Here is a 115,343-nt window from a genome sequence, read left to right as displayed (position 1 = left end):
ACGATTATACCGAGCAGGTGCTGGAGGATTCAAGGGAACAGAAGCGCAAAGATCTTGCCAAGCTTAGGCAGGAGCCTTATTTCGGACGGCTTGATTTTCAGGGCAATGACGAGGAAGACCGCAAGGCACTCTATATCGGTAAAATCGGCGTAGACCGCGAGCAGGTAAGCGACCGTCCGCTTGTCATTGACTGGCGGGCCCCGGTGGCAAGCCTGTTCTATTCTTTTACCGGAGGAACGGAAGCCGCCTCGTATGAAGCGCCGGAGGGGCTGATCGAAGGGCTGGTCTATCTCAAGCGCAACGTGGTGATCCGGAAGCAAATCCTGGAGCGGGTGGCGGATACGTATAACCGTGACAGCGACGCACCGGCGGTATCGGATGAATTCCTGGTCTACCGGCTGGGGGAAAACAAGGATAACCGGCTGCGGGACATCGTCTCCACGATTCAGGAGGAGCAGGACAAGATTATCCGGGCGGCCAAGAATACGGCGCTGATCATCCAGGGGGTCGCAGGAAGCGGCAAGACCACCGTTGCGCTGCACCGGCTGGCGTTCTTATTGTATCAATACAAGGAGCAGGTCTCGGCGGAGAAAATGATTATTTTCGCCCCGAACCGCATGTTCCTGGACTATATTTCGGATGTGCTGCCGGAGCTGGGCGTCGGCAATATTGCCCAGAGCACGTTCCCGGACTGGGCGGCCGGAGTGCTTGATGTCACGCTGCCGGAGCAGGATGCTTCGGAGGTCATGAGCCGCTGGTTCGAGACGGCGGGAGCAATGCCGGCCATCACGGAAGAGACCCCCGGGCGCTTCAAAGGCTCAACGGTGCTGATGAGCGTCATTGAATCCAGCGTCAAGCTGCTGGAGACCAGTGCTGTGCCGGAGGGCGATTTCAGTCCTTGGGACGGGGCGGTGCTGAGCCGCCAGGTGATTCTGCGCTGGCACAATGAGGAATACGCACCGTATCCTCCGGCGAAGCGCAAGGAGCGCGTCATGGCGCGGCTTCACCGCTGGATCGAGATGGAGCTGAAGAAGAGCCCTTCAGCGGCTGCGCTGAAGGAGCGCAAGAAGAAGGGCGCGGCCCGCGAGAAGGCCTACAGCGCCAAGTGGCCGAAATACGAGCCGCTCGCCATCTACAAGCAGATCTTCCGGGCGGCGAAAGTGCCGGAGGACTGGCCGGCGGCAGCACCGGAGGAGATTCCGCCAGCCGTGCTGAAGGAGACCGTCAAAGAGCTGAAGAAGGGGATTCTGCGCGAGGAGGATCTTCCTCCGCTGCTCTATATCCATTATCTGCTGAACGGCAATGAGGGTACGGAACGCTTTGACCATATCGTGATTGATGAAGCGCAGGATTTCTCCCCGTTCCAGATTGCCGTACTGGATCTGTATGTGAAGGGGCATTCCTTCACCATTCTGGGTGACCTGTCGCAGGGCATTCACGCCTACAAGGGAGTACATGCCTGGAGAGAGATGCAGACGCTGTTTGCCGAAGAATACACCGCATACCATGCACTAACCCGAAGCTACCGCTCAACGATGGAGATCATCGAGTTTGCCAATGGCATTCTGTCTGCGGGCGTCGGCAGCGAGCTGCTGGCTGTGCCGGTCTTCCGCAGCGGGAATCCTGTGCGGCTGATCTCCTATGAGGCGGATGTGCTGCCGGGAGCGGCGGCGGCTGCATCGGCGGATCAGCGGCTCAGCGCGGTCAAGAGCGCGCTGGCGCAGCTCTCCGGGCGCGAATACCGCACGGTGGCGGTATTGACCCGCAGCCTGCGGGAAGCCTCTCTACTGTACGCTGAGCTCGCCACGCAGTTCGAGGATCTTCATCTGATTGACGGCAGCATCACGGAATATCGCGGCGGATTGTCGGTTCTCCCCGTCTACTTGTCAAAGGGACTGGAGTTCGATGCCGTCATTCTGGCAGACGCAGACAGCGCCCATTATGGAGCGGCGGCCTGGGATGCGAAGCTGATGTATGTGGGCTGCACACGTGCCCTGCATGAGCTATGGCTGCTGCGGGGCGGCGAATTGCCGCCTTACGTTCAACTGAACGCAGAGGAGAGCGTCTCCGGCTGGCCGGAGCTTGAGCAGCAATAGGTCCAGAGAGGCAGCGCCAAGCGGCCACGGGAAACCGAACCAGCGGCGATCCGGCTATGATCCGGTACAACGGATCCGGCGATGTAGCGAAACAGAGCCGCGGAAGCACCGATGCGCCGCCAAAACCGCCGAATCGCCGAACCACCGATGCGTCAATAAGCGCAAAGGCAAGTCGGGCTCTTTCCGGACCGTAGCGCCCTTATTCTCAGGAAAACGCCACTTTTTGGGAAGTAACGGACCGGAGCGCTTTTATTGTCTCTGTAAGCGATGCTTATGGGCGGAATATCGGCTGATAAGGGCCGTGGTGTCCGTAAATTTGCCAAATCATGACCTTCATCCGAAATAAGCGCCCCTCTGTCCGTAATGACAGGCGGAGTTCCCCTGATTGAAGAGAAAAAGCAGCGATTTTCCTTTATTGGAGGATCGCTGCTTTGTATTTTGGGCGGTTCTGTATTTTTAAGCCTTGTCCTTCGCATCGAACTGGAAGCGCTCCACCTGTCCCTGCATGTCCGCAGCCATACCGGAGAGTGCCGCAGCGGAGGAGGTGATCTCCTCCATCGAAGCAAGCTGCTCCTCGGTAGCTGCGGTTACGCTCTGGAAGGAGTCGAGCGCCGCCCGGGCGATGGTGGCCATCTCCTGAACGGAGGCGGCTACTTGGGAGCTGCTGGCCGACATTTGCTCCGTAATGGCCGACACCTCATGGATCTGCTCGCCGACCTGCCGGGTGGACTGCTCAATCTGCCGGAAGGCTTCGCCCGCCTCCAGGGTAAGCGCCATGCCCTGCTCCACATCCTCTGCCACCTTATGCTTCATCACATCATAAGCGCTGGCGATCAGGCCCACCATCTCGGAGATGGTCTCCTGAATCTGCCCGGCACTGCTATTCGTAGCCTCCGAGAGCTTGCGCACTTCACCCGCCACTACGGCGAATCCTCGGCCGTGTTCACCGGCCCGGGCCGCCTCAATGCCGGCATTCAGCGACAGGAGATTGGTCTGCTTGGCAATGGCGGAGATCGCCGTGCTGGTCTCAGCCACTCTGGCACTTAAGCCGTTAAGCTCAGCGATCAGGGTGCCGGACTGCTGCACCGATTCGCGGATCGTCTTCATCTGCTCTCCGACCTGCTCCATTCTGGCGCTGCCGGTGGAGACATCCGTTTCCGTAAGTATAGCGGCGCTCACAATTGACTCTGAAGCGGAGGCGATTTTTTGGATACCGGTGGACATCTCCTCCATCGTTGTAGCGACTTCGGCGGAAGCATACGCCTGGGTCTCTACGCCCCGGGTGGATTCCTCCACCAGCTCCGTCACATACTCGACTGCCTTGCTGTTCTCGGCCGTGCTGGCTGTGAGCTGTTCACTGGCAGCGGCGAGCTGGCCGGAGGTCTCGGCAACCTCCTGCACCATGGTGCGCAGCGAAGAGACCATTTCATTATAATTGCCGGCAAGCTGACCGATCTCGTCCCTGCGGCTGGTCTGGACGAATTCATCCAGATAACCTTCGCTTACCCGCTTGGCCGAACGGTTCAGGCGTTCCACCGCCCCGGTAATCCGGCGGATAATCAGGAAGGTAATTACTGCAGCAAGCAGTAGCGCAACCACGAGAACGATAGCTGATTTGTACAGAATCGGGTAGACCGCCTTCGTATATTCACTCTCTGGAAGCACTCCGGCCAAGGTGAAGCCGGTCAGCTCATTGGTAATGTAGTATCCGTCCATTTGCGTATCGGCTGCAGCATCCTTGTAGGAGATTTTACCCGCCGGTCCCTGCTTAATTCCTGCTGTCATTGCGCCTGTGGCTTCCGATGCAATCTCCATGGCAGGGTGGTAGATCACCTTGTTATTGCCGTCCAGGATGAAGACATATCCGCTATCGCCCAGACTGACATTCTTCGCCAGCTCCATAAGCTCCTTCATGCTGATGCTGATCGTAACAGCCCCCTTGCCGTCCGGAAAAGCCTTGGAGATCGGCAGAATGTAGCTGTTCGTTACTTTGGAGAAAATGGGATCGATCACCGATGTTGTCTCCGGGGTCTTAAGTGCATCTATGTACCAGTCGCGTATACGGGGATCATAATTGTCCAGCTTGGAATCCGGCGCGAACATGTATTTCCCGTCCTCGTTGCCTATCGCCACGATATCTACCTCAGGATGCTCCAGCTTGAAGTTGTCGATCAGCTTGCGCAGCTGTGGAGAATTGTTTGTTAGCCCCGCGCTGCTCATCTCGTATGCCAGTTCATTCACTCCGGCGCTCTCCAGCAGAATCAGCTGCGACAGTGTTTTATCCAGGAGGTGGATGCTGGAGCGTGTGGTGTCTTCCATTTTGGAGCGCAGAGCCGATTCTGAGGTTTGTGTCGATATGGCCACCAGAGCCAGCGAGGGCAGTACAATAGCTGTAATGATAAGCAGCATCAGTTCAGTTCTGAGCTTCGTGATACGGAATAGGCGCTTTAGGGGGTTTTTCGGTGTTGGCATGGAAGTTCCTCCTGAATTTCTGAATGGATGGACGTTAAAATTTATTTCCATATCTCGAAGTAACTAGATATTTTAATATATATTTCGACAGGGATCGACTAAATAATTAGTTTTTCGTCAAAAAATGTACTCCAATATTTCTGCAATTCTCCCTCTTTCCAAAAGAGTTCGCGTGCCAGCCTTCAGGTGGAGAACGATTATAACTATTCTTGAACTTGTAACCCGGGGCGGCCTGTGGCTTAATAATAAGTGTCCGGCCGGGCAAGATTACTTCTGGAAGGAGGCTGAAGATATGTTTTCAGAATACGAGGTGGTTTCCGTCTAAGACGGAGACCTGTTAAACGGGAGGCCGCGAGGCCTCCTTATGTATAATGAGCGAACACGAGCGGATATGTAATTCCGGTTACTACAATATAAAGAATGACACTGACCAACCACTGACAGACCGCTGATCCATAATGAATGTAGACGATAACCGTAGGGTTTAATATAATGAATTTAGGTGATTTACCAAATTTGAGGAGAAGAAAGGAGGCAGGTGGAATGATTATTCAGAACAGTACAGTGATCGGACTGAACGGAATACACCTGTTGAAGGAGGAAATTGAACGTGAGTTACGTCAATGGAAAGGATGTGCTCCCCCCGGGGCTGCTCGAAGAGCTGCAGGGTTACATACAGGGTGAGCTGTTATACATCCCGAAGAAAGCGGAAGAACGGGTAAGATGGGGCGAGAACAGCGGCTCCCGGCAAGAGATTGCTGCCCGCAACGAAGAGATCTTCTGTAGTCACAGCAGCGGCTGCTCGGTGAACGAGCTGCAGAAGAGATATCACTTATCCGAAGAAAGCATCCGCAAGATCATTTCAAAAATGCGGCAAACGCGGCTGGCGATGAACCGCTAGTCTGGAACGGATATGAGTTCTAATTATAGAACAAAGAGCATGGCTCCCGCCGGTGGCGGCGGGGTCATGCTCTTTTTAAAAATAAAAGAATTTATAGGTTGCACACGATAACTTATCCTTCTATTTCTCGCTGAAACGGTACCGTCCTTTAAAAGGACGGCAAAGCCGTTTCTACTTGCGTTTGGGACAGGTATGGTATGATAGGAGAAGTGTATGTATTCTATTGAAATCTTAGATGATAGCAAGGAAGTGTAAGGATGGATTTATTCTCGCAGGGTGAAGACAACGGGAGCGGACGGCTGCTTGCAGACCGGATGCGGCCCGGCAATCTGGATGAATATATCGGACAGGAGCATATTGTAGGCAAGGGCAAGCTGCTGCGCAGAGCGATTGAAGCGGACCAGGTCTCTTCGATCCTGCTGTACGGGCCTCCGGGCTGCGGCAAAACCACTCTGGCCCATATCATATCGCATCACACCCAAGGTGAATTCGTGCGGCTGAATGCGGTGGAGGCTTCGGTTAAGGATGTGCGGGAGGTCATTGAACGCGCACAGAGCAATAAGGCGCTGTACGGCTCGAAGACGATTCTGTTCCTGGACGAGGTACACCGCTTCAACAGCTCCCGCCAGGATGCGCTGCTGCCGGCCGTGGAGAAGGGGACGATTACCTTCATCGGTGCGACCACAGAGAATCCGTTCCATTATGTGAACGGGGCCTTGATGAGCCGCTCGACCTTGTTCCAGCTGGAGTCCCTGACCAGCGGGCATAGCCTGATTGCGATGAAGCGGGCGCTTGCTGACGATCAGCGGGGCCTCGGCTTCATGGATCTGAAGGCCGACGAAGATGCGCTGCTGCATATCGCCGCGATGGCGAACGGCGATATCCGCCGGGCCTTGAATGCTCTGGAGCTGGCGGCGATGACTACGGCGCCGGAGCGTGACGGCAGCGTGCATATTACGCTGGAGGTAGCGGAGGAGTCGATCCGCCGCCCGATTGTCAAAGCGGACGAGTCAACACAGTACGATGTGCTGTCCGCTTTTCACAAAAGCATTCGCGGTTCCAGCGACGCCGCCCTGTTCTGGTTCCTCTACGCGGTGGAGAAGCTGGGAATGGACCCGATGACCTTCATCCGCCGCCTGATCGCGGCCAGCAGTGAGGATATCGGCCTGGCGAACCCGCAGGCGATGGTCCAGGCGGTCAGTGCGCTGGATGCCTACCGTAATAACGGCTGGCCGGAGGCGAAGCTGAATATCGCGCAGGCGATTCTGTTCGCCGTAGAGAGCCCAAAATCAGACGGGGTAGTGACCGCTATCGCGAATGTCATGAACAGCTTGGAGGATCTGAAGTCGGCTGAGGTGCCGCTGCATTTGCGGGATACGCATTACAAAGGCGCGGCCCAGCTGGGCCATGAGGGCTACCAGTACCCGCATAATTTTCCCGGCCATTATGTGAAGCAGGACTATCTGCCGAAGGCCATCTCCCGCAAGATCTTCTATCAGGCCACCGAGCAGGGCAACGAGGCGAAGATCCGCCATAACCAGCAGCTGCGGCGTGGGCAATAGGGCTTCGATGATAGTTCGCTCCAGCCAATTATAGATTTTTACAAACAGAGAGCAGCCATTCTCCATAACCGGAGGAGGCTGCTCTTTTTGACGCTGTAAATATGATAAAAATGGAAATATTTTGACAAAAAAACCGGTATTCTCAGAAAAATATAATGTAAATATATAGAATTAATTTACTGTATGTGGTATATGTGTAGGTAAGGGTATTTTACCTTAATTTGTAATATGGAGGTGGTAAATGGAACGTGCTCAAATACTATGTCTAATTATGGACACTGGGGAGGTATTTGTGCGTGCCTGAGTCCTGAAGGACTGAACAAGCAAGAAAACGAAGGGAGATGAGTAAGGATGAGTCAAAGTAAACGGAAGACCGGCTGTATCGCTTCACTAAGCCTGATGTTAGCCTTCACTATTGGTTCAGGGACGGCTGTCCGCCCGTCTGTCACCGAAGCGGCAACCGCCGGATTTAATTATGCAGAGGCACTGCAGAAATCGATCTATTTCTACGAGGCCCAGCGTTCGGGTGAGCTGCCGGCGGACAACCGCGTGGAATGGAGAGGCGACTCGGGGCTGCAGGATGGTGCTGATGTCGGCCATGACCTGACGGGTGGCTGGTATGACGCAGGGGATCATGTCAAATTCGGATTTCCGATGGCGTACACCGCGACTATGCTGGCATGGTCGGTCTATGAATACAAGGATGGTTACGTGCAGTCCGGGCAGCTGGATGAGATTCTGGACAATATCCGCTGGGCCACAGACTATTTTGTGAAAGCGCATACTGCGCCGAATGAGCTGTGGGGCCAGGTGGGTAACGGCACGGCGGACCATAACTGGTGGGGACCGGCGGAGGTCATGCCTATGGCGCGCCCGGCTTACAAGATTGATGCTGCACATCCCGGCTCGGACCTGGCTGGTGAGACTGCCGCCGCCCTTGCCTCGGCTTCCATTATTTTCAGGGATTCAGATGCCGCCTATGCGGACAAGCTCCTGCTGCATGCCAAGCAATTATACAATTTTGCCGATACGTACCGGGGAGCTTACTCCGATACCATCACTGACGCCAAGCAGTATTACAATTCGTGGAGTAGTTACGCGGATGAGTTAAGCTGGGGCGGTATCTGGCTATACCTGGCGACCGGTGAGCAGACCTATCTCGATAAGGCGATTGCCGCCAGTGATCTGTGGGGCACCAACCAGGCTGGTGACTGGGGCTACCAATGGACCCAATCCTGGGATGACAAGCATTATGGTGCGCAGCTCCTGCTGTCCCGCATCACTGAGGACCCGAAGTTTATCCAGTCCACGGAACGCAATATGCAGTTCTGGACGACCGGGGTGAACGGCACCTCTGACCGGGTAGCGTATACTCCAGGCGGGCTGGCCCATCTGGATCAATGGGGGGCGCTGCGGTATGCAGCCAACCATGCTTTTCTTGCTTTTGTCTATGCAGACTGGGTTACTGATCCGGTGAAAAAAAATACCGCACAGACCTTCGCCGAGCGGCAGATTAACTATATGCTGGGCGATAATCCGCGGAGCAGCAGCTATGTCATCGGATTCGGCGCGAATGCACCTGAGCATCCTCACCACCGCACCTCACACGGCTCCTGGAGCGACAGCCAGACCACTCCGGCCAACCACCGGCATGTGCTCTACGGCGCGCTCGTTGGCGGCCCCTCCAAGACCGATGCTTACACCGATGCGATCAGCGATTATGTGTCTAATGAAGTTGCAACCGATTACAATTCAGCCTTTACCGGCTCTCTGGCCCGAATGATGATGCTCCACGGGCAGGGGCAGAGCCCGCTTGCGAACTTCCCGCCGGCCGAAACGCGTGAGGATGAGATGTTCACGGAGACTTCTGTGAATGCCAGCGGCAGCAATTTTGTGGAGATCCGCGCGGTTCTCAATAACCGTTCGGCATGGCCTGCCCGCTCCAGCAGCCAGCTGTCCTTCAACTACTATCTGGACATCAGTGAGGCTGTTGCCGCAGGATATGGCCCCGGCGATATCACCGTCAAGGCAGGCGGCTATAACCAGGGAGCCACCGTCTCGCAGCTGCTGCCTTACGATGAAGCGAACCATATCTACTATACCAAAGTAGATTTCTCCGGCACCCCGATCTATCCGGGCGGACAGTCTGCTTACCGCAAGGAAGTACAGTTCCGGATTGCAGGACCGCTGAATACTACCTTCTGGGACAACAGCAATGACTTCTCCTTCAAGGGAGTGGCTGCGAATGCTTCAGCGGCAACGAAGAACCCGTATATCCCGGTATACGATGCAGGTGTAAAAGTGTACGGCGAGCTGCCTTCCGGCGGCGGAACACCGGGTGAACCGCAGGTTCCGGCCCGTCCGTCCGGCCTTCAGGCCGTGCCCGGCAATGCCAGCGTAGCCTTGAGCTGGACTCCGGTCAGCGGCGCTTCCAGTTATACGGTCAAGCGCTCTCTGGTGAGCGGCGGACCGTACACTACAGTGGGTACGGCAACCGCAGCGGTCTACAATGACAGCGGGCTGACCAATGGTGTGGACTATTATTATGTGGTGACTGCAACGAACAGTGTAGGCGAGAGTACAGCGTCTGCCCAGGTGACTGCCAAGCCGCGCGAGATTACTGTGCCTGCCGGCGCTCTGCGTGTGCAGTACCGCACCAATGACACAAGTCCCGGGGATTCCCAGATCCGCAGCCAGTTCCGGATTGTCAATACGGGAACCGAGGCCATTCCGCTCAGCGGCCTGAAGCTGCGCTATTATTACACCGTGGACGGGGACAAGCCGCAGGAATTCCACTGTGATTACGCCCAAGTCGGCAGCGGCAATGTGAGCGGAACCTTTGGGAAGCTGAGTACGCCTGTGGCACTGGCTGATTCGTATTTGGAGATTTCTTTTGCCGCAGGGGCAGGAAGTTTGGCTCCGGGAGCAGACAGCGGGGAGATCCAAGTACGCTTCAACAAGTCGGATTGGACCAATTACAATGAGAGCAATGACTATTCGTATGGAGGAAGCCAAGCAAGCTTCGCGGATTGGGATAAAGTCACGCTGTACCGTGCAGGAACACTTGTCTGGGGCCTCGAACCCTAAACCATACCAGAGAGGAAGTATGCCGAAATGATGAAGCTAAGTTCATTTAAGAAACCGCTTTCTATCGCGCTGAGTGCTGTCCTCACCTTGTCTCTCACCAGCGGGATCATCAATTTCCATCCAGGAACCGCCAAGGCGGAATCGGTGGAGAAGACCAGATTCCTGCAATTGTATGACCAGCTGAAGGACCCGGCCAGCGGGTATTTCTCGGCTGAAGGCATCCCGTATCATGCGGTAGAGACCCTGCTCAGCGAGGCGCCCAACTATGGGCATATGACTACCTCCGAGGCCTATAGCTACTGGATGTGGCTTGAAGTGCTGTACGGCCATAACACCGGGGACTGGAGCAAGCTCGAATCAGCCTGGGACAACATGGAGAAATACATTATTCCGATTAATGAAGGCGACGGCGTGCAGGAGCAGCCGACCATGAGCAGCTACAACCCGAACAGCCCGGCCACCTACGCCTCGGAGCTCCCTCAGCCGGATCAGTATCCAAGCGCGCTGAACGGCAAGTATACCCCAGGGAAGGACCCGCTCGATGCAGAGCTGAAGTCCACCTATGGCAATAACCAGACTTATCTGATGCACTGGCTGGTGGATGTGGACAACTGGTATGGCTTCGGCAACCTGCTGAACCCTAACCATACCGCCAGTTATGTGAACACCTTCCAGCGCGGAGTGCAGGAATCGGTCTGGGAAGCAGTAGGCCACCCCTCACAGGATAACAAGACGTTCGGTAAAGCCAATGAAGGCTTTATGAGCCTGTTCACCAAGGAAAATAGCGTACCTTCAGCACAATGGCGTTACACTAACGCTACGGATGCCGATGCACGCGCTGTGCAAGCCATGTATTGGGCTAAGGATCTTGGCTATACCAATACGGTCTATCTGAACAAAGCCAAAAAAATGGGCGATTTCCTGCGTTACGGCATGTACGACAAGTATTTCCAAAAGATCGGCAGTGCTGCTAACGGTTCGCCGCAGCCGGGAACCGGTAAGGATTCCAGCCAATACCTGCTGGCCTGGTATACGGCCTGGGGCGGTGGTCTCGGAACCGGCGGGGACTGGGCCTGGAGAATTGGCGCCAGCCATGCGCACCAGGGGTATCAGAATGTGGTTGCAGCCTATGCGCTGTCCACCGCAGCCGGAGGGTTGATTCCGTCTTCGGCGACAGCCGGAACGGACTGGGGCAAATCACTGACCCGCCAGCTTGAATTCTACAACTGGCTGCAATCCGCCGAAGGGGCGATTGCGGGCGGGGCCACCAACAGCTACGGCGGCTCGTATAGCGCTTATCCGGCCGGCAAAAGCACCTTCTACGGCATGGCCTACGAAGAGGCCCCTGTGTATCATGACCCGCCGTCCAACAACTGGTTCGGGATGCAGTCCTGGAGTATGGAGCGGATGGCTGAGCTGTACTACATCCTGGCTTCCAGCGGGGATACCAGCTCAGACAATTTCAAAATGGCCAAACGGGTCATTGAGAACTGGATTAACTGGTCCAAGGATTATGTCTTTGCAGACAGCCGTCCGGTATCGGATGCTGCGGGCTATTATCTGGATCAGCAGGGCAACCGGATTCTGGGCGGAACCAATGCGCAGGTTGCCACTGTTCCCGCACCTGGCGAGTTCTGGCTTCCAGGCAATGTGGAGTGGTCCGGCCAGCCGAATACCTGGAGCAGCTTCAGCTCTTTTAACGGTAACAGCAGCCTGAAGGCAGTGACCAAAGACCCGGGGCAGGATACCGGCGTACTGGGCAGCTATATCAAAGCCCTCACCTTCTTCGCGGCAGGGAACAAAGCAGAGCATGGCAACAATACTGCGCTCGGCGGAACCGCTTCACAATTGGCCAAATCCTTGCTGGATACGGCCTGGGGCTACAATGACGGGGTGGGCATTACGACACTTGAGAAGCGTGCGGATTATTTCCGTTTCTTCACCAAAGAGGTATACTTCCCAGCGGGCTGGACAGGTACCTTCGGCCAAGGAAATACCATACCGGGCAACGCTACCGTACCTTCTGATCCGGCCAAGGGTGGAAACGGAGTGTATGCGAGCTACACCGATATTCTCCCGGATATCAAAAATGATCCCAAGTGGAGTTATCTTGAAGACAAATACAATACCTCCTACAACAAAACCACCAAGACTTGGGAGGGTGGCGCACCTGAGTTCACCTATCACCGCTTCTGGTCTCAGGTGGACATGGCTACGGCCTATGCCGAGTATGACCGGCTGATTAATAACGGCAGTGGCCCTATGCCAACAGCTACCCCTACAACCACGCCAACGGCTACACCGACAACAGTGCCAACAGCCACACCGACAGCCACACCGACAGCCACACCGACAGTCGCACCGACAGCTACACCGACAACAGTGCCAACCGCTACACCGACAGTCGCACCAACGGCTACGCCGACAACAGTGCCAACGGCTACACCGACAGTCGCACCAACCGCTACGCCTGCCGTAGGGAATCTGGTTGTTCAATACCGTACAACGGATACGAACGCCACAGACCCGCAGTTCCGTCCGCAGCTGCGGATTGTCAATAACGGGACCACAGCGGTAGACCTCAGCAAGGTTAAGGTACGGTATTACTACACGATTGACGGCGAGCGGGCACAGCAGTTCAATGTCGATTATGCGGCTCTCGGCGGCAGCAATGTGCTGGGCAGCTTCGTGAAGCTTGAGCCTGCAGTTACAGGAGCGGACCACTATGTGGAGATTTCCTTTAGTGCGGGCGCGGGCAGTCTTGCTCCGGGTGCGAATACCGGCGAGATTCAACTGCGCGTTAACAAGACCGACTGGAGCAATTACAATGAGGCTGACGATTACTCCTATGATGCAACCAAAACGTCTTTCACAGACTGGAACCGGGTGCCGCTGTATCTGAACGGTGTGCTGGTCTGGGGCGTTCAGCCGCAATAAGGCTGAAGCCTTGTGAGTCAGCCCCGGCGTGACTCCGTGTCCTGACCCATCAATGACGAAGAACCTTCAACTCCACGCGCTGTGGTGTTGAAGGTTCTTTTTTGAACGAAATAAGAAACATGTAATCGAAAAACCGAACACAATGTGCTGGGCGAAGGCGCATGGGCCAAATGTAGTCGGAAAACCGAACACAATGGGCTGGGCGAAGGCGCGTGGGCCAAATGTAGTCGGAAAACCGAACACAATGGGCTGGGCGAAGGCGCATGGGCCAAATGTAGTCGGAAAACCGAACACAATATGCTGGGCGAAGGCGCATGGGCCAAATGTAGTCGGAAAACCGAACACAATGGGCTCAGCACCAGCACTGTTCAACCGTTAGAAAGTTTTTCTTTAGTAGGGGGAACTCTGGCTGGGGTGCAATCAGACCTGCGCCAGCGGCGCGACTTTGTCGGCCGTCTCGATGGTTCCGCCGCCAAGACAGGTCTCGCCCAGATAGAAGACCACGGCTTGTCCGGGCGTAATCGCCTTTTGCTGAACATCAAAGGCCACATGGACGGTTCCATCGGCCTGCTTCGTCAGCGTAACTCCCTGATCCGGCTGGCGGTAGCGGAACTTGGCCGTACATTTTAGCGGCTCATCACCAAGGGTGTCCGGATCAATCCAGTTCACCCCTGAAGCTATAAGACTGGTCGAGTACAGGCTGATGTGCTTCTCACCTTGCACCACATACAGGGTATTGCTTGCCAGATCCTTCTCGGCCACGAACCAGGGTTCTCCTGTACCGGAGCCGCCGATACCAAGCCCCTGGCGCTGGCCCAGCGTGTAGTACATGAGGCCGTCATGCCGGCCCTTCACTTCGCCCGTAGCGATATCGACCATATTGCCTGACTGTGCAGGCAGGTATTGGCTGAGGAATTCGCGGAAATTGCGTTCTCCGATGAAGCAGACGCCGGTGCTGTCTTTTTTCTTCGCGGTATAGAGTCCGGCTTCCTCGGCAATCCGGCGTACCTCCGGCTTCGGCAGATGTCCGATCGGGAACATGGCCTTCGAGAGCTGGTACTGGTTCAGCGCATTTAGGAAATACGTCTGGTCCTTGTTGTTGTCCACGCCGCGCAGCAGCTTGAACAGGCCGTCTTCTTCCACGACCCGGGCGTAATGCCCCGTAGCGACATAATCTGCACCAAGCTGCAGTGCTTTGTTCAGGAATTCGCCGAACTTGATCTCGCGGTTGCACATCACATCCGGATTCGGGGTCCGGCCAGCCTTATATTCTTCAAGGAAATAGGAAAAGACTTTATCAAAGTATTCCTTCTCGAAATTAACGGTATAGTAAGGAATATCGATCTGCTCGCAGACGCGGCGCACATCCTCGGCATCGGTCTCGGCCGTACATACGCCGAACTCGTCGGTATCATCCCAATTCTTCATGAAGATGCCGATGACGTCATATCCCTGCTGCTTCAGCAGCAGCGCTGTAACAGAGGAATCCACTCCGCCCGACATCCCGACGACGACCCGGATATCCTGATTAGCTTTTGTCATCGTGATCACCATTTTCTGTACACAAAATACCGGCGTTCTCACTGAACACCCGGCTCATTGTGTATTATAACATACCTGTCTACCCCAAACGAGGACACTACTGCTATGAAATATAGCGAAAAACGGTCCGAAATTGACAATTTGTCCACCAGTGGAGAACAAAATCGTGAATTATTGCCGTTTGCTGTTTCAAATGTGTCCATAGATATGATAACATAAGCTGAGAGCAGACATCGGAATACATTGATATGCAACTAAACCGAAAGAGGTGCCCCTTTGAAAATCTCAACCAAAGGACGTTACGGATTAACCATTATGATGGAGCTTGCCCTGAAATTCGGCGAGGGGCCTACATCACTTAAGAGCATCGCCGAGAAAAACGGACTCTCCGAGCATTACCTGGAGCAGCTCATCGCCCCGCTGCGCAATGCAGGCCTGGTGAAGAGCATCCGCGGAGCTTACGGCGGTTATATTCTGTCCCGCGAGACCAACACCATTACCGCCGGAGATATCATCCGCGTCCTGGAAGGCCCGATCTCCCCGGTAGACTTCACCGAAGAAGACGACCCGGCCAAGCGCGACCTCTGGCTGCGCATCCGCGACAGCATCGCCGATGTGCTCGACTCCACCACCTTATCCGACCTGATCAACTTCAAGGAAGAGAGCCAGGCGGATAATTATATGTTCTATATATAAAAATGTCTTTAAATCGTCCTTCTCAAGAAACTTGGGGAGGATCTTTTTTTTATCTCGCTGTCTTTTTATTTGATCTGCAGTTCATCTGCATATGATCTTTATCTGTATAGGGTAACCTTATTGTATACTTTGGTAGTTCTATGCGTTTTATGTTCCTGGTTCTACAAAAAAGGGTGAGGTTATCATATGTCAAAAACAATATTGATTGTGGAAGATGAAGATATTTTACGTGAAATCATGAAGGATTATCTGCTGGAAGAGGGATATCGCGTGATTGAAGCCATTGACGGAAAGCAGGCGGTCTCGTTATTTCAGGAGCATGAGGTGGACTTGATTTTGCTGGACATCATGTTGCCGGAATTGGATGGATGGTCCGTATGCAGGCGAATCCGCAAGACGTCGAATGTGCCGATTATCATATTGACGGCCCGTTCGGATGAGGACGATACATTGCTGGGGTTCGAGCTTGGCGCTGACGACTACGTGACCAAGCCTTACCGCCCGCTCATTCTGTTGGCACGGGCCAAGCGGCTGCTCGAGAGCAGGCATACGCATGAGCATGAAAGCGACACGGTGTCCGGCGGAGGCATTTCAATCCATTTTCCATCCCGGACCGTTTCGGTTGACGGCACAAGTTCTGATCTAACGCATACGGAATTCGAAATATTAGCCTATCTGCTGCAAAACAAAGGGATCATTATCAGCAGAGAGCAGCTGATTACGAAAATTTGGGGATATGATTTCGCGGGCGATGATCGTACGGTTAACAGTCATATCCGCAATTTGCGTTCCAAGCTGGGGGAGCATGCCAAGCAGATTGTGACGGTTGTGCGTTCAGGATATAAATTTGAGGAAGAGCTATGAAAAAGGGGATTGTGCTTAAACTGTTCCTGCTGACAGCAGGATTGTGCCTGTTCCTGATCGCCGTTATTTTCATCTTGCAGACCGTATTTTTTAAACAGTTCTACGTTCATCAGAAAATAAAGGACCTTAACGCTGCGCTTCAGGCTTATGAACAAGATTATCTGAAGCACGCCTCGAACACGCAGGAGATGGCCAAGCTGGAGCAAGACTTTTTTCAAAAGCATAACACCTGGATCACGGCTTTGGACTCCCGCGGAAATATAAAGGTTGCCGGCGATTTCTTCATGGACATTAAGCTGGATCATTCGGACGAACCGGCGCTTGCTGATACAACGATAACCATCCCTCTGTACAGTTATATTAACATAGAGGACTTCAGCAGCAATCAAACATTCCTCACTCCCTGGATTGAAGAGGGGGGAATGATCGCCATGGAAGGCTTAATCATCAACAATCAGCCAGTGATCCAGCGGATGGGAAGGAACCGTGCCAATCTGAGAGATGAGAGCCGACTGGAGAATCATCAGATGGTGAGCAAAGAGTACGAGGTACTGGGCCGATTAGGTGCGGTCCAATATCGTGAGCAATATTCCACCTTTCTCGTCACAGGAACGATTACGAAAGTCCGGGTGCCGGAAGGGGCTGGGGTCTCGCGTTACACCAATCACCTGTTTCTGGACCGCATCAAAGCTTTTCAGGCGGATCTATTATACGGTGACTTGAAGGATGCCGCGAACGCTAAACAGGTTATAGATGTTGAAGAAAATCACGTGAACTACAAAATTATCGTGGACCGTACCCGGGACCGCTACGGAAATCCGGCATACCTGTTCGCGATGACATCGCTGCAGCCGGTTAATGAAGCCGCAGGGATCATCAACGACTACTATGTGTATATCATTATTGCGGCCTTGCTGCTTGTGCTGCTGGCATCGTTTTACTACTCCCGCCAGATTGCCCGCCCTTTGCTGCGTATCAGCCGTACCACCCGGCAAATGGCAAACCTCGATTTTTCGGAGAAAATTCCCGTCACCACGAAGGATGAAATCGGAGACTTGTCGGGCAACATTAACGAGCTTTCCGAGCGCCTGCACGCCCATATTCTCCAGCTTGAACAGGATATTGAGAAAGAAAAGCAACTGGAGCATACGCGAAAAGAATTTATAGCCGGCGTATCGCATGAGCTGAAGACTCCGTTAAGCGTGATTCAGAGCTGCCTTGCCATTTTGAATGACGGGGTTGCCAGCCATAAGCGGGAGCATTATTTTGCGGCAATGGAAGACGAGGTCGGCCGGATGAATGTGCTGATTGACGATATGCTGGAATTGGCCAAATATGAATCGGGTACGTATAAAATGGACACCGGTTCATTCTATATCGATGTTGTCATCAACCGGGTATGCACTAAATTAGCGCCGGATTTTGCGGCCAAGCAGTTGCTTCTCCACACTTCACTTATACCAGCCCAAGTCGAGGGGAACGAGCGTCGTATAGAGCAGGTCATTGTCAATTTCCTTACCAACGCGATTTCGTATACGCCGGAGCAGGAATCTATTTCCGTAACCACTGTGGAGGAGAGGGACACCATTCAAATTTGTATCGAAAATAAAGGTGCCTATATCCCGGACGAGCAGCTTCAGAAAATTTGGGACCGTTTCTACCGCGGTGAAACCTCCCGTCACCGGTCAACCGGCGGGACGGGGCTGGGTCTAGCCATATCCAAGAAAATATTGGAGATGCATGGTGTACCTTACGGTGTGAACAATACCTCCGATGGAGTGATGTTTTATTTTCAATTGAATAAAAAGGCGTAGCAATACGGAAGAAAGTGCAGACCTTGGTTCTGCGCTTTTTCTTTTTTTATTTTTTGATATGGCATTGATTTGCTCTGCACTTGTTCTGCATCTCTCCCTGTTAATCTTTCTTTCAGAGAGGGGGCAAGAGCACTGCTATCTATACCTAATTCTAAATAAAGAGAGGTCGATGTTCATGTTTAAAAAAATCATCCTGTCGCTGGTTATTGGCGGTACGGCGCTTACTTTGGCAGCCTGTGGGAATGGGCAAGCTCCGCAAGACGTAACATCTCAGCCGCAAGCCAATGAAACAGCTCACTTAGAGAAGTCAGACCAGACTTCCTACAAAACGATATTTAAGAACAGCGTATTTCTGGGAGATTCGATTACAGAGGCGCTATCCTACCATGACATTCTGGACGAGTTCAATGTAGTGGCAGGTGCCGGAAAGACTACCGAGCTGTCTCTGATGAGTGGAGATGTCGATAAGCTGGCAGAGCGGAGTCCGCAACATTTATTTATCATGCTGGGATCTGACGATATTCTCTTGCCGCCTCAGATTACCGATAACCCCAAGGAGTACTCACTGAACTTCTACGCCGAATTGATCGGCAGCATCAAGGAGAAGCTTCCGAAGGCATCCATCACGGTTTTGCCGGTTACTCCGGTCACGCCGGAGGCTGAACAAGTGGAGCCACGCTACAAAAATATCAGCGATTACAACCAAGGCTTACAAGAGCTGGCGGCCAAGCAGCAGGTTGGATTTGCCGATTTATCTTCGATCTTTGTTGACGGCCAACATTTGTATAGCTCGGACGGCATTCATTTTAAACCGGAATTTTATACACGGATGCTCGGTTTGCTGAAGGACCGGGTGAAACAACATGCAGCCAAGTGAAGCTCTGGAGGTGACGGGGAATGGTGTTTAGCAGCCTTATATTTGTATTTCTCTTTCTGCCGGTCACCCTGCTAATCTACTATATCTCGCCTATGAGAATTAGGAATGCTGTTCTGCTTGCCGCAAGTCTGATCTTCTATGCGTGGGGAGAGCCCGTCTACATTTTCCTGATGATCTTCTCGGCAGTATTTGACTATGTGAACGGGATCCTGATCGACAGATACAGGCAGCGTAAAGTGATTGCACACGGAGTGCTGATTCTGTCCATGATGGGCAGCCTGGGGATGCTTGGCTTCTATAAATACGCGGGCTTCGTGTTCGATAATATCAATTCGCTATTTAACCTGCACTTGCAGGCAGCAGAGCTTCCGCTTCCGGTGGGCATATCGTTCTACACGTTCCAGACGATGTCTTACATCATCGATGTTTACCGCAGGAAGGTGCCTGTTCAGAAGAATCTGATCGCCTTCGGCGCCTACGTGACGATGTTTCCGCAGCTTGTAGCGGGACCGATTGTTAAATATGAAGATATTGCAGGACAGCTCGCTAACCGCAAAGTGACGTTGGAGCATTTTGGCGAAGGGGCGGAATTGTTTATCACAGGGCTTGCCAAAAAAGTGCTGCTGGCCAACAATATCGGTGTGCTGTGGGCAAGCAGTAAAGCGGTGCCTGCGGCGGAGCTGTCGGTTCTGTCCGCATGGCTCGGCATCATCGCCTTCACCTTCCAACTCTATTTCGATTTCAGCGGATATTCGGATATGGCACGCGGTTTAGGTAAGATGATCGGGTTCGAATTTATGGAGAACTTCAACTATCCTTATATCTCCAAGAGTATTACGGAATTTTGGCGGAGGTGGCATATCTCGCTCGGGTCCTGGTTCCGTGAGTATATCTACATCCCCCTCGGCGGGAACCGGGCGGGTAAGCTGAAACAGCTCCGAAACTTGGCGGTGGTATGGTTTATAACCGGATTGTGGCATGGAGCGAGCTGGAATTTTATCATTTGGGGCTTATATTTCGGTCTCTTTGTCACACTTGAAAAGCTAATTCTCTTGAAACAGCTTCAGCGCTTGCCTGTCTTGGTAAGCCATGTCTACACCCTGATGATCGTGATCATCGGCTGGGTATTTTTCGAATTTGAACAATTGCCCGCAGCCCTGACCTTCATCGGAACGATGTTTGGTGCCGGAACACATGGATTCGCTGACAACCGGGCGCTCTACGATCTGTCGGGGAATGCCCTGCTGCTGCTGATCCTCACGGTTTGTGCCACGCCGTTACCCGGAAAAGCATTGGCCCGTATCCGAACCAGATTTGCCCGGTCCGGCACGCTTGCCGCGCTTGCCATCTACTTCATCTTCATCGCGGCATCAACAGCCTATCTGGTCAATGCAACGTACAATCCATTCTTATACTTTCGTTTTTGATCGAGGTGATTTGATTGAAGAAATACGACCAAGTCTATTACCGCGCACTCGCCATTGTACTACTTATGTTTACCGGGGCGGTATTGGTTGTCAATATTCTGACCCCGGGAAAGGTATTGTCCGAATCAGAGAACCGGATGCTGCAGCAGCTCCCGGCATTCTCGCTTCAAGCCTTAGAATCAGGCAAGTTTACCTCTGAATTTGAAGCGTATCTATCGGATCAGTTTATGGAGAGGGACTTTTGGATTGGACTGAAATCTGACGCGGACCGGGGATTGGGAAGGAAAGAGAGCAACGGGGTTTACATCGGCAAGGACGGGTACCTGATTCAAAAATTTACTCCTCCCGAAAAAGGAGAGCTGGAAGACAAGGTGAAAGCCATTCAAGCCTTTGATCAGGCTACGCCTGGTCTGCGCAAATATATGATGCTGGTGCCGACGGCAGCTTCCATACTTGAGGATAAATTGCCGCCTTATGCTTCCGGGGGCGGTGAGAGGGTCTATTCGGATAAGATAAAGGAATCTGACCTCGGGAACATTCGCTATATCGATGCTTTCCCCGCGCTGGAGGCGAACAAGGAGCAGCCGCTCTATTACAAAACTGACCATCACTGGACGACCAAAGGCGCTTTTCTAGCCTATCGGGAGCTGGGCGCATCCATGAGTTTTACCCCCAAGAACGAAGACGATTTCAACATTCGTGAGGTCACCGGTCAGTTCTACGGTTCTTTGTATTCGAAAAGCGGGTTCAGGCACATCCAGCCGGATGCTATTCAGCTGTATTATCCAAAGGTACCGGAGACCGTTTCCGTGGAGTACGTTGACGAACAGCAAAGTGCGGATTCGATGTACATTATGGAAAACCTCACCAAGAAGGATAAATACACTGTTTTTTTTAATGGGAATCATAGCTTGATCCGTATAACAACCGGCCATACGGAAGGGCGAAGACTGCTTATTGTTAAAGATTCGTATGCCAACAGTCTGATCCCTTTTTTAACATCGCATTTCAGCGAAATTGATGTGGTAGACCTCCGTTATTATGATGGGGATCTACTGAAGCTTATGGAAGAACGGCAAATCCGCGACATGCTGATTTTGTATAACATCACCACATTTGTTGAAGATCCATCTATTACATCATTAGCAGATTCTGTGGAATAATCCATAAAGGGGTTGAGTAACGATGTTTCCGGGAAAGAGAATGAAATACTTGGTTGTCCTGGCTGCCGTCATGAGCTTATGTGGCATTCTGATCGGATGCTCCAGTAAGAAGGAAGACGCCAAGGATGTTCCTGTCCATACCATTGAGGAGCGTATCAAGCAAGCGGCTTCTATGGAAGCCATGGAAAAAGGGGATATGAACAGGCTTAAGAGGCTCTATCATCTTAATGCAGAGGAAGTTCAGGATTTTGTGCTCTATACGGCAGAATCGAACGTCGAAGCAAATGAGCTGGCCTTGATCAGGGTGAAGCAAGAGAATCAGGCGGAAAGCGTTAAGGAGAAAATCATGAAAAGAATTGAGGCGCAAAAGGTCAAGCTGAAGGACTACCGTCCTGAGCAATTTTACCTCGTCGAAAAGCATATATTAAAGGTCAAAGGCCCATATATTTTGTTTACGGTCTCCAAGAATGCGGAGCAAATCGAAAGTGCGTTTAACGAAGCGCTTAAATAATCTCATTCACAAATGCGAAAAAGACCCCTCGGGCCATCCCGGCTTGGAAGGGGCACGCATAAGTTTCTATCTGCAGGAGCTATCTGGCTAGCGGGCCTATTTATTTTATCCCCCGCCCAGCAGCCGCTGAAGCCGCGTTGCCAGCTTTTGTCCGGCATTGGCCTCTACGAGCGTAAGGTCCCACAATACCGCATGGGTTCGAGGGTCGGCAGCATCGGTTTTTATTGTAAGGGTCAGCTCCTGTTTGCCTTCAAGCGGCACCTGAAAAGACAGCGGCTGATTCTCGCCCGGTGCGATATTCACATCCAGGGAGTAAAGCTCTTCTCCGTCGGCGCTGATCATGACGCTGCTGGTGCCGCTGCCCTTAGCAGGCATAGCATCGTCAGGGACGCCGAAATTCCCGGCTAACTCCTTATACTGTCCATCCAGGCGTATTGAGAACTCGTGGAGTCCCGGATGATCAGGGCTATAGAGATTGACCGCCGGTTCAATCTGCTCCTGTGCCATAGTGAAACTATGGAGTCCTTGTTCCCACTGCACTTCACCATGCTCAAGGGGGAGCTGGTCCAGCGCTCTGATCTCCCCGCGGCCATGATCCAAATAATAGTTGATACCGCTCACGGCGGAGTAGACGATTAATGTCAAGATAGCGCCTGAGGACAGGAGCTTGAGCACCCCTCTTGGCGTTGTCCGGTCGCGGCGGATCAGCCGCTGGGCGCCGTAGCCGACAGCCGCCCCGAGCGTATTAATAACGATATCGTTGATATCGAACGCACCCAAACGGGTTACCATCTGAATCAGCTCTATCCCGGTAATGGCTGCTAAGAAGACTAAGAGGAACGGCAGGAAGCGGCAGCGGATCAGCAGCGGGATTACGAGGCCGAACGGTACGAAGGCCAAATAGTTACCCAGATTGAAGACCCATAGATTCAAATAACCACCGCCTGGAAAGTGCAGCGGAATTCCGTCAAAGGTCAGCTGATACCGTAAGCCTGTCTCCGGCAGAGCCGATGAGCGGTTGAAGCCGGCAAACAAGAAAAATAAGGTGAGGATCGTGTAGAGACCTAAGCCGATCCAGACGGCAGTCCTCTTTTTGCCTTCAAACATGATGGTTGACCTCTCTTTATTCTTAGTTTAGTCCCCTTTGCAGGGATAACATAGGAAGTATAAGCTATCCTCACAGCTCCAGCAAGGCGGGGAGGGGGCTTTGTGTTCAGCTTTTCCTATCATCACATAATAATGTGTTAATCGTACTTGCAATCCATCCAATGCCTATTCTTTGGGTGTGGCCAATAACAGCACCAATGTTCTGCTCAATACTGCCAGTGTTACCGGACCCGTGACCTTTTCCGGCGTTTCGACTGGATAAAAGAAAAAAAACCGTCAGCCTTAATTGGCCGGCGGGATTTTTTATACTAGATCAATCCATTCATCCTCTATTCTCCTTAATCAGTGTACGCTCATACTCCGACGGGGTTCGGTCTTAATGGGACGGTCGGCTCGGCGTTACGGACTGAGACGCGCTTATTTCGAAGGAGAGTCACAACTTGGGCAAGTTGCGGACACCACGGCCCTTATTAACGAATATTCCGCTCCTAAACGTTCTTTAGAGAGACAATAAGGTCCACTCGGTCCGTTACTCCGCAAGAAGTTCCTGTTTCTTCAAATTAACGGCTCTCTGGTCCGTAAGGAACCGAAGTAGCTCGGGGCCCTTGCTTGGCTTGCAGGCTACATTGCTCAATTTTTGATTTTTACAATTTTGCTGGCGGTAACTTGTGCCGGAAACGAATCATCACTTGTTTGATAGAACACTTCAATTTCTTCACCCTTTTTATATTTAGAAGGTGAAACTTTATTTACCCAAATGGCTTGAGAATACATATTAGTTTCTAGAACTTCCTTGTAATTCTTATTCAAGTCTTCTTCTTTCAACCGAGCGATCACCAAGATCCTTGTATTCTCTACATCTACTGTGTGTACCTTCCCTTTTAAAACATTATCCCCCTTGCTACAGGCGGCCAGGGCTAACAAAAAAACGAAAATGAGAGTCGATTGGAGACTCGCTTTTAGAAGCATGGACGTTCTCCTTTGAAGGGGTAGGGAATGCGGTGAAATTCCTGTTTGTTCCAGCTTTTCTCTATCTCTAAATGTTCCTTCCCGGTTCTAACTATCCCCGACTCAGCATACCCTATCTTAACGGGAACATTTGTTCTATTTTACCATTGCTTAAAAATCTTAATCCTGGTTATAATACAAACAAATGTTCTTACTTAAGCCCGGAGGCGATTAGTCATGAAGATGAGCATCGGCCAAACCATAGAAATCATATACCTGGACAAAGCGGGCAAGATTACGCAGCGGAAAATTGAAGTGCGCGGCATTCGTGACGGCCGCATACGGGCCACGTGTCTGAGTACCGGCCAGCCCCGTGTATTCCTGACCGCCAATATTCTGTCGTGGCATCCGGCACGGGGGCGGAGGTATGCCTAAGGACCGGATTATTCTGCTCTCGGACTGCCAGTCCTTCTATGCCAGCGTCGAGAAGGCAGCCCATCCCGAATATGCGGATCAGCCTGTCGCTGTGGGTGATCCGTCGCGGATGAACGGGATTGTGCTGGCCGCCTGCCCGCTTGCGAAATCCTATGGCGTAACTACCGCATCACGCGTGGGCGAAGCCCTGACGAAATGCCGGGATCTCGTGGTCATCCGGCCGCGGATGGGGACGTATATTCAGGTCTCGCTGCTGATCTCAGAGATCTACCAGGGGTATACCGATCTGGTGGAGGCGTTCAGCATTGATGAGCAGTTCCTGGATGTGACCGGTTCTCTGCGCGTGTTCGGAGGGGATTTGCCGGAGATGATTCACTCGATCCAGCAGCATGTTCTGTTATCTACCGGAGTGTGGACCCGGGTGGGAATCGGCCCGTCCAAAATCCTCGCTAAAATGGCCAATAATTTCGCCAAGAAGAAGACAGGCGGAACCTTCCGGCTGGATTACGATAATCTGGACACAGAGCTATGGCCGCGCCCGGTGCATGAAATGTTCATGGTGGCGGGCCGGATGACCAAGAATTTCTACCGCATGGGTATTTCGACCATTGGAGACATTGCCCGGATGGAGCTGGGTGAGCTGAAGCGGAGAATGCGCACCACGCTGGGTAAGCAGAGCGATATTCAAGCGGAATATTATTGGCAGACCGCACGCGGCATCGATCCCAGCCCGGTGGTGACCGGGATACGCCATGAGATGAAGTCCGTCGGCCACGGGAAGGCGCTGCGCTGGAATCTGTATACCCGGCTGCCGGAGATTGAGGTGGTGCTGCTGGAGCTGGTGATTGAGGTCTGCCGGCGGGCGCGGAAGTACCGGTACATGGGAGCTGTGGTGTCCGTTGCGGTAGTGGAGACAGACGGCAACACCTCGAATGCCTACAGCCGGCAGACGACACTGCCGGAGCCTTCGTCGTTAACCCATGAGGTGGCAGCGGCTGCCTACCGTCTATTCGTAGATCATTGGAGCGGCTTGCCGATTAGCCGGCTGGCTATCTCTATATCCCAGCTCACGGATGACAGCGTGATGCAGCTGACCTTGTTCGACGACCGGATACGAAGCAGTAGCAGAGAACGGGCTATTGATCAGATCAAGAACCGGTACGGAAGCGGGGCGCTGATCCGCGCGTCTTCTTTGCTGGAGTCTGGGGTTGCTCTGGAACGGGCGCAGCAGATTGGGGGGCACTATAAATGAGCAAGCTAGACGGAAACGAGCGGTGGAAATCCAAAATGTTAATGACAGAGCATGTCCAGCAGTATGAGCAGAAGCAGGGGACAGAGGGCAGGAAAATGATTACGGTAGAGGAGCGGACGATGGTGCGTGACCTCATTCTGCTTCCTTACCTCGATACGATGGTCAGCAAAAGTCTGAAGGAGCTTGAGCTGTCCAATAGTATTCTTAAGCGGGCTTTCATGCTCGCCGGCCAGGCGATTCAGCAGCGTATTATGCAGGATACCTACCAGCTCCAGAAGGAGCTGAAGCAGCATAATATCCGGGTGCTGGCCGATGAGCAGGAGGAGTTCCTGGTGTATTACAAAATCTTTTGCCGGGGCTATCAGGAACGCTTCGGACTTACCCGGGATGTGATGCGCACCGAGATCAGCCTGCGGCTGACCAGGTACACGGCGGAGCTTGGAGCCGGCCTGAAAAACCAGCATTTGAGCAGTTAGTATCAGCTACAGCGCTTTGGTGAAGAAAATCTCTAGCGGCTCATTATCCGGCAGCAGGCAGCCTGAGTCCCGGTAGCCCAGTTTCCGGTAGAAATGCTGTGCCTCTTCACTCGCCATCGAGGAGGTAATAACCTGCTTATGGCCCATGGCCTGCATCGCTTGCTCCCAGTGCTGCACGGCCTGTCTGCCGAAGCCTGCGCTGCGATAAGGCTCATCAATCCAGAGCAGATTCATGAAGGGGATTTGGTCCCAGAAATACCCGTACCGCAGCCAGCCAATGTCCAGGCTACCCTCGCTCAGAATGTAAATCTCCTGCTGGTTTATTTTAGAGAGAAGAAGTGAGTTCAAGATATGGTGGTCACGGCTTGCGAGATAATCATAATCGGCTTCGGTTGCGGTTCTGATGTTCATAGGGCAATTCTCCTGTCATTGTATAGTGTGTGAAGAACGATTGTCCTTACAAAAGTCTACCACCTCTGGTTGTCTGGTTCGGTGTAACAAACAGCTATAAACAAACAAGCCCCTTCCCGGGGCTTGTCTTTGTCTTTGATTGGCCCGAACGTATGCCAAAAACAGCATACATTGTGCCGGTGCGCAGGCACATGGCCCGAACGTATGCCAAAAACAGCATACATTGTGGTGGTGCGCAGGCGCATGGCCCCAATGTATGCCAAAAACAGCATACATTGTGCCGGCGCGCAGGTAATCAAGTTTCGCCGCTAGCTTGTCCGCTATACAGAATCCGGTATTCCAGCGGCTCCAGCGTCAGGCGGATTTTCTCCCCATCCTGCTCCACAGGCTCGCCGCTAAAGGCATCCTGCCAAGCTCCGCCGCTCAGTGATTGCGTAAGCGTCAGCGGTTCAGCGGAATTATTCATCCAGACTGTGAAGCGGGTGTGCTCATTCCAGCGTTCATACACTAGTGCCCGGCTGCCCGGATCACTCCGCAGGAAGCGGAACTGGCCGGTGCGCAGCACCTCGTGCTCTTTGCGCAGGGCAATGAGGCTCTGATAAAAGCGCAGCAGCTCACGGTCCTGCCGGTCCTCTTCCCAGATCATACATTTGCGGCAGTCCGGGTCGTCTCCGCCGGTAAGTCCGATCTCGTCCCCATAGAAGATGCACGGCGTCCCGGTGAAGGTGAAGAGGAAGGTGACCGCAAGCTTCAGCCGCCCCTTGTCCCCGCCGAGCCGGTTAAGCACTCTCGGGGTATCATGGCTCGCCAGAAGATTGAACAGCACCTCATTCGCCTGCCGGGGATAACGCATGAGCAGCCCGTAAATTTGAGCAGCGAAGGTTCCGGGATCAATCTCCTCGTCGGTCCCGAAGAACTTCAGCAGCCGGTCAGAGAAGGGATAGTTCATTACCGAATCGAACTGGTCGCCCTGCAGCCAGCTGAGGGAGTCGCTCCACACCTCGCCGATGATGAACGCTTCCGGGTTAATTTCTTTGACCGCCTTGCGGAAATCCCGCCAGAATACATGGTCCACCTCATTGGCTACATCCAGTCGCCAGCCGTCGATGTGTACCTCCTTGAGCCAGAATTTGGTGATCTCCAGCAGATAATCTCTGGCTTCCGGATGGGCAGTGTTGAGCTTGGGCATTCCGCTGAAGAAGCCGAAGGTATCATAGTTGGCCTTGCCGTCCAGCACCTGAACGGGATAATCATGGACATGGAACCAGCCTGCGTATTTGGAATCCGCTCCATGCTCCAGCACATCCTTGAACGGTGCGAACTCGGAGCTGGTATGATTGAAGACGGCATCGAGGACCACCTTAAGCCCTTTGGAATGGGCGAGATCAACCAGTTGCTTGAGCTTATCAAGATCCCCGAAGCTGGCGTCAATCGTTCCGTAGTCAACGGTGTCATATTTATGGTTGCTGGGAGCCTGGAAGATCGGGGTCAGATACAGCGCCGTTACGCCAAGCTCGGCAATATAATCCAGATGGTCAATCATCCCCTGCAAGTCTCCGCCAAAATAGCTGTCGTGGGTGGGCGGTGCCCCCCATTCGAGCGTCCCTTCGGGGTCATTCGCCGGATCTCCGTTAGCGAACCGGTCCGGCATAATCTGATAGAAGACCGCAGATTTCGCCCATTCGGGAACCAGGAGCAGGTCGGCCTCATGAAGGTAAGGCATTTCGTAGTAGCCTCCGGCAGGCTCGGGCAGCCCGTCTGTAAAGAAGCCGGATTCTAGCATCCATACGGTTTCCTGATCGGTTTCCAGCCGGAAGCCATAGGAGAAACGTTTGAATTCGGGGAAGATCTCTGCTTCCCAGTAATCGAAGAAGCTGTCGGTAGCCACCTTGCGCATGCTCAGCTCCTGATGATGCTGCTCCCAGTCGTATTTATCGCCGGTCAGGGCAAATACCCGGTCTACATTGTTTTTTTTGCTGCGGATTCTTAAGTGGTAGGTGTCCTTGTTATAGGCATACGCCCATCGCCCCTGCGTTGAATGATAGAGACATTCCAGCTCGATGGAGGCGCCGGATGCGCTTAAGGACACTGCTTGTCTGCTGGGAGCCATATGAAATTCCTCCTGGGATACGTATTGTGGATGGATATTATGAGGTATGAGCTTTAGTTAATACCCTGGGACCGGAGGTTTCAAACAGCAGATATTTCACCAGGCAGCAGTCAAAATAGGGTGCCCTGCACCGGCTCCGGCCCGGCTCTGCGGATCAGCTCCGGGTAGTCACTCCGAGCATTGCCCACGGCTGGGGAGACGGGATAAGCCATCATCTGTTCCGCATCGTAAGGCCGCAGCAGCTTCATCAGGTCGGGAATATTCCGGTTGCTGCGCTCCAGCCACTGCGCTTCCCCGTCTGCATCCAGAATGACCGGCATCCGGTCATGGATGTCTTTCATGAGAGTGTTCGGAGCGGTGGTGATGATCGTGCAGGTGGAGATTCTGCCGCCGTCCGGACTGGTCCAGATATCATACAGTGCAGCCATGGAGAACAGCTTACCGTCCCGCATCGTGATCCGCATCGGCTGCTTGCCGCCTTCCAGGGTCTTCCAGTCATAGAAGCCGTCTGCGGGAATCACACAGCGGCGGGAGGCCACCAGCCCTTTGAATGAAGCCTTCTCCAGCAGCGTTTCACTGCGTGCATTGATTAGCTTGGCAGCGTTCTTGTCCTCCTTGGACCAGGAAGGGAGCAGCCCCCAGCGGAGTTCTCCAAGCTTATTCTGTGTGCCGTCATGAATAACCGCAGCAATATGCTGCATCGGAGCCGCGTTATACCTTGGCGCATATTGGATGAGCGGATGCTCGCGGATGAAATACTTGGCGATCAGCTCCTCCAGCGTTACCGTAATCGTATATCTTCCGCACATTTTATCTATGCCTCCCTGGGTAGTTAACGGTTTACAGACCGAACAGCTTATCTTAGCATTATATTAGAATTATATAAGATGAGACTGAAGATTGCGAAAGGGGACGGCAGCACATGATTATCGTAAGCTCCTGCCTGGCAGGAATGAAGGTCAGATATAATGGAACCGATTGTCTGGAGCAGGGCATCCGGCAATTGCTGGACAGCCGGCAGGCGGTTGCAGTATGCCCCGAGCTGCTAGGCGGCTTCTCTACCCCGAGAGAACCGGCAGAGATTATAGGCGGCAGCGGCAGAGATGTGCTGGAGGGGCAGGCCCGGGTGGTTGACAGAACAGGGAATGATGTAACCGCAATGTATATAGAAGGCGCGCATGCCGCGCTGGAGCAGGCACGCAGCTTAGCTGCCACGCTTGTTGTCCTTAAGGAGAACAGCCCTTCCTGCGGCAGCTCAAGGATCTATAACGGAGAATTTGCGGGCGGGAAAATCCCCGGAGAAGGGGTGACCACAGCCCTCTTGCGGCTGCATGGTATTGAAGTGATCTCCGAGGAGCAGTTTGCCGCGCGGTTGCCGGAATTAGAGGGCTGATCGGGAGCGCCAACCATGGACAAATGTTACAATATTGTGTTTATTAACAGGTGGTAAAACAGGCAGTTCAGCAGTATAATCTAGTAGTCCTGTAAGTGGAAACGGCATTGCCGTCCTTTCAGGGACGGTACCGTTTCAGCGAGAAATAGAAGGATAAATTATCGTGTGAAACAAATAAATTCTTATATTTTAAGAAAATCCTGAATTTCAAGAAGTGGAGAATTTCGTTATGAAACCCATTTATTTGGACCACGCCGCCTCAACACCGGTTCATCCGGAGGTGGCAGCGGTTATGTATCATATGCTGTTGAACGAGTACGGCAATGCGTCCAGTGTGCACCAGTTCGGACGGTCTGCCAAGAGAATTATAAATGGGGCGCGCGATAGAATCGCGGGCTTTTTGGGCTGTTCCCCTGAGGAGTGGGTGTTCACAAGCGGCGGCACGGAGAGCGATAATCTCGCCCTGTTCGGGGCGGCCTATGCTTCTGCTTCCAAGGGTAGACATATCATTACTACAGCGGTTGAGCATCATGCAGTGCTGCATACCTGCGCGGAACTGGAAGGGCAGGGCTTCGAGGTCACCTATCTTCCTGTCGATTCTACCGGCCGTGTCTCTTTGGAGGATGTAGAATCGGCTCTGCGCGAGGATACAGTACTGATTAGCATAATGTATGTGAATAATGAAGTGGGAACTGTACAGCCTATAGAAGAGATTGGCAAATTAGCGGCCGAACGGGGTGTGCTTGTGCATGTAGATGCTGTACAAGCTCTGGGAACGCTGCCCCTGGTGCTCCGCGATCTGCCGGTAGACTATATGAGCTTCTCGGCCCACAAGATCGGAGGTCCTCAGGGGATTGGAGGCTTGTACGTCCGGCGGGGGGCGCCGCTTATGCCAAGACAGCATGGCGGACTTCAGGAGCGTGGCCGGCGGGCGGGCACGGAGAGTCTGGCTCATAACGCCGGGTTCGCCAGAGCCGTTGAACTGGTTGTACAAGGGCTGCCGGGTCATCATGAGCAGGCTCTGGAGCTCCGCAGAACACTGCTGGAAGAGCTGGACAAGCAGGTCGGAGCAGAGAGATATGTCGTCAACGGAAATGAACAGCATACGGTGCCTGGAATTCTGAATATCAGCTTCCCCGGGGCCAAGACAGATGTGCTGCTGATGAACCTGGACATGGAACGGATTGCGGCAGCCAGCGGCTCAGCCTGTACATCAGGATCTCTGGAAATCTCGCATGTTCTGCAGGCGATGAAGCTTCCGGAAGAACTTTTGAACTCTGCGATTCGCTTTAGTACAGGTTTGGGTAATACTAATGAAGAAATGCAGGTTGTGGCCCAGAAAGTTGGAACCGTTTTGAACCGGCTGCGTACAAAAGACTAGGTTTTCGTGCAGTCTGGCAGACGTTCGGGAGGTCTTTGGCCCATGGGACCCGTATGCAATACTTAAGGTGAGGGGACTTTGGATACCATGAAGCTTCAAGATATGATTGGCCTCACTGTATATGAAGTTGAAGAAGGTACGGAAGTCGGTGAAATAATCGACATTGGACTGGATTCAAACTGGAATATTACGGGTATTGAACTGGAAAGTAAATCTTTTTTTGGAAGACTTGTGAAAGTTGTGGCATGGGATAATATTGCCGCTTATGGCGAAGATGCTGTCATGATCCGCAATAAAGAGTCGATTGTTAAGGTTGACGCTGACCATATATCCTACACTTTCCTCTTGGGAAAGAACAAATTGAAGGACAGGCAGGTGCTTACAGCATCGGGAACGGTGCTTGGGCGAATATCGGATGTTTATTTTGACCAAAAGTTGGGAAACACAATAGTAGCGCTGGAAATCAGTGACGGGCTTGTAACTGATTTGATCGAAGGCCGCAAATGGCTGCCTTGTTCTGAAGAGATGACTATCGGAGAGGATTCTGTACTGGTTCCCGCGATGAGTGAAGAACGGCTCCAAAATGCCATTAATATTGTTAACGGATAGGTGGAATGTATTATATGAAGTGTCCAAACTGCAACTCCAAGGATATCGGCAAGATCGGCTCCCACCAGTTCTATTGCTGGGGCTGTTTCATCGAACTAACGGTCAACGGCGAGAAAATGTCGGTGTATCAGGTTGAAGAGGATGGCACGCTCAGCTCGCTTGACGATCTGTTCTCGGGTGAAGAGGTTGCACAGGATTTCCCGCAAATCCACGCCTCCTCTTGAGCATTGCCTGATTCATAACCGGCTAACAGTTACATAGATTCGCCGTGCCCAAATACCGGGCGGCTCTTGAAGCCGCCTGGTATTTGGGCTTTTTTGAAATATAAGAATTTATATGTTTTACGCTATAAACTATCCTTCTATTTCTCGCTGAAACGGTGTGAATAAGGAGGCGAAGTTGAATCTATGTGAAAAAAAGAACATATTGAGCGGGCGAACGGATGTGTGGGCCGGATGTATGTAGAAAACCGACTACAAAGGGCAGGTGTGGGGTCGTGCGGGCTGAATGTAATCGAAAAACCGATTACATTTCGCCAAGTGAGGTCGTGCGAGCTGGATGTAATCGAAAAACCGATTACATTTCGCCAAGTGAGGTCGTGCGGGCTGAATGTAATCGAAAAACCGATTACATTTCGCCAAGTGAGGTCGTGCGGGCTGGATGTAATCGAAAAACCGATTACATTGGACTGGCGCGAGCGGCGTTTACAGGGAGCTCCGGACAAAGTTGCATCTTTGTTATACGGGCTAAGGAATTGGTATGTCGTCTCCGGGACACGGACCCTATACTGAAATCGACTGGCACGGGGCCAGAATTCAACAAGGTTCTACACGAGGGGGAATGTTCAGATGTACCGCAAAGGAATATCGAAGCTTCTGATTGCCGGATTGCTGCTGTCAGGAATTCAGCTTCCGGGAACTACAGGAATAGCGCAGGCAGATAACGGGAAAGACGCAGACAGGCTGTCTGCAAGTACAGGACAGGCAGATGCAGCCCGGGCGGCAGGGTTCACCGATATGAAACAGCACTGGGCGTCGGCTGCAGTGAACAGGCTGTCAGCCGCAGGAATTCTGCAAGGGGACGAGGCAGGACAATTCAGACCGGGACAAGCGGTCTCACGGGCAGAGATGGCCGCCATCATCAGCCGCGTGTTCCGTTATTCGGATTCGGGCAGCACTGTATTCAGTGATGTAAGCGCTTCTTCCTGGTATGGCAAGGATGTAAGCCGCGTGAATGCCGCAGGCGTTATTCAAGGCTACGCGGACGGCCGGTTCCAGCCGGGATCGGCGGTCACCCGCCAGGAAGCTGTAACCATGCTGAGCCGGGCATTCACGCTGGAGGCGGGCTCCCTGGGTGCGCTGGCTGCACAGTCAGATGCGGCAGTGGTCAGCGGCTATGCCCGGGAAGCCGTGAGTGCGATGCTGGACGCCGGTTACCTGCGCGGCGATGCGGACGGCAAGCTGAATCCCAAGGCGCAGATGACCCGGGCCGAGCTGGCCGAGCTGCTGAGCCGGATGGTCGGGTGGATCAGCTCAGGCGAGGGAAGCCAGAAGCTTGGAGCCGTGTCCGGCAATGTGATTGTCAACCGGGCGAATGTGCAGCTCGAAGGCGGCCCGGTCAGCGGCAATCTCTACGTCACAGCCGGAGCAGGGGAAGGGGAAGTCTCGTTCTCGGGCATTAAGGTGCAGGGAACGGCACATATCTCAGGAGGCGGTGACCATTCGGTGGTGTTCCGCCAATCTACCCTGGGACAGATCAAGCTGAATAAGCTTACCACCCTGGTAAGGATGGTACTGGAGGATGGCAGCACCGCAGCGCGCATTGAATTGCTTAAGCCGGCGAAGGTGGAGATCGGAGCGGGCTCACGCGCAGAGACTGTACTCATTAGCGCAGGCGCTGCAGGATCAGAGATCGTGAGCCGGGGTCAGATCGGCCGGCTTGAGAACCAGGGGGAGCGTGTGCTGCTCAACGGCCAGGTACTCAAGTCCGGGGAGACGCTTCGGGACTTGTCCGGCACGGGAGCTACAGCGCAGGCAAGTGCCAAGGCTACCACTGCCCCGGCCCAAGCGGGCGGCGGAAGTGCAGGCGGTGTTGTCACACCAGCGCCAAGCTCAACACCTTCACCAGCGACGCCGTTGCCGACAGCGGCACCTGCTGTCACGCCAACCCCAACGCCGGCCCCGACTCCGCCAACCCAGAACAATCCATGGGAGCTGGTGTGGAATGACGAATTCGACGGCCAGGCCATTGATGAGGGCAAATGGAATGTACAGGATACCGGCACGGTGTACAATAACGAGCTGGAATATTATCACCCGGACAATGCTTCGCTTACGACAGAGAGCGGGCAGAGCGTACTGGAGCTGGAAGCCCGGAAGCAGGCTCACGGCGGGAAAAATTATACTTCAGCCAAGCTGACCTCGAAGATGAAGGGCGACTGGACCTACGGCAAATTTACCGTGCGGGCCAAGCTGCCGGTTCAGCAGGGCATGTGGCCAGCCATCTGGATGATGCCAACCGATGACGAGACGCAGTATGGACCTTGGCCGGGAAGCGGCGAGATGGACATTATGGAATTGACGGGACCGGTTGCCGGCAAGGCAGAGGCGGATCTCTATCCAAGAACGGTCCATGGCTCGATTCACTACGACATTCCGCACGCATCCCAGACCAAAACCTATGTACTGCCGGAGGGCCAGACCTTCGCGGATGATTATCACGACTTCACGCTGGAATGGCTTCCGGGCCTGATCCGGTATTATGTGGACGATGAAATGTATTTTGAAACCAAAGACTGGGGAACGATGGCCAAAGGCCAGCCGGATTACTATACGTACCCTGCTCCGTTTGACCGGCCGTTCTATATGATTCTGAATCTGGCCGTGGGCGGCGATTGGCCGGGTGATCCGAAGGCCGACTTCAAGTCAGATAAGATGTATGTGGACTATGTAAGGGTCTACAAGTACAAGAACCTGGACCAATGGCCGGACGTAACAGGCAAGCGGCCGATCGATCCGGGGCACTCGGCCCCGCAGCGTCCTGCCCTGGCAGACGGGAATCAGATCTACAACGGGGACTTCAAGGGTACTGTAGCAGCCCAGGGTCAGCCGGAATATTGGGAATTAATTGAGAATGAAGGCGGGAGCGGAACAGCCTCCGTCATTGATGATCAGGATAAGAGCAAGGCGGTGAAGGTTGCCGTCCATGAGGCCGGCAAACAGAATTATTCCATTCAGCTTGCGCAGAAGCCGCTGCTGCTGGAGCGGGGCAAAGCCTATAAGGTAACCTTCGATGCCAAAGCGGATGCAGCCCGGCCGCTGATGAGCAAGCTGACCGAATTCGGCGGCGGATGGACGGCTTACTCCGGGGAACGCAATTTCCAGCTTACACCGGACTGGCAGCCGTATGAGTACAGCTTCACAATGGCTAAGGCTTCGGACAATAATGCCCGCTTTGAATTCAATCTGGGTCTGAACAACATTTCCGCCTACTTCGCGAATGTAAGAGTGGTAGAGACAGAAGCACCGCCGGTAGTACGCACCCCGCTTGCTGACGGCAACCTGATCTATAACGGAGGCTTCGATCTGGGAGAAGCGCGGCTCGGATATTGGAGCTTTGCCGTTAGGCAGGGCTCGGAAGCAGCGGCGAAGGCTAGTGTAACCAATACACTTGCCCTGCCGATGATGAAGCGGGAATTCCGGGCGGACGTGCAGAAGGCCGGAGGATCGCCGGAGGATGTGACCCTGACCCAGGCAGGAATTCCTGTGTCGGCGGCAGCCGTCTACCAGCTTGCCTTCGATGCGAGATCGGCCGAGGCGCAGCCGCTTGGCATTAAGCTGGCAAGCAGCGGTGGACAGACGGTCTATCCTGACGGAACCACCTTCACGTTGACACCGGAGTGGAAGAGCTATACAGCAGAAATTGAGCTGTCCGGCGGGTCCGGCACGGAAGCTGCATTATCGTTCCTTCTGGGCGCGGCTGCGGGACAGACCGAGCTTGACAATGTGTGTCTGGTACGGATGACCGATCCGCCAGTGCTCACTAACTACCTGCATCTGCGCGGAGACCAGTTCTGGAGAGCCTCAGGAACCGGCCTGATTCCGAGCGGCGAAGGCGGCAAGGATATTACGGACATAGATAAGGGCGACTATGTGGAATACAAAGTGGTACTGCCACAGGCAGGCAGCATTGTTCCGGTAACCCGTGTATCCAGTGTGCGCGCGGATTCGGAGCTTACCCTGTCCGTATTGGATGCCGGCAAGCAGAATGTGGTGACGGAATCTGTCTACAGCACGGCAGTAGGCGATACCGGAGGGCTTCAGTCCTACCGGGCGATCGTTGGAGCACCACTGGAGTTGCCTGCGGGAAGCTATTACATCCGTCTTGGCGGCAGCGGCTACAATCTGGCCTGGCTGGATCTGTCCCGCGAGCTGGTGGTGAACGGCAGCTTCAAGGACGCTTCCACCGACAACTGGACGCTATACAAGAAGGACTGGGATGACAATGACCCGGGGAAGAGCACTGTAATGAAGGCTGTGTATGGAGAACTGCAGGTTAGCCTCGGCGGAACTGGAACGGAGGCTTGGCATGCACAGGTGAAGCAAGCGGGCATCCCGGTAGAGCAGGGCAAGAAATATCTGCTGCGCTTCGATGCGGATGCTTCGGTAGGCCGGGATATTAAAGCGCTGGTTCAGCATGACGGGACTGACGATGGCAACTGGACTCCTTATCTGGAACAGGAGCTGAGACTCAGCCAAGACGGCGGACACTATGAATATCTGTTCACTGCCCCGGCAACGGATCCCGCAGCGGTGCTCCAGTTCAGTCTGGGCAAGATCACCGAAGAGCTGGGAGCGCATACGGTCAACCTGAGCCATATCTCCTTGCTTCAGGTAAGCCCGGTGCTGGATGGTGAGGCTTACGGGGAGAATCTGATTCCAAACGGAGATTTCTCAGAGCCGCTTAAGGGCTGGAGCAGCTACTCCTCCGACAACGGGGAGTTAGCCATTGACAATGTGGATGGAGCGCTGCAGATCAAGGTGGGCTCCACCGGCACGAACACCTGGGACCGGCAAGTCTTTTATGAGGGAGTCGCTTACAACGAAGGCAATCATTATACACTTACCTTCAAGGCCAAGGCATCGGCTGAACGCAAAATGAATATCAGCATCGGCTGGCTGGATGTAGCAGACAATTACAACTGGCACGGGTATACGAGCAAAATTGTTGATCTGGGCAGTGAATATCAGGAATATACCGTAGAATTCGATGTTGCCGGAGGCAGCACCTCCATCGGCCGCATTTCCTTCGAGCTGGGGGATATCAAGGATGGCGGCACCGGGCATCTGACGGTGGACGTGGATGATATTGTGCTCACGAATAACGGGACAGCAGCTGCACCTTAAGCACCTTGAACATGCTTTGGATTTTGTTATTCAGGCTTACGATTTGGTATTTAGACTGGCCGCATACACTTCTATAATCATTACATGGAGAACGGGCAACCGTTCTTCATGCTTGTCCAGAACCTTCCCCAATTCTTCGGCCCAATGAGTATACATAACAGGGAATGAGTATCATCCAATAGAAAATAGGAAAAGAGGAGAACCATTCATGATGCTGAAATTCAATACCGCAAGAGCAGCGGCTGCTTCGCCTGAGGATATTCTGAGACAGGCATTCGCAGACCGGATAGACGCAGCCGGCCAGCTAAGCGCCGTCTTCACGGATTCCCAGTGCATCGGAGCTGTTGGCGTAGCGGGCCTTCCGCTTCGGCTGCCTGCCATTCAGGAGCTGCTTAAGCTCCCGGAGGTGGCAGCGCTGCTGCCGAAGGAGACTGGCGCATCGGCGCTGTTCACCGTGAATGATACAGGTACGGAGCTATCCCTGCATATCCGCCATGCCGGAAGACAGGAACAGGCAATAGCTATACCGGAGGCGGCTGCAAGCGCGGCACTGGCGCAGCTTCAGGCTGCACCGGGCTGGGCTGGTGCCCTTAACGCTGAAGGCGAGCATGTGATTGACCTGCGTTCCCCCGTTCCGGGTCCGCACTTCGCGGTCAATCTGCTGCTGGGCAACCGGCTGGAGTTCCCTCATCCGCTCCAGACTACACCGAAGAGCGTGGTAGACCGCCTTGGCGGCGGCAGCTTTCGTTCCCATGCGGCTACCCAGGTGCTGGCGACCCGCTGGGATATGCGCCAGGAGGAGAACGGCTTCCCGGCCAACCGTCAATTCTATCTGTTTGAGGACGGGAAGCAGATCTTCTATTCCGCTGATCCGGGCGGAGAAGGTATTGAATCGGCGGTCTGCCGCCATTCACAGAATGTAACCATCATCACGTACCGCCTGTCTGGCGGACTTGAGATTACGCGCACCATCTTCATTCTGCCGCATGCTGAGGGTCTGCCGCTGGCGACCGAGATGCAGCGCGTTACGATTACGAACCATGGAGAGAGCAGCCGCCAGCTTCGTCTGGTGTACACGGGCATGTTCGGTTCGGCAGCACCGGGCGCTCTATTCGAGGATGTGCTGTATAGCAATGTTATTATGCAAGGCGGCGTATTGCAGGACGCTGATGGTGCCGTGGCTGCAATCAGCCCTGACTATTACCCGGAAGGCGGGCGTCATGATCTGCGCTTCCACACGATGATCATCCACGGGGAAGACGGACCGGTGCTGCCCCGCGAATATTGCGTCAGCTACAATGAGTTCGTCGGCACCGGCTCGCTTTACCGCCCATCCGGCGCGCTGAAGCTAAGCAGCATTCTGCACCGCAAGGGGCCGGGCTTCTTCGCGGTAGCGGGGGAGATTCAGGTTGCTGCCGGAGCCACGGCAGCAGTTGACCAGCTGACGGGCCTTGTCTCCGACAAGAGCGGTGCATCCTGGAGCGATACGGTACTGGAGGAAGAGGTAGGTGCGCTGATCGCCCGCTTCACAAGCCGCAGCTCGGCGGAAGAAGCCTTGGCGCAATCCCTGAAGTTCGTGCGGAATTACTCCAGGTTCCTGCAGGTATCCTCCGGGGACGCGGATTTCGACCAGTTCGTGAACCGTAATCTGCCTTTTCAGGTGCTCTACCAGAGCTTTGTCTCCCGTTCTTTCTGTCAGACCCAGAAGGGCTACCGGGAGATCGGCTTCCGTGAAATTCAGGATATGTATGCCTCGATGTATTATTTCGTCGGGATGGGCCGGGGCGGTCTCGTCAAGAGCCTGCTGAAAGAATGGACCAGCATGGTCTTCGAGCTGGGGTATGCGTATCACAATTTCTTCTGGGCCGGCAAAGAGCCGGGCAAATGGTCCGATGATGCGCTATGGCTGATCCAGGCTGTCTACCGTTATGTCATGCTGACCGGAGATTCGGAGTTCCTCGATGAGTCTTGTCCGGTAGCAGGCACGGACACAGAACGGCCGGTATTCGAGACCCTGAAGGCCATTATTGTCTATTCCGGACAGATTTCGATCGGACGCCACGGCCTGCCGCTGCTCGACTTCGCAGACTGGAACGACTGTCTGAAGCTCGATGACACCTACCTGAACGGCCCGGCCAAGGAAGCACTCTACCGGAAGCAGCTGGAGGCCGGCGGTGTCTTCGGGGATTCGCTGGAGAGTGATTATTCCGAGAGCGTCATGAACGCCTTCCTGCTGAAGGTGGCGGTCGATGAATTGTCCGCCCTGGCCGCCCGCAAAGGCGAGCAGGCGTATGCAGATGAGCTGACCGGCTTCGGAGCCAAGCTGCGTCAACGCATCCAGGAGCATGCCTGGAAGGGGGATTTCTTCGCCCGTGTGCTGTTCAACCGCTATGCGAACGGAGAATACACGTATCTCGGCGCTGCCGGGGACGGGATGTCCTCCGATCCGGCGAAGGACGGCTCGTACTTCCTGAATTCATTTAGCTGGAGCATTCTGGCGGGCTGTGCGGATGAGGATCAGATCGCGGTGATGCTGGACACCATGAAGGCGCATCTGATGACGCCTTATGGCATGAAGCTGGTTTCGCCGGTGGCGCTGGGCCGGGTATCCACGCACACGGCATCGGATGAATACTTCCCGGGTGACCGTGAGAACGGCGGCGTATTCAAGCATGCCTGTATGATGGCTGCTGCGGCTATGTTCAAGGGGGCAAAGGAAGTATCCAGCCCGGATCTGGCAGCAGAGCTCTGCCGCCTGGGTTACTGGCTGCTGGACCGGATTATGCCGTTCAAGACGATGGATGATCCGTTTGCCGTCTGCGGGAATCCGCGGTTCTGCACCCAATACAACAACAGCGAGACTGGTGAGAACATCGGTCCGATGCTTAGCGGCACCTCGACCTGGCTCACCCTCTCGCTGATGGAAGCGCTGGGTATTGAATATACGGAGCAGGGCATAGCCCTGAGTCCGGTGCTGCGGGAAGAGCAGACGGAGCTTACCTACACCTTGAAGCTTGGCAGCTCTTCCTACCGGATTCAGGTCCGTAAGCCGGAGGGCTTCCACCGCATGCAGGATGGGGCAACCCGCCTGATGCTGGACGGCCGGGTACTGGAGGACGGCCTGGTACCGGCCGTAGATGACGGCTTCGCCCATGAGGTAGAGCTTACCTTCGCAGGCTGACGGAATTACAGCGCCCGGTCACGGTATTCATGCGGGGTCATCCCCGCATATTCCTTGAAGAGCTTGATGAAATAATGGGCGTTGGAGTACCCGAGCTCCGAGGAAACTTCATAAATTTTGAGCGGCGTATGGATAAGCAGATACGCCGCTTTTTCCATCTTTACCTGACTGATGTAGTCGCTGATCCGCTTGCCGGTCTCCAGCTTGTACATTTTGGAGAGATAGACCGGATGCATCTGGACATGGTCGGCGATGGCCTGGAGGGAGACATAGTGCAGATTGCGGTTGATATACTCATGTACCTTGCGGATCAGCACGGTCCGGCTGTTCCGCCGTTCGGAATCCGTATGCTCTCTCAGCAGAAGGATAACCTCCATGGCCCACTCCCGCAGCTTGTCCGGCGTCTGAAAGGGAGCCTGCTCCAGCAGCGGATTGCCGACAATCTCGCTCAGCAGCTTGTTATTCTTGTGGGCGAAGTAATAGAAGGCCGTCTCCAAGTGCAGACGGGCTTCCTGGATATGCTCCAGTGACCGCTCGGGACTGTGGATCAGCTCCGATACGATAGCGTTCAGCTTATCTTCAATGCCCTGCCAGTTGTTCGCTTCGAACATGTGGAACAGCAGCGGAGGCTCATACAGCGGCTGGAGAATCTCCACGGGCTGGGAGCTGCTGTTATCCGTAGTATCGAGATAGATGCCGGTCTCGCTGCCGATATGCTGGCGGATGGCTGAGATGGCGGATTGATAGAGAGTGTAGACCTGATCCGGGAAGTCTCCCCAGCCGGTGGTCACCACGGACAGGCCGCCTCCCATCAGGGTACTGACATGATTCTGCAGCTGATAGGCAGCCTGGGCCACCTCATTTCCCGGATTGCCGCCGTGTTCAATATCCTCCCTGGGCTGCAGCAGGAATACAAGATAGTCATGCACATCCTTGCAGGACCAGATCAGGAACCGGTCCTGGAACAGCTCCTGGGCGATATTAATGATTGCATATTCAAACAGCAGCATGCTGTGCATATCCTGGCGGCGGAAGAATTCCTCGGGCCGGACCACGGCCAGACAGACCGGCTGTCCGGCCCTGAACGGCAGGTCGAACTGGTCCAGCCGCTCCTGAAGCTGCGGTCCGGGCAGCTTCCGTCCCTGCAGCAGCTCCCCGAGCAGGCGGTCCCGCAGAATGGGCAGATGCTCGCGGAAGGTCTGCATCGTCCGCTGGTGGGAGGACCAGGCCTCCCAGTCACTGCGCAGCTTCTCCTGCAGCTTACCGATGACGGCGATCAACTGGTCATTGGCTATCGGCTTAAGCAGATAGGCACTGGCCTGCTCCTCAATGGCCTTGCGGGCATATTCAAACTCCGCATAGCCGGTCAGCATGACCACCCGGATATGCTTCCAGCGCTTGCGGATGGCGGCAATCAGCTCGGTGCCGGACAGCTCCGGCATATTGATATCTGTGACTACAATATCGATGGGATGACGCTGGAGCAGCTCCAGCGCCTCATACCCGGAATAAGCCTTGTGGACCTGTCCGAAGCCCATCTCCGCCCAGGGAATCGAAATGGACAGATCATCGACCACATAGGGTTCATCGTCAACCAATAGAATTTGGTGCATCAGGTTCCTCTTTCTTCTCCATACGGAGAGTTGTTATTAGACCGCCTTCCGGTGAAGGGGCAATCATCAGGCCGGAAGCCTCGCCGTAATGTAATTTGAGACGCTGCTGGACATTCCATAGCCCGCAGCCTCCATCCTCACGCGTAGTTTCGTTGATACGCGCCTGAAGTGCGGCAATGGCTTCCTCTGTCATCCCGGCGCCGTTGTCCTCGACGGTAATGAGAATGGCTTCCTCGGTATGGCGGCCGGTGATCCGGATGGAGCCGGGGCCGATTTTTCGCTCAATGCCATGAATGATACTATTCTCTACTAGCGGCTGAATCAGCAGCCGGGGAATGTGCAGGTCCAGCAGCTCGCTCTCCATATCCATCTCGTAGCAGATACGCTGCTTCCGCAGGTTCTGGATCTTCAGGTAATTCTCCAGCAGCTTCAGCTCATCCTGAAGGGTGGTGAGGGAATGATCGACTCTGGTGATATAGCGGTAATATTCGCCTAAGCTGAGTGCCATCGCCTCCACGGACTCGGTATCTCCTATGGCGGCCTTGCTCTTGATGAAGAACAGGCAGTTGTACAGGAAATGCGGATTGATCTGTGATTGAAGCTGCTTCAGATGGGCATCCTTGGCCCGGAGCTGCTCCAGATAGACCTGCTCGATCAGCGACTGAATTTTCTCGGCCATGTCATTAAATTCTTCATTAAGCAGCGTGAACTCCGGGTTGGTCCGGGTATGGATACGGGTAGACCAGCGCCCTTCCTTCATCCGGTTGAGCGAACGCAGCAGAAGGCTCACCGGACGCTGCACCTGGCGGTAGAGCTGCAAGGAGAAAAGCAGGCTCATCACCAGCAGGATAGCCGATCCTGTCAGGAAGGAAGAGCGGCTGCTGCGGATCGGCTCAAGGATCTCCTTCAGCGGTGAATAATGCACGACCTGCCAGTTGATGGCCGAGGAGGGCACCGAGCTGACCAGGAAGCTGCCCTGCTTAAGATCGAAGATGTCGGAGGTACTCTTCCCGGCCGTGATATTCAGTGCCGCGGTGACCTGCTCCGCCATCTGCCGGTCCGAACTCCGCGAGAGGATGACGCCGAATGACGGATGGTACAGGAAGGTGTCCCCCGTGTTCTGCGACTGGTAGGCATCGAACATCCGTTCAATATTGGAGACCGGTAAATACATGGACATCAGCAGCTGCGCCTCGCGCGGCCGGCTTGTTGCCTGGGCAGGGTCCGATAAGAGCAGCCGGAAGCCTGCCTCCGCACCGGCCCTATCCTCCGAGATATACTCCCAGCCCGCCGGGAGCGGCTTGTGCAGGACAGAGACATCGAAGGACAGCGAGGAATCCGAGCCCAAGGTCTCCCCGCTGAAGGGCTTGTACAAGACAATCCGGTTCTCCCACGTACTGGAGCTGGTCTGGAGGGACAGCTTCTCAAGCACCGTCATAATCGTCTGGGCGGGATCAATAAGATGGCCCAGCTGCGTAATCTGCTCATAATCGCGGATGGTGGGGTCTCGCTGCAGGGCATACATGCTGCCCGCCAGCTGGTTGATGTTGTTATCCATCTGCTGGGTCAGAAATTCCAGATGATTCAGGTCGGTGGTTTTGATCTGACTTGTAATGACTCCGACATCCTTACGGTAGGATGATCCGTAGAATAAGAGTGTGGCGGCAATCAGCGAGAGCAGGATTGCCAACATTTTAATGAACAGGTTGGGACGCCATGCCACCATAAAGATCATCCTTTGCAAGACATTTGCTGTAATATGGAGAAGTGTATCATAAGATTATGAACTCTACGAAAAGCAGGTGGTTACATGAAAGTCCGTTCACCGCTGTTCCTGCTGCTCCTGATGTTGTCGGGCTGCTCCTGGGACAGTACCGAATATAGTCAGCCGCCCGCTTCACCGCAGAGTACAGCCCCTTACTTCGATGTTAAGGAAGGCAAATATGATCCTCCGGTAGACCTGTATACCGTAGGCTCCGTGAACCCCAATCTGAACTTTATCAAAGGGGAGAGCCTGGAGCATAACGTACATACGGCCTGGGCCGAGAAGCGGCTTGGCATCCGCATCCGTTATCTCTGGACGATCTCCGGGACCTCAGAGACTTACGCCAACAAGCTGAGGCTGGAGCTGGCCAAGGGCAATATGCCCGACATCGTAACGACCAGAGATGCCGCTATTATCCAGGAGCTGATTGATTCAGGGCAATTCATGGAAGTCGGCGACCTGTTCGAGCAGCATGCGTCCGAGGTGTGGAAGAAGGCTGTTGCCGAGGATGCTTCGGCATGGAACCCCTTCATGCGCGGCGCGCACCGGTATGCCATTCCCATTATGGATTATGAATATAACTCCGATCCGCTGCTCTGGGTCCGCCAGGATTGGCTGGACAAGCTTCATCTGAAAGCCCCGCAGACCCTGGATGAGCTGGAGCAGGTCATGGATGCCTTCGTCAACCGGGACCCGGACGGCAACGGAATCAAGGATACCTACGGCCTGTCGGTCGGATTCCGCAACGGCCCCAGCACTTGGATGGGAGACAGCAGCTGGGTGTTCGGCGCCTACGGTACGGTTCCTGAGCAGTGGAACCGCCGGAGTGACGGCACTCTGGAATACGGCTCCATCCAGCCCGGGGCAAGGAAGGCTGTCCATCTCATGAAGCAATGGGTACAGCGCGGTTATCTGAGCGCTGACAGCGCTTGGCTGGACGAAGAGGGAGCAGCGAACCAGTTCATCTCCGGCAAGGCAGGCATCATTGCCGGACCCTACTGGATGCGCGGCTGGCCGCTGTCCTCCCTGACCAATAGTGACGCTGAGGCGCACATCCGGGCAATTGCCATCCCTTCGGGGCCAGGTGGGCTCACCATGAGAAGAGGGGCCCTGCCTGTCAATGGTGCCATTCTGATTAATAAGCAGATGAAGCACCCTGAAATCTTTTTTACGTATCAGAATTATTTGTTCGATTCATACGCTACCTCGACCGGCGAGTTCGCCCATGGCCTTGCGGAGGGCTATGACTGGTCCATGGCGGGCGGCCAGCCGAGCGCCCAATCTTCGGCGCTGCCGCTGGGCGGCATCCGGGTAGCCTCGTACACGCTAACCTTCGACGGGGCCCGGATTCCCTCCGGGGTCATCCGGGAGATTCCGAAGGACATTGCCCCTGTGCTGCTGGGCCAGAAGGAGGCTTCCCGCAAGGAGCAGTTCACGGGACCTCCGACAGCGACGATGAAGCGTGACGGCGAGCTGCTGAAGAAGCTGGAGCAGAAAAGCTTCATCAAAATCATCTTCGCGGACAGCCCGCTTGAAGAATTCGACGAATTCGTGCACAAGTGGAACACCTACGGCGGACTTACCGAAACCATGGAAGTCAATGCCTGGGACCGCAGCAGCCGCTAAATACCGCAGGGACAAGAAACCGCCTCTATAATAAGGCGGTTTCTTGTCGTAGATAGGCTTGGGTGCTTCTGCCTATTTGCCTAACGGCGGCCCCACCCGAATCTGTTCCTCCTGTGCTGTATTCTTGCTATATATCGTACAGAAGGACGGCAGCAGCCGCCATACCAATGTGGCGATTGGAATAACAAATATTGAAGATGGGCCGCCATGATCCGCATAGACAAAAGGACCCCGGCGGATGCCGCTTGCGCACCGCCGGGGTCCATCTCCTGCCTGCAAGTTAGTTGCCTGTGAATTTCAGCCAATCGTAATAGGCGTACAGCGGGTTTGCCCCGTTATAGGAACCGAGCCAGGAATCCACACCGATTCCGTTCCAGAGGTTCATCATGATTTTACCGGGCCGGGAGGGGATGTTGCTGGTGGCCGTATGCTTCAAGACCCCGTCTACATACCATTTAATATAACCCGGCTGCCAGTCGAAGGCGTACGTATGATAGCTCTGGGAAGCATCGAAGCCAAGATTGACAATCTGCTCATGACCGCCAACACCATTGGTGTAATAGTTGAACTGGACCTTGGTGGTGTCCTTGCCGAGGAACTCAATATCGATCTCGTCCCAAGGCGTGCCGTCTGAAGGCCCGGTGTAGGTGAAGAAGGAGGAGACAATCCCGCTGTTCTTGGCCGGCTTCATACTGACCTCGTATTTGCCGTAGCCGTACTTGTACACAGAGCGGTACTCCGCGCCGTCAAATTTATTATTGCTGGGACTGGTCAGGGCCAGACGAAGCTGTCCGCCACTGGTGAAAGAGATGTTATTCGCACGCCAGGTACAGTTGAACATGGAGCCATTCGAGTAGCCGTCTGCTTTTTGCCAGGTTGCGGGGTTGAAGTAGGTCAGTGGCTCATCAAAGACGGTGGCCGCCGAAACGGACGGAGCTCCTGTCAGCAGACCGGCAAGCAGCAGGGTCATCCCTGCACCGAATAGCTTGTGTAGCGTTCTCCTCATATACAATACCCTCCTCAATAATGTAAGCGCTTTACACTATGATTGTAGCGAACCTTGAACCCGGCCACTATACCAACCTGCGAACTAAAATAACAAAAAACCAATTTTTTGCAGAGCGGAGTATTTCATTCCCCTCCCACACATACTAATATGCATGATGATTAAGGGCTGTACACGTTCAGGAGGGAGATTATGGAGGAGTGGTTCCGCAGTAAATGGCTCCGCTGGATGATCGGCGTGCTGCTCTCACTGATTATTCTATATTTCGTCTGGCTGCTCCGTCCGATGCTGAATGGGGTATTCCTGTTTCTAAAAGCGATCCTGGCCCCGTTCCTGGCCGCCATGATTATCTCATATGTACTGAATCCGGTGGTCACTATGCTCTCCCGGAGAAAAATGCCGCGCAGCGTAGCCGTCCTGCTGATCTATGCGGTGTTTCTGACCTCGCTTGCGGTGATTCTGATCAATCTGATCCCGATGTTCATTGAACAGCTAGAGGAGCTTAACGAGCATTTGCCGGAGATGACGCTGCACGCGCAGGGGCTGATGAAGGGCATGAATTCCAGACTGATTCCGCCCGGGGTGGAGACGGGAATGAATAACTGGTTCTATCAGCTGGAGAACCGCCTGGCCGAAGGCATCTCCCACTTCCTTAATAATATCGCTTCGACCATTGGCGTGCTGTTCAACGCATTCATTGTGCCTTTTCTCGTGTTCTATATTCTGAAGGACTTCGAGGTATTCGAACGGATGGTGGTATCCTGTCTGCCCCGTTCGCGCCGCAAGTCGATTGTGATGCTGTTAAAAGACATTGATGAAGCGCTCGGCAACTATATCCGCGGGCAGTTTCTCGTCTGCATCATCATCGGCGTGCTCGCTTATATCGGCTACGCGATTATCGGCATGCCTTATGCGCTGTTGTTCGCCTGTGTTGTCGCGGTATTCAACATTATTCCTTATATGGGTCCGTTTCTGGGGGCGGCCCCGGCCATTATAATGGCCACAACCTTGTCGTGGCGCCTTGTCCTGCTGGTGGCGGTGGTGAATACCCTGTGCCAAATGCTGGAGAGCAACGTGATCTCTCCGCAGGTTGTAGGACGGAAGCTGCATCTGCATCCGCTGCTGATCATCTTCGCGCTGCTGGTCGGCGGGGAGATTGCTGGAATGATCGGACTGATTCTGGCCGTTCCTTTCTTCGCTGCCGCCAAGGTGGTCATTCAGCATATCATCGGCTATTATATCCGCAGAAGGCCGGCATAAAGCAGCCTTAATTCATCCCGACACACGCAGGAACAGGGGGACCTGCGGCTACTTCGGGTGAAAGGATTGACGGTACATGTATCTTTTGGTTATAATGTGGTGAATATTACGATAAGAAGAGTCATTCATAGCAGTGCGATGAAGAGGAGTATTAATTCGTGAGACCGTTATTGCAGAGAGCCGGCACCCCAGGTGCGAGCCGGTTAACGGACCGCAGTGAACTCACCTCCGAGTAATGGCGCGAGCCGCAGGTTCCTTAGAGGGACCGGCGAGTGAACCGCCGTCGCCTCACCCCCGATACAGGGTGTCAAAGTGAGTGCCGGACAAAGAATGTCCGCCGCTAACTAGGGTGGTACCACGGGAATTCATACCTCTCGTCCCTAGCGATTATACGCTAGGGATGGGAGGTTTTTTTGCGGTTGGCCCGGGGGAACGGCGAAACGGAAGCGGGTCTGCCGGCCCGGCAAAGCATGGCCGATGGCCTTGCCGTGGCTTTTACGGCCCGGCGAATCATGGGCGGCTCTTGGGCTTTGCTGTTGCACTGGGCAAGTGAATTGGTTATTACAGATTTTATGTAAATATAAAGGAACGGAAAGAAATTTTGGAGCTGTAGCAACGTTAGTGGCCGCCTTTATACTCGGATTTCTACCTTGAAGCTTATAATTCAGAAATCCGAGTATAACAGCGGGCGGAAGCCCAAAACTTTCTGCAGTGACCCTTATTTACAGTATTTTTTTACAATAGAGTTACCTAATACAGCAACACTCCAAGGAGGAGCACAAGATGAGCGACAATATTGGATACCGCGCCCAGACCATCGAGCCGAAATGGCAGAAATTCTGGGACGAGAACAAGACCTTTAAGACAAGTGAAGAATCAGGCAAGCCGAAATTCTACGCCCTGGATATGTTCCCGTATCCTTCCGGCGCAGGGCTGCACGTAGGCCATCCGGAAGGCTATACCGCCACCGACATCGTGTCCCGCTTCAAACGGATGCGCGGCTACAACGTGCTGCACCCGATGGGCTGGGATGCCTTCGGACTTCCGGCAGAGCAGTATGCAATGGATACCGGCCAGCACCCGCGTGACATTACCTTCAAGAACATTGACAATTTCCGCCGCCAGATCAAGTCGCTGGGCTTCTCCTACGACTGGGACCGTGAGATCAGTACGACAGATCCGGGGTACTACAAGTGGACGCAGTGGATTTTCATCCAGCTGTACAACCGTGGACTGGCTTATGTGGCCGAAGTATCGGTGAACTGGTGCGAGGCGCTGGGAACCGTTCTGGCGAATGAAGAAGTCATCGACGGCAAAAGCGAGCGCGGCGGCCATCCCGTGGTCCGCAGACCGATGCGCCAGTGGATTCTGAAGATTACCGAATACGCCGACCGCCTGCTGGAGGATCTGGAGGAGCTGGACTGGGAAGAGAGCATCAAGGATATGCAGCGCAACTGGATCGGCAAATCGACCGGTGCTGAGGTGACCTTTGCGATTGAGGGGCATGAGGCTGTGCTTGAAGTGTTCACTACCCGTCCCGATACCCTGTTCGGAGCAAGCTATTGCGTACTGGCACCGGAGCATAAGCTGGTGGATGCCATCACTACGGATGAGCAGAAGGCAGCCGTTGCCGAATACCGCGACAAGGCTTCCCGCAAGAGCGATCTGGAACGCACGGATCTGGCTAAGGAGAAAAGCGGTGTATTCACCGGCGCGTATGCAATTAATCCGGTGAACGGTGCGCAGGTGCCGATCTGGATTGCCGACTACGTGCTGGCCGGCTACGGAACCGGAGCAATTATGGCCGTTCCGGGCCATGATGCCCGCGACTGGGAATTCGCCAAGCAGTTCGGCCTGAACATCATCGAAGTGGTGCAGGGCGGCAATATCGAAGAAGAAGCCTACTCCGGCGACGGTCCGCATGTCAATTCGGGATTCCTCGACGGTCTGTCCAATACTGAAGCGATGGCTCAGATGATCGCTTGGCTGGAAGAGAAGGGCAGCGGTAAGGGCAAAGTAACCTACCGCCTGCGGGACTGGCTGTTCAGCCGCCAGCGTTACTGGGGCGAGCCGATTCCGATTCTGCACCTGGAAGACGGCACGATGAAGACGGTGCCTGTGGATCAGCTGCCGCTGGTTCTGCCGGATGTGGATGCTATCAAGCCTTCGGGCACCGGGGAATCTCCGCTGGCGAATGTGACCGAGTGGGTCGAGACGGTTGATCCCGAGACCGGCATGAAAGCCCGCCGCGAGACCAACACCATGCCGCAATGGGCCGGCAGCTGCTGGTACTACCTGCGTTATATCGATCCGCACAACGATCAGGAGCTGTGTTCACCGGAGAAGCAGAAGGAATGGCTGCCGGTTGACCTGTACATCGGCGGAGCCGAGCATGCGGTGCTTCACCTGCTGTATGCCCGCTTCTGGCACAAGGTACTCTATGATATCGGCGTAGTCGATACCAAGGAGCCGTTCCACAAGCTGGTCAACCAGGGAATGATCCTGGGGAACAACAACGAGAAGATGAGTAAATCGCGCGGTAATGTCATTAACCCGGATGAGATCGTGGAAGCTTACGGGGCAGATACCCTGCGCGTCTATGAGATGTTCATGGGGCCGCTGGAGGCCACCAAGCCTTGGAACGAGAAGGGTGTCGAAGGCATTCATCGCTTCCTCTCCCGCGTATGGCGCCTGTTCGTGAATGAAGACGGCAGCCTCAGCGCGAAGATTACAGAGGGCGGGGGTACGGATGAATTCAAACGCACCTGGCACAAGACACTGAAGAAGGTCACGGAGGATTTCGAGCTGCTGCGCTTCAATACGGCGATCAGCCAGCTGATGATCTTCATCAATGATGCCTACAAGCAGGAGAGCCTGTCCAAGGAAGCAGCTGAACATTTCGTGCAGATGCTGTCCCCGCTGGCACCGCATATTGCCGAAGAGCTGTGGGAGCTGCTTGGACATGAAGGAAGCATCAGCTATGTCGCCTGGCCGGCCTATGATGAAGCCTTGACCGTAGATGCTGAGGTTGAGATTGTAGTGCAGGTCAATGGTAAAATCGTCCAGCGCGCACTGATTCCGGCGGATATGGGCCAGCAGGAAATGCAGGACCACGCCCTGGCCCTGCCGAATGTGAAGGCGGCCGTCGAAGGCAAAACCGTACGCAAAATCATTGCCGTTCCCGGCAAGCTGGTAAATATCGTAGTGGGTTAAGCGAAGAACGCAATTCTGCCCGCAGCAACGGAGGTTTCCGTGCTGCGGGCTTTCTTGGTTTCGGGCGGCCTGTGAAGCGTGACGACTGCCAGAATGGGAAGGGACAGGGCCAAGGCAGGGGGCAGGATGGCTTAACGGTCTAAGCGGCTCTGGGCGATGCTGCCGAGGCCGAACAGCTCGTCGAGCTTTTCCACATCCTCATCATACTTGTCGTGTGTGGTGGTGATCAGGCGTTCAAACACCCCTTCAAGACTCGTCTGCAGATGGTTCAGCGCTTGCGCGGTAATGCCTCCACGGACGGCTACCCGTTCCTGCAGCTCCTGCGGAGTAAACGAGCCTTCGGTCAACAGCTTGCCCGTACCCAGCAGCATCTCACCCGCCAGCCGGGTGACCAGGGCTTCATCGATGCCGGTTGCTTCTACAGCCGCTTCAATCCACCGCTCCAGGAAATAGCTCAGAAAGGCCGGACCGCAGCTGGAGAAATCCGAGGCAATCCGCGTATGATTCTCAGGAATTTCCTCAGGAACACCAATGCAGGAGAATAACTGGAGCAGCAGCAGCCTGTCTTTTTTATTTAATCGGCTACCGAAGATGCACAGCGAGCTCCCGCCTCGGACGGAATGGGTGATGCTGGGAATGATTTTGGCGACCTTGGAGGGCAGGGCCGATTCCAGATGGTAGAGCTGCACAGGGCTTGTAATCGATACAACGATCTGGTCGCTGCGCAGATAAGGGGCGATCTCATCGGTTACCCGCTTGAACTGCAAAGGCTTGACACACAGGAGCACCAGGTCGCTCTCCGAGGCGGCTTCGATGTTGCCGGAGCATATCGTAATTCCGGGATGAAGCTTCTTCAGCTCCATCAGCCTGCCCGGGCTGCGGTTGCTGGCCATCACATCACATGGCTCAAGGGCTCCCGACCGAAGGAAGGTGTCGATCAGCAGACTTCCCATGCTGCCTGTTCCGATAAATCCCACTTTCATCCTGTGGTACCTCCTTTCTTATGCTGCTGGCTTACAGTGATACTCTTCGTTATATGTATGCAGGCCAGACTTGGACACATGACAGGTATTCATCGCAATTTTGAATAAAATTCCAGTTTATTGAGGGAGGACAACCTGATGGATAAAAGATTGATCATCTGCGCCATTACCGCCGCGCTGCTGGGCGGCGGTCTGGTGTGGGCCGCAGACCACAGAGCACAGGACGCCGGCATCGCCGGATGGAAGACGCTGAACGCAGGGATGGCACAGGCGTTAGGAGTGGCGGATGAAGGTGAGGCTGGCAGAGCGGCCGCCGGGGGTGATGGCGGGAGTGTGGCTGGTGCAGCGGGGAGTAGAGCGGAAGGTGGCGAGGTATCGGGTGGCGGTACGACGAGTAATGGAGTGGCTAGCGGGAGTGCGGCGGGGGACGGGGCAGTTGGCTGGAGTGTTGCAGGTGCGGCGGGTAGTGGAGAGGCAGGTGGCGAGGTAGCTGGTGGCGGTACGGCGGGTAGTGGAGTAACTGGCAACGCAGTCATGGGTGGTGCAACAGTGGACACAGGAGCTAGCGGGAGTGTGATTGGTAATGGAGTTGCTGGCGCGAATGTTGTAGGCGAGGCGGGTAGCGGAGTTATTGGCGGTGCGGCCACCGGTGATGGAACAGCTGGCGCTGGAGCGGCGAGTGCCGGGATAGCGGGTGCGGGTGCGGCGGACTCAGGAGGACCCGGAGGAGCGGCGGGAAGCGGCGGTGCAAGTGGAACGGCGGCTGCAACAGCTGGAACTGGTGGAGCCGCTGGCACTGCAGCCCCGGCAGCGGCTGACGGCCGGATCAATGTGAATACAGCCGATGCCAAAGCCCTTATGGATCTGCCGGGCATCGGGGAGAAGAAAGCACAGGCGATTATCGACTACCGCAGCAGCAAGGGAGCCTTCCGCAGCGTGAAGGAGTTGGGCAAGGTGAAGGGCATCGGCCCCAAGCTGCTGGAGAAGCTGAAGCCGCTGGTGGCATTTTAAGGCCGCCGTCCCGAATGTCTCCGTCTCCGAACAACCCGTCTGTCGGGGAAGCAGTTGGATTTCCTCCACTTAATAAATCTTAAATGCTACCTTGACGAACAGTAAGTGGATTTAGGGCATCTAATTTGTTCCGAATGCGCTGAATCAGCGATTTGTAACGAATTAAGTGTCGTTTTTCCAACTACTAGCTTACATTCGGCGCTTTTACCAGTAACAGTTGTAGTTTTTCCATTTAGCGGGCTCCATACTGAGCATGGACAGAGGCACAGTAAGCTGCAATTGCACTCTGTACATTAGATTAGACCTCAATCCGCCTGAAAACTGAATCTGCTGCACTTCGTACATTAGAATTTTGCAAAAGAGGTTCTTTGGAGACTAAATGAAAGAATCAATTGTATGAAGTGCAGAGAACGTTACTTAGGCGCTGAGAATGCTATTTCTACTGTATGAAGTGCAATCACACCCCACTCTACGGATGAGCAAATGTGGTGTAGAATTGGCGGGACGGGAGATCTAAGCGAGGGATAGGCGAAATGTAGGTTGTTGCGGGCTATCAATATCCTAGTGAAAACGCAGACAGGTATGCTACAATAATGAACAACTATTTAGAGAAAGTGGAGATTTCTGATGACTGTGGCTTACCGCAAGAACTGGGATACATACTTTATGGATATTGCCTGCATGGTCTCCACCCGTTCGCGCTGTCCCCGCCGCCATGTCGGCGCGGTGCTGGTGCAGGGGAAGAAGCTGCTGGGTACTGCCTATAACGGTGCGCCGATGGGCGTTCCTGACTGCTCGGAAGCAGGTTGTATGGTATCTGAGCAATACGAGCGTGAGATGATAGACGGTGTAGAGACAATGGTCAAGAAGCAGCGCTGCATCCGCACGATCCATGCCGAGCAGAATCTGCTGCTATTCACCGACCGGAGCGACCGGGAAGGCAGTACCGTTTATGTGACGGATGAACCCTGCTGGACCTGTGCCAATATGCTGGCGAACAGCGGAATCGTGGAGATTGTCTACCTGCGTCCTTACAAGAAAGACATGGAGAAGGTACAGGCGATGCTCTCCTCCAAAGGCATCGTGTTCCGTCAACTGGAGAACTATGAGCCGCCTAAAGAAACGATGATTTCAGTATCTGAATAAGCAGCACCTACGGATGGGCTGACGGGCTTAACATAGTTGGCTGAACGAGACGCGAAAAGAATAGTGACGGGCTTCAGGGGAAGAACCTCTGTACACGCATTTGTATGCGTATGCAGGGGTTTTTTGGCGTCCGGAGACCTGATTTGGAAGGAGAGATGAAGATGAACAGAAGGCCGCTCTTAAGCTTTACGGTCTGCTGGGTGGCGGGGAGCGCGGCAGGTTGTGTGTTCTCCGGGCGGAGCCTGCTGCTATGCCTCGCAGGGCTATTGCTGCTGCCTGTTGTCTGGGCGGTGAGCGGCGGAATACGCTGGAAGACGGCTGCTGCGTTGGTGACAGCACTAATCGTGGCGGCACTTTACTGGGAATACAGTGAGATACGTAATGTGAGTCTGCTGCCCAAGGCATTGGGGCACCCGGCAGGCGAATTGAATGAGGCATACGTAACAGCCGCAGGCGTTATTGCTTCTCCGGTGGAGCGGGACGGGGACCGGGTAGATTTTGTCGTGAAGCTGTCCGGGATCAGGCTGCATCAAGGGGAACAGGCCGCCACAGAGGGAACGGAAGGCGAAGTGAAGGCGGAAGTGAATCCGGGTGTTGCCGCAGAGACAGACGCAGAGATAGATGCAGCGGAAGCGGGAGTGAGGGATGCTGAAGGTGAACGTGTAACCGTACAGATCAGACTTCAGGAGGAAAGTGAGATCGCAGAGGCTGCATTGTGGCAACGCGGAGACAAATTGACTATTGAGGGTGAACTGATCCAGCCGCAGACAGCGCGCAACTTCGGCGGATTCGACTACCGTGCCTATCTGCTCACCCAAAAGATACACTGGCTGCTCAAAGGAACGGGAACAGCCAGTGTAAAGGTTAATCCCCAAGTCTCGTGGGAGCCGGCCACTATTTTACGATGGAATGACAAGGCCAGATCCGTGCTCGGTGCAGAAATGAGCCGCTTATTTCAGGAGCCTCATGCGGGTTATATGAAGGGCCTGGTCATCGGTATCCAAAAGGAGCTGGACCCGGAGACCTTCAGACAATTCTCGCAGCTCGGGCTCACCCATATCCTGGCCATCTCGGGGATGCATGTGGCGGTGTACGTAGGAGTGATCCTTGTTCTCCTGCGCCGCTGCCGCTTGACCAGAGAAACTGCATTAACGGTGACCCTGCTGCTTGTTCCAATCTATGTGCTGCTGTCCGGGGCGGGACCGTCTGTGATCCGCGCCGGGATCATGAGCATGATTGCCCTGCTGGCGGCAAGGCTCGGCATGCTCAAGGATGGACTCAACATTCTGGCGGCGTCCGCTCTGATGATGCTGGTCTGGAATCCTTATCTGCTGCTTAGTGTCAGCTTTCAGCTGTCTTTTCTGGTGACGGCAGGACTCATGGTGTATATACCGCTCGCTGCGCCGCTGTTCAAGCGGTTGCCGGGCTGGCTGGGCAGCAGCCTCTCCGTAACGATTATTGCTCAGCTGGTCTCGTTTCCGCTGACGGTTTATTATTTCAACCAATTCTCATTGTTGTCCGTTGCTGCCAATCTGCTGCTGGTTCCCTTCATCACTTTCTTGGTGCTGCCTTTGGGAACACTGGCACTGCTCCTTGGGCGGATCTGGAATACAGCAGCACTTTTGCTGGCACAGCTTGCAGAGATACTGAATAATATCACTTTTGCAGCAGTGGAGTGGGTGAACGGATTCACCGCCGGGGTGCTGATCTGGGCTTCCCCTTCCTTTCTGTGGATTTGTCTCTACTACGGGCTACTGTACGGTCTGTTACTTGCGTTGAAGCGGAGGACTGAGGCTAGGCTTGTTCCCCAGTTCATGGATGATGAGACCCGTCCGCTGGCGGAACTGGATCTGCCGGGTAACCCTATCAACACCACCAACCAGCCAGATTTGCTATCCATTGCGAACAGCAGAAGAGCCGCGCTGGCCTTTCAAGCCTATCCGCCGACTGGAGCTACGCGCTGGAGCAATCCCGCAGCGATACTGTGCGCTATAGGCCTGACCATTCTGCTCTATAAGGGCTATAACGCTGAGGCTATACGCGACGGCTCCGGTTCCATCAGCTTCCTGGATATAGGCCAGGGGGACAGCAGTCTGATTACCACGCCAGGTGGAACGCATATCCTGGTGGACGGCGGCGGTACTGTGAGCTTCGGCAACCGGGAGGAATGGCGCATCCGCCGCAGCCCGTTCGAGGTCGGGGCGAAGACGCTGCTGCCGCTCCTGAAGCAGCGGGGTATCCACCAGCTGGACGCGGTTATTCTGACGCATGGCGATCAGGACCATGCCGGAGGGCTCCAGGCGGTGCTGGAAGGGATGCCGGTATCGGCGCTGCTGTTCAACGGAACATTAGCCGACACAGAGCCGTACACCAAGCTGATGACGACTGCGCTGGACACGGGTGTCCGGCTGTATCCGGTGCAGCAGGGCATGTCGCTCGCTCCGGACGAGGCCACGCGGCTGAACTTCCTCTGGCCGGAGCAGCGAGCGGATGGACAGATCCTGCCAGAGGAAGTGGAGGATCAGAACCACGAATCGGTGGTGTTCCGGCTGGAGATGAACGGCCGGAGCTTTCTTTTCACAGGAGATATGGATCAGGCTGCAGAGGAAGCGATCCTGCGGTCCGCAAGGCAATCCGGGATTGCGCAAGGCAAGCCCATAGATGTCTTGAAAGCCGCCCACCACGGCAGCAAAACAGCCACCAGCGCTGACTGGCTGGCCTTCTGGAAGCCCGGTGCCGCTGTGATCTCAGCCGGTGTGAACAACCTTTACGGCCATCCGCACGGTGTTGTGTTGGACCGGTTGGCTGACGCAAATACTGAGATCTACCGGACGGATCAGCAGGGGGAGATTCAGTTGAGGGTAGGCAAGGGGGGAATCAACGTACGCCATAAGCTCAATTAGTGTGTAAATAGCCTTAGAGTTTAAACTATACTTCTTTATGCTTGTTTCAACTCCCTTTAGCTATTGAGCAAGTAATTGTATCGAATAAAATTTGGAATACAAAAAACAAGCCCACTCTCCGATATTCAGGAGAGGGGCTTGCAGTCATATTAAAACTTATAAAAATTGAAGCACCGTAATAAACAAACCGCGTTGAGTTTTTAGAATGATATTTGTCCACTAACAATAACTGAACCTGCCGATAAATTAGTTATAAAGAATCTAATATGAGTTGCACCAGCATAATGGGCAAAGCATAGTTAGATGTGTCAGTAAAACTCTGTATAGTTTGTCCATTGTCAGTATTGAAATGTCCATATTGCATAGTTGTTGGACTTGTTTGATTAGTGGAAAAACTCATACTAACAAGAGTAGTGGTAGCTACCGTCCACGGCTGACCATCAGATCTGGAATAAATCATTTTTACGCCTTGTGGAATGGTGTGACTGCTTAAAGGGGTCACGCTTTGTATTGAAAAATCATTTGAAGATTTAACAGCTTTCGAATCAACGGGTAAAATATAAAAATAAATTTTTGTATTATCTTCTGTGTCTACTAGACCTGAATCAACTATTAGGGGTTCTGTGAAAGAGCCTGCATTCTTTACAATTTCATTAACTGCACTTGAAATTTTTTCTTCAGTTAATTTAACAGAGTTATCCTTTGCAAATACCATGTTTGGGAAAACCAGAATTAAAATAATCATTGAAAATAATAAAAGCTTTTTAGAATTAAACCTCAATATAATTCCTCCTTTGTAAATTAAAATTAGTGATTACTTCTGGCGTTTTGTAGTCACTCAATACATAATCATCTAATTTTTACCTAATTAATATATTACACATAATGGAACTTAATCAAAATAATAAATAAAAAAATAAATTTATGGTTCATTTTTGAGTGCATATAGGATAAAATATAATAATTAATCCTTTTTAAGGTAATGGAGAGATTTGAGTAAACCTATAAGAACTAAATATTCAAGGAGGTTAAAAATGATTAAAAAGTGGTTACTTTCATCGTTTGAAATTAACTTGAGATTTAGGAGAGTTTATTTGCTAACTACTATTGGAGTTATAGTTATTGCAATTAGTATAGTTTTTGCTTACAGAGAAAATCCAAAAAAATCCAATGTCCCATTCCTAGTAGGGCTTTCTGAGCAAGAAGCCGTAACACTATTAGAAAATCTTAATTTGCGTGTAAACATAAAAGAAGATGCCAATAATTATCTTGTAGAGAATGGAATAGTAACTGGCCAATCTCCTATTGAGAATACTCAAATTGCTAAAAATGAAATTGTAACGATAAGTGTGAAAAATAATAAATAAATTTTTATAATTGGATATGGCGGATTGCCATAACTCCTTAAGTCAACACACTAAAAGAATCACAAGAGTTTATTTAATAATCATCAGGAGGGGGTATTCGCTCTTGAATCCAGAGTACTGTCTTCTATGTACCAATCCGTTTTACCCGATTCTATTAATCTCCAGAACTCAGCACATCAATACCGTTTAGATCGGAGATATTATTTTATTTGTTTATGAGTTAGCGCTGGGATGATGAAGGCCATTGAAATAAGCTACGCTACCCCAAATAGTTTGGGTATAAGCGTAGCTTTTTGTGTTACTATTAAGCCTCTCTCAATCGTATATAATAAAACCATATGAGAGGAGTTGATCGTATCCTTATTGTTCTGGCAGGACTCCTGCTGCTGCTGCTGATTGCCCAGACTGTGTACCTGCTGAACTACCGGAGACAGGTTGGTCAGATTAGCAGCCAGCTGTCTTTTATTATGGAGCATCAATCCCGTAAGCTGGTAGCGACCCAGTTGAAGCCAAGGGAGATCGGCAGGCTGGTGCGGGAGTGCAATAACCTGTTACGCCGCCAGCAAGCGATGGGAGAACAGTTCAGCCGCAAGAACCAGGAGATGAATCTGGCGATTACCAGTCTGTCGCATGATATCCGCACGCCGCTCACTTCACTGGATGGTTACCTTCAGCTGGCGCTGCAGACAGAGGCGGAGCAGGAGAAGGGGCGGTATGTAGCGCTTGCCCAGTCGAGAATACAGCAGATTATTAAGCTGGTAGAGGAACTGTTCCTCTATACCAAGCTGCAGAATCCCGAGTATGAATTGGAGCTGCAGGCGGTTGATGTGGTGGAGGTGCTGAAGCGGAATCTGTTCACGTTCATTGATGATTTTACCCGGTCCGGGAATGAGCCTGAGCTTCGGCTGCCGGAGCGTTCTCCCCGGGTGATGGGGGATATCCATGCGCTGGAACGAATTTTTACCAATATCATCGGCAACTATTTTATCCACGGCGAAGGCCCGTTGACCGTAGAGGTTGAAGACAGGCAGGAGATGCTGTGTATACGCTTTACTAATCGGCTTAAACCAGGCAGCAGGGTGGATACGGAGAAGATCTTTACCCGCTTTTACAGAGAAGATCCATCGCGTACCCGGCATTCCTCAGGTCTTGGACTCTCGATTGTGAAGGCGCTGATGGAGAAAATGAACGGCGACGCATCAGCCAATTCCGCCAGCGGCATCTTCAGCATTGATATCGAATTCGCAAAAGCGGGAAAGGAGCACCCCCATGGGCATCCCTCTCAATAGTAACAGCAAAAGAATTCTCATCGTTGAGGATGACGAGCATATTAACGCAATTCTGCATGACGGGCTTACCGCCGCAGGCTTTCAGTGTACCCGGGCCTATTCGGGCAGTGAAGGGATGCTGAATCTGGCAGAGCAGGAGTACCACCTCATTGTCCTGGACCTGATGCTGCCCGGATTGTCCGGCGAGGCATTTATGCATCGTTTGCGTGAGGAGCTGAAGTCCCGGATTCCGGTTATTGTCCTCTCGGCAAAGGATCAGCTGGATCATAAGCTGGATCTGTTCACGCTGGGCGCTGATGATTATGTGACCAAGCCCTTTGAGCTGGAGGAGCTGATCGCCCGCATCCATGTCCATATCCAGCGGACAGCTGCCGGTGAGCAGGTGAAGGAGTTCAGGCATAAAAATCTGGTACTGGACTGCACGGCCTACAGTGTCAGAATTCATGGCAGCGTGCTCGCTCTGACCCGCCAGGAATACCGGATTGTCGAACTGTTGGTCAGGAATCCCTCACGCGTGTTCACGAAGCAGGATCTCTATGAGCTAGCCTGGGAGGAGATCTATCTGGGCGAGGACAAGACGATAACGGTACATGTCAGCAATATCCGCAATAAAATCAAAGCGCACGACAGCGAAGCCTATATCGATACGGTCTGGGGCATCGGCTTCCGGCTGAGTCCATGATGAGCTTTGAACTTTCTTAACCTTTTGTTGGCGAACTATTAGTCTTCATCCTGTTAACTTAGGGTAAGGAGGTGGCAGACATGACAGATTGCATCATTGAACTATGCGGAGTGACCAAGATGTACCGATCGAAAGCAGCGGTGAGGAATGCCAATCTCAAAATCTACAGAGGAGAGATTGTCGGCATCATCGGCAAGAACGGTGCGGGCAAATCCACGCTGCTCAAAATGATCAGCGGACACGTATATCCGACCTCGGGAGAGCTACATTTTTTCAACCGTGCGGCGGCGGGGGAGCAGTCTTTTTTCGAGCGGATGGGGGTACTGATTGAGCAGCCCGGGTTATATCCGAACATCTCGGCCTATGAGAACCTGAAGCTGCTCGCCATCGCATATGGTCTAAGTGACAGGGAGACCACGATAGAGAAATTGCTGAGGCTCGTAGGACTGGACCCTAAGAATACCGCCAAAGTCAAAAGCTATTCCATGGGTATGAAGCAGCGGCTGGGAATCGCGGTGGCCTTGCTTGGAAGTCCCGATGTGCTGATTCTGGATGAGCCGATTAACGGGCTTGATCCGCAAGGGATTGTAGAGATTAGGGAGCTCATTCTGGAGCTGAACGCAACGGGTCTGACGATTCTGATCTCCAGCCACATTCTGGAGGAGCTCTCCAAAATCGCCACCAAGTATGCCATTATCCATCAGGGGGAATTCGCCGAGGTAATCTCCAAGGAAGAATTACAGCAGCGCTGTGAGGAACGGATCGAGATTAGCGTGGAGGAAGCCCGGGAGGCTCTCCCGGTGTTGGAGCGCGAGCTGAAGATTACACAATATAAAGTGGTGGACAGCCGTACGGTGTATGTATACGACGAGCATATCCGCATCCGGCAGATCGTCCAGGAGCTGGCGCAGCATGGGATAATGGTAGATTCCATCTCAAGACATAAGCAGAGCCTGGAGCAGTATTTCCTGGAACGCACGGAAAGTGCAGGTGAACGCCATGATTAATCTGTTGCGGATGGACTTCTACCGCTTCACGCGAAACAAGATTATGTACTTGCTGCTGCTTTTGTTCTGTGCCTTTCAGATCTTCGGCATCTATATGATGAAGCAATACGCGCAGCCTGTGGAGGAAGGCGGTGTTCAGATCGGAAATTTAACGGAGATAGACTTCATCCAGTACACGATCTCACAGCCGCCTTCCTGGATGCTGATCTATATCGCCGTGTTCACGATTTATTTCTATATGAGCGAATGGAATTCCGGCTTCCACAAGAATTATATCTCCATGAGACAGGCAAGAATCCACTCCGTCTTCTCCAAAATGGCGATTCTCGCCCTATTCGTGGCAATGCTGTTCCTGACGATGTTAATTGCGGATGGGATCGGGAGAAGGATGTTCTTTGACCAGACGGATATGGGAGATCCAGGCACACTCATTATTCTGCTGGCCAGCCAATTCCTGCTGCACTGGGCGTTCTCCCTGCTTGTTCTCTGCATTGCTATGATGACTAAGAACCTGCTCATCAGCTTGAGCGCCGGCTTCGTTCTGGCCCTGAATGTGATCGGGATGGTACTGGGGGCGCTGGAGAATCAGTTCACAGGCACTCATCTGACGCAATATCTGCTGATCAACACGCTTGTGCGGGTCAAGGATCTAGGCAACATGGCTGACCTGATTCATACATTCGGAGTAGCGGTTGCAGCGATTCTAATACTAAGCTATCTTGCTGTCCGCTACAAAATCAGGGAGGATCTGAACTAGCGTCACTCGCGCCTGAGGGAATCAGATTCTTCTGCATTCCCCGGGCAGCTCCCCGCCCTGAATCCATGCCTCGACCAGCTTATTGAACAGCTCCGGCTTCGCTAGAGAGAGGCCATGTCCCATCAGGGGAATCATCACGCCCATGCAGCGGGAATTCACAGCTACAAGGTCCCGGGCGGATTGCTTCATGACAGATTTCTCACGTTCACCTACAGTAACCAGTATCTTGCCTGTGGCCTCACTGAACCCGGCTGGAATGCGGAACGACATATTCTCTTCCAGCACCCGGATCAGCGTCTTCAGCTCCATCTGCCGGCTCTCTTCAACATACCGTTCCAGGTACTCCTCGCCCAGATAGAGCGTCTTAGCCTGTAGCTTCGCGAACCATCTGTACTTAATCAGCGGAAAAGACAGTCTGACCGCCGGCCCGATCAGCTTGCTGGCGGAGGGAATGGGCCGCACTAACGCGCTGTTGATGATGGCATAATCAATCAGCTCAGGCCTCAGGCCCAGCATCTGAACCAACACCTGTGCGCCCAGCGAGAAGCCGGTGACAACGATCTTTCGCCCCTGAGCCCGCTCCTCAATGAGCAACAGAAGCTCCTCCGCACTGCTGCGGATCGTGAACTCCGTATCCTCCCGGCTGAACCCGTGCCCCGGCAGGTCCGGGACCAGACAATGATACCCGGCGAACGCCGCCACCTGCTTCTCCCACATCCACCCGCTCACACCCCCGCCATGCAGGAAGACCATCAGACAATCCCCATTTGGGTCTCCGTACTCCTGAATATGTATCGCCATCCCGTTACACCTCTTTCTTGTAAAATAGCCACTCCTACTCCTACGTCCCAGTAACAATATGGTCTCATAAGTAGAAACGGCTTTGTCTTCCTTTTCGGGACGGTACCGTTTCAGGGGAAAGTGAAGCTTGGGTTTCGATGTTTATTCAGAACCTTTGAGGGAACTGAAAAGGTGTATCACAAAAAAAGCCCCGGCAGCTTGTCCAAGCGACCGGGTGCTCTATCTATAATACAACCTCTATAAGTTGAATCAAAGAATATAACGAAAAGCAAGAAGGATCGGAGGGGGATTTTGGAACTGTAGGAGCGGTAGCGTCCGCCTTTGTATACGGATTTTTACCGCGAACAGCGGTCTAATCAGGAAATCTGTATACAACAGCGGCCGGAAGTCCAAATATCCTCCGTAGTGACGGCTGAGCTGAGAGCCAGGTTCTTAGATTCAGCTAATCTTAAAACTTAAAGTCTTCATCCCGCAAAGGCTCCACATTCATCGCCCGCACATACCCGTTCCCCTTCTTCGAGAAGAAGTCATGCTGCTTCGTGTGGGTGCTGATTCCGTTCTGGACGATCGGGTTAATCTCTTCCTCATCGAACAGCGGATCATGGCCGAGGTTCATCATCGCCTTGTTGGCATTGTAGCGCAGGAAGGTCTTCACTTCATCCACCAGACCGATCGGTGCGTAGATCTGCTCGGTGTATTGCTCCTCGTTCGCGTGGAGCAGACGAAGCAGGCCGACCAGTGTCTCGTAGACATCGCTCTGGTCTTCTTCGGACAGCTCTTCGAAAATCTCCTGGGCCAGCACGCCGACATAGACACCGTGGATGCTCTCATCACGCAGGATCAGGTCGATGATCTCGCCGCTGCAGGTCATTTTGCCTTGTCCGGCCAGATAGAGCGGGTAGAAGAAGCCGCTATAGAACAGGTAGCTCTCCAGCAGAACCGATGCGGACATCGCCAGATAGAGGTCTTTCTTGGTCTCAATCTTTTGATAATACTCCGAGATCGTCTGGGCCTTGAACTGCAGGAACGTATTGTCCTCCACCCAGCGGAAAATCCCGTCAATCTGCTCGGTGGAAGCCAGTGTGGTGAAAATGCTGCTGTATGACTTCGCATGAATCTGCTCCATCATGCCCATGAAGCCAAGGACCGCCTTGCGCTGCAAGCCGTCCACATGCTCCATAATCTGTGGCATCCCTACACCGCCCTGGATCGTATCCAGCAGGGTCAGTCCGCCCAGCACCTTCATATAAGAGTCCTTCTCGGTCTCACTCAGCGTGAGCCAGGACATTTTGTCATCGGATAATGGAATTTCGTCGTCGGTCCAGAACTGCATAATATTCTGGTTCCAGAACATCAGCGAGAAATCGTCGTCGGGACGGTTCCAGTTCACGGCTTGGATTGCGCTCATAATCGTATATTCTCCCTTTCTGTACCTGTGCCCCTCTTAGATGGAGCAGGCCAGGCATTCCTCGACAGACAATTTGTTGGTCCGGGTGTAGTACAGGGATTTCAGCCCTTTGTGCGCCGCATACAGGTAAGAGCGGGCCAGCTCACGGGTTGTAACATCACTGTTCACATGGAGAACCGTTGAGATACCCTGGTCGATATGAGGCTGAATCTCCGCAATCAGATCAATCACCTTGAACTGGTCCATCTGGTAGGCGGATTTATAATAGAACACATTGTCCGGACGCAGGTAAGGCATCGGATAGTAGGTGGTCGAGTTAGCATACGTGCGGGTCTCGATCTGCTCTACAATCGGCATGACGCTGGAGGTCGCATTCTGGATGTACGAGATGCTGGCAGTCGGTGCAATCGCCAGACGGTAAGCATGGTACAGGCCGTGCTTCATCACCTTGTCACGCAGCTCTTTCCAATCCTCTGTAGTAGGAATGTAGATGCCCGCGAACAGCTCCTGGGCTTTTGCCGTAACCGGACGGTAGTCTGTAGTTATATAACGGTCGAAATACACGCCGCTGGCATAGTCGGACTGCTCGAAGCCATAGAAGGTCTCGCCGGTCTCAGTGGCAATCTCCATACTTTTCTCAATCGAGTGATAGTTCATGGTCATGAAGAAGGTGCGTGCGAAATCACGGGCCTGCTCACTCTCATAAGCCACCTTGTTCTTGGCGAAATAGCCGTGCAGGTTCATTACACCCAGACCTACGGAGTGCATTTCCTTGTTCGCTTTAGCTACGCCCGGAGCGTTGGAGACAGTAGTCATATCGCTGACAGCCGTCAGTGCCAGCATGCCCTCATGTACCGATTCACGGATTTTGCCGTGCTCCATCACGTTCACGATGTTGAGGGAAGCCAGGTTGCAGCTGATATCGCGGCGGATCTCGTCCTGCTGACCGTAGTCGTTAATCTCTGAAGTCTCCTGCAACTGGAAAATCTCGGTGCACAGGTTGGACATCTTGATCTGGCCCACATTACGCAGGGCATGGGCGTTATTGGCATTACTCTTATTCATAATATACGGATAGCCCGATTCAAGCTGGATCATGGCGATCTTGGTCAGCATGTCGCGTGCGCTCATGGCGATTCTTTTCTTCACGCGCGGATCAGCAAGCAGGGTATCATACATGACGTCCAGATCCATGTCATCCAGGTGCGTACCGTACGCCTGATAGACTGTGTAAGGAGCGAACACATGCAGCGGCTGATTATCCTGCGCGAGCTTGTAGAAGCGGTTAGGCACGATCAGGCCGATAGACAACGTCTTCAGGCGTGTCCGTTCGTCAGCGTTAATCTTCTTGCTGTCCAGGAATTCAAGTACGTCCCAGCCAAAAATATTATAATAAGCCGCACCCGAACCCTTACGCTGGCCCATCTGGTCCGCATAGGAGAAGCCGTCTTCCATGAGCTTCAGGACAGGCATAATGCCTTTGGCCGCATCCTCCACACCCTTAATGGTCTCGCCGCGCGAGCGCAGCTTGGACAGATTGACCGCAACGCCGCCCCCGATTTTCGACAGCTGCATGCAGGTATTCAGCACATAGTTGATAGAATTGAGCGAGTCGTCCATTTCCAGAAGGAAGCAGGAGACCATCTCGCCGCGGCGGCTTTTACCGGCATTGAGGAAGGTTGGTGTCGCCGGCTGCAGGCGCTGTTCCATCATCGAGCGGGCCAGTGTACGGGCCGTCTCCACGTTGCCCCGTCCCAGATGCAGAGCCACTACCGCTACGCGGTCCGGATAATGCTCCAGGTATTGCTTACGGTCATTGCTTTTGACAGCATAATCTGTGTAGAACTTGGAAGCCGCCATATAGGAAGGGAAGCGGAAATTATATTCATGGGCGATCCGGTAGACATCCTCCATCTCAGCAGCGGAGTAGCGGTCGTACAGGTCCTCGTAGTAGTCATTGGCAATCATATAATCAATCTTGGCTTTCGTATCCGTGAATGTCAGGCTGCGCTGATCCACATCCCGCATGAACTCGGCTACCGCCTCCTGGTCCTTATCCAATTGGAAAAAGCCGCTTTCGTCTCTCTTCATCAACATGTTGTTCAATTCAATATGCCGCAACCCGGTCCACCTCCTGTTTTATGCGCTGTACATCTCCGAAGGTTCCCGACAATTCAAACTTGCCGACCACCGGTACGTTGTAACGCTGTGCAATTAAGTCTGCGCTGTGCGCGTATAGCTCGCCCCAGTTTTTGTTGCCGCTCGCGGCGATGCCTTTGAGCCTGGAATGATTTCGTTCAAGGAATGTTGACACCTTCTCTGGAATCTGTCCAAATCCGGTAGTGTATGTAACAAGCACGTAAGGCTCGTCGATCGTCATATGCTCTTCGATTTGAACCGCCGGAAGCTTCAGTTTATTAATGAATCTTCTGACGTTGCCAGTCTTGGAATCGTAAGCAATCAACATGGCTCCTAACCTCCTATAACATGTAGCCCATTCTACTTGACAAGTGAAGAATAGCAGTTTTACTAGATTTATGGGCTTAGCTCTTATATACACTATATTTAGTAATGCTTAATCATTTTATATACCATATATTGAAAAGTCAAGAGACAGACAGACCTCTACGGCCCCTCAAAACAGAGCTTAAAACCGCCAATCCCACGCCCCGCCTGCATTCTATTCTCTTATAATTTATTAGTATTTTTTTTAAGCAATTTGCGGGGCTGCGGAATGGTGCAGACAGGGCCTTCCGGGAAGGGGAAACGGCTGTGATTTTTGAAAGCGTTTAGCCTTCGAGGGATCTGGATTTCATTGCACTTCGTACATTAGATGCTCCTTAAATTTAGGAGGAAGTCAGATCTGTTGTATTTTGTACACTTGATTTCAGCTAACAGGGGCTAATTGAGCAGATTCTTCAAATTCTAATGCAGAAAGTGCAATACTATAAAAAGGGAACCGTTTCTGCCCGCGTGAGTCTTATTGGGTGAGAGGGGAGAGAACATGCAGAGTAAAGAACTAACGTATAGCATGACCTGTGCCTCATCGGTATCGCTTCGCGAGATGATGGAGACTTACGGACAGGATGTTTGGAATTATGCTTTTTTCTTAACTCGCAGCCGGGAGCAGGCCAGCGATATCAGCCAGGAGGTATTTCTTAAGGCCTACAAGAGCATCGGCAAGTACCGGGGACAGGCTACTCTAAAAACCTGGCTGCTGACCATCACACGCAATACCGCATTCAGCTTAAGGCGTAACAGCTTCTGGCGGATGTTCGCTCCGCTGGGCAAACATGAGGACACCCGGGCCTCCCTGTCTGCGGAGAAAGAGGCCATCGGTAATCAATACGCTAACCGCATCTGGGAGATTATCATGGAGCTGCCGGACAAGTACCGGGAGGTGCTGGTGCTGGATATTCAGCAGGACCTGCCGGTGGCAGAGATGTCTGCTCTGCTCGGGATCGCGCAGGGAACGGTCAAATCCCGGCTCGGACGGGCCAGAGAGAAAGTGAGAACGGCGATAAAGGAGGAAGACCTGTGAAGACAAAACAAGAGAAGGAGCAAGTGAAGGTGATGAGCGGGGAGAAGGACTGGTATAAGCAAGCCGGGCGGTACCCGCTTGCAGAGCCTGGATTCACGCCACAGCTCATGGCGCGGATTGAAGAGGCTACGGCAGAAGGCTCATCGGGCAAAAGCGGACTACGCCGCCCGTTCGGGCGGGTGGCCGCCCTTGGCGGATTGGCAGCCATCCTGCTGCTCGTCACGCTGATCTGGCCGTTTGGCCCAGGGGCCGGGCTCGATCCTGCAGGGAGGCTGGCAGCGGTCTTTAAGCCTGGCTCGGGAGCGGCTGTGGTCCAGCCTTCGGCATCTCCGAACGCAGCTTCTTCAGCGTCACCGCAATCCTACAGCCCGCCGGTTGGTTCTGCGGAGTTCGAGCTTGGCGGAATGAAGTATTACATGCCCCTACCGATGAACAGAGACAAGTCGCGCGCGCGTGCTGTTGAGACTAACGCCGGGATTGTCTGGTCGCCGCCGCCGCCGATGGTCAATTACAGCAAACCCAAATACACCCATCCTACGGAACCTTACACCTTGTATCTGTCTCCAATAGGCCAGTCTGAGCTATCTGAAGCTACGGCTAAACGGATCTATACCTTACCGCTATATGCTGGCGGCTCGCAGCGTTATTATGAACTTACGGGGATCTGTGACGGAGGTGACTATGTAGTGCTGGGTATCGGAACGATCACCTTGGGGAAGGGCATAGGAATGACACCTGAAAAGTTATCTGTTCTGAATTTAAAATCAGCCGCAGCAGGTGAAACAGTAACCCCGCAGGAACTGCTGGATTTAAGCAGCTTAGATGACAAATATACCGTGTACAGATCTTTTATTGCTTTTGACAAATTTAACAGCGAGATGCTGCTTGTATATTATACGAAGAATGGTAATAACGGTTATGATATGCATGGTGCATTATACGATCTTGCTACTGGAGCGGTACAGAATATAAGCAGCAAAATAGGCATCAACGTTCAAGGCCAGCAGCAGACAGCTATTTATGAAGTGAACGGTAAGAAGCGGAAAGCGGATATCGTCTTGCTCCTCGGCCAGCAGTGGTATTATGAATGGTTTTATCAGGAACACGGACAGCAGATTGATCCCGCTAAGACAGGGAAGTGAGCGTTCAGTGTTTGCAGCATCTAATAGAGGAATCCTGGTGAGGCTACGGGGTTCTCTTTTTCTGTCTGCTGCTTCATTCCATTCCCTATAGATAATTTACTAAAAAAAAGCTATACTTTTTGATAATATCTCTAAGTAAACCTGATTTATGTTTACTTCTGGAGTTCGATATCGAAGAGTGGAGCGGGATCAATGAAGAAGCTGACTATTGAGGATGTGGCTAAGAAAGCGGGCGTATCGAAAAGCACAGTCTCGCAATTTTTAAATAAACGGTTCAAGTATATGAGTGAGGCGACCAAAAACCGCATTGCCGAGGTTATCGATGAGCTGAATTACCAGCCCAACGGACTTGCCCGCAGTCTCAAGCAGAACCGCACGCATATGGTTGGCATTATTGTGGCCAATATAGATTATTCGCTGTCCATTCAGTGTATCCGGGCCATTGAGAATGAGCTGCAGCGCCATGGGATTCAGGTGATCATCTGCAACTCGGACGAGAATGCCGATAAGGAGAATACTTATGTGGAGACGCTGGTCGCCCGTCAGGTGGATGGCCTGATTATTTTTCCGGCGGGAGATCAGCCTGCGCCTTACACCAGATTAATTGAAGCGGAATATCCGCTGGTCTTCATGGACCGGCTGGTTGACGGGATCACGACCCAGAGCCTGCTGCTGGATAACGAGATGGCGGTGAAGACGGCTATCCGGGAGCTGACCGGCCACGGCCATGAAGCGATTGCTATTCTATCCCTGCCGCTTGGCGTACATGCGATTACCCCGCGCAAAGAGCGAATGAGCGGGTACAAAAAAGCGATGGAGGAAGCGGGTCTGCCGCTGCTGGGTTCGTATATGCGAAGTGTGTCACGCGAAGACATCGCATCTGCACTGGACGAGCTGCTGCAGCTTCCCGAGCCTCCAACAGCGCTGCTTGCCGCCAATGATCTGGTGCTGGGCGAAATTCTTAAATATGCGAACCGCAATGCCATTGCGATCCCCGGCCAGTTGTCGGTCATCGGCATTGACGATGCCGAATTCGCCCGGATCTATAATCCTGATATTACAACGATCCGCCAGCCGGCTTACGAGATGGGGATGCAGGCGGCCAAGATCATGCTCTCTTTGATCAACGATGCGGACAGCGCGATGCCCATCACCTACAGGTTCCCGCCTTCCTTGCAGCAGGGGGAGTCGGTGCAGCCGCCGGCTAAGCCGGAATAGAGCAGGTCGGGGCGGCGAAAGGTCCATCTTGGTGACAACATATAGGAAATCTGCTCAGGAATCCACGGCTTTACGGACCCAGGGAACGTTATTGTGCGGAAAAGAAGGGTTTTGTAAGTTTTACGGACTCAGTGGGCCGTTAAATTGCTATTTAGGGCGCTAGATGCCCACGAAGTGCGGCTTAACGTCATCTGAGTCCGTTAGGCTTGCTATAGTGCAGCAATTCCCCAAATAACGGCTCTCCGGTCCGTAAGTCTATAGTTTGAGAGCAGGATTATGTACATTGAGCAAGACTATGTACTTTGCCGCGCGAACTGCTGGGAATGACGACTTGCCGGTTCGCAGGAACAATGCTCGGATGAAACTGACTTATCGTAACTGAGCTGTAACTGAGCCATAACTGAGCCATAACTGAGCCATAACTGAGCCATAACCATGCTGTACTACCTGCAATTCAGCCACACCTCTCTCACGCTACATATACAAAAGGGTGTCCCAGCCGTCTGTCGGCTCAGGGACACCCTTTTTGCTGTGCTAATGTGTGTTCATGCTGAAGCCTGGCTCTGCCGGCAGCAGAGCACCTGCTCTTTGGCTATACGCCTGCGCTCATGAACTCCTCCAGCCGGGCACGGGTGGGAAGGCCATCCATATCGCCAGGCGACATCACGGCGAGTGCGCCGATCGCATTGCCGCGCTTCACGGCTTCTGCTACGCTGAGCTTCTCCAGCATAGCGCTGATCACCCCAACCGCGAAGCCGTCTCCGGCACCGACCGTATCGACAACCTGCTCGACCTTGAAGCCGTCCACATAACCTTCTTCACCAGCAGAGGTCTTGTAGTAAGCGCCCTCAGGACCGAGCTTAATCACTACAAGGGATACGCCGCGCTCCAGGTAGTACCCGGCAATCTCCTCCGGAGTCTCAAGACCGGTGAGAATCTTGCCTTCTCCGTGTCCGGGCAGGAACCAGTCGCAGCGGGTAGCCAGATCGTTGATCGTATTAACCATAGTTTCGGTGTCTGGCCACAGGGTCGGGCGCAGATTCGGGTCCAGTGATACGGTCTTGCCGCGCAGCTTCATGAACTCCATGGCATGCAGCGAGAACTCGTGACACGAAGCCGAGAGTGCGGAAGAGATGCTGGTCACATGCAGATGGCCTGCGGAAGCGAAGTAATCTTCATCGAAGTCGGCGAGACTCAGCTTGGAGGCGGCGGAATTTTTGCGGAAATACTCCACCTTGGGATCTCCAGTGAGTACCTTGGATTTGATCAGCATGCCCGTGGAGAATTCCTTGGTCGTTGTGATGCTCGCGGTATCGATCTTCTCCTTGTTCAGCGCCGAGGTGATGAACTGGCCAAAGTTGTCTTCGCCAAGCTTGGTCACATAACCGGTCAGATGCTCCAGCCGTGATAATCCGGTGGCTACATTGCTCTCCGCACCTGCCAGCGCCTTGGAAAAGGAAGTGACCTCATGCAGGGGGCCGGCTTCATTGGCGTAGAACATAGCCATCGGCTCCCCGAAGGTGACTGCATCCAGCTGTTTATTCATGAATAGTTCCTCCTAAAAGTTTTGATAGCATACACTCCTTGCGTCTTCTTCGCAAAACTCGCTTCGGAAGCATAGCAGGGGTATAATTAGATCCTAGTTTATGGTTTGGAATAGAATATAAGTTGAAATTATCACATAAAACGGTTTTGTACAATATAGCAATGCTCATTCTGCGGGCTTATTTTGTATAGGAAACAGGGGGATACATTCGTTTATCCTTGATACATAAGCGTTTTTGAATATTTTCGAAGGATTGATAACGCTTCCTGAATAAATATATATTGACTGTTAGCGGCAATGTTATTACTATTTTATTAGAAGGATAAAGCCTGATGTTAGTAAAATAGATAAATTAGTTTATCTAAATTATTATTCTTATGAATATATAACCAGAGAGGAAGTAACAATCATGAAGAAAATTAAAGTATTACAGAATATTACCTCTGTTGGCGTAGTAGCCGTTATCCGCGCGGATAATGCCGATGATGCTTATGCCATGTCGGTGGCTTGTATCGAGGGCGGACTGAACAATATCGAAGTGACCTTCACGACTCCGGGAGCCGAAGTGGCGATCAAGCGCTTGGTGGAAGAATACGGGGGCCGCGCCGTGATTGGTGCCGGTACTGTGCTTGATCCGCTGACGGCAAGAATAGCTATTCTGGCTGGTTCGGAATTTGTGGTCAGCCCGTCTTTTGAAGAGGATACTGCTAAGATGTGTAATCTGTACGGCATTCCTTACATGCCGGGCTGCATGACGCTGAATGAGATGAAGGAAGCCCTTAAGCTGGGTGTGGATGTGCTGAAGCTGTTCCCTGGCAGTGCGTTCGGACCGGACTATGTCAAGGCGGTTAAGGGGCCGATGCCGCATGTCAACATTATGCCTACCGGCGGCGTGGATCTGAACAATATGGAGCAATGGATCAAGAATGGCTGCATCGCTGTCGGCATCGGCGGCAACCTGACCGCACCGGCCAAGGAAGGCCGCTATGACCAGATCACAGAGCTTGCTGCTCAGTATGTAGCGAAGTTCAAGGAGATTCAAGGCAAGTAAAATACATGTACAACAGAAATGTCTTGCCTCTATGGGGCAGGGCATTTTTTTGTTGAATGTAGATATGTCTAAATGATGGAATTGCTGCCGCTTCGGGCAATACTTATAATAGAGGCAGAGTGCAGAGGCGCCTGCGGACATTGAGAAGTATACCTGAAAGGTGATGCCATGACTGGCGACGATCTTCGCAGCAAGCTGTACCCGACACTGGTAGTGGAAGAAGCCGATTATGTGGAGATTCGAACTGCAGTCCACGGCTGCAGGGTGAGCGCGGGAGCCATGTATAAACTGTATCGTAACTATAATCATCCGCAACTTTTTGAGCAGGGAGAAGTATATGTGCTTGATGATGACTCCAGGGAGAATTATGCTGTGCTCCTGGTGTGCGCAACTACATTATATACATTAGAGGAGCCGTCTCGGTCGTAGCGTAAGTCAGGTACGGGACGGTCTGCTTCTCATGTCATTTCTGTAACCAACTTCTATGAAAAGAGTATTTGAATGATAGCAGCATCCCTTGTATGCTTAGTAGGGATTGTGGACTACAAGTAGAAACGGCTTTGCTGTCCTTTTTTAGGACGGTACCGTTTCAGCGAGAAAGATAAGGAACATTTATGCGCGAAGCATATCGTTTTTATCTTTTAAAATAATCATTACAGGCTTGCAACAAATTCGCAGTCTTGCGCGTCAGTAAGATTGCATAGAGAGGGGGAACCTTCGTGGTGGAGCAGGGACTCATCAGAGCCGCTCAAGCGGGCGATCGCGACGCTCTAATCACCCTATTGCGAGAAATTGAAGGGCATGTATATAAGACGGCCTTCTACATTCTGCATAATGAACAGGATGCTCTGGATGCCTCCCAGGAAGCGTTGATCCGGGTGTACACCAAGATCGGCTCCTATGAGGAGAAGGCGCAGTTCAAAACATGGGTTCAGCGAATAGTAACCAACATATGTATAGACAAATTCCGGAGAACGAAGCCTACCGTTTCTATCGATGAACACGAAATGGTGTTCCAGGATAAAAAACATAACGTAGAGCGCGAAGTGATGTCGGGTTATCTGGCGGAGGATATCCGCGAGGCCATCGACCAGCTTCCGGAGCATCACCGGACGGTAATCGTGCTTCGCTATTTACAGGATTTTTCTTACAACGAGATTGCAGACTGTCTGGATCTGCCTCTGAACACGGTCAAATCGTACCTGTTCCGGGCGCGGCAGCAGCTGCAGAATAGACTTCAGGAGTATCAGAAAGGTGGTGTGTCAGGATGAAGTGCGCGGAGGTGATGGAATGGATGCACCGCTATTTAGATCATGATCTCAGTCAGGAAGAAATGCTTGAAATGTTCCGTCATATCGATGATTGTCCTTCCTGCGCGGAAGTCTTGGACCGGCTGACGCTGCTCTCCCAGCAGCTGGAGCAGCTTCCCGATGTGAAGCCCCCCTTCAGTCTGGTTGACTCTATCCTGCCTCAGCTTGAACAGCTGGACCGCGGTGTCCCGGAAGAGCCTGCCGTAATGGAGCCGGAAGATCCGAAGGTTATTCCCTTCTCCCGTTCAAATAACCGGGGCAAGAAGTCCAAGGGCCCTTCACTGGCTGCGCGGACAGGCATTGGTGCTGCGGCGGCAGCGGTGATTCTGCTCATCGCCGTATTCAATATGCCGAAGAGTCTGCCAGGCGCAGACTTGGATATGTCATCCCAATTAATGAGCGGCGGAGCGGCGAACTCCAGCATGAGTACGGAGAGCAGTGCAGACGCCCCGCAGGCGGACGGACAGAATAACAGCGGCAGCAGCAGTGATCTTAATAAGATGGATCAGGCCACGCCTAGTGAATCTGCAGACGTTAATTTGAAATCTGCACCGCCTGCTCCCAGTGAGGGTGCTGATCAACCAGCCGCAGCCGGCGGTGGTATGCCTTCAGACAAGGTGCCTGCGGTAAGCGAAGCTCCGATCAGCAACCGCGCCGCTACTTCGCCTCCGGCGGACCGCCCCAAGAGCACCAAGAAAGCGGATGGCCGGTCGGCAGAGCCCCAAAGCACGACGTCGAGTGCGCCAACACAAGAGAATATAGCGGATGATAAGGCGGCTGCGGGGGATGAGCGGATGGCGCCGACTTCAGCCCCTACAGAAGGAGCCTTGTCACTGATGGCTGCGCAGGCCTCGTGGACTTCACCCGACGGGCAGCATATGGCTGAGATGACTGGCCAGCATGTTGTAATCTATAGCTTAACCGCAGAAGGAGAAGAACAACAACGAACAGTACTAACTTCGCTTCCTTTGGAGGGGAACTGGGTCTCCGGTGTGTGGTCGGAAGACGGCACCCAGTTCACTTATGTGCTACAGCTTGAGGACGGTACGCAGACGACGAAGGTATACACGGTTCCGGCAGAGAGCGCAACACCTGCTCCATCCGCTTCTCCGGCTCCTGCCAACTCTTCAGCGCCTACCGCTTCTCCGGCGGCGTCTGCTTCACCGGTCACCAGCCCGGCTATTACCCCGGACGCGGCAACGTCCGATAAATAACCGGAACGTTCTTCCGGCCTGCGGAATATGCTAAGGCAAGAGGACATGAATTACAGGCTATGCGAGTATCATCGGTATGACCGGCGGCCGGGAGAGTTTCTAGAGCTACTCCCTCCGTCGTTTATATAGATGCGCCGCTGAAACGGAGTAACTTTGGCCCTGGCTGCCGAGGTTGCTCCGTTTTGGCTTGCGCCCCGGTCAGGACAAAGTCATAATGGTGATACCTATGTTTTCAGCCGATTTTTTGTTAAAATGTACGAATGTATGTGTCTGATACGGACCAGGCAAGTAAATGAAAAAGGAAGTGGCGGGATGGATGCCAAAACGGCGGCCAAAGACATCAAGCAAGGAAAGGTCTCTCCGCTGTACCTGCTGTACGGCAGTGAGAAGTTCCGGATGAATGAATTCGCGGCCATGCTGGAGGAACACCTGATCCCCAAAGAAGACCGCGATTTCGCCGTGATCCCGTTCGATCTCTCCGAAACTCCGGTTCAGGCGGTCATTGAAGAGGCGGAGACGGTTCCGTTCATGGTAGAACGCAAGCTCCTGCTGGTGCGGGATGCGGCTCTGTTCACGGCAGGCAAGGAGAAGGCGAAGCTGGAACATAACGTGGAGATGCTGAGCGAATATATGCAGCATCCTGCCGAGTTCAGTGTGATTGTATTTATGGTGAACGGCGACAAGCTGGATGAACGTAAAAAAATCGTCAAAAGCATCAAGACCGCCGGCACCGTGCTGGCCTTCAACCCCCTGGGTGCGGAGGAGCTGCTGCGCTGGGTGGAGAAGGGCTTCCGCGAACGCGGCTGCTCCCTTGCGCCGGGGACAGCGGAGGTTCTGATTGCAAGCAGCGGAACCGGACTCCAGGGTCTGTCTGCAGAGATGGACAAGCTGTGTCTGTTCGCCGGTACTGGCGGGCGGGTGGATGCGGCAGCGGTGGAGAGTCTGGTCCACCGGGGGACGGAGCAGAACATCTTCACACTGGTGGAGGATATTGCGAATCTGCGCCTGGACAAGGCACTGAATACGCTCTATGAGCTGCTCAAGCAGCGGGAGGAGCCGATCAAGATCGCTTCGCTGATTGCCCGGCAGTTCAGAATCATCCTGCAGGTCAAGGATCTGTCAGCCCTTAGCTATTCGCAGGGACAGATTGCCTCCCAGCTCGGACTGCATCCGTATGCAGTGAAGCTTGCTGGAGAGCAGGCTCATAAGTTCGGAAGCCAGCGGCTGCGGCAGATCCTGAGTATTCTGGCGGATCTGGACTATCAGATGAAGACGGGAGCTGTCGATAAGGTGCTGGGGCTGGAGATGTTCATGCTGCGCCTTGGAGCCTGAATAGAGCGGCCTTACATGGAACGAATCAAAGAGCCTGTCCACCCGCGTGTGTCATGGGATGGACAGGCTCTTTGATTGTACAGCGGAATTCAATGAATGAAGCTAACGAGCATAAAAAAACCTAACCGTATGCAGCATAGCGGTCAGGTTCTTCAGTGCTCGTTATGATTGTCGCCCTTGGCTTAGGCTTGAGCCTTGAGAGCGTTCAATTTCTTAGCCAAGCGGGATTTTTTGCGGGCAGCCGCATTTTTATGAACCAGGCCTTTAGTTACAGCCTTGTCCAGCTTTTTGGAAGCCGCTTGGAAAGCAGCCTGAGCTACTTCAACTTCCGTACCAGTCACTGCTACATCAGCAGTTTTCACAGCTGTACGAAGAGCGGACTTCTGGGAAGCGTTCAGTGCACGGCGTTTCTCGATCGTCTTGACGCGTTTTATCGCGGATTTGATATTTGGCATTGCATTCACCTCCTGAAAGACATTCGAAATCAACAAATGATTCACAACTTAAAATAGTTTAGCATGAAGGGTAGCAAAAAGCAAGATAAAAAGCTTTGTAATTCCCTTAGAGCGGTTTGTATAAACGGAGGCTTTCTCTCGCACACTATCAGCAATATGCAAAAGGAGGCTGAACTAAGAATGGAACTGGATCTTCAGCTGTATTCGGTACGTACGGACTTGGCGGTGGAAGCGAAGGAAATGGCAGAGCGGCACGCCAATACGCCGATCCCGGGTGTCAATGAGGAAGTGGAAGAAGCGGACGGCATCAAGGTCACGAGACTTGCTGTAGCAGACCTTGCCGGTTCTCAGGCGATTGGACGCGCTATCGGCAATTACGTGACCCTGGAGGTGCCTGGGCTGCGCGGAGGGGACACCGGGCTGCAGCAGAAGGTCTCCACAGTGTTCGCCCGGGAATTCGAGCACTTTCTGGATGAAATCGGCATTGACCGCGATTCCAAGGTCCTTATCGTAGGCTTGGGCAACTGGAATGTGACGCCTGACTCGCTCGGCCCGCTGGTCGTTGAGAATGCACTGATTACCCGCCAGTTCTATGAGCTGGTGCCCGACCAGATTTCGCCCGGGTACCGGAATGTCAGTGCTATTGCTCCCGGAGTGCTCGGCCTGACGGGGATTGAATCCAGCGAAGTGGTACAGGGGATTGTGGACCGCACCAGCCCGGATGTCATTATAGCCATTGATGCGCTGGCCTCCCGTTCACTGGAGAGGATCAATACCACCATCCAGATTGCGGACATCGGCATTCATCCCGGCTCAGGGATCGGGAACAAGCGCAGAGGGCTGACCAAGGAGGTGCTGGGCGTGCCCTGCATCGCCATCGGCGTCCCGACGGTCTGCTATGCTTCCACCATCGTCAACAATGTGCTGGAGATGATGCGGACCCATTTCGGGCAGATGGCGGACGGCGGTGCTCACACCAAAGAAATTATGGGTCTCCTTGACGATATATCTGAGCAGGAGCGTCTCGCCCTGGTGAAGGAAGTGCTTGAGCCGCTGGGGCATGACCTGATTGTGACCCCCAAAGAGATTGATGAATTCATTGAAGAGATCGCCAACATTGTGGCAAGCGGACTGAATGCTGCACTCCATGAAGCGGTAGATCCGGGCAATGTCGGAGCTTACACTCACTGATCTGTCACTTATCACCTCGCCCGCACCGTCTGCTATAACGCAGAACTGGTGGCGGGCTTTTTGCAATGCTGCCGCTTCACTTCTCTATCTATTACTCCCTGCTATCTCTCATTCTGTGGTTCTAGCACAACCCTTCCGCTCATAGATTTGGAGTATGAGAGATTACAGAGGGCTTAGAGGAGGACATAACAATCATGAACAGAAAATGGTTTCAGCTATGGAATATAGGGCGGCTGCGCGGACGGCTGATGGATATTCTGTCGCTGGGAAGGACGATGCTGCTGCTGGCCGGAGGTTCGCTTGTGTTGTTCATGCTGCTTGGAGCTGGCGGATTGGCCGGGCAGAAGCTGAATTCTTCGCCCATTCCTTCCATGAAAGGTCTGGCGGCTTCGCTCTCCAGTGGATTCTTCATGGAGCTGCTGGGTATGGAGGTCCCCCATCTGCCGAAGGGCGAGGAGCCTTCAGCCTTCTCCGGGGACAAGGTGACCTCCTTCGTATTCCGGCTGCTTACCAGTGTTGATCCTGGTGATCCCAAGAGTCTGGTCTCCCGTGAGATGCCCGGACTTGCTGCCGATGATCCCTTCCTGCTGCGGCAAGGCTCAGGGGGAAGTACAGGAGCACCGGCCGATTATCATCCGGGGGGCGATGAACTGGCCACCGGGGAAGATCCCGGAGCAGGGGGCGATCCTGGAGCCCCGCCGGATTCAGGGAACGGTACTGAGGCTGGTAATGGCCATGACAGCCCGGGGGAAGGCGTGGTAGAGCCCGAGGCTTCGCCTGTCCCTGACCCGTCCGGTACAGAACCTGACGAGGGCTACTCCGGAAGCGGAGATGCGGAGAATGGCACAGGAGATACTTCGGTCAAGCGTATTCTCGTTTATCATTCCCATCCCCGGGAGGCCTATAATCCGCTGCTTGGCGCACAGAGCGACAACCCCAGCTCGGCAGTCCCTTCCAAGAATGTCATGCTGGTAGGCTCCTATATTGCCAAGAGGCTGGAAGAGCGGGGGATCGGAACTGTCCATGCCCAGGAGGACTATGCTACAGAGGTACCGGGCTACAACTGGAACTTCTCTTATAAATATTCACGTATGACTGTGAAATCGGCCATGGCCTCCAATCAGAACATGAGTGAGCTGATTGATATTCACCGTGATTCGCAGCGGCACGGCAAAACAACAGCCTTGATTAACGGGAAAAATTATGCCCAGGTATATTTTATTTTGGGGCATGCGAATAAAAACTGGAAACAAAACGAGGCCTTCGCCAATAAAATCCATCAGCTGCTGGAGAAAAATTATCCTGGAATTTCACGCGGGATATGGGGGAAATCGTCCGGAAACGGGAATAATGGGGAATATAACCAGACGTTGTCCCCGAACAGTGTGCTGATTGAGGTAGGCGGAATTGACAACAGCGCCGATGAGCTGAAGCGGACGGCGGATATTCTGGCGGATGCCATCGCTGATGTGTACTGGAGCAGCCGGGATGCCGAGAAGGCAACTGCGCCAGATCAGGGCAGTACGCAATCTGGAGGCACCGGGGCAGAGACATCAACAGGTTCCTGAACGGATTATAGCTGAAAAGGAGCGGAGAATATGACACGGTTCGGTAAAAAGCTGGTAATGGTCGGAATATGGGCGGGCGTGGGGCTGCTGATCGGACTGCAGTTCGGCGGCGGCGGTTCGGGAGTCTCCGGTATACTGCCGGACTGGAGTAAGCCAGCCGGGAGCAGCGCGCCTGGACAGAACGTTACGGCCGGAACTGCGTACGTTCCGGCTGCCAGTACAGCCCCGGGCGGCCAGGCTTATGTATATGTGCCCGTGACTATTGATCCCGTAACGGGCGCTTACACCATGCTGCCCATGAAGCAGCCGGTTGCAGGTACACAGGCGCAGACGGCTGACGGCACGGGCAGTCTCCCGCAGCAGGAGGTGAAGGACTACTCTGCGCTCAGTCCTGAGCAGATTCTGATCCCGGAGGAGCAGAAGCCGACTGTGGATGTGCTGGCGGATAAGACCGCTGGCCTGCTCCAGCAGGCTTCGCAGAAGGGCATCCGCTGGGTGGTCTCCCTCTTCGACTCGTCGGAGGAGTGAGCAGGAGCTGGGCTGGAACGAGGTTTAGCACAAAAGCGGCTGCGGATGATGGAAGTCCGCACTCGTTTTTGTGTTTTTTTGCAGGATTCACCCTGCGATTGCAGAGGGTTCAGGCGGTTTCTTTCTTTTCCAGCGTCCGGCGGGATTGATGGGTGAAGCCCGTACTGTTATAATAAGTGGATTAACATTAGGCTGTCTGTGGGGGTAAGGAATGACTGACGTTCAGAAACGACAACAACAAATTCGCAATTTCTCGATTATTGCACATATAGACCATGGCAAATCGACATTGGCTGACCGCATTCTGGAGTATACGGGGGCGCTGACTTCGCGTGAAATGCAGGAGCAGGTTCTGGATCAGATGGATCTGGAGCGCGAGCGGGGCATCACCATCAAGCTGCAGGCCGTACGCCTGACGTACCGTGCCGATGACGGCCAGGAATATTATTTGAATCTGATTGACACACCGGGGCATGTCGATTTCACCTATGAGGTATCCCGCAGTCTGGCTGCCTGTGAAGGCGCTCTTCTGGTAGTGGATGCAGCCCAGGGGATTGAAGCCCAGACGCTGGCCAACGTGTACCTGGCGCTTGACAACAATCTGGAGATTCTTCCTGTACTCAACAAGATCGATCTTCCGAATGCAGATCCTGAACGGGTGAAGCAGGAGATTGAGGATGTCATCGGGCTGGATGCCAGCGAAGCCGTTCTGGCTTCCGCTAAGGCAGGCATTGGCATCAAGGAGATTCTGGAGCAGGTCGTGAAGCAGGTTCCGGCGCCGACTGGAAACTCGGAAGAACCGCTTAAGGCGCTGATCTTCGACTCCCATTATGACCCGTACAAGGGCGTAATCGTCTATGTCCGCGTAATGGACGGCAGTATCCGTGCCGGTTCCAAGATCAGAATGATGGCCACTGATAAAACCTTTGAGGTTATTGAGGTGGGGGCATTCATGCCGCGTATGACCATTGTGCCCGAGCTGAACATCGGCGATGTCGGCTTCATTGTGGCCGGGATTAAGCATGTGGGCGACACTCGTGTCGGTGATACCGTGACGGATGCCAAGCGTCCGACTGCTGAGCCGCTACCGGGTTACCGCAGAATTAATCCTATGGTCTATTGCGGTCTCTATCCGATTGAGACCTCTGACTATAATGACCTTCGTGAAGCGCTGGAGAAGCTGCAGCTGAACGATGCTTCCCTGAGCTTTGAGCCGGAGAGCTCCAGCGCCCTTGGCTTTGGCTTCCGGTGCGGCTTCCTGGGGCTGCTGCATATGGAGATTATTCAGGAGCGGATCGAACGCGAGTTCAATCTGCCGCTGATTACTACCGCGCCGAGCGTTATTTACCGCATTAAGCTGACGAACGGGGAGACCATTCAGATCGACAATCCGTCGCATTATCCGGAGATCGGGACGATTGACTTCATCGAAGAACCGTATGTCAAAGCAGCCATTATCGTGCCTAACGACTTCGTGGGAACCGTTATGGAGCTGTGCCAGAACAAACGCGGCGAATTCGTCAACATGGAGTATCTGGACAGCAACCGTGTAACCATTACGTACGAGATTCCGTTATCCGAGATCGTCTACGACTTTTTCGACCAGTTGAAATCCGGCACGAAGGGTTATGCATCCTACGATTACGAGATCTCCGGTTACCGCCAGTCCAATCTCGTGAAGATGGATATCCTGCTGAACAATGAGCAGGTCGATGCGCTGTCCTTCATCGTTCACCGCGACCGCGCCTACAACCGCGGCCGGGTCATCTGTGAGAAGCTGCGCGGTATTATCCCCCGCCAGATGTTCGAGGTGCCGATTCAGGCTTCCGTCGGCACGAAGGTGGTTGCGCGTGAGACCGTTAAGGCCATGCGCAAGAACGTATTAGCCAAATGCTACGGCGGCGATATCTCGCGTAAGCGGAAGCTGCTGGAGAAGCAGAAGGAAGGGAAGAAGCGCATGAAGCAAGTCGGCAGCGTCGAGGTGCCGCAGGAAGCGTTCATGGCCGTGCTTCAGATTGAGTAGCAGCATATAAGCTCCCCCGGAGCTTTCGGTTTATCGCAGAAACGGGTGCCGTCCTACGCAGGGCGGTGCAGCCGTTTCTTCTTGCTTTTTAGCAGCAGGTAGTGTGGCAGGCCTGTATATTAATAGAATAAAGGAGACAGCTAATGAATACAGCTACGAGCACTGCACACCATGGCCGTCCCCCTGAGGCCGTATATATTCACATCCCGTTCTGCACCAATAAATGCTTCTATTGTGATTTCAACTCTTACGTGCTGAAGGACCAGCCGGTGATGGACTATCTCCATGCGCTTGACCGCGAGATGGAGCTGACCGTGCAGCACACGCCTCCGGGTGTGATCAAGACGATTTTTGTCGGCGGGGGTACGCCTACTGTCCTCAAGCCGGATGAGATGGCTTATTTCCTGGAATCGGTCCGCAGGCATTTTCCGCAGTGGGACGAGAATATTGAGTTCTCTATGGAAGCTAACCCCGGAACTACCGATATTGATAAGCTCAGAGTCATGAAGGAAGGCGGTGTCAACCGGGTCAGCTTCGGGGTGCAGGCGTTCCAAAATGAGCTGCTGAGCGGAATCGGCCGGATTCATGATGTGAATGACGTATACCGCAGTCTGGAGAATGCCCGTGCGGTCGGGCTTAATAACCTGTCGCTGGATCTGATGTTCGGCCTGCCGAACCAGACGGTGGATATGCTTAGAGAGAGTATCGACAAGGCGCTGGCGCTGGACCTTCCGCATTATTCCATCTACAGCTTGAAGGTGGAGGAGAACACGCTGTTCCACACTCTGTTCAATAAGAACAAGCTTCCGCTCCCGAATGAAGAGGATGAGCTGGCGATGTACCTGCTGCTTATGACTACCATGGAGGCTGCGGGGTATACGCAATATGAGATCAGTAATTTTGCCAAGCCGGGGCTGGAGAGCCGCCACAACATCACGTACTGGCGCAACGAGGATTATTACGGTCTGGGCGCAGGCGCGCACGGATATGTGGGCCGGCAGCGGCACATGAATATCAAGGGCGTGAACCCGTATAACGAGGCTTCGCGCAGCGGGCTGCCGCGTCTGGACAGCTTTGAGATCTCCGAGCAGGAGGCGATGGAGGATTTCATGATGGTCGGCCTGCGGATGCGCGAAGGGGTGTCGGATGCGGCGTTCCGCTCACAATTCGGAAAGCCGCTGGAGGCTGTTTTTGCAGGGCCGCTGCATAAAATGCTGAAGGCCGGGCTGCTGGAGCAGGCCGGGGACACCTATCGTCTGAGCAAGCAGGGAATCCTGTTCGGCAACGATGTTTTCGGGGAATTTGTCGGTGCTTTGACAGAGGTTTAATTTTGAAATACCTCTTGAATTGTAATTCACCTTGTTGTATATTTATTCATATTAACAACAAGGGGTGAGTCAAGGTGCTTGTCAAAACGGATCATTTCCAAGAGGCTTCTCCAGCAGGAGAGCAGCAAGTAATATGCAGAAATGCTACGGTGGAGGATGTAGAGCCGCTGTATCTGATGATAGAGGAGTATGCCAGGCAGGGGATTATGCTGCCCCGTTCAAGGCAAGCACTGACCCGCCAGATCGACCAGTTCGTGATCGCTGAGATCGGCGGCAAGTTTGTCGGCTGCGGTTCCTTGTTCCGGCTCGGAAGTGATCTTGTGGAGGTCCGTTCGATTGGCCTGAATGATGCTGGCAAGGGCAAAGGTGTAGGAACGATGATCCTGGAGAAGCTGGTTGAAGAAGCGAGACGCCAGCAGATTCCGAAGATTATGGCCCTGACCTATGCTGTGGACTTCTTCCTTAAGAACGGCTTCGATGTGGTGCAGAAGGAGATTTTCCCCGAGAAGGTCTGGACCGATTGTGTGAACTGCAAGAAGCAGCATGCCTGCGACGAGATCGCCGTGCTGAAGAGACTGGACTAATCCGGCGTGCTCTAGCCCCCGGTAAACTATATAATAAGAAACCACTGTTCACCTGGACGCTGATGCTTCAGGGTGACAGTGGTTTTTTGCGGATACCGGTTTATTGTGCGTAGATAAGCTTGCGCTGTTGCTCCACCAGTTCGGCAAGCTCCGGTGTAGCATATGCGGAAGGGTTAAAGGAAGGGGACAGTGTATTATAAGTAATTCCGATGCTGGACCCGTCCGTCATCTCAATCTCCAGCCAGTATTTGTCTCCTACCCAACCCTTGGTCTGCTTGTACAGCTGCTCGAACGGGAGGTATTCCAGCTTGGGGAATTCGCGGATGAACACGGCGTTGGCCTCCGGGGTAAAGTCCATCAGGTCAGAACCGTCATTGCCGCTCACAAAACGGACGGTTTGTATTTTTCCCTCGATATCCAGCAGATCGTTAAGGGTGTTGGCGTCAGGGTTGTTGCGTGCTTCATACAGCCGGTCTCCCGCCCAGAGTCTCGCCGATGTCTTATAGCCTTCTACCTCGTAGAGCAGTGTGCCTGTCTTAAGATTTGTCGCATCTCCATCCTGCAGCCCAGCGTGCGGACACTTCTGCTCGGATTTGCTGTAGGTAATTTTGCCGATCTCCTTGCCTTTGCCAAGTGGGGCGGGGTCAGGACCGGTATCATCGTAGTACATCACGCCTTCCCATTGCAGGATGGATATATAATCCGCATCCACACCGATGCACTTGACCGGTAAGATTTTACCTGTACAGCCCGTAAGTGCTAATGCAGTTAAGAGGCCTGCGATTATAGCCCATAATGCTGTTTTCTTGAAACGCATTTTTATCACTCCCTGAGTATTGGACGGCATTGTCCGGGAAATGGTTGCGGTGAAATATACAAAATCTTGCTTTAACTAAAATAGGCGCAATCAAGTTGCTGAACTCACTTGACAATGCCGAGGTCAGTTTGGTATTTTTGTATTAGTGGTTAGCACTCATCTCACTAGAGTGCTAACGAATCGGAGCCACAGCCGGATAGGAGGGAATAACATGTTAACTGAACGCCAGAGAATGATACTGAATGCCATTGTCGATGACTATATTTCTTCCGCTGAGCCGGTAGGCTCGCGCAGTATCTCGAAACGCGGGGATGTGGGCTACAGTCCAGCCACGATCCGCAACGAAATGGCCGATCTGGAGGATCTGGGTTATCTGGAGCAACCTCATACGTCGGCAGGGAGAATCCCGTCCCATAAGGGCTACCGCTATTATGTGGATCATCTGGTACCGTGGAATTCCGCCGAAACGGCCGAACTGGGCACGATCCGCGCTTTTTTCGCCGAGAAGCTGAATGCTACAGAGCAGGTTATCCAACATGCGGCAATGATCCTGTCCAATATGACGAATTATACTTCCATCCTGCTGGGACCGGAGGTTTTTCATACTTCATTGCGCCATTTCCAGCTGCTCCCGCTCGATGACAAGACCGCTGTGGCGATTATCGTTACCAGCACCGGGCAGGTAGAGAACCGGACCGTGAGTCTTCCTCCGGAGATATCTGTCTCCGAGATGGAGAAGGTCGTGAATCTGCTGAACAGCAAGCTGGTCAATGTACCGCTCTACAAGCTGAAGAGTCAGCTCTATTCCGAGCTGGGCGAAGAAATGCAGCGCCACATCTCCCATTATGAAGAATTAATGCAGGTGCTGGATAAGGCGCTGGAAAGCGACCATGATCAGCGGATTTACTTAAGCGGAGCCACGAATATGCTGACCCAGCCGGAGTTCAAGGACGTCGACAAGGTGAAGACGATTCTCGATCTGCTGGAGGAGACGCCTACGCTGCTCAAGATGCTCACCCCGGCCAGCAGCGAAGCAGGAATGCAGGTGCGCATTGGTACAGAGAATAAGCATGAGGCTTTTGCCAACTGCAGTCTGATTACCGCCACTTATTCACTGGACGGCAAGCCGCTGGGGAGCATCGGCATCCTGGGTCCGACCCGTATGGAGTACGCACGTGTAATGGGTATTCTGGGGATTTTGTCCCGGGATTTGACAGCGATGCTGGCACACTGGTATAAGTGAACAGAGTGTACTAGTCCATCGCGAATGATACTAAGGAGGTGAAGACAACTTGAAAGAGGAAGAGGTTCAGGAAATGAATGAGAAGAATGACCCCTCAATGAATGACAATCTTGCGGCTGAAGAGACTGATACCACAGCAGACAGCGGCTCATTCACGGCTGAAGAGGCCGGCGAGGCGGCTTCAGGCAATGAGGAATACAGAAAACTGCAGGAGCTTGCAGATGAACATCAGGCTCGTACCTTGCGTGTGCAGGCTGATTTCGATAACTTCCGCCGCCGGACCCAGAAAGAAAAGGAAGAGCTGGCGCAGTACGCAACATCTAAGCTCGTAACTGAGCTGCTCCCGGTAATGGATAACTTTGAACGCGCACTGGCGACTCCTGCAGCAGGTGCAGACGCTGAAGCGTTCATCAAAGGCGTGAATATGATTTTTCGTCAGCTGGAGGGAGTCCTTAAGACTGAGGGGCTTACAGCTATGGAAGTGGTAGGGCAGCCTTTTAACCCTGAATATCATCAGGCGATCATGCAGGTGGAGAGCGAGGAGTACGAGGAAGGCATCGTGACGGAAGAGGTCCAGAAGGGCTATCTCCTGAAGGATAAGGTTCTTCGTCCGGCCATGGTCAAAGTCAGCATGTAGATCTGTTCTATATAAGATAATAAATATGGATGAAGCCCCGGGCTTCACATTATTTCTGAGGAGGCACATTACTGTGAGTAAAGTTATCGGTATTGACTTAGGAACCACGAACTCTTGCGTTGCCGTTATGGAAGGCGGCGAAGCCGTCGTTATCCCGAATCCGGAAGGCGCGCGTACAACCCCATCGGTTGTAGGCTTCAAGAAGGACGGCGAGCGCATCGTTGGTGAAACGGCAAAACGCCAGGCCATTACGAACCCGGACCGTACCATCGCTTCCATCAAACGCCACATGGGTACAGGCCACAAAGAAAGCATTGACGGCAAAGACTATTCTGCACAGGAAATCTCGGCAATGATTCTTCAGAAGCTGAAATCCGATGCTGAAGCCTATCTGGGCCAGACTGTAACTCAGGCGGTTATTACAGTTCCTGCTTATTTCAATGACAGCCAGCGTCAGGCTACCAAGGATGCAGGCAAAATCGCCGGCCTTGAAGTGCTACGTATCGTTAACGAGCCAACAGCAGCAGCTCTTGCTTACGGTCTGGAGAAATCAGAAGATCACACCATCCTGGTCTATGACCTTGGCGGCGGTACCTTCGACGTATCCATCCTTGAACTGGGCGACGGCTTCTTTGAAGTGAAGGCTACCAGCGGTGACAACCGTCTGGGCGGAGATGATTTTGACCAACTGGTGATGGATTACCTCGTAGCTGAATTCAAGAAAGAGCAGGGCATTGACCTGAGCAAGGACAAGGCGGCTGTTCAACGTCTGAAGGATGCTGCGGAAAAAGCAAAGAAAGAGCTGTCCGGCGTACTTACAACTACAGTATCGCTTCCGTTCATCACGGTAGTTGACGGAGTGCCTCAGCACTTGGAGATCAACCTGACCCGTGCCAAGTTCGACGAGCTGACTGCAAGCCTGGTTGAGCGTACGCTGGGACCTACACGTCAAGCGCTGAAGGATGCCGGAATGACCCCTGCGGATCTGAACAGAATCGTACTGGTCGGCGGCTCCACCCGTATTCCTGCCGTACAGGATGCGATCAAGAAGCTTACCGGCAAAGAGCCTCACAAGGGCGTTAACCCGGATGAAGTAGTAGCCCTGGGTGCTGCTGTTCAAGCGGGCGTACTGACTGGTGATGTAAAAGATGTAGTTCTGCTCGACGTCACTCCGCTGTCCCTCGGTATTGAAACTGCAGGCGGCGTGTTCACGAAGATGATTGAACGCAACACTACGATCCCTACAAGCAAATCGCAGGTGTTCTCGACCTTCGCAGACAGCCAGCCTAGCGTGGAAATCCACGTATTGCAGGGTGAACGCGAGATGGCGAACGGCAACAAGACACTGGGACGCTTCATGCTGAACGAGATTCCACCGGCACCGCGCGGCGTACCGCAGATCGAGGTTACCTTCGACATCGATGCCAACGGTATCGTTAACGTCTCTGCTACAGATAAAGGCACCAACAAGAGCCAGAAGATCACCATCACTTCTTCCAGCGGTCTGAGCGACGCAGAAGTGGAACAGATGATGAAGGATGCCGAGCTGCACGCTGAGGAAGACCGCAAGCGTAAAGAACTGGTCGAAGCCAAGAACGGTGCTGACCAGCTCGTATACTCCACAGATAAAGTAATTAAGGATCTGGGTGACAAGGTCGATGCTTCCGAGATCGACAAAGCGAATGAAGCCAAGGACAAGGTGAAGGCTGCACTTGAAACCGACAACCTGGAAGAAATCACTGCCGCTACAGAGGCGCTGAATGAGATTGTGCAGCAGTTGTCCGTGAAGCTGTATGAGCAGGCTGCACAGGAGCAGCAGGGGGCTGAAGCGGGCCAGGATGCTTCTGAAGGCAATGCCAAGAAGGATAACGTGGTAGATGCGGATTACGAAGTGGTTGACGATGAGAAGAATCAAGGGTAACCTTAGACGATAAGTTCTATGGTGGTGAGAGGGAAGGTCAAGACCGGGGCATCCCGGGTTTTGGCTTTCCTTTTACCTTGTAAATGGGGAGAATTAACGATGTACGGAGGTGAAAGCAGTGGCAGATAAACGTGATTATTATGAGGTTCTGGGCCTCGGAAGAGATGCTTCAGAAGACGAAGTGAAGAAGGCCTATCGCAAGCTGGCGCGCCAGTACCATCCCGATGTGAATAAGGCCAGTGATGCTGAGGCCAAGTTCAAAGAGGTTAAGGAAGCCTATGATGTCCTGAGTGACGGGCAACAGCGTGCGCGGTATGACCAATATGGGCATATTGACCCTAATCAGGGAATGGGCGGCGGCTTTGGCGGCGGTGGCGGAGATTTCGGCGGTCTTGGTGATATCTTCGATATGTTCTTCGGCGGAGGCGGTGGACGGCGTGATCCGAATGCCCCACAGCGCGGCGGCGATTTGCAGTATACGATGACCATTGAGTTCAAGGAAGCGGTGTTCGGCAAAGAGACCGATATTACCATTCCGCGCACGGAGACCTGCGATACCTGCTTCGGCTCCGGAGCCAAGCCGGGTACGAAGCCGGAGACCTGTTCCGTCTGCCACGGCAGCGGACAGCAGGAATTCGTGCAGAATACACCGCTTGGACAGATGCGTAACCGCCGTCCCTGCTCCCATTGCAGCGGCACAGGCAAAATCATCAAAGAGAAATGCACCACCTGCGCAGGCCAGGGCAAGGTGAAGAGACAGCGCAAGATCCATGTGCGTATCCCTGCCGGTGTCGATGACGGCGCACAGCTGCGCATGACCGGTGAAGGCGAAGGCGGCACACGCGGCGGCCCGGCCGGAGATCTGTACATTGTGATCCGTGTGAAGAATCATGATTTCTTCGAGCGCGAGAACAACGATATTATGTGCGAGGTTCCCTTGACGTTCGCTCAGGCGGCACTGGGTGACGAGATTGAGATCCCAACGCTGACCGAGAAGGTGAAGCTCAAGATCCCGGCAGGCACCCAGACCGGTACCTTCTTCCGCCTCAAAGGCAAAGGGGTTCCGCATCTGCGCGGCAACGGCGTCGGCGACCAGCATGTCCGCGTCATCGTAGTCACACCTAGCAAGCTCAGCGATGAGCAGAAGGACCTGCTCCGCCAGTTCGCCTCCTACAACGGAGAGAACACGCATGAGCAGGAACAGTCGTTCTTCGACCGTGTGAAGCGGGCATTCCGGGGAGACTGAAGGATAACGAATTTATAGTTTAGTAACTAGAGCAAGCCCCCAATCTGGAAGAGGAGATTGGGGGCTTTTTGCTAATAGTAAGGAATGGTTTTCCGTCTAGTAGCTCATAAGGCTTAAACGTGTGAAAATTACTTTAACCAATGGCTTGCTGAGGGGCTACTTCACCCCGATTAGGGTGCAAGGGGTAGGCTTAATTGCAATTCGTACAACTAAATCGTCCGATGTGCCGCCAAATCTCCGTTTAGTTGTAGTTCGTGCAATTAAAATGCCCCTATACCTGGATTTTCGTCAATACGGGCAAATTTAGTTGTACAGACTACAGTTAGAAGTGGAAGTCTACATGTTTCCCTGTTTTTAGTTGCACAGAATACACTTATCCCTTTTTTTTCGCTACGAACGCAACTTCATCCCTTACCACATTTATGGAATGAAATCACCTGTTTAATTCTGATGGTCTACTAGATCATAGGCTGTTAATTTTACATAATAATTATCAGGCAAAAAATTTAAATCATCAAAGTAATCCCAAATGGTTCTCGAATTATCGAAGGAGGTTCCTTTTCAATAATGAAGAATTTATCCATTCTTGATCTTGAAGATGTATCAATCTCTTGCAAACCAACGATGTTAAATTTTGAATCGAAAAGAGACAGTTTAAAACATTTCTCCTATCGCTTTACGTCTGGTAAGACTTATGCACTAGAGAATAACATTGGTGAAGGAGGGTGGGCCTTATCTTACCTGTTATCAGGAAGGGAGCAAAGGTACAGCGGGAATATTATAATTGATGGAAATAAAATAGAAAGGGATAAATTGAACATATATGGATGGTATGTTGGAGAAGGTATTCAATACAAAGTTCCCTTCTATAAAAAAAGTTTGACTGTGCATGAGCAATTAGAGCTAGGTACCTCTAAACAACATAGCATTAAAGAACTGATAGATGCCTTTGAGCTTGCTCCTTCACGCTTGGATCGAGAGATCAAGCACATCAGTAACGAACGCTGGAACGCATCTATTGCAATTGGACTTGCTCATGAGAAGCAGGTGTTTTGTTTTCCTTGGTTAAGTGATATGTGGAAGGAGGCATTAATAGCAAGATTAGCGCATTGTTCAACCTTATTAAAGCAATATAATTGTATTTTTTTGATTCCAGTACAAAGCTTGACCAATATAGAGAGTTGCATTGATGAGATTGTGTATGTAAAAAAGAAATAGACAATCTCCCTTAGATAACACAAAACAAGTTAAAGCCCCTCCACTTCCTGACTAGGAAGCGAAGGGGCTTTAGTTTTACTTTCTCTATACTTGGTGCTTAGAGAAGTTGGTTCTACTGAATCAACCCGCTCTTGCTCAGCAATTCATAGAGTGCAGCGGCTGCTGTCTCACGGGTTGCCGGAGCTGTTGGATTGAAGGCAATGCCCGTTTCGCTGGCGAAGATGCCGGCTTTGGTCAGGGCTTGCAGACTGTCCTTGGCGTAAGGAGCTACCTTAGCGCTATCGGAGTAGGTTGTGAACGAAGGATTGGCTACAGCCTTCAGTTCAGTGCCTGTCAGCTTCAGCGCTCTGTCCAGAATGACGGCGAGCTCCTGACGGGTTACTTTTTGCGTAGGTGCAAACTTGCCGTTGCCTATGCCCAGAATCAGACCAGACTTGGAGGCTGCGGCGACATCCTTGGCGTACCACTCCGTTGATTTCACATCGGAGAAGGTTACGCCAGCATCGGTACGCAGACCCAGTGCACGGGTTAAGAGTGCTGTGAACTCAGCGCGGGTCAGATTGCTCTGCGGCGCAAAAGTTGTTGCCGAGGTTCCCTGGATAATCAGCTTGTCGGCCAAGGTCTGGATGGCTACAGCTGATTTGGAATTAGCGATGTCTGTGAAGGCTGCTGCCGGTTTGCTGACTGCTGCATACACGGAGAAGCCTGGACGGCTTACGGTCACAAGGGTTGTATCGTCTGCCTGTGGTGTGAAGACAGAAGCAACCGGGGTCACCAGTCCGTCTTTCTCAAACAATACACCCGCAGTTTTCGATTCAATCTTGCCAGGTACAGTTAAGGTACGCTTGATGAATACGTTGGTTGGAACGTTCAAGTAAGTGCTGCCTGTCGCTGTAGTCCATGAAGCTTCATAGGATACCGGAGTTCCGATGACCTTGGCACCCGGAGTACCTGCAATCAGCTTGCTGGCTGCGTCTGGCTCTTGCTTAATTACTAGCTTCAAGCTCTGGCCTGCAGGGGAAGCAGCAATTAAGGATATCGGTAGGGATACAGCAGATCCCGCAATATTTACAATAACCGTGCTGCCTGCTTGCATGCCTGCGAGCAATTTCAGCTGCTCTGCGGTCAGGCTCAGTTCAGCAGACTTATCAGCGATACTGCTGACAGAGATGACAACGGCTGCTTTGACATTAGCGGCTTTGGCCAGAGCGGCCTTCAGATCGCTGTCACTGACGGTTACTGTCGTTACACCATCCTTCGATGCAGTTTGAGGAGTTACCGTTACCTGCTGAACCCCTTCTTCAACAAGGGCCTTCACAGGACCTGGAACTACCACAGGTGTCGGCGTTACTACTGTGCCGCCACCTCCACCGCCGCCGCTACTGCCACTGTCGGAGACAGTGATAAAGCGGAATGAGGTATAGGTGCTGTAGTATTCATCATTGTTGTAGTCGATCTTGATCGGTGTCTTCGTGTTGTCCTCTGCAGTGATTCCAAGAATCTCAAGCTTGTATACCCCGTCAGTCAGACCTGCCACCGCAGGGTTGCCGTAAGCATCCAAGATTGGATCACCATTGTGGTCATAAGGGTGATAGGTGGATGATATAACTGTACTGTAGTTGCCAGGCTCAAAGAATTTATCCGGTGATCCTGTAGTGGATACTTGGAATGAGCCTTTTTTGGTATCATCCAAGCCAATCAGATTCACTTCATAGTAGTTAATATCCTTAGCTTTGAGCTTGTAGTTCAGAACAGCACTTGAATTGGTGTAGACGATCGGCTGGCTCAGTGCAGCCTCCTGAATGCCTGTACCCCAGCTAGGCTGTTCTGTAGTCTTATCTACATTGATTGCAAAAGGCAAGTGAAGTGTTGGCTGTCCGTCTGCTTTCAGTACTATATTACCTTGCAGCATTTGTGGCTCGGTATCAGCAGCAACGTTAACCTTCAGGTTGAACGTGGAAGCACCTTTCGCAGCAGCAGTTACCGATGACTTGTCTAGAGTCGCAGATACATGCTCTGGATCACCATAGTTCCATTCCACGGAAGCAGAATAGGTGAGCGTGCTATCACTTGTATTCTTCAACTGCAGAACTTTCGTAGCTTCAGAACCTGGGAGTAAAGTGCCAAAGCTTGTGGACGGATTGTAGTTGATCACATTCTGAGGAATAAAGTTCTTGTCCAGAATGGAGATTGGCTCGACCGCTTGCAGCAGTGCCGGAGTGTTGATGGCATCTTCTACATTGGCGCGTCCTGGACCTTGACGATAAAGATCTTGTGGTTGACCATTAACCTTTAGACCTACTGCGGTATTGGCAAGTGCCGCACGGATATCGAAAGGTGTATAGTCCGGATGGGCTTGTTTAATGAGCAAGGACAAACCTGCAACATGAGGTGTAGCCATGCTGGTGCCGCTAATGCGATTGTATGCTTTGGAATAATCTGTTTCCGGATGATCTTTGCCATAAGCCGGCCATGTAGATAAGACTCCGTCACCAGGAGCAACAATGTCCGGCTTGATGCTTAGATTACCGTCAAAGTTCGGTCCTAATGAAGAGAAAGTACTCGTAGTATCGCCAGTTGTCATTTCATGCTTATATTCTGAACCAAAGGTGAAATATGTTGGATTATCACCATTTGCCAGAATTGCTCTGGCCAACTTGCGTCCCTTGGAGCCCTCGATGTCGAATGTAGGAATACTTTGGTAACTATTACCTAAATTCACGCCAATGAAACCATTACGATCTTTGTAGTCTTCGTCTAGAATAGCTTGAAGCTCATCGTCCACTTCCTCGGCATTTCCGTTAAAAATTACGATTGCTCTAGCATTACGCTCTTTAGCATTCGCAATTTTATCTACAAAGCCCAGTTCACCACGTGATACCAATACGATGGAACCGCTGATATCTTCAGCAGGGTAATCTTCTTTTGCTCCAAGATCGGCGTACACAACACGTACTGGCTTAGTACCAATGATAGTGGCGAAATCATCATTTGCCAGCTCATACGCCATCATATGGAATGGAAAGTAGGTATCGTAAGTAACAGAAGTTACCGAATTTTCAATTTCTGCCTTAAATTCGCCGGAGTAAGCATCAATAGGACTGGTTACCGAACCTACTGAAATGGCCAATTGGGAAGCAGCTGGAGAACCCATTGAGAAATATTGGCCTTTTTCTCCGTTGTTCCCATTAGCGATTACAGCAGTTACTCCAGAGAGTACAGCATTATTAATAGCGATGGAATCCGGAGAATTCACATCCTTCTCGGAATCGGAGCCGAGCGACAGGTTGATGACATCCATGCCGTCCTTGACCGCACGTTCAATTCCGTCAATGACTTGAGCGGAAGATCCGGAGGAAGTGTTCGGCTTATCAATATTACGGCCCAATACTTTGTAGACATACAGGTCAGCCCCGGGAGCTACGCCCTTCTGCGCAATATCGCCGGTTGCTGCATACTGACCGATGATGGTGCCGGCTACATGCGTACCGTGGTAAGTTCCCGCATAGCCTACGCCATACTCGGTATCTTCTTCAGGAGTCAGCGGAACTTCTTCATAAGGATCATTATCCTGATAGAAGGAGTCATAGCCGCCCTTATAAGCCGGGGCAATATCCGGGTGCGTATAGTCCACACCGGTATCAATTACACCGACCTTCAGTCCGGCCCCGGTGAGGTCTTGGTCAGCCGCCCAATCGGCATGAATCTGCTTCAGGGGAGCATTGTCGTTTCTGTAAGTCACTTCGGTCACTGTCTGATCAGGGAGAGCATACCAGGTGCTGTTCGGATAAATGGAAGACACGCCGGAGATCTTCGCCAGCTCAGGGATTTTGTCAGCCGGAACGGTGACTTCAAAGCCGTTCAGAATCGTGTCGTACTTGTAATTGACGGTCAGGTCAATCTTCTTGGCTTCAGCCTTATCCAGTACTTCTTCCTGCTGGCTGTTCACTGCAGCTTCAGTCGCTGTATTGGCGAGCGCTGTAATTCCTTGTCTGGCAGCATACTTGCCGACGGCAGCAGGCTGGCCGCTGAGCTGAACGATAACCCGGACAAGATTTGAGGATTTGGTGTTAATCTGTGGAGAAATATAAGGCTGATTCGCTGGAATCAAGGCTGGAAGATGATTGCCTGATACGGGTGTCTTCAAGCTGCTGGCGGCGAATGCCGCGCCTGGAATCATACTTGCAGCCACACCCAATGATAAAGTTAGTAATGATAGCTTACGAGGTAATTTTGTCCACTCCAAATGTAATCCCCTCCACAATATGATGTTGGTTCTGGCTTACATCTCTCCTGCTACAGACAGTAGCCGGATTCTCCTTTTCTATTAATCCGGTTTATTTCCGTCAAGATTACTAGGAAAAATATTAAGAAGATTTTACCACTGGTTATTTGTAAAATCTACACAAAATTTATAGAGTTTTGAGAATGTTTTCATTTCCTGCGGAATGTTATATGACACAAATAGACTTTTAAAACTACTACGAAGAAATTAAAAGACAAAAAAATACAAAATAACAGAGAAAAAAACAATTTTCGTCATGAATACTGACATGAATGATGGTTGGAAAACAGCGCTGAAATTTAGAAGTGTGGCTTCTGGATAATGAAATCTGCGGACAACAGCGGGTGAAAGTCCAAAACTTCGCTGGAGTCACAGCCAACCCTAAATGTATAAATTCCTGTCCGGAAATCCAAAATAGCCAAGTAAGCTTGTACGAATGAATACCAGGCAGAAAGCGGGGAATTCCCATGTCTGAAAAAAGTATACTGGCCTACTTCAAAACCCCGGAGGAAGCGGAAGGGGTCTCCCGTAAGCTGCAGGCACTGCGTGCAGAGGAGATTTCCATTGACCGGTTTAGCAGGTTTGGGGGAAGCGGGCAGGAGCCGGGAGTAAATCCGGTTACCGGCAATTTGGCGAGCATGGATTCGATGAGGGCAGTCAGTGACCATACGGGCATATTAGCTGCGGCGCATACGAGCGGGAGCGGAATGAGCCATGGCGGGGATGGCGGGCCTACAGGCAGAAATATTCTGCTGACGGTTATTGTAGATGCAGCTATTCATGGTCAGGCGATGTCACTGATTGAGGAAGCCGGCGGAATGATTTGAAGCTAAGACAACCAGATTAAGTACATTGGAGGCTGATGGCAAGCTATGGACAGAGAGAACTCGAAGATCTTTTCCAAAACCGAAAAAATGAAAATGCTCTATGAGGCGAAGGCCGAGGATGTTGAATTCTCAGCAGCTGAAGCAGATCAGGATGATATAGAGGCCATGGACCGTTCCCGTGAGGCTGATAAGCGGCAGCTGGGAGAGATTATGAAGAAAGAATAATTCGGTGAAGTCAAGAAGAGATGAGCAGACGAATTGTTGCTACGGATACCCTGCGTAAGTGGGGTATTTTTGTGTTTTGGCGTGTATAATGGAGTGATATGCGAGTCCGGGAGGATACATAAGTGAATACAGTGATAATGTGGGTAGGGCTGGCGCTGCTAGTGGCGCTGTTGACCTTCATGAACCAGAAGCAGGTCTATTCCTCGAAAGTGAAACGAGCTTACCGGGAGCTAAGAATGCTTGCTCAAAAGGTTCGAGCAGAGCAGTCGGAGACGTCAGATCTGGGAGGCTGGGAAGCTTCCATCTCCGAAATGGAAAAGCACCCCAATGAATTCAACAAGCTGGATAAGGAGATCGGACTGCGCCAGGCCTTCGTCCAGTATCTGGAGCGGCATTATCCGCAGGATACGAGACTTCCAGAGCTGCAGGAAGCGGCTGCCTACCGGAAGGACAGCGTGTGGGGAATTAAGATAGGGAATTAAAAAATCTTATCATTTTAAAAGCCGAAACAGCCGTTAATAAGAGTAAAGTGAAATAAGCGTGAGTCGTCCGTATATCAGTTAAAAATTGAGATGTATAGGGAGCAGTCAACATGGAAAATCTAGCAGACCAAGCAGTTACAGACGAACTGGTTGTCAAAGCCTTGGAAAAAAACCTTGCCATGATCCGCTTTGATCTGGATCGGCGTGTCGCCTATGTCAATGAGATCTTTGCCCAGTCAGTGAAATACAAAGCGGAGGACATGTACGGCATGCAGCACAGCCAGCTGTGCTTCCCCTCATTCGTGAACAGTCCGGATTATGAGTTGTTCTGGCAGAATTTAATGGCTGGCCGGAGCTTCCAGGACAAAATTGAACGGATGGACGCAGAGGGGAATTCGGTCTGGCTGGAAGCTACATATATGCCGGTGTTTGATGAGACAAATACCCATGTCATCGGCGTATCCAAGGTGGCCACTAACATTACGGAGAGACAAAACAACATGAGCCATGTCGTGGAGCTAATGCAGGGCATGGCGGATAGCCTTAATCAGCGTGCGGACAAAGGAATTGAGCGGAGTCAGGAGCTGCTGCTGAGTATTGACAGGATTGCCGAGGTGTCGACCGAGAATACCGAAACACTGCTAAGTCTGCAAAAGCAGGCTGCGGCGATCCGCGGCGTAGTGCAGACCATCCGTGATATTGCTTCCCAGACTCATCTGCTTGCCCTGAATGCAGCGATTGAGGCTGCACATGCCGGAGAATTCGGCCGGGGATTCGATGTGGTGGCCAAGGAGGTAAGAAAGCTGTCTGCGATGGTGCAGGATCAGATTACCGAAGTCCGGGACAGTGTCCAGGCCATTACGGAAGAGGTCGGCAGAATATCAACGGGATTGAACCAGGTGCAGGATAATGTGCAGCTCAGCCAGCGGCAGATTCAAGTGGCGCTGGATGAATTCACGCTGATCGCTACCTCTGCACAGGAACTGGACAACCAGGCGCGCGAGGTCATGAATATTATCTAAGCTGTGCTTGCTCTGAAATAGAGCAGTTATTCCCGGACAATCTATTGTAAGCAGTATGCAGCCTGTGCTTTTCAGGTGGACATGCTGCTTTTTTAGTACATATAGCTGGATATGCTGCTGAAAATGAACCTTTTGAAGCCCGGGGTTGTTATAAAGGTAATTCAAACAAGAAAGGAGGGCATGCTCAAGTGGGCAACAGGGAATTATTCCAAACCTACAGCAAGGAGGTATATCGTACCTGCTATTATATGGTACACGATGCTGCCGATGCTGAGGATCTGTGTCAGGAGGTATTCATCACTCTCTTCCGCAGCGAGTGGCAGGGCATTGAATATCTGAAGGCCTGGATTATGAAAATCACCGTCAACACCTGCCTGAACCACCTGAAGCGCAGGAACAGCCTGCAGCAGAAGCTGACGGCCCATCTCCATATGTTCAGGGAGAATCCGCAGCCGCTGGTAGACAAGCTGGTGGAGCAGAAGGAAACGAAGCTGGAATGGGCGGGATACATGTCCCGGCTCCCGGCGAAGATCAGGGCGGTGCTGACGCTGCGGTATATGCATGATTTCAGTCTGGAGGAAATCCGCAAGATGCTGGATATCCCGCTGGGAACTGTGAAGTCCAGACAGCATAAGGGGCTACGGATGATGAAGAGGATTCTGGAAGAAGCGGGCGTTCAGCCCATAACGAAGGAGGACGATGAATATGGACAGAACCGAAGCACAGTTAAAGCGTCGCTTAAATGAGGATCAGGAGCTGAATTACCCTGATTTCGAGCAAATGTGGGGCCGGATTGAGCAGGCCGGATATGTTTCTTCCAAGGGAAGCAGCCATGCCGGAGCAGGGAGCCGCGTCCGCCACCGCAACTGGCGCAAGGTCACTGTAGCAGCCTCATTCAGTGTAGTGCTAATGGCCGTTCCTGTGTATGCCGCCGTGCAATATGATTGGGGCAGCCTGCTGGACCACCGGAGCGGGGTGGAGGCGGCGCTGTCACAGAACCTGGGCCAGCCGCTGGGCCAGACGATCACCAAGGATGGAGTAACGTTGACGCTGCATACAGCGCTCACCGATGAGAACCGGACAGTGATTCTGTATAGTCTGGATGTGGGTCCGGACGGGGGCGACGGCAAGCTGTGGAACATCAATGGAATGACTCTCAAGGATGGCCCGGGACGCAGCGGCAACCAGGAATTCAACAATCAGCAGTGGGACGAGAAGAACAAGCGGTACAACGGTTATTTCGAGACGGACTGGACGCCGGATCAAGAGACGGCCAAGGTAAGTCTGACGGCTGAGCGGATTCAATTGTACTCGCAGCAGGAGGTAGACTTGAAGCTGGATACGGACTCGCCGGAGCGGCAGAGCTTTCCTGTGAACCGGGATGGACTGGAATCCTTCAGCGTACAGCCCTTTAAGGAAGGTACTGACCATCTGATGCTCTCCACTGCCGCCATCTTCGATGATCCGGAAGCCAAGAACTGGGCCTTTCCGCAAATCACTGCTTACCGGGGAGGGCAGCTTGTAAAGAACTCCCGGGCAGGAGCAATGGGTAAGCCGGGAGATAACGGAGAATACACCTCGGTTCAGTATTACAAACCTGCCGATGTGCCGAAGGATCAAACCGTCTATAAGCTGGATTACACGAAGCTTGAAAGGAACATCGACGGTCCTTGGGCGTTTGATTTTGAACTGAGCAAGAAGAAGATGGCGGGCGCGACAATCAAAACTGCGCTGGATCTGCCTCTGGAAGCAGGAAATACAGATAATCGTATTGAGCAGATGGTTGTGACACCTACGCAGGTCCGTGTATCGGTTCGCAGCAAAGCTAAGCCGTTCTCTGAATTGCCGTATGTCAATTATTCTCTCGAGGTGGGCGGCCGGATGCTGGAAGGCGGATTATGGTATTCCATGTCTGAGGACAAAGAGCTGATTGCAGTGCGCTTCGAGCGGCCGTCGGACCTGGAGATTACCAAAGACACGCCAATGACGCTTGTAGGTAATTATAAGGTTACCCGGCATGGGGATGATAAGAAGCCGCTTCAATTAACCAACATCTCCAGCGAGAAGCAGACGGTGATCCGGGAGACCGGCGGTTATCCGGTACAGTGGACCTACTATATGCAGGGTGAGGATCTCTATGTGGAGACGAGGAGCGATGATCCTAAGTTTGGCGGCGTGAACCAGACTCATATCGGTACCGGTAAGGACCGGATCGTAAGTAAGATCGTTTCAACGAAATTCCGCGGAGACGGAAATAACCGGAGCATTGATGTTTATGAGAACTTCAAGGGAACAGAAGCTTCAATATACATGTTCTTCTACTCTACCAATGAACCGGACAAAGAGACACGGGTACAGCTGCAAGGACAATAATAACATTATTTCATTATTTTAACGGGAAGAACCTTGTGTTCTTCTCTTTTTTTCGTATACAGTTAGAAGATATGGCTATGAATAGCTGCCAGAATTATAAGACAAAGGAGAGAATAACTATGGAAATTAAGCGCTGCGACTGGGTAAACTCGGACCCGGTATATATAGCTTATCATGATGAAGAATGGGGCAAGCCGCTGGTTGATGACCTGAAGCTGTTCGAGCTGCTGATGCTGGAGGGGATGCAGGCCGGACTGAGCTGGTATACGGTGCTGAAGAAGCGGGAGGGCTTCCGCGAGGCTTTTGACGGCTTTGATCCGGAGAAAATCGTGCTGTATGGGGAGGACAAGGTCGAAGAGCTGATGCAAAATGTGGGGATTGTGCGCAACCGTCTGAAGATTAAGGGAGTGATTACCAATGCACAGGTGTACCAGCAGATCTGCCGGGAGGAAGAGGATGGCTTTGCCGGTTATCTGTGGAGCTTTGTCGGCGGGACGCCGGTGGTGAATCACTGGAAGAACAGAGCCGAGGTTCCCGCGACGACCCCACAGTCCGATCTGATGAGCAAGGCGCTCAAGCGCAAAGGCATGAAGTTCGTCGGCTCGACGATCTGCTATGCATTTATGCAGGCTTCCGGGATGGTAGATGACCATGCGCTGGATTGTTTTTGCCGCAGCACCCCGTCTGCCGTAGAGAGTTGAACGCAGTTTGGCGCTGAACGGGTAAGAAATGCTATACTAGCTAAGATAAGCTTCGAGGGACATTATGCTCCCAAAACTGAGTCTATGCTTCCGAAGTAAGTTTGTTCGAAGCAGAATCGAGAGAAGTAACGCTCACAAACTTTTAGGAGGATTCATTACCATGCTATGGCAAGAATTGACGGTACATACAACCGAGGAAGCACAGGAGATGATATCCAATCTGCTGGTTGAGGCCGGAGCGGGCGGAGTCTCTATTGAAGAATCCGGGACGCTGAATAAAAACCGGGATACACGTTACGGTGAATTATACGACGAACCGCTCAATGACATCCCCGAAGGGGAAGCGGTCATTAAAGGATATTATGCGGAATCGGTGGACATGGACGCGGTTGTGTCCGAGGTGACGCCAAGGGTGGAAGAGCTGAGAGAGTTCGGCATCGACCCCGGGCTGGCACAGATCTCCTGGAAGACGGTGGATGAGGAGGATTGGGCCCATGCCTGGAAGCAGTACTTCAAGCCGCTGCGCGTCTCGGAGCGGCTGACCATTAAGCCGACATGGGAGGAATATACCCCGGCCTCTGCGGATGAAAAAATTATTGAGATCGACCCCGGCATGGCCTTCGGAACCGGGACGCATCCGACAACGGCGCTGTGCCTTCGCGCTCTTGAAAAGCATATTGTCAGCGGTGACGAGGTCATCGATGTAGGTACGGGCTCCGGCATCCTTGCTGTCGGAGCGATGCTGCTCGGTGCCGCCTCTGTCCTGGCGCTGGATCTGGACCCGGTCGCCGTAGAGAGTGCCCGTGAGAATGTGGCGCTGAACCGGCTGGAGTCCGCAATCACCGTGAAGGAGAGCGATCTGCTCTCGCTGCTGGGCGGTGAGGGGGCGGCGGATACCGCAGCCGGAGAGATGTGGCCTTCAGCCCGGCCAAGCAATACGGCTGACCAAGAGGCCGTTCCTGTTGTTGCCCCAGCGGCAGACGGGCTGGGAGTGACTCTGCCGGTCCAGGTGGTCGTGGCGAATATTCTGGCCGAGATTATTGTGCTGTTCACGGACGATGTCTACCGTGCGCTTCAGCCGGAGGGGATCTATATTACCTCGGGGATTTATAAGGATAAGGAAGGGCTGGTCGCGGAAGCGCTGAAGTCCTCCGGTTTCGAGATTTTAGAAGTAACCCGCGAAGAAGATTGGGTGGCGTTCACAGCCGGAAAGAGGTAGACATGGGTTCCCTGGATCAATTTTTAGTATATCCTTTACAGCAGCTTCCGTTTTTTCTGATTACGATTGTTATTGCGTTTACGGTGCATGAATTCGCCCACGCCTATTTTGCCAATAAATTCGGGGACCCTACAGCACGCCTGCTGGGCCGTATGACCTTGAATCCGGCGGTGCACTTTGACCTCTTCGGCATCATTCTGCTGCTGATTGCCGGCTTCGGCTGGGCGCGTCCGGTTCCCGTGAACCGGGATAACTTCCGCCGTCCCCGTCTGATGGGTGTCATTGTCTCAGCCGCCGGGCCAATCAGCAATCTGCTGCTCGGTATTCTGGGCGCGCTGATCTACGCGATTCTTGTGGGAACGGGCACGATGGATTCGATTAAGAACGAGCAGGTGCTCCGGGCGCTGATCTGGTTCTTCGGGATGTTCATTCACTTCAACTTTTTCCTCTTCGTATTTAACCTGATTCCGCTGCCGCCGCTGGACGGTTACCGGATCGTAGAGGATATCGCACCGCGTCCGATCCGTGGAAGACTTCAGCAGTATGAGCAGTATACGGTTTTCCTTTTCCTGCTGATCATCTTCATTCCGGGTCTGCGCGCCTATACGATAGAACCGCTTAGCTACTGGGCGACACGTACGGGTAATGATTTCTTCCAGCTGTTCCTAAAGATGTTCGGGGTCTGAGTACGGCATTACGGACAGGGACTGTTCAGTGCATGGCAAACGTTGTAGAATATAATGTGATTATTAAGTAGATGAATGATACGTGTGAAGCGGCGGCCGGGACCTGATTTGGCGGGGACTACGCCGCTTTTACGCTGAATAACGGACAGAATGAGGTTGAGAGATGCAGCGTTATTTCGTAACTCCGGCACAGTTCGGACAAGACAAGGTTAGCATTGACGGTGAAGACGCCCGCCATATCGCCAAGGTCATGCGCGGCAAGGCCGGGGACAAGCTGATCGTCAGCGACGGCGTGGCCCGCGAGGCGCTGGCCGAGATTGCTGACATAGAGATTGGCCTGGTCACCGTGAACATACTGGAGCCTCTGGCTATGACTCATGAAGCGCGCATTCAGATTACTGTCGCCCAGAGCCTGCCCAAAGGGGACAAGCTGGAGACAGTCATTCAGAAATGCACTGAGATCGGGGCTGTAGCCTTCACGCCGTTCCTCTCAGAGCGGACCATCGTGCAGTACGATGAGCGCAAGGAGAGCAAGCGGCTAGAGCGCTGGCGCAAAATCTGCAAGGAGGCTGCCGAACAGGCGCACCGGAATATTGTTCCGCAGGTGCATTCACCGCTCAGCTGGAAGCAGCTGCTTCAGAGCTTCAGCAGCTATGACGCCGTCTATTTCTGCTATGAGAAGGAAGAGGGCCTCCAGCTCCGCAGCGCAGCCGCGCCATGGCTGGTATCGCTTCCGCAGGATGCCGCCGCCAAGGTGATGATTGTGGTCGGACCTGAAGGCGGCTTCAGCCCGGAGGAATGCCGTATGGCTGAGGAGGCCGGAGCCGTCTCTGTCGGGCTGGGGCCGCGTATTCTGCGCTGTGAAACCGCAGGTATGGTTGCCGCCGCCTGCATTTTATATGAATCCGGAGAAATGGGAGGAGCTTAAACCATGCCATCTGTAGCTTTTTATACATTGGGCTGCAAAGTCAATTTCTATGATACCGAGGCCATCTGGCAGCTCTTTAAGAATGATGGATACGAGCAGGTAGATTTCGAGGGGGCCGCCGATGTCTATCTGATTAACACCTGTACAGTGACCAATACGGGCGACAAAAAAAGCCGGCAGATGATCCGCCGCGCAGTGCGCCGCAATCCAGACGCCATCGTAGCGGTTACCGGCTGCTACGCGCAGACCTCACCTGGAGAGATTCTCGATATTCCCGGAGTCGATCTGGTGATCGGCAACCAGGACCGTGAACAGATCATGACGCATGTAAAGAATATTCAGGAGTCACGCCAGCCCGTGAATGCGGTCCGCAACATTATGAAGACGCGTGAGTTCGAGGAGATGGATGTGCCCGGGTTCGCTGACCGGACGCGGGCGTTCATGAAGATACAGGACGGCTGCAACAACTTCTGTACCTTCTGCATTATTCCCTGGTCGCGCGGTCTGTCGCGCAGCCGTGATCCGAAATCGATTGTCGCCCAGGCGCATCAGCTGGTGGAGGCCGGATACAAGGAATTCGTGCTGACCGGCATCCATACCGGAGGGTACGGGGATGATCTGGACAACTACCGCCTCGCTGACCTGCTCTGGGAGCTGGATAAGGTGGACGGGCTGGAGCGTGTCCGCATCAGCTCCATTGAAGCGAGCCAGATTGATGAGAAGCTGCTGGAGGTGCTGAACCGCAGCACCAAGATGTGCCGCCATCTGCATATTCCGCTCCAGGCGGGCCATAACGAGGTGCTGAAGGCGATGCGCCGGAAGTATACCACGGAAGAGTATTTTGCCAAAATGCAGCTGATCCGTCAGGCCATGCCGGATGTGGGCATCACAACCGATGTGATCGTCGGCTTCCCGGGCGAGACGGATGAGATGTTCCGGGCAGGCTACGACTTCATGAAGGCGGTCAACTATTCGGAGATGCATGTCTTCCCGTATTCCAAACGGACCGGAACCCCGGCTGCACGGATGCTCAATCAGGTCGATGAGGAGATCAAGAATGCGCGTGTGCAGGAGCTGATTGACCTCTCTGAAGAGATGCAGCTAGCTTATGCCCGGCGGTTCGTCGGCAAGACGTTATCCGTGATCCCGGAGCGGGCGGCCAAAGGCTCGGCGGGACGCAGCGTACAGCACGGCTTCAGCGATAACTATCTGCAGGTTCTGTTTGACGGCGACGATTCACTGCAGGGCGAGCTGTGCCAGGTGAAGGTAACCGAAGCCGGCGTGAATGAATGCCGGGGCGAGCTTGTTAGTGTTAGCCGGGCAGTGGCAACCCCCTGACCGTACAGACTGCTACAGGATGTCTTCTATGCCTTTGACGGCAGGAAGACATCCTTTTTTTCGTTATCCCGTAATTAGCTATTTAAATTGGACTTAAAAAATATATAAATTAACAAAAGAGCAAAAGAAGTGGAGGGGAAATTTGGAACTGTAGGAGCGATAGCGACCGCCTTTGTATTTGGATTTCTACCGCGAGAAGCGGTTTTAATCAAGAAATCCAAATTGGGCAGCGGCCGGAGGGCCAAATGTTCACCGCAACGACGACCATGCTTCAATTGCTAATCTTAAGTGCTTTTTAAATACAATTTATATAGTTACAAAGACCTGAATTTGCCCGGGAATCGTGAAATATGGAAAATGGGGTAAAGACTTGGGCCGGATTTGTCGATATAGTGGAAGAGAGTGGCAAAAAGTCCACCGATAATCAGACCGTCTAAGGAGAGAACAGATGACCGTGTACAGGAAAATGACAAAAACGCTCCTCATTATGATATTGCTCGTTGTGGCCGCTTTTCCGGTAAACGTCTTTGCCGCTGCTGGAGACACTATCTCTATTGAATTCGACAGCTCAGCCAAGGTAGAGCTTACCGTTGGCCAGTCACCGAAGCAGCTTAAGCTATATGCCAATGTAGAGGGCTCCGCTTCCAAACGGGATGTGACGGCAGCCGCAACATGGACCTCTTCCAAGAAAGAAGTAGTTACAGTATTAAATGGCCAGCTTACACCGGTGAATTCCGGAACGGCGGTAATTACAGCAACTCTCAATAATGCGATAGCCTCTGTAGAGGTGTCGGTCACCCATGCCTTCAAGGAACTGAAATTGACCCGCAGCACAGAGGGCAGCTATAAATTAGGCGACAAAGAGGAATTGCTGTCTGTTACGGCCACCGCCATCGGCGGAACCTCGGCCACTGCGGAGAAGGATGTCACGAAGGATGCGGAATGGAGCAGCTCGAATACGGGCGTGTTGACCATTGCTGCAGGCAAGATTACGCTGGTCGGTGAAGGTAAGGCTACCATTACCGCCAAGTACAAAGGATTAACCGAAACGATCAAAGCGGTGGTAGAGCTTCCTTATGCCGCTATCGTGCTGAAAGACAAGAATGACACCATCGTCAAGGAAATGGAAATGCTGGTCGGGGACCATCCGGCCAAGCTGACCGCCAAGACCAAAGCCACTTCGGCAAGTCCGGAGATTACCCTGGGCAATGAGGTGGAATGGAGCAGCTCCAGCGAGAGCGTAGCTACTGTTAAAGACGGTGAGATTACCATCCTGGGCGTGGGTAAAACGGTCATCACCGCAAGCTATCTGGGTGTCACCCAGTCGGTGGATGTCTATGTGCGTGCGCCTTATGAAGCGCTGCTGCTGACGCCTTCCGGCGACCAGTCGCTTTTCCTGGGGGAGAGTCTGAATGTAACCGCAGCAATGCGGAATGCTGTCAATTCAACGTCGAACGAAACAGCGTCCGCCGTTTGGACCTCGGATAACCTGATGAATGCTACAGTAACCGCCAATACGGCGGATGCAAGCAACGCTTATGCCACTGTTACGGGTAAAGCGGTAGGAACTTCAATCATTAAGGCCAGCTATCTGGGCATCAGCAAAAGCTTCAAGATCACCGTCTATCCAACCCTGACGGAGCTGGGCCTGGAGAAGACGGAGCAGGAAATCTACACGGCGGATGCAGTAAGCCTGCCGAAGGTGACCGGAACCAAGTATGACGGCACCAAGCTGGATATCAGCGATGAGATGGAGTGGACCTCTGCGAATGAAGAGATTGTCTCCATCAAGGACGGGAAGTTTGTCGGCGGCAAGGCAGGCACAGCGATCCTGACCGGGAAGCTCAAGACGGGTGAAGTGACCTCTGCTTCGGCTGCGGCGATCCGCTCCAAGAGCGTTCAGTTTAATGTAACGGTTCAGAATAAAGTGCTTGTCCTGATCGGACCCGATGCTGCTCTGGGAGTAGTGATTGGTGAAGAGCTGCCACTGCCCGCTGTCCAGGCTGTGCTGGAGAATGGCGACGAGCTGGATGTGTCGGGAAGCATCAAATGGGAGCTGAGCGGCAGCAATGCGGTTCTTAAGCAGACAACTGCCGCCAAGACCATCAAGGGACTGGTCAAAGGTACGGCAACCCTGAAGGGAACCTACTCCAACAAGACCATCAGTGTTCCGGTAACGATTGAACAGAAGGTCGTGAAGCTGGTGGTGGACCCGGCAACGCTGGAAATGAACATCAAGGCGTCCAAGTCCATTAAGGCCACCGGATACTTTTCAAACGGCAAATCTGCCAACTTCTCGGGGGTAATGAACTGGGAATCTTCGAACCCGGCTGTGGCTACTATTAAGGGAACTTCCGTCAAAGCATTGGCTGAGGGTACAACTACCCTGACCGGTTCCTACCAGGGCATTCAGGCGACGGTTAAGATAACGGTTGTTCCCAAGCTGATGAAGCTTACAGTCAGTGAGAACCGGCTGAGTCTTGCACCGGGCGCAGGCAAAAACGTAGTGGTAACCGCGCTGTATGATACCGGCCGCACTGCAGTTGTCACAGGAAGCATGGTCTGGACCAGCTCCAAGCCTGCTGTCGCCAAGGTGAGTGCCACCGGGCAGATTACAGCAGTGAGCAAGGGGAGCGCATCTATTAAAGGAAAACTGGGGACTAAGACAGTCTCGGTATCTGTTAGTGTGAAATAGTGTAATGCTGCTTGCGGTTTGAGCGGCAACAAGACCTGCACATTCGTCTATATGGACGGTGTGCAGGTTTTTTTGTTGAAGTAAGGGAAGAGCCGGACACGCTGGAGATGTCTATTCCGGAGCATTCCATTCTGCGCTTCCAGTTCCTTAAGGTGGAGCTCCGTAAGCAGAACTGGCGGCGGTTCATCGACTCAGACAATGCAGTGGCTGCTGCGTTATTAGCGAAGATGGGTTATACTACAAGAGAAGCGAGAGAAGTACGGCGGGAATTGGATAAGATTAAGAAGCTGATGTAAATATAGACCTGGGGTGATGGCGCCCTAGGTCTTTTTTGAAGTATAATGAGGACTGCGATTACGATTCTTGGAAGACTCAGGACTGCAGCCGTTGCTCCAGCCTGGACCAGACGCGCATATAGCATAACGGCAGTACACCAAGCGAACAGACGACGTTGAAAATAGTCTGGGCATGGGTGAGCTGGGCGGCAGGTCCGCCGCCGATCCAGCCGGACAGGGCTTGCAGCGGCTGGATGAAGGGCAGGAAGAGCAGGGCGCCGCCGATATTCAGCGTCACATGCGACCAGGCGACGAATACGCCGGAAGGCGTACTGCCAATGGCGGCAATGACGGCAGTGACGCAGGTGCCGATGTTCGCGCCGAGCACGATGGCAATGCCAAGCGCAGGCGGCATCACGCCGCTGGCAGCGAGGCCCATCGCCATGCCGATGACTGCGGCGCTGCTGTGCACCATCGCCGTCAGCACAGCCCCGGCGGCCAGCCCCCAGAGAGCGCTGGTTGCGGCATGCCCGAGGAACCAGCGGAACAGGGCGCTGCCTTCAAGGGCAGGGCCGATGGACTGCATGACCGCGATGCCCCACAGGACGAGCGCGAAGCCGGTGACCGCGAGGCAGATGAACTGCAGCGGTCCCGAGATCCGGCGGCAGGCCTCAAGCAGCCGCCGGGACTGCGGGGCCAGCTCGCCGGTCATCACGGCGGCGGCCCACAGGCAGAGCGCCGCGATCAGCAGCGGCGCGGCCAGCGTGCTGATCTGCAGGCTGATCAGCTCCGTTGTCAGGCAGGTGCCGATGTTGCTGCCGAGAATAATGCCAAGCGTGCGGGCATAGGTCAGCAGCCCGGCATTGACCATGCCGATGGTCAGCACCGTTACAGCGGTGCTGCTCTGCAGCAGCGCCGATAGCAGGGCGCTGACGATCAGGCCTTTGGCCGGTGTGGAGGTCGCCTTGTGCAGGCTGCGCTTCAGCAGCGGACCGGCCAGCCGCGACAACGAGGCTTCCATCACCTTCATCCCGGCGAGGAATATGACAAGACCATAGAGGACAGGGAATAACAGTTCACGGATCATAAGGACAGGCTCCTTTTTGAAAAGATAAGAAATTATTGGTTTCACACAATAACTTATCCTTCTATTTCTCGCTGAAACGGAACCGTCCTTGAGAGGACAGCACAGCCGTTTCCACTTATATTGTTTCGGGGTCCCCGCAAAGTACCTGGGACATCCTCGAAGCTAAAGCCTCACTTTGTGGGGTTATTTTACGGGGGTTGTACCAATATATGAACGCCAGGCATAGGACATGTATATTAATCTGGCAACAAGAATAGGGAGTTGAAGGTATTGGCATCAGTAATTCTGGAACGCAACCGTAAAAAAAGACTGGAGCAGGGCCATCCATGGGTCTTCGCCAGTGAAGTAGCATCTGTAGACGGAGATCCGCAGCCAGGCGGACTGGTGGATGTTCTGACTCATCAGGGGCGGTACTTGGCTACCGGGTATTATAATCCGGCTTCACAGATCCGGGTGAGAATTCTGTCGCAGCATAAGCTGGCGGCGATGGACACGGCGTTTTTTGCACAGCGGTTCTCGGACTGTCTGCGGCATAGGGAACGCTTCCTGCCGGGGGCGGACGCTTACCGTCTGGTCTACGGGGAAGCGGATTTTCTGCCGGGGCTGATCATTGACCGCTTCGGTGAAGTCCTTGTGGTGCAGCTGCTGACACTGGCTATGGATCAGCACCGCTCCGAGATTGTGGAGGCGCTGGTGCAGGTGATGGCGCCGCGTGGCATCTACGAGCGCAGCGATGTCAGTGTGCGGGAGCTGGAGGGACTGGAACAGACCACGGGTGTGCTCTACGGCGAATGCCCGCGCCACATTACCGTAAGTGAGAACGGGCTGAAGGTCATCGTTGATATTGAAGAGGGGCAGAAGACCGGCTACTTCTTCGATCAGAGGGAGAATAGAGCATCGATTGCTCCGCTGATGAAGGGCTGGGGCGGGCGCAGCGGAATTACAATGCAGAACGTAGCAGCCGAGGATGGTTCACTTCAGACGCTGCCAGTCAATAAAAGCGGCAAGCCTGTCACCTTCCCGTACTGGGATGGTGCGACTGTGCTGGAATGCTTTGCGCATACGGGAAGCTTCACATTGCATGCCTGCAAGTACGGTGCCAAGAAGGTAACCTGCCTGGATGTATCCGCGCATGCCATCGAGAGTGCAAAGGCCAATGTGGAGATCAACGGATTCAGCGACCGGGTGGAATTCGTGGTAGATGATGCATTTGCCTTCCTGCGCAATCAGGTTAAGGGTCAGGAGGAACGCACCGAGCGTGCTACGGGCGGCGCGGCGGCAGAAGGGACAAGCGGAAGCAAACCGGCTGCCAAGGCAGATACCGCGAAGCCGATGACCGCCGGGGGCGGACGCACATGGGATGTCGTGATTCTGGACCCGCCCGCTTTTGCCAAGACCAAAAGTGCAGTGGCAGGTGCCGTACGCGGGTACAAAGACATCAATCTGCAGGGTATGAAGTTGGTGAATGACGGGGGATATCTGGTCACGGCCAGTTGTTCATACCACATGCAGCCGCAGCTGTTCCTTGACACGATCATGGAGGCGGCCAAGGATGCCGGCAAGGTGCTGAGACTGATCGAATGGCGGGCCGCAGGCAAGGATCATCCGCAGATTCTCGGCGTGGACGAGGGGCATTATCTCAAGTTTGCCATCTTTGAGGTGCGCAGCAAATAGAAGTTTCAGACCCGGCGGCCCAGCCGGTTTTGCGGGAAGAGTCTCTTTTATAGAGGCTCTTTTTTATAGGGTTCAGACTCAAAATCAGCAGTTGTCCTATCTTCATCAACCATACGTGGACACCCCGTGGTGAGGCTGGGCAGGGGAATAAGAAAGTAGTCTATTGGCCCACGCCGCAAAAGTCGACCGGCCGAATGTGTGCGAGAAACCGAATAGCGAAAAACCGAACACAATGGGTCCGGAGAGGAGGGCTACGGGACGAGTATGCAAGTGGGGAAGGGAGGGGGGGCAAATGTTATGTGTGAGGAGGGAAACGGTCGTTAGCACTAATACAAATAGATGTATTTGGTACAGTTAAAAGATGGCTCAAAACCAGAAAAGCTGTGATAGCTGTATTCTATACAATTAAAAATGGCTTAGAGTGTCTGAAGCGGTGAAAACCGGATTTTTAGTTGCAGAGAATACACTTAAACCTGTTAACGAGCTATTTTGGCCGCTTTTAGTTGTACCAAATACACCTAAGCACCAAATCCGCTCCAATCCACCCCCACCGCCCCAATCCTGCCACCGCCGCACCCACCTCTCGCCGCCCGCCCCAGCTCAGTAACATCCTCCCCTTTCAATAGTTGATTTCCCTATCCCGGCAGCGTAGGCGGACCCTCTATAATCAAGGTACAGATTCTAAGGGGGGCCGTTTATGAAACAGAAAAAAATACATGCCTACGTCTTTGTATTTCCCAGCTTGTTCCTGACCCTGGTGTTCGGCATTTATCCTCTGCTGTGGGCCTTGCGCTATATGTTCTATGACTATCAGGGGTTCGGGACGCCTGTATTTATCGGCCTCGATAACTTCGGGCGGGTAATGCGCGACCATCAGTTCTGGTCCGCTGTCGGCAATACCGGGATCTATGCGCTCGGCAAGCTCGTGGTGACGATTCCGATGTCGCTGCTGCTGGCGATTATCCTGAACCGCAAAATGAAGGGGCGTTCCTTTCTGCGGGCGATTTATTATCTGCCTACGATCTTCAGCGCCTCGGTGATGGCGATTGTCTTCTTCATTATTTTCAACTCCTATAACGGGATCTTGAATCAGCTGCTGATCCGCTTCCATATCATCAACGAACCGATTGGCTGGCTCAGCGCCGACCATGCGATGATGACCACCATCATTATTGCTATCTGGGGTGCGGTCGGTAACTATATGCTGTTGTTCCTCGCGGGACTCCAAGGCATTCCGAATGATCTGTACGAAGCGGCCTCGCTGGACGGGGCGAATGAATTCCAGAAGCTGAAGAATGTGACCATCCCGCTGCTGGGACCAGTGATGCAGATGATTATCATGCTGGCGATCACCATCTCGCTGAAGGGCTATGAGAGCATTATGGTGCTAACCGAAGGCGGGCCGTACGGCAAAACAGAAGTCATGTACCTGTACCTGTTCAAGCTCCTATTCCCGGTCTCGGCGGAAGCGCAGTCCATCCAGCAGCTCGGCTATGGCAGCGCAGTCGGCTTCACCACTGCGGTTATTGTGGGCGGCGTGACGCTGGTCTACTTCCGGATCTCCAAGAAATTAAACGATGTGTACTAGAACCGACAGGAGGAGAGCAGAATGAATAACACCCGTACTCATACCCGTTCCGTTATGTCCCAACTGCTGACCCGCTCGCTCGGCAAGGCCGTGCTCTGGATCTTTCTGATTGCGGCCGCCCTGCTGGCCTTGTTCCCGATTATCATGGTCGTGCTGGGCTCGTTCAAGACGAACCAGGAGCTGACAGGCAGTGCAACCATTTGGCCGTCAAGCTGGCATTTCTCGAACTACCTGGAAGCGTGGAAGAATGCTAACTTCTCCCGCTATACGCTGAACAGTATATTTGTAAGCGTGGTCACCACTGTCGGCACCCTGCTGGTGGCTTCGATGTCTGCCTATGCGGTAAACCGGGTGTCTTTTATCGGCAAAAAAGCGTACTCCCTGCTCATGGCCTCCACGCTGTTCATCTCTATCGGGGCTGTGGTGCTGCGTCCGCAATTTGACCTGATGGTTATGCTCGGCCTGAACAAGACGCTCTGGGGCGTCATTATTATCCTGATCAGCGCCCATGCCACCTGTTATTTCATCTTGATCGGCTTCTTCCAGAGTATTCCGCGTGACCTGGACGAAGCGGCGATGATCGATGGCTGCAACTTCTACTCTGTCTACCTGCGTATCATCTTGCCACTGCTGCGGCCTGCGCTGGCGGTTGCCGGACTGGGGGCGTTCCAGGGGTCCTGGAATGAATATATTCTGCCGCTGGTCTTCACGATGAGCAATCCCCAGCTCCAGACGCTTCCGGTCGGGCTGGCGAATCTGCGCTACGGAATCGGAGCGGCGTCAGAGGTACAGCTGATGATGGCCGGCGCTTGCCTGTCCATTTTGCCGCTGCTGGTGGTCTATGTGTTCGCCAACAAATCCTTCATGCAGGTGACACTCGGCGCCGTCAAAGGGTAGTCCCGGAAAGAGTAGTGTTCCGCCCGCACTGTTGTTACAATGGGTTGCAAGGAGTGGTTCACGGATGAAACTCGGTTTCTACAAGCAGTCTTTGAAGAAAAGAATTCAGGTGCTGTACATCTTCCTCGCCATTCTCTGTATCAGTGTAACCGGAGTCGGTTCGTATCTCTTCGCGGCGCGCAGCATCCAGGGCAGTGCCCTTGAGCTGAAGCAAGGCATTCTGAACAAATCGGTTCAGGTGATGGACGAGCATCTCCGGCATATCGTGGTCTCTTCCTTTTCCCTGATGCTGGGTGAAAGCTTTGGTCAAGTGATGAAGGATGTCAGCAACAATAATTCCGCTCATTATTATCAGAATTTGTCGCTGCTGCAGACCTCCTTTGACCAGCTTAAGCTGGTGGAGCCGCTGATTGATACGACCTATCTAAGTACGCCGATTGGCGACTTTTACTCCACTAAGGATTTCCCCGAACGGAAGACTAACTTCAAGGAGAAGTACGGGAGCTATCTGGAGCGGCCGGGCTGGAATACCCTGTGGCTGGGGGCGCATCAGAGCGAGCTGTTTCAGTCGAAGGGCCGGGTGCTTTCGTTGCTGCTGAAGCCAACGGTAATTGACAATCATAATTTCCCGGACGTCTATATGGTTGTGAACATGAAGGAGGAGGCGATGAGGTCTATCCTGGAGCAGGATCTGATGAATAATCAGGTTCAGCTCTTTTTGCTGCAAAAGGATGGATCGATGGTCATCCGGCCGGAGACGCAGACCTACGCGTTCAATACGGAGCAGAATTTCGTCAGCCGGTTCAACCAAGGGACGGCAGGAGATTTCAACTATATCAATGCCTCAGGCGAGGAGCTGCTCGTCAATTACAGCACGCTGTCGATGAATGAGGACTGGGTCATGGTCAGCATTCAGTCCAAAGCAGACCTGCTGCAGCCGCTGAAGCAGATCCGCTGGCTGATCTTCTGGATTATGCTGATCTGTACCGTGGTCGCGTTGGCCTTGTCTAACCTGCTCGCCTCTGCACTGCTGGGGCCGCTCAACAAGCTGCAGCGTCTGATGGTGGAGGTAGAATATAACGACCTGGATGTACGGTTTCAGAGCCGATATGAGGATGAGGTGAGCGCCGTGGGTCATAAGTTCAACCGGATGCTAGACCAGATTCAGGTTCTGATTCAGGAGGTGCGGACCTCGGAGCAGGAGAAGCGCAAGTCGGAGGTCAAGGCGTTACAGGCACAGGTGGACCCTCATTTCTTATACAACACGCTGAATACGATCTTCTGGAAAAGCGAGAATGGCGAGAAAAGCGATGTCAGCGAGATGATCGTCGCCTTGTCGCTCCTCTTCCGCCTGGGGCTGAACAACGGGAATGATATTACGACCCTCCAGCAGGAGGTCCAGCATGTCCGGCAGTATTTGCAGCTCCAGCAGAA

General features: G+C 53.1%; 90 protein-coding genes (2 of these 90 running past the window's edge). 69 read left to right on the top strand and 21 right to left on the bottom strand.

The features are described from left to right. Window positions 1-2,096: the 3' portion of a HelD family protein gene (locus J2Z70_RS10190; protein WP_209872285.1), read on the top strand. It extends 115 nt beyond the left edge of the window; only the last 2,096 of its 2,211 coding nucleotides appear in the window; its start codon lies beyond the left edge, outside the window; the stop codon is at window positions 2,094-2,096. Window positions 2,097-2,552: 456 nt separating this feature from the next. Here the strand turns inward: J2Z70_RS10190 and J2Z70_RS10185 are convergent, their stop codons facing one another. After that, window positions 2,553-4,568, bottom strand: coding sequence for a methyl-accepting chemotaxis protein (locus J2Z70_RS10185; RefSeq protein ID WP_209872282.1), 2,016 nt, complete (start codon window positions 4,566-4,568; stop codon window positions 2,553-2,555). Between the two features lie 610 nt (window positions 4,569-5,178). On the opposite strand from J2Z70_RS10185, the gene J2Z70_RS10180 reads away from it, so the two are divergent. From J2Z70_RS10180 to J2Z70_RS10165, 4 genes are all read left to right on the top strand, one after another. Beyond that, a complete protein-coding gene (locus J2Z70_RS10180; protein ID WP_036690524.1) occupies window positions 5,179-5,469 on the top strand; it encodes a CD3324 family protein in 291 nt (96 codons plus the stop codon). Window positions 5,470-5,726: 257 nt separating this feature from the next. After that, on the top strand, window positions 5,727-7,031 hold the full coding sequence (locus J2Z70_RS10175; RefSeq protein WP_209872279.1) for a replication-associated recombination protein A: 1,305 nt from the start codon (window positions 5,727-5,729) through the stop codon (window positions 7,029-7,031). 351 nt (window positions 7,032-7,382) lie between these two features. After that, window positions 7,383-10,118, top strand: coding sequence for a glycoside hydrolase family 9 protein (locus tag J2Z70_RS10170; RefSeq protein WP_209872276.1), 2,736 nt, complete (start codon window positions 7,383-7,385; stop codon window positions 10,116-10,118). Between the two features lie 30 nt (window positions 10,119-10,148). Further along, complete coding sequence (locus J2Z70_RS10165) at window positions 10,149-13,055, top strand: glycoside hydrolase family 48 protein (RefSeq protein ID WP_209872509.1); 2,907 nt, start codon at window positions 10,149-10,151, stop codon at window positions 13,053-13,055. Window positions 13,056-13,475: 420 nt separating this feature from the next. Here the strand turns inward: J2Z70_RS10165 and mnmA are convergent, their stop codons facing one another. Then, window positions 13,476-14,597: a tRNA 2-thiouridine(34) synthase MnmA gene (mnmA, locus tag J2Z70_RS10160; protein ID WP_036732325.1), complete on the bottom strand. Its 1,122-nt coding sequence runs from the start codon at window positions 14,595-14,597 to the stop codon at window positions 13,476-13,478. A gap of 276 nt (window positions 14,598-14,873) precedes the next feature. Between mnmA and cymR the strand changes: the two genes are divergently transcribed. From cymR to J2Z70_RS10125, 7 genes are all read left to right on the top strand, one after another. After that, window positions 14,874-15,293, top strand: coding sequence for a cysteine metabolism transcriptional regulator CymR (cymR, locus tag J2Z70_RS10155; protein WP_036732323.1), 420 nt, complete (start codon window positions 14,874-14,876; stop codon window positions 15,291-15,293). Window positions 15,294-15,479: 186 nt separating this feature from the next. Further along, window positions 15,480-16,157: a response regulator transcription factor gene (locus tag J2Z70_RS10150; protein ID WP_209872273.1), complete on the top strand. Its 678-nt coding sequence runs from the start codon at window positions 15,480-15,482 to the stop codon at window positions 16,155-16,157. Then, a complete protein-coding gene (locus tag J2Z70_RS10145; RefSeq protein ID WP_209872271.1) occupies window positions 16,154-17,971 on the top strand; it encodes a sensor histidine kinase in 1,818 nt (605 codons plus the stop codon). Before J2Z70_RS10150 ends, J2Z70_RS10145 begins: the two co-directional genes overlap by 4 nt. Window positions 17,972-18,146: 175 nt before the next feature. Then, window positions 18,147-18,848, top strand: a complete 702-nt coding sequence (locus J2Z70_RS10140) for a GDSL-type esterase/lipase family protein (RefSeq protein ID WP_342593005.1) — start codon at window positions 18,147-18,149, stop codon at window positions 18,846-18,848. Between the two features lie 20 nt (window positions 18,849-18,868). Next, a complete protein-coding gene (locus tag J2Z70_RS10135; RefSeq protein WP_209872266.1) occupies window positions 18,869-20,275 on the top strand; it encodes an MBOAT family O-acyltransferase in 1,407 nt (468 codons plus the stop codon). A gap of 137 nt (window positions 20,276-20,412) precedes the next feature. Then, window positions 20,413-21,438: a DHHW family protein gene (locus tag J2Z70_RS10130; RefSeq protein ID WP_245368124.1), complete on the top strand. Its 1,026-nt coding sequence runs from the start codon at window positions 20,413-20,415 to the stop codon at window positions 21,436-21,438. Window positions 21,439-21,478: 40 nt separating this feature from the next. Further along, window positions 21,479-21,949, top strand: a complete 471-nt coding sequence (locus J2Z70_RS10125; RefSeq protein ID WP_245368123.1) for a DUF4358 domain-containing protein — start codon at window positions 21,479-21,481, stop codon at window positions 21,947-21,949. Window positions 21,950-22,054: 105 nt separating this feature from the next. Here J2Z70_RS10125 and J2Z70_RS10120 read toward each other — a convergent pair whose 3' ends face one another. Then, complete coding sequence (locus tag J2Z70_RS10120; protein WP_209872260.1) at window positions 22,055-23,056, bottom strand: VanZ family protein; 1,002 nt, start codon at window positions 23,054-23,056, stop codon at window positions 22,055-22,057. A gap of 630 nt (window positions 23,057-23,686) precedes the next feature. Continuing rightward, on the bottom strand, window positions 23,687-24,025 hold the full coding sequence (locus J2Z70_RS10115; RefSeq protein WP_209872256.1) for a DUF3221 domain-containing protein: 339 nt from the start codon (window positions 24,023-24,025) through the stop codon (window positions 23,687-23,689). 216 nt (window positions 24,026-24,241) lie between these two features. On the opposite strand from J2Z70_RS10115, the gene J2Z70_RS10110 reads away from it, so the two are divergent. Genes J2Z70_RS10110 through J2Z70_RS10100 form a run of 3 tightly spaced genes read left to right on the top strand, consistent with a single transcriptional unit; the run spans window position 24,242 to window position 26,167 of the window. Continuing rightward, entirely contained in the window at window positions 24,242-24,439 is a 198-nt protein-coding gene (locus tag J2Z70_RS10110) for a hypothetical protein (protein WP_209872254.1), read from the top strand. Further along, entirely contained in the window at window positions 24,432-25,691 is a 1,260-nt protein-coding gene (locus tag J2Z70_RS10105) for a DNA polymerase IV (protein ID WP_209872251.1), read from the top strand. Before J2Z70_RS10110 ends, J2Z70_RS10105 begins: the two co-directional genes overlap by 8 nt. Next, complete coding sequence (locus J2Z70_RS10100; RefSeq protein WP_036732304.1) at window positions 25,688-26,167, top strand: YhjD family protein; 480 nt, start codon at window positions 25,688-25,690, stop codon at window positions 26,165-26,167. Before J2Z70_RS10105 ends, J2Z70_RS10100 begins: the two co-directional genes overlap by 4 nt. Window positions 26,168-26,173: 6 nt before the next feature. Here the strand turns inward: J2Z70_RS10100 and J2Z70_RS10095 are convergent, their stop codons facing one another. The 3 genes from J2Z70_RS10095 to J2Z70_RS10085 form a co-directional block, all read right to left on the bottom strand. Further along, window positions 26,174-26,578 carry a GNAT family N-acetyltransferase gene (locus J2Z70_RS10095; RefSeq protein ID WP_209872248.1) on the bottom strand — a complete coding sequence of 135 codons (405 nt, stop codon included), beginning with the start codon at window positions 26,576-26,578 and terminating at the stop codon, window positions 26,174-26,176. Window positions 26,579-26,873: 295 nt separating this feature from the next. Beyond that, on the bottom strand, window positions 26,874-28,688 hold the full coding sequence (locus J2Z70_RS10090) for an alpha-glycosidase (protein WP_245368122.1): 1,815 nt from the start codon (window positions 28,686-28,688) through the stop codon (window positions 26,874-26,876). Window positions 28,689-28,798: 110 nt separating this feature from the next. After that, window positions 28,799-29,497, bottom strand: a complete 699-nt coding sequence (locus tag J2Z70_RS10085) for an SOS response-associated peptidase (protein WP_036732300.1) — start codon at window positions 29,495-29,497, stop codon at window positions 28,799-28,801. A 113-nt stretch (window positions 29,498-29,610) separates the two neighbouring features. Between J2Z70_RS10085 and J2Z70_RS10080 the strand changes: the two genes are divergently transcribed. The 6 genes from J2Z70_RS10080 (at window position 29,611) to J2Z70_RS10055 (ending at window position 40,657) form a co-directional block, all read left to right on the top strand. Next, the gene (locus tag J2Z70_RS10080; protein WP_209872245.1) at window positions 29,611-30,081 is read left to right on the top strand and encodes a 2-thiouracil desulfurase family protein; all 471 of its coding nucleotides are present in this window, start codon (window positions 29,611-29,613) and stop codon (window positions 30,079-30,081) included. 229 nt (window positions 30,082-30,310) lie between these two features. Then, on the top strand, window positions 30,311-31,462 hold the full coding sequence (locus J2Z70_RS10075) for a cysteine desulfurase family protein (protein WP_209872242.1): 1,152 nt from the start codon (window positions 30,311-30,313) through the stop codon (window positions 31,460-31,462). Between the two features lie 87 nt (window positions 31,463-31,549). Further along, on the top strand, window positions 31,550-32,071 hold the full coding sequence (locus J2Z70_RS10070) for a PRC-barrel domain-containing protein (protein ID WP_036732295.1): 522 nt from the start codon (window positions 31,550-31,552) through the stop codon (window positions 32,069-32,071). Window positions 32,072-32,085: 14 nt separating this feature from the next. Beyond that, complete coding sequence (locus tag J2Z70_RS10065; protein WP_036690502.1) at window positions 32,086-32,295, top strand: hypothetical protein; 210 nt, start codon at window positions 32,086-32,088, stop codon at window positions 32,293-32,295. 624 nt (window positions 32,296-32,919) lie between these two features. After that, on the top strand, window positions 32,920-37,476 hold the full coding sequence (locus tag J2Z70_RS10060; RefSeq protein WP_209872239.1) for a carbohydrate binding domain-containing protein: 4,557 nt from the start codon (window positions 32,920-32,922) through the stop codon (window positions 37,474-37,476). Window positions 37,477-37,684: 208 nt separating this feature from the next. Next, entirely contained in the window at window positions 37,685-40,657 is a 2,973-nt protein-coding gene (locus J2Z70_RS10055; RefSeq protein WP_209872237.1) for a GH36-type glycosyl hydrolase domain-containing protein, read from the top strand. A 5-nt stretch (window positions 40,658-40,662) separates the two neighbouring features. Here the strand turns inward: J2Z70_RS10055 and J2Z70_RS10050 are convergent, their stop codons facing one another. Together J2Z70_RS10050 and J2Z70_RS10045 are read right to left on the bottom strand one after the other, a co-directional pair. Beyond that, window positions 40,663-42,270, bottom strand: coding sequence for a response regulator (locus tag J2Z70_RS10050; protein ID WP_209872234.1), 1,608 nt, complete (start codon window positions 42,268-42,270; stop codon window positions 40,663-40,665). Continuing rightward, window positions 42,248-43,996, bottom strand: coding sequence for a sensor histidine kinase (locus tag J2Z70_RS10045; RefSeq protein ID WP_209872231.1), 1,749 nt, complete (start codon window positions 43,994-43,996; stop codon window positions 42,248-42,250). The genes J2Z70_RS10050 and J2Z70_RS10045 overlap by 23 nt, the downstream gene beginning before the upstream one ends. 84 nt (window positions 43,997-44,080) lie before the next feature. Here J2Z70_RS10045 and J2Z70_RS10040 point away from each other — a divergent pair, with 84 nt between their 5' ends. Continuing rightward, complete coding sequence (locus J2Z70_RS10040) at window positions 44,081-45,661, top strand: extracellular solute-binding protein (protein WP_209872228.1); 1,581 nt, start codon at window positions 44,081-44,083, stop codon at window positions 45,659-45,661. A gap of 280 nt (window positions 45,662-45,941) precedes the next feature. Here the strand turns inward: J2Z70_RS10040 and bglS are convergent, their stop codons facing one another. After that, complete coding sequence (bglS, locus tag J2Z70_RS10035) at window positions 45,942-46,631, bottom strand: beta-glucanase (protein ID WP_245368144.1); 690 nt, start codon at window positions 46,629-46,631, stop codon at window positions 45,942-45,944. A 228-nt stretch (window positions 46,632-46,859) separates the two neighbouring features. Here bglS and J2Z70_RS10030 point away from each other — a divergent pair, with 228 nt between their 5' ends. The 3 genes from J2Z70_RS10030 (at window position 46,860) to leuS (ending at window position 51,140) form a co-directional block, all read left to right on the top strand. Then, complete coding sequence (locus J2Z70_RS10030; protein WP_036732291.1) at window positions 46,860-47,927, top strand: AI-2E family transporter; 1,068 nt, start codon at window positions 46,860-46,862, stop codon at window positions 47,925-47,927. 413 nt (window positions 47,928-48,340) lie between these two features. After that, the gene (locus J2Z70_RS10025; RefSeq protein ID WP_209872221.1) at window positions 48,341-48,505 is read left to right on the top strand and encodes a hypothetical protein; all 165 of its coding nucleotides are present in this window, start codon (window positions 48,341-48,343) and stop codon (window positions 48,503-48,505) included. A gap of 205 nt (window positions 48,506-48,710) precedes the next feature. Continuing rightward, window positions 48,711-51,140 (top strand): leucine--tRNA ligase, encoded by a 2,430-nt coding sequence (gene leuS / locus J2Z70_RS10020; protein WP_036732290.1) that lies wholly within the window; start codon window positions 48,711-48,713, stop codon window positions 51,138-51,140. 131 nt (window positions 51,141-51,271) lie between these two features. Here the strand turns inward: leuS and comER are convergent, their stop codons facing one another. Beyond that, on the bottom strand, window positions 51,272-52,123 hold the full coding sequence (gene comER, locus J2Z70_RS10015) for a late competence protein ComER (protein WP_209872218.1): 852 nt from the start codon (window positions 52,121-52,123) through the stop codon (window positions 51,272-51,274). 138 nt (window positions 52,124-52,261) lie between these two features. Here comER and J2Z70_RS33245 point away from each other — a divergent pair, with 138 nt between their 5' ends. From J2Z70_RS33245 to J2Z70_RS10000, 3 genes are all read left to right on the top strand, one after another. Continuing rightward, window positions 52,262-53,134 (top strand): ComEA family DNA-binding protein, encoded by an 873-nt coding sequence (locus J2Z70_RS33245; RefSeq protein ID WP_245368121.1) that lies wholly within the window; start codon window positions 52,262-52,264, stop codon window positions 53,132-53,134. 627 nt (window positions 53,135-53,761) lie between these two features. Then, entirely contained in the window at window positions 53,762-54,280 is a 519-nt protein-coding gene (locus J2Z70_RS10005) for a deoxycytidylate deaminase (RefSeq protein WP_076082103.1), read from the top strand. 161 nt (window positions 54,281-54,441) lie between these two features. Next, the gene (locus tag J2Z70_RS10000; protein ID WP_209872215.1) at window positions 54,442-57,183 is read left to right on the top strand and encodes a ComEC/Rec2 family competence protein; all 2,742 of its coding nucleotides are present in this window, start codon (window positions 54,442-54,444) and stop codon (window positions 57,181-57,183) included. Between the two features lie 250 nt (window positions 57,184-57,433). Here the strand turns inward: J2Z70_RS10000 and J2Z70_RS09995 are convergent, their stop codons facing one another. Continuing rightward, window positions 57,434-57,964 (bottom strand): hypothetical protein, encoded by a 531-nt coding sequence (locus J2Z70_RS09995; RefSeq protein WP_209872212.1) that lies wholly within the window; start codon window positions 57,962-57,964, stop codon window positions 57,434-57,436. Between the two features lie 253 nt (window positions 57,965-58,217). Here J2Z70_RS09995 and J2Z70_RS09990 point away from each other — a divergent pair, with 253 nt between their 5' ends. From J2Z70_RS09990 to J2Z70_RS09970, 5 genes are all read left to right on the top strand, one after another. Further along, window positions 58,218-58,550, top strand: coding sequence for a PASTA domain-containing protein (locus tag J2Z70_RS09990; RefSeq protein ID WP_036732281.1), 333 nt, complete (start codon window positions 58,218-58,220; stop codon window positions 58,548-58,550). A gap of 338 nt (window positions 58,551-58,888) precedes the next feature. Beyond that, window positions 58,889-59,839: a sensor histidine kinase gene (locus J2Z70_RS09985; protein WP_209872209.1), complete on the top strand. Its 951-nt coding sequence runs from the start codon at window positions 58,889-58,891 to the stop codon at window positions 59,837-59,839. Beyond that, a complete protein-coding gene (locus J2Z70_RS09980; protein WP_209872206.1) occupies window positions 59,820-60,521 on the top strand; it encodes a response regulator transcription factor in 702 nt (233 codons plus the stop codon). The genes J2Z70_RS09985 and J2Z70_RS09980 overlap by 20 nt, the downstream gene beginning before the upstream one ends. Window positions 60,522-60,601: 80 nt before the next feature. Beyond that, entirely contained in the window at window positions 60,602-61,528 is a 927-nt protein-coding gene (locus J2Z70_RS09975) for an ABC transporter ATP-binding protein (RefSeq protein WP_209872203.1), read from the top strand. After that, window positions 61,521-62,285, top strand: a complete 765-nt coding sequence (locus J2Z70_RS09970) for an ABC transporter permease (protein ID WP_209872200.1) — start codon at window positions 61,521-61,523, stop codon at window positions 62,283-62,285. The genes J2Z70_RS09975 and J2Z70_RS09970 overlap by 8 nt, the downstream gene beginning before the upstream one ends. A gap of 21 nt (window positions 62,286-62,306) precedes the next feature. Here the strand turns inward: J2Z70_RS09970 and J2Z70_RS09965 are convergent, their stop codons facing one another. The 4 genes from J2Z70_RS09965 to nrdI all read right to left on the bottom strand — a co-directional run bounded on the left by J2Z70_RS09965 (window position 62,307) and on the right by nrdI (window position 66,961). Further along, window positions 62,307-63,086, bottom strand: a complete 780-nt coding sequence (locus J2Z70_RS09965) for an alpha/beta fold hydrolase (protein ID WP_209872197.1) — start codon at window positions 63,084-63,086, stop codon at window positions 62,307-62,309. A 448-nt stretch (window positions 63,087-63,534) separates the two neighbouring features. Further along, window positions 63,535-64,494: a class 1b ribonucleoside-diphosphate reductase subunit beta gene (nrdF, locus tag J2Z70_RS09960; RefSeq protein ID WP_209872194.1), complete on the bottom strand. Its 960-nt coding sequence runs from the start codon at window positions 64,492-64,494 to the stop codon at window positions 63,535-63,537. A gap of 36 nt (window positions 64,495-64,530) precedes the next feature. Further along, window positions 64,531-66,615 (bottom strand): class 1b ribonucleoside-diphosphate reductase subunit alpha, encoded by a 2,085-nt coding sequence (gene nrdE, locus J2Z70_RS09955; RefSeq protein ID WP_209872191.1) that lies wholly within the window; start codon window positions 66,613-66,615, stop codon window positions 64,531-64,533. Continuing rightward, window positions 66,602-66,961: a class Ib ribonucleoside-diphosphate reductase assembly flavoprotein NrdI gene (nrdI, locus tag J2Z70_RS09950; protein WP_036732265.1), complete on the bottom strand. Its 360-nt coding sequence runs from the start codon at window positions 66,959-66,961 to the stop codon at window positions 66,602-66,604. The genes nrdE and nrdI overlap by 14 nt, the downstream gene beginning before the upstream one ends. Before the next feature lie 537 nt (window positions 66,962-67,498). Between nrdI and J2Z70_RS09945 the strand changes: the two genes are divergently transcribed. The 3 genes from J2Z70_RS09945 to J2Z70_RS09935 all read left to right on the top strand — a co-directional run bounded on the left by J2Z70_RS09945 (window position 67,499) and on the right by J2Z70_RS09935 (window position 70,395). Continuing rightward, complete coding sequence (locus tag J2Z70_RS09945; protein WP_209872188.1) at window positions 67,499-68,035, top strand: RNA polymerase sigma factor; 537 nt, start codon at window positions 67,499-67,501, stop codon at window positions 68,033-68,035. After that, the gene (locus J2Z70_RS09940; protein WP_209872185.1) at window positions 68,032-69,177 is read left to right on the top strand and encodes a hypothetical protein; all 1,146 of its coding nucleotides are present in this window, start codon (window positions 68,032-68,034) and stop codon (window positions 69,175-69,177) included. The genes J2Z70_RS09945 and J2Z70_RS09940 overlap by 4 nt, the downstream gene beginning before the upstream one ends. 192 nt (window positions 69,178-69,369) lie before the next feature. Further along, window positions 69,370-70,395 carry a LacI family DNA-binding transcriptional regulator gene (locus tag J2Z70_RS09935; RefSeq protein WP_036732257.1) on the top strand — a complete coding sequence of 342 codons (1,026 nt, stop codon included), beginning with the start codon at window positions 69,370-69,372 and terminating at the stop codon, window positions 70,393-70,395. A gap of 592 nt (window positions 70,396-70,987) precedes the next feature. Here J2Z70_RS09935 and J2Z70_RS09930 read toward each other — a convergent pair. Then, entirely contained in the window at window positions 70,988-71,941 is a 954-nt protein-coding gene (locus J2Z70_RS09930) for a sugar kinase (RefSeq protein WP_209872182.1), read from the bottom strand. A gap of 409 nt (window positions 71,942-72,350) precedes the next feature. Here J2Z70_RS09930 and J2Z70_RS09925 point away from each other — a divergent pair, with 409 nt between their 5' ends. The 5 genes from J2Z70_RS09925 to holA all read left to right on the top strand — a co-directional run bounded on the left by J2Z70_RS09925 (window position 72,351) and on the right by holA (window position 76,848). Then, the gene (locus J2Z70_RS09925) at window positions 72,351-72,992 is read left to right on the top strand and encodes a bifunctional 2-keto-4-hydroxyglutarate aldolase/2-keto-3-deoxy-6-phosphogluconate aldolase (RefSeq protein WP_209872180.1); all 642 of its coding nucleotides are present in this window, start codon (window positions 72,351-72,353) and stop codon (window positions 72,990-72,992) included. 168 nt (window positions 72,993-73,160) lie between these two features. Then, window positions 73,161-73,421: a hypothetical protein gene (locus tag J2Z70_RS09920; protein WP_209872177.1), complete on the top strand. Its 261-nt coding sequence runs from the start codon at window positions 73,161-73,163 to the stop codon at window positions 73,419-73,421. A 290-nt stretch (window positions 73,422-73,711) separates the two neighbouring features. Continuing rightward, window positions 73,712-74,263 carry an RNA polymerase sigma factor gene (locus tag J2Z70_RS09915; protein ID WP_036690462.1) on the top strand — a complete coding sequence of 184 codons (552 nt, stop codon included), beginning with the start codon at window positions 73,712-73,714 and terminating at the stop codon, window positions 74,261-74,263. Beyond that, window positions 74,260-75,516, top strand: coding sequence for an anti-sigma factor family protein (locus J2Z70_RS09910; RefSeq protein WP_209872174.1), 1,257 nt, complete (start codon window positions 74,260-74,262; stop codon window positions 75,514-75,516). The genes J2Z70_RS09915 and J2Z70_RS09910 overlap by 4 nt, the downstream gene beginning before the upstream one ends. A gap of 312 nt (window positions 75,517-75,828) precedes the next feature. Beyond that, entirely contained in the window at window positions 75,829-76,848 is a 1,020-nt protein-coding gene (holA, locus tag J2Z70_RS09905; RefSeq protein WP_036732248.1) for a DNA polymerase III subunit delta, read from the top strand. A gap of 182 nt (window positions 76,849-77,030) precedes the next feature. Here the strand turns inward: holA and rpsT are convergent, their stop codons facing one another. After that, a complete protein-coding gene (gene rpsT, locus J2Z70_RS09900) occupies window positions 77,031-77,303 on the bottom strand; it encodes a 30S ribosomal protein S20 (RefSeq protein ID WP_036732246.1) in 273 nt (90 codons plus the stop codon). A gap of 180 nt (window positions 77,304-77,483) precedes the next feature. On the opposite strand from rpsT, the gene gpr reads away from it, so the two are divergent. From gpr to J2Z70_RS09870, 6 genes are all read left to right on the top strand, one after another. Further along, window positions 77,484-78,494: a GPR endopeptidase gene (gpr, locus tag J2Z70_RS09895; protein WP_036732245.1), complete on the top strand. Its 1,011-nt coding sequence runs from the start codon at window positions 77,484-77,486 to the stop codon at window positions 78,492-78,494. A 194-nt stretch (window positions 78,495-78,688) separates the two neighbouring features. Beyond that, entirely contained in the window at window positions 78,689-80,062 is a 1,374-nt protein-coding gene (locus J2Z70_RS09890; protein WP_209872171.1) for a stage II sporulation protein P, read from the top strand. A gap of 30 nt (window positions 80,063-80,092) precedes the next feature. Then, window positions 80,093-80,590 (top strand): hypothetical protein, encoded by a 498-nt coding sequence (locus J2Z70_RS09885; protein ID WP_209872168.1) that lies wholly within the window; start codon window positions 80,093-80,095, stop codon window positions 80,588-80,590. Between the two features lie 211 nt (window positions 80,591-80,801). Beyond that, complete coding sequence (gene lepA / locus J2Z70_RS09880; protein ID WP_036732242.1) at window positions 80,802-82,613, top strand: translation elongation factor 4; 1,812 nt, start codon at window positions 80,802-80,804, stop codon at window positions 82,611-82,613. A gap of 143 nt (window positions 82,614-82,756) precedes the next feature. Then, window positions 82,757-83,941, top strand: a complete 1,185-nt coding sequence (gene hemW, locus J2Z70_RS09875; protein ID WP_209872165.1) for a radical SAM family heme chaperone HemW — start codon at window positions 82,757-82,759, stop codon at window positions 83,939-83,941. Window positions 83,942-84,015: 74 nt separating this feature from the next. After that, the gene (locus tag J2Z70_RS09870) at window positions 84,016-84,525 is read left to right on the top strand and encodes an N-acetyltransferase (protein ID WP_155991690.1); all 510 of its coding nucleotides are present in this window, start codon (window positions 84,016-84,018) and stop codon (window positions 84,523-84,525) included. A 100-nt stretch (window positions 84,526-84,625) separates the two neighbouring features. On the opposite strand, the gene J2Z70_RS09865 is transcribed toward J2Z70_RS09870, so the two are convergent. Further along, entirely contained in the window at window positions 84,626-85,342 is a 717-nt protein-coding gene (locus J2Z70_RS09865; RefSeq protein WP_209872162.1) for a hypothetical protein, read from the bottom strand. 211 nt (window positions 85,343-85,553) lie between these two features. On the opposite strand from J2Z70_RS09865, the gene hrcA reads away from it, so the two are divergent. The 5 genes from hrcA to J2Z70_RS09840 all read left to right on the top strand — a co-directional run bounded on the left by hrcA (window position 85,554) and on the right by J2Z70_RS09840 (window position 91,607). Continuing rightward, the gene (hrcA, locus tag J2Z70_RS09860) at window positions 85,554-86,585 is read left to right on the top strand and encodes a heat-inducible transcriptional repressor HrcA (protein WP_036732236.1); all 1,032 of its coding nucleotides are present in this window, start codon (window positions 85,554-85,556) and stop codon (window positions 86,583-86,585) included. Window positions 86,586-86,634: 49 nt separating this feature from the next. Beyond that, window positions 86,635-87,222 (top strand): nucleotide exchange factor GrpE, encoded by a 588-nt coding sequence (gene grpE, locus J2Z70_RS09855; RefSeq protein WP_036732234.1) that lies wholly within the window; start codon window positions 86,635-86,637, stop codon window positions 87,220-87,222. A gap of 73 nt (window positions 87,223-87,295) precedes the next feature. Next, window positions 87,296-89,143: a molecular chaperone DnaK gene (gene dnaK / locus J2Z70_RS09850; RefSeq protein ID WP_209872159.1), complete on the top strand. Its 1,848-nt coding sequence runs from the start codon at window positions 87,296-87,298 to the stop codon at window positions 89,141-89,143. 118 nt (window positions 89,144-89,261) lie between these two features. Continuing rightward, a complete protein-coding gene (gene dnaJ, locus J2Z70_RS09845; RefSeq protein ID WP_209872156.1) occupies window positions 89,262-90,389 on the top strand; it encodes a molecular chaperone DnaJ in 1,128 nt (375 codons plus the stop codon). 567 nt (window positions 90,390-90,956) lie between these two features. Further along, the gene (locus J2Z70_RS09840; protein WP_209872153.1) at window positions 90,957-91,607 is read left to right on the top strand and encodes a P-loop NTPase family protein; all 651 of its coding nucleotides are present in this window, start codon (window positions 90,957-90,959) and stop codon (window positions 91,605-91,607) included. Between the two features lie 112 nt (window positions 91,608-91,719). Here the strand turns inward: J2Z70_RS09840 and J2Z70_RS33655 are convergent, their stop codons facing one another. Next, window positions 91,720-95,853, bottom strand: a complete 4,134-nt coding sequence (locus J2Z70_RS33655; protein ID WP_281068138.1) for a S8 family serine peptidase — start codon at window positions 95,851-95,853, stop codon at window positions 91,720-91,722. Window positions 95,854-96,359: 506 nt separating this feature from the next. Here J2Z70_RS33655 and J2Z70_RS09830 point away from each other — a divergent pair. From J2Z70_RS09830 to J2Z70_RS09770, 13 genes are all read left to right on the top strand, one after another. After that, a complete protein-coding gene (locus J2Z70_RS09830; RefSeq protein WP_209872151.1) occupies window positions 96,360-96,719 on the top strand; it encodes a hypothetical protein in 360 nt (119 codons plus the stop codon). A 45-nt stretch (window positions 96,720-96,764) separates the two neighbouring features. After that, the gene (locus J2Z70_RS09825; RefSeq protein WP_036732220.1) at window positions 96,765-96,944 is read left to right on the top strand and encodes a YfhD family protein; all 180 of its coding nucleotides are present in this window, start codon (window positions 96,765-96,767) and stop codon (window positions 96,942-96,944) included. A gap of 122 nt (window positions 96,945-97,066) precedes the next feature. Next, window positions 97,067-97,426 carry a hypothetical protein gene (locus J2Z70_RS09820; RefSeq protein WP_209872148.1) on the top strand — a complete coding sequence of 120 codons (360 nt, stop codon included), beginning with the start codon at window positions 97,067-97,069 and terminating at the stop codon, window positions 97,424-97,426. A 110-nt stretch (window positions 97,427-97,536) separates the two neighbouring features. Further along, entirely contained in the window at window positions 97,537-98,448 is a 912-nt protein-coding gene (locus J2Z70_RS09815; protein WP_036732215.1) for a methyl-accepting chemotaxis protein, read from the top strand. Window positions 98,449-98,636: 188 nt separating this feature from the next. Beyond that, window positions 98,637-99,194, top strand: coding sequence for an RNA polymerase sigma factor (locus J2Z70_RS09810; protein WP_209872145.1), 558 nt, complete (start codon window positions 98,637-98,639; stop codon window positions 99,192-99,194). Next, entirely contained in the window at window positions 99,154-100,821 is a 1,668-nt protein-coding gene (locus tag J2Z70_RS09805) for a DUF4179 domain-containing protein (RefSeq protein ID WP_209872143.1), read from the top strand. Before J2Z70_RS09810 ends, J2Z70_RS09805 begins: the two co-directional genes overlap by 41 nt. 119 nt (window positions 100,822-100,940) lie before the next feature. Next, window positions 100,941-101,522, top strand: a complete 582-nt coding sequence (locus J2Z70_RS09800) for a DNA-3-methyladenine glycosylase I (protein ID WP_209872140.1) — start codon at window positions 100,941-100,943, stop codon at window positions 101,520-101,522. Between the two features lie 160 nt (window positions 101,523-101,682). Next, window positions 101,683-102,741 carry a 50S ribosomal protein L11 methyltransferase gene (gene prmA / locus J2Z70_RS09795; RefSeq protein WP_209872137.1) on the top strand — a complete coding sequence of 353 codons (1,059 nt, stop codon included), beginning with the start codon at window positions 101,683-101,685 and terminating at the stop codon, window positions 102,739-102,741. Between the two features lie 2 nt (window positions 102,742-102,743). After that, window positions 102,744-103,427 (top strand): site-2 protease family protein, encoded by a 684-nt coding sequence (locus J2Z70_RS09790; protein ID WP_036732205.1) that lies wholly within the window; start codon window positions 102,744-102,746, stop codon window positions 103,425-103,427. 163 nt (window positions 103,428-103,590) lie between these two features. After that, a complete protein-coding gene (locus J2Z70_RS09785; protein WP_209872132.1) occupies window positions 103,591-104,355 on the top strand; it encodes an RsmE family RNA methyltransferase in 765 nt (254 codons plus the stop codon). Window positions 104,356-104,358: 3 nt separating this feature from the next. Continuing rightward, complete coding sequence (mtaB, locus tag J2Z70_RS09780; RefSeq protein ID WP_209872129.1) at window positions 104,359-105,693, top strand: tRNA (N(6)-L-threonylcarbamoyladenosine(37)-C(2))-methylthiotransferase MtaB; 1,335 nt, start codon at window positions 104,359-104,361, stop codon at window positions 105,691-105,693. A gap of 466 nt (window positions 105,694-106,159) precedes the next feature. Continuing rightward, window positions 106,160-108,388 (top strand): Ig-like domain-containing protein, encoded by a 2,229-nt coding sequence (locus tag J2Z70_RS09775; RefSeq protein ID WP_245368120.1) that lies wholly within the window; start codon window positions 106,160-106,162, stop codon window positions 108,386-108,388. A 107-nt stretch (window positions 108,389-108,495) separates the two neighbouring features. Then, window positions 108,496-108,684 carry a hypothetical protein gene (locus tag J2Z70_RS09770; protein WP_209872124.1) on the top strand — a complete coding sequence of 63 codons (189 nt, stop codon included), beginning with the start codon at window positions 108,496-108,498 and terminating at the stop codon, window positions 108,682-108,684. A gap of 76 nt (window positions 108,685-108,760) precedes the next feature. Here J2Z70_RS09770 and J2Z70_RS09765 read toward each other — a convergent pair whose 3' ends face one another. Continuing rightward, window positions 108,761-109,750, bottom strand: coding sequence for a Na/Pi cotransporter family protein (locus J2Z70_RS09765; protein ID WP_209872494.1), 990 nt, complete (start codon window positions 109,748-109,750; stop codon window positions 108,761-108,763). Between the two features lie 270 nt (window positions 109,751-110,020). Here J2Z70_RS09765 and J2Z70_RS09760 point away from each other — a divergent pair, with 270 nt between their 5' ends. From J2Z70_RS09760 to J2Z70_RS09745, 4 genes are all read left to right on the top strand, one after another. Further along, a complete protein-coding gene (locus J2Z70_RS09760) occupies window positions 110,021-111,424 on the top strand; it encodes a class I SAM-dependent rRNA methyltransferase (protein ID WP_209872121.1) in 1,404 nt (467 codons plus the stop codon). Window positions 111,425-112,121: 697 nt separating this feature from the next. Beyond that, window positions 112,122-113,012: a carbohydrate ABC transporter permease gene (locus J2Z70_RS09755; protein WP_209872118.1), complete on the top strand. Its 891-nt coding sequence runs from the start codon at window positions 112,122-112,124 to the stop codon at window positions 113,010-113,012. A gap of 54 nt (window positions 113,013-113,066) precedes the next feature. Then, window positions 113,067-113,909, top strand: coding sequence for a carbohydrate ABC transporter permease (locus J2Z70_RS09750; protein WP_245368138.1), 843 nt, complete (start codon window positions 113,067-113,069; stop codon window positions 113,907-113,909). A gap of 64 nt (window positions 113,910-113,973) precedes the next feature. Further along, a protein-coding gene (locus J2Z70_RS09745; RefSeq protein ID WP_209872112.1) for a sensor histidine kinase crosses the window boundary here: on the top strand, window positions 113,974-115,343 show its 5' portion. Its footprint extends 385 nt past the window's final position; only the first 1,370 of its 1,755 coding nucleotides appear in the window; its start codon is at window positions 113,974-113,976; its stop codon lies off the right edge, out of view.

Origin of the sequence: Paenibacillus silagei (assembly GCF_017874735.1) — a bacterium.
GTDB lineage: Bacteria > Bacillota > Bacilli > Paenibacillales > Paenibacillaceae > Paenibacillus_AQ > Paenibacillus_AQ silagei.
The sequence above is the reverse complement of the archived record's forward strand: the minus strand, read 5'-3'. Positions and strand labels throughout refer to the sequence as shown.

What these genes read in the sequence shown, in the direction of transcription:
- J2Z70_RS10185 (WP_209872282.1), bottom strand. Translation starts at nt 4,568, where the DNA reads ATGCCAACACCGAAAAACCCCCTAAAGCGCCTATTCCGTATCACGAAG.
- J2Z70_RS10175 (WP_209872279.1), top strand. Translation starts at nt 5,727, where the DNA reads ATGGATTTATTCTCGCAGGGTGAAGACAACGGGAGCGGACGGCTGCTT.
- J2Z70_RS10170 (WP_209872276.1), top strand. Translation starts at nt 7,383, where the DNA reads ATGAGTCAAAGTAAACGGAAGACCGGCTGTATCGCTTCACTAAGCCTG.
- J2Z70_RS10165 (WP_209872509.1), top strand. Translation starts at nt 10,149, where the DNA reads ATGAAGCTAAGTTCATTTAAGAAACCGCTTTCTATCGCGCTGAGTGCT.
- mnmA (WP_036732325.1), bottom strand. Translation starts at nt 14,597, where the DNA reads ATGACAAAAGCTAATCAGGATATCCGGGTCGTCGTCGGGATGTCGGGC.
- J2Z70_RS10150 (WP_209872273.1), top strand. Translation starts at nt 15,480, where the DNA reads ATGTCAAAAACAATATTGATTGTGGAAGATGAAGATATTTTACGTGAA.
- J2Z70_RS10145 (WP_209872271.1), top strand. Translation starts at nt 16,154, where the DNA reads ATGAAAAAGGGGATTGTGCTTAAACTGTTCCTGCTGACAGCAGGATTG.
- J2Z70_RS10140 (WP_342593005.1), top strand. Translation starts at nt 18,147, where the DNA reads ATGTTTAAAAAAATCATCCTGTCGCTGGTTATTGGCGGTACGGCGCTT.
- J2Z70_RS10135 (WP_209872266.1), top strand. Translation starts at nt 18,869, where the DNA reads ATGGTGTTTAGCAGCCTTATATTTGTATTTCTCTTTCTGCCGGTCACC.
- J2Z70_RS10130 (WP_245368124.1), top strand. Translation starts at nt 20,413, where the DNA reads ATGCTGCAGCAGCTCCCGGCATTCTCGCTTCAAGCCTTAGAATCAGGC.
- J2Z70_RS10125 (WP_245368123.1), top strand. Translation starts at nt 21,479, where the DNA reads ATGAAATACTTGGTTGTCCTGGCTGCCGTCATGAGCTTATGTGGCATT.
- J2Z70_RS10120 (WP_209872260.1), bottom strand. Translation starts at nt 23,056, where the DNA reads ATGTTTGAAGGCAAAAAGAGGACTGCCGTCTGGATCGGCTTAGGTCTC.
- J2Z70_RS10115 (WP_209872256.1), bottom strand. Translation starts at nt 24,025, where the DNA reads ATGCTTCTAAAAGCGAGTCTCCAATCGACTCTCATTTTCGTTTTTTTG.
- J2Z70_RS10110 (WP_209872254.1), top strand. Translation starts at nt 24,242, where the DNA reads ATGAAGATGAGCATCGGCCAAACCATAGAAATCATATACCTGGACAAA.
- J2Z70_RS10105 (WP_209872251.1), top strand. Translation starts at nt 24,432, where the DNA reads ATGCCTAAGGACCGGATTATTCTGCTCTCGGACTGCCAGTCCTTCTAT.
- J2Z70_RS10100 (WP_036732304.1), top strand. Translation starts at nt 25,688, where the DNA reads ATGAGCAAGCTAGACGGAAACGAGCGGTGGAAATCCAAAATGTTAATG.
- J2Z70_RS10095 (WP_209872248.1), bottom strand. Translation starts at nt 26,578, where the DNA reads ATGAACATCAGAACCGCAACCGAAGCCGATTATGATTATCTCGCAAGC.
- J2Z70_RS10090 (WP_245368122.1), bottom strand. Translation starts at nt 28,688, where the DNA reads ATGGCTCCCAGCAGACAAGCAGTGTCCTTAAGCGCATCCGGCGCCTCC.
- J2Z70_RS10085 (WP_036732300.1), bottom strand. Translation starts at nt 29,497, where the DNA reads ATGTGCGGAAGATATACGATTACGGTAACGCTGGAGGAGCTGATCGCC.
- J2Z70_RS10080 (WP_209872245.1), top strand. Translation starts at nt 29,611, where the DNA reads ATGATTATCGTAAGCTCCTGCCTGGCAGGAATGAAGGTCAGATATAAT.
- J2Z70_RS10075 (WP_209872242.1), top strand. Translation starts at nt 30,311, where the DNA reads ATGAAACCCATTTATTTGGACCACGCCGCCTCAACACCGGTTCATCCG.
- J2Z70_RS10070 (WP_036732295.1), top strand. Translation starts at nt 31,550, where the DNA reads ATGAAGCTTCAAGATATGATTGGCCTCACTGTATATGAAGTTGAAGAA.
- J2Z70_RS10065 (WP_036690502.1), top strand. Translation starts at nt 32,086, where the DNA reads ATGAAGTGTCCAAACTGCAACTCCAAGGATATCGGCAAGATCGGCTCC.
- J2Z70_RS10060 (WP_209872239.1), top strand. Translation starts at nt 32,920, where the DNA reads ATGTACCGCAAAGGAATATCGAAGCTTCTGATTGCCGGATTGCTGCTG.
- J2Z70_RS10055 (WP_209872237.1), top strand. Translation starts at nt 37,685, where the DNA reads ATGATGCTGAAATTCAATACCGCAAGAGCAGCGGCTGCTTCGCCTGAG.
- J2Z70_RS10050 (WP_209872234.1), bottom strand. Translation starts at nt 42,270, where the DNA reads ATGCACCAAATTCTATTGGTTGACGATGAACCCTATGTGGTCGATGAT.
- J2Z70_RS10045 (WP_209872231.1), bottom strand. Translation starts at nt 43,996, where the DNA reads ATGGTGGCATGGCGTCCCAACCTGTTCATTAAAATGTTGGCAATCCTG.
- J2Z70_RS10040 (WP_209872228.1), top strand. Translation starts at nt 44,081, where the DNA reads ATGAAAGTCCGTTCACCGCTGTTCCTGCTGCTCCTGATGTTGTCGGGC.
- bglS (WP_245368144.1), bottom strand. Translation starts at nt 46,631, where the DNA reads ATGACCCTGCTGCTTGCCGGTCTGCTGACAGGAGCTCCGTCCGTTTCG.
- J2Z70_RS10030 (WP_036732291.1), top strand. Translation starts at nt 46,860, where the DNA reads ATGGAGGAGTGGTTCCGCAGTAAATGGCTCCGCTGGATGATCGGCGTG.
- leuS (WP_036732290.1), top strand. Translation starts at nt 48,711, where the DNA reads ATGAGCGACAATATTGGATACCGCGCCCAGACCATCGAGCCGAAATGG.
- comER (WP_209872218.1), bottom strand. Translation starts at nt 52,123, where the DNA reads ATGAAAGTGGGATTTATCGGAACAGGCAGCATGGGAAGTCTGCTGATC.
- J2Z70_RS33245 (WP_245368121.1), top strand. Translation starts at nt 52,262, where the DNA reads ATGGATAAAAGATTGATCATCTGCGCCATTACCGCCGCGCTGCTGGGC.
- J2Z70_RS10005 (WP_076082103.1), top strand. Translation starts at nt 53,762, where the DNA reads ATGACTGTGGCTTACCGCAAGAACTGGGATACATACTTTATGGATATT.
- J2Z70_RS10000 (WP_209872215.1), top strand. Translation starts at nt 54,442, where the DNA reads ATGAACAGAAGGCCGCTCTTAAGCTTTACGGTCTGCTGGGTGGCGGGG.
- J2Z70_RS09990 (WP_036732281.1), top strand. Translation starts at nt 58,218, where the DNA reads ATGATTAAAAAGTGGTTACTTTCATCGTTTGAAATTAACTTGAGATTT.
- J2Z70_RS09985 (WP_209872209.1), top strand. Translation starts at nt 58,889, where the DNA reads ATGAGAGGAGTTGATCGTATCCTTATTGTTCTGGCAGGACTCCTGCTG.
- J2Z70_RS09980 (WP_209872206.1), top strand. Translation starts at nt 59,820, where the DNA reads ATGGGCATCCCTCTCAATAGTAACAGCAAAAGAATTCTCATCGTTGAG.
- J2Z70_RS09975 (WP_209872203.1), top strand. Translation starts at nt 60,602, where the DNA reads ATGACAGATTGCATCATTGAACTATGCGGAGTGACCAAGATGTACCGA.
- J2Z70_RS09970 (WP_209872200.1), top strand. Translation starts at nt 61,521, where the DNA reads ATGATTAATCTGTTGCGGATGGACTTCTACCGCTTCACGCGAAACAAG.
- J2Z70_RS09965 (WP_209872197.1), bottom strand. Translation starts at nt 63,086, where the DNA reads ATGGCGATACATATTCAGGAGTACGGAGACCCAAATGGGGATTGTCTG.
- nrdF (WP_209872194.1), bottom strand. Translation starts at nt 64,494, where the DNA reads ATGAGCGCAATCCAAGCCGTGAACTGGAACCGTCCCGACGACGATTTC.
- nrdI (WP_036732265.1), bottom strand. Translation starts at nt 66,961, where the DNA reads ATGTTGATTGCTTACGATTCCAAGACTGGCAACGTCAGAAGATTCATT.
- J2Z70_RS09945 (WP_209872188.1), top strand. Translation starts at nt 67,499, where the DNA reads ATGCAGAGTAAAGAACTAACGTATAGCATGACCTGTGCCTCATCGGTA.
- J2Z70_RS09935 (WP_036732257.1), top strand. Translation starts at nt 69,370, where the DNA reads ATGAAGAAGCTGACTATTGAGGATGTGGCTAAGAAAGCGGGCGTATCG.
- J2Z70_RS09930 (WP_209872182.1), bottom strand. Translation starts at nt 71,941, where the DNA reads ATGAATAAACAGCTGGATGCAGTCACCTTCGGGGAGCCGATGGCTATG.
- J2Z70_RS09925 (WP_209872180.1), top strand. Translation starts at nt 72,351, where the DNA reads ATGAAGAAAATTAAAGTATTACAGAATATTACCTCTGTTGGCGTAGTA.
- J2Z70_RS09920 (WP_209872177.1), top strand. Translation starts at nt 73,161, where the DNA reads ATGACTGGCGACGATCTTCGCAGCAAGCTGTACCCGACACTGGTAGTG.
- J2Z70_RS09910 (WP_209872174.1), top strand. Translation starts at nt 74,260, where the DNA reads ATGAAGTGCGCGGAGGTGATGGAATGGATGCACCGCTATTTAGATCAT.
- holA (WP_036732248.1), top strand. Translation starts at nt 75,829, where the DNA reads ATGGATGCCAAAACGGCGGCCAAAGACATCAAGCAAGGAAAGGTCTCT.
- rpsT (WP_036732246.1), bottom strand. Translation starts at nt 77,303, where the DNA reads ATGCCAAATATCAAATCCGCGATAAAACGCGTCAAGACGATCGAGAAA.
- gpr (WP_036732245.1), top strand. Translation starts at nt 77,484, where the DNA reads ATGGAACTGGATCTTCAGCTGTATTCGGTACGTACGGACTTGGCGGTG.
- J2Z70_RS09890 (WP_209872171.1), top strand. Translation starts at nt 78,689, where the DNA reads ATGAACAGAAAATGGTTTCAGCTATGGAATATAGGGCGGCTGCGCGGA.
- J2Z70_RS09885 (WP_209872168.1), top strand. Translation starts at nt 80,093, where the DNA reads ATGACACGGTTCGGTAAAAAGCTGGTAATGGTCGGAATATGGGCGGGC.
- lepA (WP_036732242.1), top strand. Translation starts at nt 80,802, where the DNA reads ATGACTGACGTTCAGAAACGACAACAACAAATTCGCAATTTCTCGATT.
- hemW (WP_209872165.1), top strand. Translation starts at nt 82,757, where the DNA reads ATGAATACAGCTACGAGCACTGCACACCATGGCCGTCCCCCTGAGGCC.
- J2Z70_RS09865 (WP_209872162.1), bottom strand. Translation starts at nt 85,342, where the DNA reads ATGCGTTTCAAGAAAACAGCATTATGGGCTATAATCGCAGGCCTCTTA.
- hrcA (WP_036732236.1), top strand. Translation starts at nt 85,554, where the DNA reads ATGTTAACTGAACGCCAGAGAATGATACTGAATGCCATTGTCGATGAC.
- J2Z70_RS09840 (WP_209872153.1), top strand. Translation starts at nt 90,957, where the DNA reads ATGAAGAATTTATCCATTCTTGATCTTGAAGATGTATCAATCTCTTGC.
- J2Z70_RS09830 (WP_209872151.1), top strand. Translation starts at nt 96,360, where the DNA reads ATGTCTGAAAAAAGTATACTGGCCTACTTCAAAACCCCGGAGGAAGCG.
- J2Z70_RS09825 (WP_036732220.1), top strand. Translation starts at nt 96,765, where the DNA reads ATGGACAGAGAGAACTCGAAGATCTTTTCCAAAACCGAAAAAATGAAA.
- J2Z70_RS09815 (WP_036732215.1), top strand. Translation starts at nt 97,537, where the DNA reads ATGGAAAATCTAGCAGACCAAGCAGTTACAGACGAACTGGTTGTCAAA.
- J2Z70_RS09805 (WP_209872143.1), top strand. Translation starts at nt 99,154, where the DNA reads ATGGACAGAACCGAAGCACAGTTAAAGCGTCGCTTAAATGAGGATCAG.
- J2Z70_RS09800 (WP_209872140.1), top strand. Translation starts at nt 100,941, where the DNA reads ATGGAAATTAAGCGCTGCGACTGGGTAAACTCGGACCCGGTATATATA.
- prmA (WP_209872137.1), top strand. Translation starts at nt 101,683, where the DNA reads ATGCTATGGCAAGAATTGACGGTACATACAACCGAGGAAGCACAGGAG.
- J2Z70_RS09790 (WP_036732205.1), top strand. Translation starts at nt 102,744, where the DNA reads ATGGGTTCCCTGGATCAATTTTTAGTATATCCTTTACAGCAGCTTCCG.
- J2Z70_RS09785 (WP_209872132.1), top strand. Translation starts at nt 103,591, where the DNA reads ATGCAGCGTTATTTCGTAACTCCGGCACAGTTCGGACAAGACAAGGTT.
- mtaB (WP_209872129.1), top strand. Translation starts at nt 104,359, where the DNA reads ATGCCATCTGTAGCTTTTTATACATTGGGCTGCAAAGTCAATTTCTAT.
- J2Z70_RS09775 (WP_245368120.1), top strand. Translation starts at nt 106,160, where the DNA reads ATGACAAAAACGCTCCTCATTATGATATTGCTCGTTGTGGCCGCTTTT.
- J2Z70_RS09770 (WP_209872124.1), top strand. Translation starts at nt 108,496, where the DNA reads ATGTCTATTCCGGAGCATTCCATTCTGCGCTTCCAGTTCCTTAAGGTG.
- J2Z70_RS09765 (WP_209872494.1), bottom strand. Translation starts at nt 109,750, where the DNA reads ATGATCCGTGAACTGTTATTCCCTGTCCTCTATGGTCTTGTCATATTC.
- J2Z70_RS09755 (WP_209872118.1), top strand. Translation starts at nt 112,122, where the DNA reads ATGAAACAGAAAAAAATACATGCCTACGTCTTTGTATTTCCCAGCTTG.
- J2Z70_RS09750 (WP_245368138.1), top strand. Translation starts at nt 113,067, where the DNA reads ATGTCCCAACTGCTGACCCGCTCGCTCGGCAAGGCCGTGCTCTGGATC.